The following is a 115,019-nucleotide window of genomic DNA, read 5'->3' as shown; positions in this document are numbered from 1 at the left end:
GCCCTGCCGGGCGCGCAGGTGATCGAGGGCCTGGCGAAAGAGGTCGGCTAGCCCATCGAAGAGTTAGATAACGATGGTGGTAAATGTCGTTTCACGTGAAACGTTATCGACCGGCTTCGACGGCTTCCCGGCGGGTGATCTCCTCGAATGCGGCGAGCAGCGTCGATGAGTCCTGGGCGCCCTGGATGACGAACTTCCCGTCGACGAGGAAGTAGGGGACGCTGGTGACGCCCAGCTCCCCCGCCTCGGTCAGGTCGGCCTCGACGGCGCCGGTGCCGGCCTCGGACTCCAGGTAGGCGAATGCCGCCGCGGCGTCCAGCCCGATCGAGCCGGCCACGCCGGCCAGGGCCGCACGGGATCCGACGTCGATGCCGTCGGCGAAGTGTGCCCGTTGCAGCGCGTCGAGCATGTCGGCCTGGCGCTCCTGCCCGGCGGCCCAGGCGATCAGCCGGTGCGCCGCGAACGTGTTGGCCGCGAGTGCCCGGTCGAAGTCCAGGACCAAGCCCTCACTGGCGCCGACGCCGGCCGCCTGGGCGAACATCTGCTCGGCCCGCTCGTCGCCGCCGAACTGCTCGGCCATCACCTGCTTGAGCGGTTTCGGCTGCGGCACCGGCGACGGGTCCAGCTGGAAGGCGCGATAGGTGACCGTCACGTCCTCGCCGAACGCGGCCAGCGCGCTCTCGAGTCGCCGCCGCCCGAGATAGCACCACGGGCAGACGACGTCGGACCAGACCTGGATATCCACACTTTTCCGTTCCGGTGCAGGAAAGCTCGGGGGTCAGCCGAGTTCGGGGTCAGGCGATCTGCTCGGCGATCTGGCGCTTGAGCCGGCCCAGGATCGCCGTCCCGCCCCGGATGCGCAGCGGGCTGATCGCCTGCGCCAGCCCCATCCGGGCGTAGAGGTCGTCCGGCACGGCCAGGATCTCGGTGGCCGACGACCCGGCCAGGCCCTCGGCCAGGATGCCGGCGAAGGCACGGGTGGTCGGCGCCTCCGGCGGGCAGTCGAACCACGTCTGCACGGTGGCGTCCGGCTGCACCTCGGCTTTGAGGAAGAACTGGGTCTGGCACTCCGGGACCTGCTCCATGCCGTCGTGCCCGGCCAGTGCGGCGGGCAGCGGCGGCACCGCGTCGGAGAATTCCAGCAGCATCTCCAGGACCACCTCACGGGGCGCGGAGGCGAAGTCCTCGACGATCTCGGCGAGCTTCGGCGGCATCTCAGTCACGAAGACCAACTTAGCCCGCCGCCCGGTCGGCCGGCCGCAGCCGGCCCACGGTCAGGCGGAGGTCGAGGCCGGCAGGAGGGCCACGTCACTCAGGCTGATCAGGCCGACCACCTTGCGGTCGGCGTCGCACACCAGGAGGCGGCGGACCGACCGGCTGCGCATGGCCTGGACCGCCTCCTCCACCCGGGCGCTCTGCTCGATCATGATGAGTTCGCGGGAGGCGATCGCGCCGAGTGTCGTGGTCGCCGGGGGCAGGCCCTCGGCGATCGCCCGGACCACGATGTCCCGGTCGGTGACGATGCCGGCCATGGTCGGGCCGTGCGTCACCACCACGTCGCCGATGCCCTGATCCCGCATGGCCTGCGCGGCCTCGTCGAGACAGGTGTCCTCCGGCAGGTAGACCACCCGCCGGGTCATCGCGTCAGCCACCAGTCTGGCCATGTTCGTGCCTCCACCCCGTTGAACGTCCGCTTACCCCAGTGTTCCCATGATTACCCCGGGTATGTCCACAAGGGGCAGCTCCTGCCGGTCGCCGGTGCGCCGGTCGCGCAGTTCGGCGTACCCCTCCATCAAGCGGCGGCCGACCACGACGGACCGCGGGATGCCGATCAACTCGGAGTCGGTGAATTTGACCCCGGCCGAGACGTTCGGCCGGTCGTCGACCAGGACCCGGACCCCGGCCCGGACCAGTGTCGCGCCCAGCGACAGCGCGGCCTCGATCTGACCGTCCCGGCCGGCCGCCACGATGTGCACGTCGGCCGGCGCGACCGCGTCCGGCCAGACCAGCCCGCGCTCGTCGTGGTGCTGCTCGGCGATCACCGCGACGGCCCGGGTCAGGCCGATGCCATAGCTGCCCATCGTCGGACGGACCGGTTTGCCGTCGGCGCCGAGCACGTCCACCCGGAACGCGTCCGTGTAGCGGCGGCCCAGCTGGAAGATGTGTCCGATTTCGATGCCCCGTCGAATGGTCAGCGTGCCACCGCCACAGGCCGGGCAGGTGTCGCCGGCCCGGACCTCGGCCGCCTCGATGGCGCCGTCCGGCACGAAGTCGCGCCCGGCCACCACGTCGGTCGCGTGCCGACCGGCCTGGTTGGCCCCGGTCAGCCAGGCGGTGCCGGGCGCCACCCGGGGATCGGCCAGGTAGCGGATCGGCAGGCCCTGCGGGCCGAGGTAGCCCTTGACCAGGTCGGGGCGGGCCGCGAAGTCGTCGAACAGGGTGGCCGTGGCCGGGGCGAGCGCGGCGTCCAGCCGCTTGAGGTCGACCTCGCGGTCGCCGGGCACGCCGATCGCGACGATCTCATCGGTACGACCGGGGTGGTGCACGACCACCACGACGTTCTTCAGCGTGTCCGATGCGGCCCAGTCGTCGCGGCCGCCGAGCCGGCGCTCGTTGGCCAGCTCGACAAGCGTGGTGATGGTCGGGGTGCCCGGGGTGTCGTGCACGGCCGCCGCGGGCGCGGTGACCGGCCGGGCGGGCGGCGCGGGGGTCACCACGGCCTCGGTGTTCGCGGCGTAGTCGCAGGCGGTGCAGCCGACGAAGGTGTCCTCGCCGACCTCGGCGGGCGCCAGGAACTCCTCGGAGGCCGACCCGCCCATCGCGCCGGAGACCGCCGCGACGATGGTGTGCTCCACCCCGAGGCGCCGGAAGATCTGCTGGTAGGCGGTGCGCATCCGGTCGTACGAAGAAGTCAGTCCCTCGTCGTCCAGGTCGAAGGAGTAGGCGTCCTTCATCAGGAACTCGCGGCCGCGGAGCAGGCCGCCCCGCGGCCGTGCCTCGTCGCGAAACTTGGTCTGCACCTGGAAGAGCAAGAGCGGCAGATCCCGGTACGAACTGGTCATGTCCTGAACGAGGAGGGTGAACATCTCCTCGTGGGTGGGCGCCAGCAGATAATCCGCACCACGCCGGTCCTGCAGGGTGAGGAGCAGATCGCCGTATTCGGTCCAGCGGCCACTCGTGTCATACGGCTCGCGCGGCAGCAGGGCGGGGAACGAGACCTCCTGGCCACCGGCGGCGGCCATCTCGTCCCGGACCACCTCGGTGACCCGGTCGAGCACGAGCTTGCCGAGCGGCAGCCAGGTGTAGCCGCCCGGGGCAGCGCGGCGGACGAAGCCGGCGCGCACCAGGAGCCGATGACTCGGCACCTCCGCGTCCGCCGGCTCCTCACGCAGGGTCTTGAGGAGCAGGGTGGACATCCGAAGCAACATGGACATCGAGCTTAGGTACGGTGTAGGAATAAATCACCTGCTTATCTAAGTGTCGCCAGCGTCACGTCCCGCTTTTAGCTGTCCGGTGGAAAACTGATCCGGCAACCAAAGCTGAACAGACGTTAGGGGGCTATCGATGGCCTGGCGCAGCTTCGTGGCAATGGGTGACAGTTTCACCGAGGGCATGTGCGACGAATATCCGGATGGTTCGTATCGAGGCTGGGCCGACCTGGTGGCCACCCGCCTCGCGATCGATTCCGGTCCCGACTTCGGGTATGCCAACCTGGCGATCCGCGGCCGGCTGCTGGACCAAGTGCTCGCCGAGCAACTCGAGCCGACCCTCGCGATGCGGCCTGATCTGGTCAGTTTCGCGGCCGGCGGCAACGACATCCTGCGGCCACGGGTGGATCCGCAGAGCCTGCTCGACAAGATCGACGTGGCGATCGGCCGGATCCGGGCGACCGGCGCCGACGTGATCATGTTCCGGTTCGCGGACATCGCGGTGCACGTCCCGGGCGGGCAACGGATGATCGGCGGACGGGCGGCGGCACTCAACGACGGGACGCGGGAGATCGCCGAACGGCACGGTGCGCACCTGATCGACCTCTTCGCCGACCACGCGTACCTGCACCGCAGCCTGTGGAGTGACGACCGGCTGCACCTCTCCGAGTCCGGGCACCGACGGGTCGCCGGGCACGTGCTGAACGCGCTCGGGGTCGGTGTCGAGGAGGAGTGGATGCTCGTACCGCCGACGCCGCAGCCGACACCGTGGCGGCTGGCCCTCAGCGCGGACCTGCGCTGGGCCCGCGAGCACCTCGCCCCGTGGGTGGGGCGGCACCTGCGCGGACGCTCGGCCGGTGACCTGGTCACGGCGAAGCGACCGGCACTGGCACCGATCAAGGACTAGAAACGGCTAGCGTGACAACCATGTCCGTTCCGAACGATCCGGCGCAGGCGCTTCAGGCGTATGCGCACCCCGACAAACTGGTCACCACCGAGTGGCTCGCCGCGAATCTGGACACCCCCGGCCTGGTGGTCGTCGAGTCGGACGAGGACGTGCTGCTCTACGACACCGGCCACATTCCCGGCGCGGTCAAGGTCGACTGGCATCTCGAGCTGAACGACCAGGTCACCCGGGACTATCTGGATCCGGCCGCGTTCGCCGCGCTGTGCGAGGCGAAGGGCATCGGCCGCGACGACACGATCGTGTTCTACGGCGACAACTTCAACTGGTGGGCGGCGTACGCACTCTGGGTCTTCAGTCTCTTCGGGCACCGCGACGTGCGGTTGCTCGACGGCGGCCGGCAGAAGTGGGTGGCCGAGGGACGCGCGGTGACCCGGGACAAGACCAGCCGCGCCCCGGTGGAATACCAGGTGCCGGTCCGCAACGACGCGGAGATCCGGGCGTTCCGCGACCAGGTGATGGGTCACATCGCCAGCGGGCGTCCGCTCGTCGACGTGCGCTCGCCGCAGGAGTACTCCGGCGAGCTGACGCACATGGCGGCGTACCCGCAGGAGGGCGCGCTGCGCGGCGGGCACATCCCGGGCGCGGTCAGCAAGCCGTGGAAGTCCGCGGCGAACGACGACGGCACCTTCAAGGCGCACGACGACCTGATCAAGATCTATCGGGACGAGCTGGGCCTCGAGACGGCCGACGACATCGTCGCGTACTGCCGGATCGGTGAGCGGTCCAGTCACACCTGGTTCGTGCTGCACCACCTGCTGGGCTACCCGCAGGTCCGCAACTACGACGGCTCCTGGACCGAGTGGGGCAACCTGGTCCGGGCACCGATCGCCACCGGAACGGAGCCCGGCGGGCTGCACTGACCGGCGGTTGTGGAAGAACGGCGCGGCCCATCGGGTCGCGCCGTTTTTTCGATGAACCGAATCCGGCACCGTCGGCGATAGTCCAGAAGTGCGAAGGAAACCACAGCCGCCGGTGGACCCGGTCGGTGAGCAGAGCAGCGACGCCGAGCTGCTGCGCGCCGTCGCGGCCGGGCAGACCGCCGCGCTGCGGCTGCTGCATCACCGGCACGCGCCGTGGCTCCGGGCCCGCCTGCGCCGGCGCTGCGCCGACCCCGACGTGGTCGACGCCGCGATCCAGGACACCTTCGTCGCGGTCTGGCGCGACGCCCGGCGATACACCGCGACCGGCTCGGACGCCGCGGCCTGGATCTGGACCATCGCGATCCGCCGCCTGGTCTCCACCCTGCGCGGCCCGGCCCACCGCTGGCTGAGCGGCCCCGCCGAGGAGCCACCGGCCGACGTCCTGGTCACCCCGTCCGCCGAGGAGCTGGTGCTGCTCGGCGTCGAGCACGGCGCCCTGGGCCCGGCGCTCAACCGCCTCTCCCCCGAGCTGCGCAGCCTGATCGAGGCGACCGCGCTCGACGGGCTGACCGTCCGCGAGGCGGCCGCGCTCCTCGGCATTCCGGAGGGCACCGCGAAGACCCGGCTGATGCGCGCCCGTGCGCGGTTGAGGGAGCTGCTGACATGACCGACTGGCATCTCGACCAGGACCTGCTCGATCGATACGACCGCGGTGACCTCGACACCGGCCGGGTGATGGCGGTGGAGGCGCACATGCTGGCCTGTCCGCACTGCCGCTCCCGGGTGCACGTCGACGTGGCCTGGACGACCGGCAACTGGGCGATCATCTACGACGCCGTCCACGCACCCCGGGTCGGCCCGGCGCAGCGGCTGCTGACCCGGCTCGGCCTGCCCGAGCACCGGGTCCGGCTGCTCACCGCCACCCCGGCGCTGCGCTGGTCATGGCTGCTCGCGACCGCGGCGGTCCTCGGCCTCGCCGTGCTCGCCGCCGTGTTCAGCCGGGACGGCACCGATCGGGCCGGTCTGCTCTTCCTGGTCGTCGCGCCGATCCTGCCGGTCGTCGCGGTCTCCGGGGCCTACGGTCCGCCCGCCGACCCGATGTACGAGATTACCGGGACCGCGCCGGCGGCCGGACCGGCCCTGGTGCTCTGGCGGGCCACCGCGGTCATCGGCGCCGCCGTGGCGACGGCCGGGTTCGCGGCGCTGCTGTTGCCCGCCGCCGGGTGGTATGCGGCGGCCTGGCTGCTGCCCGCCCTGCTGCTCTGCACCGGGACGCTGGCACTGGCCACCTCCGTCCCGCTGCCGCTCGCCGCCGGCACGCTCGGCGGGCTCTGGCTCGCCGGGGTGCTCGGCGTGACCGGGTTCCGGCACGAGCCCGCCGTGCCACTCGTCTTCGGCCCCGCCGCCCAGCTCAGCTATTCGCTGGCCGCGGCGCTGGCCGCCATCGTCCTGATCCGGCGTCGCCGCCGGTTCGACCCGGGAGAGAGCCGATGACCACCGTCAGCATCCGCGGACTTGGCAAGCGCTACGGAGCCACGACCGCCCTCGACGCCGTCGACCTGGAGATCGGCACCGGGGTGACCGGACTGCTGGGGCCGAACGGGGCCGGCAAGAGCACGCTGCTGCGCTGCCTGGCCACCGCGCTCGCGCCGGACACCGGCTCGCTGCGGGTGCACGGGTTCGACCCGGCGGTGCAGCACGAGCGGGTCGAGGTGCGCCGCCGGATCGGCTACCTCCCGCAGAACCCGGGGCTGTATCCGAACTTCACGGCGTATGACCTGCTGGACTACGTCGCGGTGCTGAAGGAGATCACCGACACCGGTGCGCGCCGGGCCGAGGTGCGGCGGGTGCTCGAGGAGGTCGAGCTGACCGACCGGGCGAAGACCAAGGTGCGCAAGCTCTCCGGCGGCATGCGGCAGCGGCTCGGCCTGGCACAGGCGCTGCTCGGCGAGCCCGAGCTGGTGATCCTGGACGAGCCGACGGTGGGGCTCGACCCCGAGCAGCGGATGCTGTTCCGGGCACTGGTTTCCCGGATCGGTGAGCACCGGACGGTGCTGCTCTCCACCCACCAGACCGAGGATGTCGGCGCGCTGTGCGAGCGGGTGGTGGTGATGCGGCGCGGCCGGGTGATCTTCGACGGCAGCCCGCGGGACCTGGCCGGAGTGGCCGAGGGACAGGTGTGGCTCTCTGCGGAGCCGCCGCGGGGAAATGCGGCGTATTGGCGAAATGCCGACGGCCTGTACCGGATTTTCGGCCGGCAGCCGGAGGGCGGCGAGGCAGTCCGGCCGTCCATCGAGGACGGATACCTGCTGCTCCTGGGCTCCGAGGCGACGACAGCCGGAGCGGCGACAGGCGCGGTGACGACGGCCGGCACGGCGACAGGCGCGGTGACGACGGCCGGCACGGCGACAAGCGCGGTGACGACGGCCGGCACGGCCGCACCCGATGCGGCCGGAGCGACGACGGCTCCCGGGGTGATCCGATGACCGTGACGATCGATGAGCCGCTTCTCCGGGCCGTGCCGTCCGGCCGGGTGTCGGTGGCCGCCCTGGCCCGGGTGGAGGCGCGGCACTTCCTGCGCAGCCCGTTCCTCTGGGGCGGTGTGGTGCTCGCCGTCGGCCTGGGTGTCGCCTGGTCCTGGACCAGCATGCCGCAGTGGGACGGCTTCATCGAGAACTCCGGGATGAGCGCCCTCGTCCTGGGCGCCGCGTTGCTGATCGCCGCGCACCTGGCGGCCGGCCGGGACCACCGGGCCGGCGCTGGCGAGAGCTTCCGGAGCCTGCCGGTCACCGCCGCGCGCCGCGGGCTGGGTCTGCTCGTCACGGTGCCGATCGCGGCCCTGACCGGCGCGATCGTCTACGCCCTGCAGCTGCTGATCCTGCTGCCGTCCTGGCCGGTGGGCCGCTTCGACCCGTGGGCCGTCCTGGTCGTGGTGATTCTGCCGCCGATCGGCGCCGCCGTGGGCGCCGTGGTGGGGCGGTCGTTTCCGGCCGTCGCGGCCGGGCCACTGGCGGTGGCCGGGATCGTGGTGGCCCTCTTCCTGTCGCTCGCCATCTCGACAAGTTCGGGGGGTTATCTCGGTCAGAGCTGGCCGGTGCCGGGGCGCCCGTGGTCGCTCGGCGGGGATCGCCCCACCGAGTGGCACCTGGTCTACCTGTGCGGGATCCTCGCCGCCGTCGTCGCGCTGATCTCCTGGCGGGCCCGGACGAAGTCGTCGGCGGTGCTCCTGACCGTCGCGCTGCTGATCACCGGTGTCGCGTTGCAGCGGAAGGTCGCCGAGGACGACGCCATCTACGCGGAGCGGGAGAGGAACATCTACGCGGCGGAGGAGCCGCAGTCGGCCGTGATCGCGGCGCTGGACTGCCGGACCTATGCGGATGTCCGATACTGCGCACTGCCCGGCTTCGGCCGTTGGACAGGTCTGTGGCGTGCGGCGGTCGAGCCCGTCGCGGCGCTGCTCCCGGCGGCCGCGGCGAGACCGGCGGTCCGCCAGCTCGACAATTCGGACAGCGGGGAGCCGATGGTGCCCGGCCGGCCGGAGATCGTCACCTCGACGTCCTGGGGCCGGATCGGACCTTGGGCCGCGAACTCGCGGACCGGGATGGCGCGGTCGTGGGCCTCCGCCGCGGTCGGGCTGGCCAAGCGCGAGGATGCCTTCATGTGGGGCAGCTGTGACGCCGCCGGCCAGCACCGCACCGTCGTCGGGCTCTGGCTGCTCGCGCTGACCCAGCCGGACGGGGCCGCACGCGTCGCCCGTGGTGAGCTGGGGCTCCCCCGGGTGCGACAGGGGCCCGCCGACCTGCAGGCCGTGGCGACCCTGCTGGCCAGGCCGTCCAGCGAGGTCACCGCATATCTGCAGGCGCACTGGGCGGCGGTGCTCGACCCGGCCGGGACCGCGCTGGCCGGTCTCGGTGTGACGACCACTCCGCCGCCGATCCCGGCCGCGCCGGTCACCGAGCCCGAGTCCGGCCCGCCCAGCGAGGACGCCGGAGTCTGCCGGTGACCCGGCTGCTGCTCCCCCACCTGGCCCGGGCCGTGCCATGGCCACCGTTCGTGGCGGCCGCTGTGCTCGCCGTCGTGGTGCAGTTCCCCGTGCTGCGGGAGGACCCGTCGCCGGCCGTGGTGCTGTTCGGGCTGCGGTTCGCGGCCGCGGTGCTGGGCGCGGCCGCCGGATTCGCCCTGCCGGACCTGATGGCCTCCACAGTGGTCACGCCGGTCCCGCGGTGGCGCCGGCAGTGGCTGCGGCTCGGGTTGTTGCTGTTTCCGGCGGTGCTGCTGTGGGCCGGTCTCCACGGTGCGGTCGGCCGGCTTGCCGGCCCCGAGGTGACCTGGTCACACGGGCTCGTGATCCTCCAAGCGGCGGTCTGCGGGCTGGTCTCGGTGACGTTCGCGGCCGTAGGGGCGCGCTACCGGAACACGTCGGGCTCCGCGCTGCTCGGCCCGGCGGCGCAGGGGATCGCGCTCGTGGTGTCGCTGTTCTTCACCGGGGACCACTCGCCGTGGCGGGTGCCGGCGCCCGGCGGCTGGACCGCGCCGCAGCAGGTCTGGCCGGTGGCGTTCGTGCTGCTGCTGGCCGTGCTCCTGACGGCCAACCGGGAGGTGGTGCGAACCGGACCACGGTGACCGCGGCGGCCGATCCAGCCGGATCAAACGGGGGTCGCCGCGGTCCCCCACCGAAGCACCGACCGGCCGCCGGCCGACCGACCTGCCGGCGGCGGCGGGCTGCCGGGCGAGCGATCTGCCGACGGCGGCGAGCTGCTGGGCGAGCGATCTGCCAGTGGCGGCGGGCTGCTGGGCGAGCGGTCTGCCGGCGGCGGCAGACCGCCGGGTGAAAGGCCTGCCGGGCCGGGATCGGCCGGCGGCGCGGGGCGCAACGTTGCGGAACCTCGATAAAGACCCGTTTTTGTCGGACGGACCCGGTACCGTGCGACGCCGTGAGCAACACCTTCCAGGTCGATCTACGGGGCATCGTCGACCTGCTCAGCCACCACCTCTACGCGAGCCCCCGCGTCTACGTCCGCGAGCTGCTGCAGAACGCCGTCGATGCGATCACCGCGGTCGGGGCCGGGCACGCCGGCCGGGTCGAGATCGTCACCGGTGCGACGCTGCGGATCACCGATAACGGCATCGGGCTGACCGAGGCGCAGGTGCACGAGTTGCTCGCCACCATCGGCCGCAGCTCGAAACGCGACGAGCTGGGGTTCGCCCGCCACGAGTTCCTCGGCCAGTTCGGTATCGGGCTGCTCTCCTGCTTCCTGGTCGCCGACGAGATCGTGGTGCACACCCGGCGCGAGGGGTCCGCCCCGGTGCTCTGGACCGGGTATTCCGACGGGCGTTACGACGTGCGACCCGGTGCCGAGCGGGAGCCGGGCACCACGGTCACCCTGACCCCGCGCCGCGGCGCCGAGCACTACCTGACCGGCGCGACAGTGACCGAGCTCGCCGAGCTCTACGGCTCGCTGCTGCCGGTCGAGGTGACCGTCGACGGCCGCCGGGTCACCACCGGCGCACTCCCCTGGGCCCTCGCACCCCAGGAGCGGAGTGAGTATTCGCAGGCCACACTCGGCTTCCGCCCGTTCGACGTGATCGAGCTGAACGTGCCCGGCTCCGGCCTGACCGGCGCCGCGTTCGTGCTGCCCACCCCGGTCAACCCGGCCAGCCGGGGCGGCCACCGGGTCTACCTCAAGCGCATGCTGCTCTCCGAGAACGTGGAGGGTCTGCTCCCGGACTGGGCGTTCTTCGCCCGCTGTGTCGTGGACAGCACCGAGCTGCGCCCGACCGCGAGCCGCGAGGCGCTCTACGACGACGGCATGCTGGCCGAGACCCGCGACGCGATCGCCGACCAGCTGCGCGGCTGGCTGGTCCGGCTCGCCACGACCGACCCGCACCGGCTCGCCCAGTTCCTGCAGATCCATCACCTGGGTGTGAAGGCGCTGGCCCTGCACGACGACGAGATGCTGCGCCTGGTCGAGCAGTGGTACCCGATGCAGACCAACATGGGCGAGCTGACCCTCGCCGACTTCCGGGCCCGGTTCGGCGTGCTCCGGTACGCCGCCACCGCCGACGAGTTCCGCCAGCTCGCCGCGGTCGCCGCCGCCCAGGACATCGGCCTGATCAACGGCGGGTACGTCTACGACGCCGACCTGATCGAGCGCCTGGCCGCCAGCGACCCGGAGATCCGCGTCGAGCGCCTCGACCCGACCGATCTGACCACCCGGTTCACCGCCGTCGACGCGGCGACCGAGCTGCGCCTGCGCCCGTTCCTGTCGACCGCCCAGCGCCGCCTGGACCGGCTCGGCTGCGAGGTGGTGGTCCGCGTCTTCGACCCGGTCACCCTCCCCGCGCTCTATCTGGTGAGCCGCGCCGCGGCGTTCCACGACGAGTTCACCACCAGCCGTGACCAGGCCGACGATCTGTGGGGCGGGGTGCTCGACGCGCTCGCGCAGACCGTGCCGAACGACCGGCCGCAGCTGGTCCTGAACCACCGCAACCCGTTGATCCGCCGGGTGGCCGCGATCGGCGACCCCGAGCTCGCCGCCCTCGCCGTCGAGTCGCTCTACGGCCAGGCCCTGCTGCTCGGCCACCATCCGATCCGGCCGGCCGACGCGGCCCTGCTGACCACATCGTTCCTGGGCCTGCTGGACCGGGCCGTTCCCGAGGAGGAGACCCGGTGAAGACGTCCGACGAGCTGTGGGCGGTGCTGAGCGAGGCCGAGGACCTTCCGTACGGCGCGGCGCAGATCGCGCTGGCCGAGCAGGTGCTGCGGCAGGTCGACGGTGCCGGTGACCCGGCACTGGCGTTCTACACCCGGTTGTTCGCGACGAACGCGTACATCTACGGCGGCGAGTCGGTGAAGGCGTTCGCCACCTTCTCCTGGTGTGTCAGCGACTTCGACCGGAACCCGCAGGACTACCACCGGAACTGGTCACACAACCTGTTGTGGCTGTTCAAGACGATGGTCAACGCGCTCACCGAGTTTCCCGAGGTGCCGCTGGCCCGGACGTATTCGGTGCTCGAGGACATGGAGCGGCGGTACCGCGAGAGCGGCCATGGCCTGCAGCCCGTCTACAAGCACCGCTACATCGTCGCCAACCACATCGGCGACACGGCCGCCGCTGACGAGTGGTACGAGAAGTGGAAGGCCGCGCCCCGCAACTCGCTCTCCGACTGCGCCGGCTGTGACCCGAACACCCAGGTGGAGTACCTGAACCAGCGCGGCCGGCACGCCGACGCGGTGGAGCTGGCCGCCCCGGTGCTGACCGGGCATCTGTCCTGTGTCGAGCAACCGCACGGCATCCTCGGCGAGCTGATGGTGTCGTACCTGAAAGCCGGCCGCCTGGACGACGCGGCGGACGCGCACCGCCGCTCCTACCTGGGCCAGCGCGGAAACCTGGCCGACCTGTGGGCGATCGGCGAGCACATCCGGTTCTGCGCCCGCACCGGCAACGAGGCCCGTGGCCTGGAGATCCTGCAGCGGCACATCGACTGGCTGGACCGAGCGCCGTCGCCGGCCGCCGGGATGAACTTCGCGGCGGCCGCCGTCACGCTGCTGCGCCGGGTGACCGTTATCGGTCACGGGGACACCCTGATCCGCCGCAGCGGGCGACCCGACGTCACCGCGGAGGCGCTGGCCGGCGAGCTGACCACGTTCGCGACCGAGCTGGCCGCCCGGTTCGACACCCGCAACGGCACCACCCACCAGAGCGAGATGATCACCGCGGCGATGGCCGAGCAGCCGTACGGCGTCGACGTGCCGCTGTCCCCCTCGGCCCGCCGCTCCCCCGCCGTCGTGGCGAAGCAGCCGCAGCCCGCCGAGCCGCCGGTGGAGATCCCCGCCGAGGGCACCGAGCCGGAGCTGCTCGACCTGGCCGAGAAGCACCTGGAGCAGGACGACCAGGTCGCGTTCGGGCTGGTGCTCGACGCGTACCGGGCCCGTTTCCCGGAGCCCGCCGACCCGCGGCTGGCCGGCCGGTTCTGGACGTTCCGCGGCATCCAGCTTCCCGGCGACGAGCACGCGGACACCATCGCGGCCTGGGAGAAGGCGGCCGCGGCGTTCGAGCAGACCGGCGAGCCCGGCAAGGTCAGCGGCCTGCGGGCCCGGATCGCGATGGAGCGCAGCCGGGCCGGGCTCGGTGACCCCGACGAGGTGCTGGCCGTGATCCGCGCCGACGTCGCGCACCAGGACGCGCACGGCACGGACCGGGACCGGGCGACCGCCTGGCTGCGGATGTCCACGATGTACTTCGCGCTGGATCTGCTTACCGAGGCGAACGACGCCGGCGACCGGGCCGACCAGCACGCCGTCGCGCACGGTGAGCCCCGCCGGCTGGCACACCACGCCCTGCTCCGGGCGCGTAACCGGGGCGCGGCGCAGCGCACCGACGAGGCCCGCGCGGCAGCCCGGGAGGCCTGGGACTTCTACCGGGAGCACGGCCCGGCCCGGTCCAGCGCCGAGGCGGCGACGTTCTACGGCCAGCTCGCCGAGGACCCGGCCGAGGTGGTGACCGCGATGACCGAGTCGCTGACGACCGGGGTGCCCGGCGCCGAGCTGGTCGGTCACATGCTGCGCGGGCGGGCGCTGATGGCCCTCGCCCGGCCCGGTGACGCGATCGACGACCTGGTCGAGGCGGTCGCGGTCTGCGCCGAGCAGGAGCTGGACCAGCCCGGCACGTTCGCCCGGCAGGATCTGGCGCAGGCGTACCGGCTGGCCGAGCGGCTGCCGGAGGCGGCCGAGGTGGCCGAGGAGGCGCTGCTCGGGTTCGAGCGGCTGGGCCTCGTCGAGCCGGCCAACGACACCCGGTTCCTGCTGGCCGGGATCTACCGTGATCTTGACGACACCGGCCGTGCCCTGGAGCTGTACCGGGAGTTGATCGAGCTGCTGGCCGACAATCCGGCCGGGCGGGGCCAGATCGCTGAGGAGGCCGGTGACCTGCTCTACAAACTGGACCGGGACGCCGAGGCGGCGGGAACCTTCCGGGCCGCGGCCGCGTCGCTGCGCGAGGCCGGCGATCCGGCCGGCGAGCTGCGGGTGCTGCGCCGCCGGCTGATGGCGCTGAACTACGCCGACCAGGTCGCCGAGGCGGAGGAACTGATCGACCTGGTAGCCCGCCGGTACGCGGAACTCCCGGTGGAGCTCGCGGACGAGCCCGCCGTGCAGTGGGGTCGGTCGATCTTCGCGTTCGAGGTGGGCAGCATGTTCCTGCGGCGCGGCCGGCACGCCGACGCCACCACGCATCTGGCCGGCGCCCCCGAGCGGCTGCGCCTGATCGGTGCGGACGACGACGCCGATCGGGTGACCACCCTGCAGGCGCGGGCCCTGCTCGCCGGCGGGGACGCGGCCGGCGCGGTGGCCCTGTTGTCGCCGGTCCGGGCCCGGAATCCGGAGGATGCGGACGCCGGGGAGTTGTACGACGAGGCCCGGGCAGAAGTCGATCGGCTGAACGACCGTTAAGCGAACCCTTGACAGCGGGTTAGAGTTGCGTCGTGACGACGGTAGATCAGCGGAACCGGACGACCCCGCCGGCGCCTCGGCGGCGGTCGCGCCGCGATGAAATCCTCGAGATCGCGGTCGGACTCTTCGCGTCCCGCGGCTATCACGGGGTCTCCATGGACGACATCGGCTCGGCGGCCGGCGTCACCGGCCCGGCGTTGTATCACCACTTCGCCGGCAAGGAGGCGATGCTGGTCGCCGCGCTGATCCCGGTCAGCGACAGCCTGCTGGAGGGCGGCCGGGAACGCGTCGCCCGCCACCCGGCCGAGGCCGAGGCGGCGCTCACCGACCTCATCGACTTCCACGTCGAGTTCGCGCTGGCCAACCCGGCCGTGATCGCCCTGCACCTGCACGAGCTGGACCGGTTGCCGGAGGAGCCACGCCGGCAGATCCGCCGGTTGCAGCGGCTCTATGTGGAGGAGTGGGTGGGTGTGCTCACCCTGCTGCGCCCGGAGCTGGAGGCGGCCGAGGCGCGGGTGCTGGCGCACGCCGCGTTCGGCCTGATGAACTCGACGCCGTTCCTGGGCGGCGAGGTGGAGCGCCGACGGCGGGCCGACCTGCTGCGCGACGCCACCCTGCACGCCCTGACCGGCCGCTGAAAGCCCGCCGAAACGCAGCAAGAACTGCAGGTAGAACAGAGGATAGGAACGACACCGGCCTGCGGGAGGCCCACCGGTCACCCTGCCGGCCACGGAACACCGACCAGCCCCACAGGGCCGGTCGGCAAACCGCCATCCAGGGAGCCTCATGATCGAGTCGCTGCTCGTTGCCAACCGGGGCGAGATCGCCCGCCGGATCATCCGCACGGCAAAACGCCTGAACATCCGCACCATCGCGGTGCACTCCGACGTCGACGCCGACCTGCCGTTCGTCACCGAGGCCGACGAAGCCGTCTGCATCGGCCCGGCCAACCCGGCGCAGAGCTATCGCAACGTGGAGGCCGTGCTGGCTGCCGCCAAGGCGACCGGTGCGCAGGCGATCCATCCCGGCTACGGCTTCCTGAGTGAGAACGCGGCTTTCGCCCGTACCGTCGCATCAAGCGGCCTGGTGTGGGTCGGACCCGGCGCTGACGCGATCACCGCGATGGGCGACAAGATCAATGCTCGCAATCTGATGGCGGCGGCCGGCGTGCCGGTCGCGCCCGGCACGGCCGAGCCGGTGGCCGACGTCGACGCCGCGGTCGCGGCGGTCGGGGAGATCGGTTACCCGGTGATGGTGAAGGCGGCGGCCGGCGGTGGCGGGATGGGCATGGGCGTCGCCGCCGACGAGGCCGCCCTGCGTACCGAGTTCGGCAAGGTGCAGGCGTTCGCCGAGCGGATGTTCGGCGACGGATCGGTGCTGCTGGAGCGGTATTTCCCCCGGGTGCGGCACGTCGAGGTGCAGATCCTCGGCCTGGCCGACGGCCGGGTGATCGCACTGTCCGAACGGGAGTGCTCGGTGCAGCGCCGCAACCAGAAGCTGGTCGAGGAGGCACCGTCCCCGGCGGTCGGCCCGGAGTTGCGCGAGCGGATCCTGAGCGCCGCGGTCAAGGCGGGCGAGGCGGTCGGCTACCGCAACGCGGGCACCGTCGAGTGCCTGCTCGACCCGGCCACCGGCGAGTTCTTCTTCCTGGAGATGAACACCCGGCTGCAGGTCGAGCACCCGATCACCGAGCTGATCCACGGCATCGACCTGGTCGAGCTGCAGCTGCGGATCGCCAGCGGCGAGGACGTCGTCGTCAGTAACGACAAATCGGGCCACGCGATCGAGCTGCGGATCAACGCCGAGGACCCGAAGCGATTCCTTCCCGGCCCCGGCAAGGTCGCGACGTGGGTGGAGCCGACCGGCGAGGGCGTCCGGGTGGACTCCGGCTACGCCGAGGGCACCACTGTCACCCCGCACTACGACTCGCTGATGGCCAAGCTGATCATTTTCGGTACGGACCGCGAGGATGCGCTGGCCAAGGCCCGTGCCGCGGTGGCCGGTTTCGAGATCGTCGGACCGAAGAACAACCTGCCGTTCTTCGCCGAGCTGCTGGAGAACGACGAGTTCCTCTCCGGCGACTACGACACCGCGATCGTCTCCCGGATGCGTAAGGGTGTGAGGTGAGCCGTGACGTTCATCAGCATTCGTGAGGTCGCGCCGCGCGACGGCCTGCAGAACGAGGACCCGATCCCGGCCGACGGCAAGGTCGAGCTGATCGACGCGCTGAGCGGCACCGGTGTGCGGCGGATCGAGGCGGTCTCGTTCGTACACCCCAAGGCGATCCCGCAGATGGCCGACGCGGACGAGGTCTGGTCGCGGATCACCCGGAACCCGGACGTGCGGTACTCCGCGCTGATCCCGAACACCCGGGGCGCGCAGCGGGCCCTGGCCGCCGGACTGCGCGAGATCGAGGTGGTGGTCTCGGCCAGCGACACCCACAACCGGCGCAACCTCAACCGGACCACCGACGAGTCGCTCGACGACATCGCCGGGCTGATCCCGCTGGTGCACGCGGCCGGCGCGACGCTCGAGGTGATCGTCGCGACGAGCTTCGGCTGTCCGTTCGAGGGGGACATCTCACCGACGCGGGTGGCGGAGATCGTGGCCCGGGTCCGCGCCGACGGCGCGGACCGCATCGCGTTCGGCGACACCACCGGGATGGCGACACCGCGCCGGGTCCGCGACCTGCTCTCCGAGGTACGACCGGACCTGCTGCACTTCCACGACACCCGGGGTACCGGACTGGCCAACATCGTGACCGCGCTGGAGCTCGGGATCGTCGAGTTCGACGCCAGTGCCGGCGGGCTGGGCGGGTGTCCGTACGCGCCCGGAGCGTCCGGCAACGTGGCCACCGAAGAGGTGGTGCACATGCTGCACGACATGGGCTACGACACCGGAATAGATCTGGATCGGTTGATAGCGACCGCCGAACTGGCCGAACGTCTGGTCGGCCGTCGCCTTACGTCCGGGGTTCTCCGGGCCGGACCGCGTACCCGTCTCGTGTGATTCTCCGGCCCGTTTCCCGCGATCATATTTCTGATTTGGTCGCGTGACTTTCCGCGAGCTCACGTCGTTACCAATACCGAGTGGCCGATATCGCCTGTTCCTCACTAAGAGGAACTGATCCGTACTAAATGGATCTGATAGCGCCACAAGGCCGACGACGAGGGGTGGATCCGATGCCGGGCTGGAGGGTCGAGCGCAAGCCGCGCACGGCGTCCCGCTTCGTGCCGGACGCCCCCGCCAGCTCCCCGCTCATGCCGCCCCACAGCCAGGGGGCGGAGCGGCGGACGGAGCGCCGCGCCGGACGCACCGGATCCCGGTGGGCCCTGCGTGCACTCGTCATCAGTGGCCTGGCCGGGGCGGCCTGGCTGCTCACCGGCGCCGCCGCATACGCCGCGGGACCCGACAGTGAGCCGGACTCCGGCTTCCAGTTCGGGACCATGTCGGACGATGCGGAGCCGGCGACCGGAAACGAATACGTGGTGAGCGAACTCCTGAAGGCGGCCGTCCAGCCGCTGGAGTCCGTACCTGAGACCCAACGCGTTCTCACCTTCCCGACCGGCTCGGACGGAGTGCCGCCCGAGACGGTGGACGAGGACGAGCCTGCGATCGACGTGGAGCTCTTCGACGAGGTCCGGCGACCGGCGACCGCGCCGCTGCGTACCAGTGGCGGAGATGCGGACGACCAGGAACGGGCCGAGCCGGAGAGCGACACGCCTGATGCCGTGCCGGTGACGGTTGTGCCGGCCGGCGTACCGAAGGCCCTCGTGGCCGACGCCGTGACCGAACGGATCGCTGCTGAGCTGCCGGAACACCCGGCTGCGAGCGGTACCGGCGGTGCGGCTGCACGCAGCAGCATCCGGGTCTCGCGTGCCCCGGCCGGTCATTCACCGGTCCGGCGCGCCAAGGCCCACTCCCGGTCACACGCCCATCGGCATGCCCCGGCCGCCCGGCCGGTTGCGTCGGTGGCGATCCGGGAGACCGTGCCCGACGGCGACGGACCCGCGCCTGCGCGGATGAACCTCGGGGCAGTCAGCGGTGTCCCGGCCGGTGGGCCGGGAGCATCCACGGAGAGCGGCTCGTCAGCCGTTCTTCCGGGCGGGATCGTGAACGGCCCGGTGGCCTGCCACCGCTGTCCGGTCGCACCCGATGTTGACGCCCGGCGGCATGACGCCGAGGCGCCGACCGTCTCACCTGACTAGCGCCACCTGACCGGTGATGGCCTCGGCGGTGCGTCTCACGCAGCCGTCTCGACCGGGCCCGACGATTCCCGAACCGTTTGCGTACAAGCGGCGAATCGTGTGGGGCCTGAGGAGCGACCATCACGGCACCGCGCCGTCACGCCTCCAGAAGAGGCCGGAGAAATCGAGCCAGGGCACCGCTGCGCCCAAAATCGATGTTCTGGAACCAGCTAATTGAATACGCGGAAAACCCTTGCTGACCATTTTTGAAAGGCATCACTTTTCTCATGAAGAAGACGTGGGTTCGTAAGACGTTGAGCGTCGGGATCATGGCTGCCGGTGCCCTGCTGCTCGCCCCGGCCGCCGCACAGGCCGGTCTCGGCTCGTCCGGCGCCGGCCAGGACGGGATCACCCAGATCACGTCCACCAACCTCGGCGCGCTGAACGGCACGCAGTTCGCGATGCCGGTCAACGCCCCGATGAACATGAACGGCAACGCCCTCGCGCTGGGCGGCATCTCGAAGGCCTCCGGCACCGGCGTCAACCGGGTCGCCGAGGGCTCGTACCGCAAGGGCGGCAGCGGGATCAACCAGGCTTCCGGCGGCAACGTCGGCTTCCTGAACGGCACCCAGATCGCCGTGCCGGTCACCGTGCCGGTGAACATGAACGGCAACGCGGACAGCCTGTTCGGGATCAGCTCGGCCCAGGGTGGCGGGGTCAACCGGATCGAGGGTGGCCAGGTCGCCCAGGGTGGCCACGGCGGCGGGATCAGCCAGTCGTCCGGCGGCAACGTCGGCTTCCTGAACGGCACCCAGATCGCCGTGCCGATCACCATCCCGATCAACCAGTGCGGCAACTCGACCTCGATCTTCGGGATCTCCTCGGCGCAGGCCACCTGTGGCAACTTCATCGGTGCCACCGGCCGGATGGCGCAGGTCAGCGGCGGCCAGAGCGGCCACAGTGGCCAGGCCGGCCAGTGCGGCCAGTGCAACGGCGGCAGCCAGGGCGGCTGGGGTCACGGCAACAACGGCGGCAACCACTGGGGCCACGGCAACGACCGCGGTTCGTGGGGCCACGGCGCCGGCCGGGACCCGTGGGGCCACGGCTGGGACAGCGGCATCAACCAGAGCAGCTTCGGCAGCATCGGCTTCCTGAACGGCACGCAGTTCGCGGCGCCGATCATCGCCCCGATCAACGTCTGCGGCAACTCGTTCGGTGGTCTGTTCGGCGCGTCCAGCGCGTCGGCGGTCTGCGTGAACCGCATCGGTGACGACGGTGGCCACTGGGTCAAGCCGGCCAAGGGTCACGGCCACGGCCACGTCAAGGGCGACAAGAACTGCACCTGCAAGGACAAGGGCGACAAGGGCGGCGTCCGCGGCGACAACGGCTACAAGGGTGAGAAGCCGGCCGCAGTCAACGACGACAAGGGCTACAGCAACAAGACCCCGGTCGACGTGAACGACGACGACAACGGCTACGGCGACGACGTTGACGACACCGACACCGGCGACGTCAAGGGCGACAAGGGCTACGGCGACGTCAAGGGCGACAAGGGTGACAAGGGCTACGGCGACGTCAAGGACGACAAGTACGGCGACAAGACCGGTGGCCGCAAGACCGTCGAGTCGGCGTCGGTCAGCAACCTGACCGGCAGCCTGGGCGGGCTCGACCTGCTCGACAGCCTGCGCTGACACTGATCCTTCGGCGCGGTGACGCGTGAACGGGAGCCCCAGCATCGGCGGGGCTCCCGTTCATCGTTGCCGCCGGTCCACGTTCTGGGATAGCCTAACGATCGTTAACCCTGACGGTCGTCAAGGGTCTCGAGCGGGGAGTGCATCCATGGACAGTGACGCGCTGGCGCAGGTCCGCAAGCGTGTGCTGGCCGGTGGCGCGGAGCGGTACCACGCCGCTAACGCGGCGAAAGGCAAGCTCTTCGCCCGTGAACGGATCGCGCTCCTGGCCGACGAGGGTTCGTTCGTCGAGGACGGGATCTACGCCAACAGTCTGGCCGACGGACTGCCCGCCGATGGTGTGATCACCGGAGTCGCCCGGATCGACGGCCGCGACGTGTGCGTGATGGCGAACGACTCCACGGTCAAGGCCGGCTCCTGGGGTGCCCGCACGGTGGAGAAGATCGTCCGGATCATCGAGCGGGCGTACCAGCTCAGCATCCCGATGGTCTACCTGGTCGACTCGGCCGGCGCGCGGATCACCGACCAGGTCGACCTCTTCCCCGGCCGTCGCGGCGCCGGCAAGATCTTCCACACCCAGGTCCGTGCCTCCGGCGCCATTCCGCAGATCTGTGCGCTGTTCGGGCCGTCCGCCGCGGGTGGCGCCTACATCCCGGCCTTCTGCGACGTGGTCGCCATGGTCGAGGGCAACGCCAGCATGTACCTGGGATCCGACCGCATGGTCGAGATGGTCACCGGGGAGAAGACCACGCTCGAGGCGATGGGCGGTGCCCGGGTGCACTGCGCCGAGTCGGGCGTCGGGCACTTCCTGTGCAAGACCGAGCGCGAGGCGCTCGACGTGGTGCGCACCTACCTGTCGTACGTTCCGTCCAACTGGACGCAGCAGCCGCCCGCGGCGGCGGTCGCCGGTCCGTTCGGTGCCGATCTCGCGGCACTGGTCCCGGCCAGCGAGCGCCAGGCGTTCGACATGCGGAAGTACGTCAAGGGCCTGGTCGACGAGAACTCGTTCTTCGAGATCCAGGCGCTCTGGGCGCGCGAGCTGACCGTCGGCTTCGCCCGGCTGGACGGCCAGGTGATCGGCGTCCTCGGCAACAACTCGATGTTCAAGGGCGGCGTGCTCTTCGTCGACTCGGCCGACAAGGCGAGCCGGTTCGTGCAGCTCTGCGACGCCTTCAACATCCCGCTGCTGTTCCTCACCGACGTGCCCGGTTTCATGGTCGGTTCCGCGGTGGAGAAGCAGGGCATCATCCGGCACGGCGCCAAAATGATCACCGCGATCTCCGAGGCCACGGTGCCGAAGATCTGCGTGGTGGTGCGTAAGGCGTACGGCGCCGGGCTCTACGCGATGGCCGGTCCGGGATTCGAGCCGGACGCCACCATCGCCCTGCCCACCGCGAAGATCGCGGTAATGGGCGCCGAGGCCGCGGTCAACGCGGTGTACGCCAACAAGATCGCGGCGATCGAGGACCCGGACGCCCGGGCCGCCTTCGTCGCCGAGCGCCGCGCCGAGTATGAGCGCGACATCGACATCATGCGCCTGGCCAGCGAACTCGTCGTGGACGCCGTGGTGGAACCGGGCGATCTGCGGGCCGAGCTGATCCGGCGCTTCTCCGCCGCGCGTGGCAAGGACCGCTCGTTCTCCCGTCGCCGCCACGGCGTCACTCCGGTCTAGGGACAGGTGTCCGGTAATGGTGGATTTCCGGCTCGGCGACGAGCTGACAGACCTTCGGGACAGCGTTCGGCAGTTCGCTCGCGAGCAGGTGGCGCCGGTGATCGCCGAACATTATGAAAACAAGACTTTTCCGTACGATGTGATCCGTCAGATGGGCGCCATGGGCCTGTTCGGCCTGCCCTTCCCGGAGGAGTACGGCGGCATGGGCGGCGACTACTTCGCGCTCTGTCTCGTCCTGGAAGAGCTGGCCAGAGTGGACAGTTCGGTCGCCATCACACTGGAGGCGGCGGTCTCCCTCGGCGCCATGCCGATCTTCCGGTACGGCACCGAGGCCCAGCGCAAGCAGTGGCTCCCGCAGCTGCTCAGCGGTGAGGCGCTTGCCGCTTTCGGTCTCACCGAGCCCGGCTGTGGCTCGGACGCGGCCGGCACCACCACCCGCGCGGTGCTCGACGAGTCGACCGGCGAGTGGGTGATCAACGGGACCAAGGCGTTCATCACCAACTCCGGCACCGACATCACGGTGCTGGTCACGGTCACCGCGGTCACCGGGATCAAGCCGGACGGCAGCAAGGAGCTCTCCACGATCATCGTGCCGTCCGGTACTCCCGGCTTCACGGTGGCGCCGGGCTACTCCAAGGTCGGCTGGTGCGCGTCGGACACCCACGAGCTCTCGTTCGACGACGTCCGGGTCCCGGCCGAGAACCTGCTCGGTGAGCGGGGCCGTGGGTTCGCCCAGTTCCTGCGGATCCTCGACGAGGGCCGGATCGCGATCGCCGCGCTCTCCGTCGGCCTGGCGCAGGGCTGTGTCGACGAGTCGGTGTCGTACGCGAAGCAGCGCACCGCGTTCGGCCACCCGATCGGCGACAACCAGGCCGTCCAGTTCCTGATCGCGGACATGGACCTGCGCGCGCACGTGGCCCGCCTCGGCTACTACGACGCGGCCGCCCGGATGCTGGCCGGCGACGACTTCAAGCGGTACGCCGCGATCGCCAAGCTGAACGCCAGCAACGCCGCCATGGAGAACAGCCGGTACGCCACCCAGGTGCACGGCGGGTACGGCTTCATGAACGAGTCGGCAGTCGGCCGCTTCTACCGCGACGCCAAGATCCTCGAGGTCGGCGAGGGTACGTCCGAGGTGCAGCGGATGCTGATCGCTCGCGGTCTCGGGCTGTAGATCGACGGTTGATACTCGGAGTCCACTTGTCGACAAAACGGGCTTCCGGGTTCACTCGGATCGATCAGTGTGCCTAGTTTCGCAGCATGGCGTCCGATCAGCGTCCCCGGCACGGGTTCGGCGCCGTGCTGCGCGATCACCGGCGACGGGCCGGCCTGACCCAGGAGGAGTTGGCCGCGCGCGCCGCGATCGGCGTCCGCACGGTCCGTGACCTGGAGCACGGCCGTGCCTCCCGGCCGCAGCGGACGACCGCCGAGCTGCTGGCTCAGGCGTTGGGTCTGTCCGGTTCTGAACAGGCCGCTTTCCTGGCCGCCGCCCGGGGCCGCCCGGCCGACGAGGTGCCGGTGGACTCCGCGCTGACCGGCGTGTCCGTGCATTCCGCGCCGACCCCGTTCCTGCGGACACCGCCCACCGACGAGCTGATCGGCCGGGACGCTGATCTTGCCGGGATCCTCGCCCGGCTTTCTGCCGACGGTGGGTCGAGCACCACCACCGCCGGCGGGTCGCGCGGGGTGACCCTGGTCGGTGTTGCCGGGGTGGGCAAGAGCAGTCTCGCGATGGCCGCCGCGCACCGGCTGGCCGGCGGGTATCCGGGCGGGGTGGCCGCGGTTGTGGTGCCCGACGACGCCACGGCCGGCGAGCTGCTGGACGGAGTGGCGATCGGCTTCGGCGCGACCGCTCCCGAGCTGCTGGCCGGTCATCTCGGCGATCGGCCCGCGCTGCTGCTCGTGGACGGGGTGGACCGGGCGCCGGAGGTCGTCGCCGAGGTGCTCGCGACGTTGCTGGAGCAGATACCCCGGCTGCGCTTCCTGGCCACCGCCCGCCGAGCAGGTGAGCACGGCGAACTGATTCAGCTGGTCGCTCCGCTGGCCGCCCCGCCGCCGATGCCGCAGGCGGAAACGGTCGACGAGCTGATCCCGTACCCCGCAGTGGGTCTCTTCCTGGAGCGGCTGGGCCGGGTGCGCCGCACCCGCCTGGCACCGCATGAGATCGCGCCGCTCGCGGCGCTGGTCCGTCGGCTCGGCGGCCTTCCGCTGGCGATCGAGCTGGCCGCGGCCCGCGGCCGGGTGCTGTCCGTGTCGGAGATCCTTACCTACTACGCCGAGCCGGTGACGCCGCTGCGTGCCGTGGTGGCCGAGAGCTACCGGCTGCTGTCGCCCGTCGAGCAGCGGGCGCTGCGCGTGTGGTCGGTGTTCCGGCACCGCTGGTCGCGAGGGCTGGGCGAGGCACTGCTGGACACATCGGACGACGATCGCGTCGACGTGGTGCACATGCTGGACCGGCTGATCGCGTTGGGCCTGCTCACCGTGAGTGGCGACGACGTGGTCCGGTTCCGGCTGCCCGCCGCAGTCCGCGATTTTGCCACCGGAGAGGCCGCCGCTGCGGGAGAGTTGGAGGATGCCCGGAAGCGGTATGACCGCCTGCTCCTCGACATCGCCGATCACCTGGCCGACCACGTCGTCCCGGACCTGGCGCCGTAGCCGGGAGGTCGGGCGCGGCGTGCGCAACCGGCGTCTTTCGTGCCCCCCACGCGACGCCCGTCGCAGCTACACCGCGCCCGTACGCGACGCGAACGAAGACTCCCCCGAAAGCCCCGTTCGTCGCCTCGATCGCGCCGCGTCCCCCTGGGCCGCCACAGTAGTCCGGCGTCGCCCGCCGACCACGGAATTCGTCCGTTCTGCCGGTGGTTCTGCCGGTCGCCACGACGCTGATCGCGATGGCCCTGATCAGGCCTGTGTGACCGTTTCTGCACTTCCCGCGGTGGCGCACGGGTTGACCGCGTCCCGGATCGTCCGGAGGGAGTCGAGCAGGTCGTCGAGCCGGCCCTCCGGGAGCAGGCCGACATACCAGCGCTGGACCAGCTCCAGATGACCCGGCAGGACCTGGGCGAGCCGGTCCTGGCCGGCCTCGGTGATCACCGCGTAGGAGCTGCGCCGATCGCTCGGGCAGGCCTCCCGGCGGACCAGGCCGTCGCGTTCCATCCGGTCGACGACCCGGGTGACGCCGCTGGTGGAGAGGGTGGTCTGCCCGGCGAGATCGGTCATGCGCAGACGGTCGCCGGGCGAACGGGCGAGACGCGTCAGCACCTCGAACTCGACGGAGGAGAGCCGGTGTTGTTCGAACTGTGTGGCGAGGCGGTTCATCAGACCCGTGTGGGCCTCGGCAAGCAGGCCGACCGCGGTGAGGCGAGGGTCGTCCAGATCGGTGTTCACCCTGTCGACTCTAACAGGCACTTGACACAGGGAATATTGCTCAGCATATAGTTGCTCCGTCAGACAAGCATCCCGCACCGCACGCTTCGAGAAAAGGACAAGTCATGACCGTCAGTACTCGTGAGTTCGAAGGTCTGCAGATCCCGGCCGCCGGCACCTACGAGCTGGACGCGGCGCACAAGCGGGTCGGCTTCGTCGTGAAGCACCTCATGGTCAGCAAGGTCCGCGGGCAGTTCTCCGAGGCCACCGCGACCATCACCGTCGCGGAGAACCCGCTGGAGTCCTCGGTGACCGCGTCGATCACCACGGCCAGCGTGGCGACCGGCAACGTCGACCGTGACAACCACCTGCGCACCGGTGACTTCTTCGAGGCCGAGAAGTACCCGACCATCGAGTTCCGCAGCACCGGTGTGAAGTCGCACGCCGGCACCGAGTTCGTCCTCGACGGTGAGCTCACCATCAAGGGCGTGACCAAGCCGGTCGAGCTGGTCGTCGAGTTCGAGGGCGCCACCACCAGCCCGTATGGCCAGCACCTCTTCGGTTTCAGCGCGACCACCGAGATCGACCGCGAGGACTGGGGCCTGACCTACAACATGGCCCTGGAGACCGGCGGCGTGATGATCGGCAAGAAGGTCAAGATCGAGATCGAGGGCGAAGCCATCCTGCAGGCCTGATCTTCCGCGTAGTCCACAGTCGAGGCGTCACCGGTTACCGGTGGCGCCTCGACTCGTCTGGCGGTACTCGTCTCGGTCTGCGAAGGTGGACCGACAGTATCCGTCTGTTCACAATGTGGTGATCGACGTCCGTTCGTCCCTGACCGTCATGGGAGGGCACATGGGCAAAGATCTGGCGAAATCGGTCTTCGCGCCTGAGGATCGGATCCGCTATCGGCGCAAGGTGCATCGATGCCTGGACGTTCTGGACGGGCTGCTTGATGCCGACGTGTTCGACACCGGCACCGGTATGACCGGACTGGAGATCGAGATCAACCTGGTCGACGCGGACGGCGAGCCGGTGATGCGCAACGCCGAGTTGCTGGCCGACCTGGGCGATTCGCGGTTCCAGCCCGAGCTGGGGCGCTTCAACATCGAGTTCAACGCGCCGCCTCGAAAGATCGCTCCGGACGGTTTTGGCGCGTTCGAAAAAGACATTTCAGAAGCTTTGCGTACGGCCGGGGAGCGCGCCGGGAAGGCCGACAGCCGCCTCGCCCTGATCGGCATGCTGCCCACCCTGACACCCGAGCACCTGGTCCTGGCGAACCTGTCGGACAACGAGCGGTTCCGTGCCCTGAACGACGAGATCGTCGCGGCCCGGGGCGAGCACTTCCCGGTCGACATCCGCGGCGTGGAACGGTTGCGCAGCGCGAGCGGCACGATCGTGCCCGAGGCGGCCTGCACCAGCTGCCAGTTCCACCTGCAGGTGCCGCCGGAGGAGTTCGCCAGGTACTGGAACGCGTCACAGGCGGTGGCCGGCGCGCAGGTCGCCCTCGGTGCGAACTCGCCGTTCCTGCACGGGCGCCGGCTCTGGGCGGAGACCCGGATCGCGTTGTTCGAGCAGGCCACCGACACCCGCCCGGACGAGTTCAAGGCACAGGGCGTACGCCCGCGGGTGTGGTTCGGCGAGCGCTGGATCACCTCGGTCTTCGACCTGTTCGAGGAGAACGTCCGGTTCTTCCCGCCGCTGCTGCCGTTGCTCAGCGAGGAGGATCCGGTGGCCGTCCGTGCCGGCGGCGGCATACCGCGGCTGCACGAGCTGTGCCTGCACAACGGCACCGTCTACCGATGGAACCGCCCGGTGTACGACGTGATGGACGGGCGACCACACCTGCGGGTGGAGAACCGGGTGCTCCCATCCGGGCCGACCGTGGTGGATCTGCTGGCCAACGCGGCGTTCTACTTCGGAGTCATACGTCGGCTGGCCGAGAGTGAGCGGCCGATCTGGTCACGGCTCGAGTTCGCCACCGCGGCCGCGAACTTCCGATCCGGCGCCCGGGACGGACTGGACGCCACGATGTGCTGGCCGGGGCTGGGCGAGGTGGGTGTCACCGAGTTGGTCCAGGACACGCTGCTGCCGCTGGCCTACGAGGGCCTGGACCGGTTCGGGGTGCACCCGGCCGAGCGTGATCGGCTGCTCGGGATCATCGAGGGCCGCTGCCGGACCGGCCGGAACGGGGCGACCTGGCAGACCGCCGCGGTGCGGTCAGCCGAGGACCGGGGCCGGAACCGGGGCACCGCGCTGCGCGAGATGACCCTGCGCTATCTCGACCTGCAGCACCTCAACGAGCCGGTGCACACCTGGCCGAGCTAGCCGGGTGTCGCGTGACGCGCTCACCGCGGTCCGGCGTGCCACGCGCCCGGGCCAGGGCCTGTCTTACCGATCAAGCAGGCCCGGGTGGTGGCGGACGGCGTCAGGCGCTGCGGTCCGGCGTGCGCCACGCGATCGGGCCCGGGCCTGTTCTACCGATCAAACAGCAGGTCCGGGGTGGCGGACGCCGTCAGGCGCGCCGGCTGGGCCACGCCGCAGCCCGCTTGATCAGCAGGACAGCGCCTAGTCCTTGGGGTTGATCCGGGCGACCGTCGGGTTGGCCGGCGGCGGGGTGATCGTGGAACGGTTCGCGGCATCCTTGCGGATCGCGGCTCGCTTGGCGGCGGCGTTCTTGCTGGGCCGGGCCGCGGCGGCGAGCTCGGAGTCGCCGAAGCCCTCGTCAGCCGGCGGCGGGGTCGGCGTCGGTGCCGGTTTGTCCGCGGGTCGCGCGGCTGGTCGGGCTGCCGGCTTCGCCGTCGGTCGCTCGCCGGTCGGCTTCGCCGCGGCCGGCTTGTCGGCGCTCGCCTTTCCTGCGGCCGCCTTTTCCGCGGCCGATCCGGTCGCGGTCGATCCCGTGGCGGCCGATCCGGTCGCGGCCGATCCGGTGGCGGCCGATGCCGTCGCGGTTGATCCCGTGACGGCGGGTTCGTTCTTGCTGGCCCGGGGCTTGCGGCTCCGGCCCGAAGGCTCCGGCTCGGTGGTTTCGACCGTGGGTTCCGGTGTGGCCTCCACCGGCTGACGCCGGCCGAAGAGCCAGCGCCGCCGAGGTGCCGCCGCTTCCACCGGGCTCTCCCCCGCCGCCTCGGTCTCCGCCGAACTCTCGGCGGCCGTCGGCATGTTCCGCGACAACGCGGAGCTTTCCACGACCGGTGGTGTCTTCCGCGCGAGTGCGGAGCTGTCCACGGGCGTCGGCGTCTTCCGAGCCGGCGTGGAACTCTCCACGGGTGTCGGCGTCTTCCGCGCCAGCGCGGAAGTTTCCACGGGTGTCGGCGTCTTCCGGGCCGACGTCGAGCTTTCCACGACGGTTGGCGCCTTCCGCGTCGACACGGAACTTCCTACGGTGGCCGGCGACTTCGAACTTTCCGCGGCGAACAACGAGGAAGAAGGCGACGAGGGAGACGGTGCCGAGGGAGACGGCCCGGCCGGCGGAGTGTGCGGGACCGGCGCGGTGGCCGGGCGCGGCGAGACCCGCCCGGTCGGCCTGGCCACGCCAACCGCGGCGCCCTCGGCCGACGGCGCTCCGGAAGACGGTGCGGAACCCGCCGGTGCGGCACCGAGCGCGGGCACCGGCAGCGGACCATCCGGACCGTCCGGCGAGTTCCGGGCCAGGCGCTTGCGACGCGCCTGACCGATGGAGACGGTCAGTGCCGACCCGGCCAGGCCGGCGAGCACCGCGTACGGCGCGATCAGATAGGCCGACTGGAGCGGCCCGGCCGCCTCGGTCAGCAGCGGCGCCAAGGACAGGAACGAGATCGCGACGAGCAGCGGCCCGACGGCGCCGGACGTCGCGGCGCCCAGCCCGAGCTGACCACGACGGGCGGCCGGCCAGGCCATCGCCAGCCCGATCACGAACGCGGCGACGAGGGTGAGCGCGGCGCTGGGCCAGTAGATCCCGCCGTACCGGACCGGGCTCTGCGACTCGGCGAACTGCCAGCTGGTCAGGTACGTCGCGAAGTCACGCCCGCTGATCAGCTCGGCGACGACACCGGCGACGGCCAGCGCCCAGAGCCAGGCGGCGGTGCCGAGGAGGTTCGCCGCGACCGGGCCGGAGGAGACCGCCCAGAACGCCACCACCACCCCGGCGAACAGGCCGATCAGGGCGTACCCGACGGCCACCAGCTGCGGGGACAGGGTGTCGGTGCGGACGGCGGAGCGGGCCGGCAGCGCGACGAGCGCGACCGAGACCAGCGCGCCCAGCGCCGCCGAAGCGGACAGGGCGAACCGCCAGAGGGCACGCCAGCGCCCGGGGCGGTCGTCGCGCAGCCGACCGGCGAGCACCGCGCCCAGCACTGTCGCGCTCGCGGTGATCCAGGTGGCCCAGCCGAGGCTGTTCAACCAGGTGCTGTCCGATGCGGTCACGGTGACCGGCCACTCGATGACGCCGAGGCCGTAGCCGAGACCCAGTTGTGCGGCGCCCGCGCCGGCGGCGATTCCGGCCGCCGCGCCGGCCTGTGCTGTCCAGCCCTTCTCGGCCATGCGGGGCACTGTACTGGCCGTTGCCGATGTCCGCGAAATACCCGTCCGGGCCGGACCTCCAAGCCTCCTCGGGTGCGGATCTCCCCGGTCGGGCCCAAGATTCGATACGTTGACGCTGCGACGATCGTGGGTGCACGGAGCGGAGGGAACGGAGATGCCGGACGAGCGCCAGCCGGGCCGGGACGGCCAGGAGCCGCGGCCGGACGAGACCCGTCCGATGCCGGCCGTGGACGACACCGTCGCCGAGGTGCCGCAGGCGTCGCGGAATCAACCGTCCGGCGGGCCCCGATCGGGGGACACCAGCGCCGCGGAGACCCGTCCGATGGCGGCGGCCGGCGACTGGGATCCGGATCCGCGCGGTGCCGACGACAGTGCGTGGACCGGCCGCGCGGCGGTGCGCGCGCCACGACCGGAGCAGGCCGCGGCCACCGGTGGTGACTGGGCCACGATCGCGCCCGAGGAGGAACCGCCCGGCCGCTGGTGGATGCCGATCGTGTTCGGCATCGTGGGGCTGACACTCGTGGCTCTGCTCGCGTACGGAATCTATGTGATCGTGCAGAACTCCGGCGCGGAGGTGGATACACCGCAGCCGACTCCGGCGCAGACCACGACCACGCAGACCGCGGAGACCACCCCGCCGACCACCGCACCGACCACGGAACCGCCGGTCAGCACGGTGCCGACCACCGAACCGACCTCGACCGAGGCGGCCGTGCCGGCGTTGCGCGGGATGCCGCTGGCCGACGCGAAAGCCGCCCTGGACCGCACCGGCCTGGGCTATCGGGTGATCTATCGAGTCAGTGACGCGGAACCGGGCACCGTGATCGACAGCGATCCGGTCGAGGGCCAGCTGGTCCCGCCGGACACCCGGATCACCCTCGTCGTCGCGGCCGAGCAGACCGGCGAACCGGCCTCGACGACGACGGCGCCAGCCGGTGGCGCCTCCGCCGGGCCCGGCGAGGACTGAGAAAGCCCTCGTCGTCGGGTTGGCTCAGCGGTGGGTACGAACCGACCGAGCGGGTGCCACGTTCGGACGCGTGGCCGGCTGACGGGCGTTGCGGGCTCGTGGATCGGGAGCCTTCCCGACCGGCCGCAGGCCGCTGACCTGTACGAAGATGGAGCGTCGTTCGACGGCGTCACCGGCCGAGTTGAGCTCGTAGCCGTCGAGCCAGACCCAGCCTTCGTACGTCGGCCAGTCATGGACCCGGATGACCCGGAAGAGCATCGGTGATGCGAATTGGACACTCGCCGCCTTAGTCACGTGGATGACATCACCGGACCGAGGAAGAAGCACGTCATCTCCTGCCCTGAGACTCTTTGCCTGATGGACTAGCTGGATTGACTTGTGACACAGATGCACCAGTCTGCCCGGCTCATGCACCTTTGCAAGCCTTCGACAATGCCAATCATCGAAGGTGGTTGCAGAACGTCACCATCGCCGATCCCGCCACCCAGGTCTCGGGGGGAAGTCCAAGTGGGACTCCTGGTGGCTCGGCGCCCCATGTCGGACGTTTGTTTCGGGTGTTTCGTCGGACTTGGCCACATCACCTAAGAACGTTGCGTGATGCAAGCCGTACGGAAAGATTGCACCACCAGTGTCGTCGATGCAAGTTGCATGTCCTTCTTTGGTGATTCTTTGTGATCATGGCACGTCGCTCCGTGATCACGGAGGTTACGCAGGTGACGGCGATCTGGGCGGATATCACCGCATGATCCACAATCCTCAGATCATTTCGGACATTAACCATAAAACGCTGACAATCACTGGCTAAAAGCCGCTGAGCTGCCGGGATCCAACCTGTCCGATCGAACTAACCCGAACGGAAGACCCCCGCGACTCGTCGCACACAGGGTCGTTACTGGATTCAGAACGGTCTCATCGATCCGTCGGCGGTGCATGGTGAAATCCGCCGGGATCGGTACCCCCGAGGTGAGGAGCGATCGTGGAATTCCAGGTCAAAGGTCTCCGAGTCGATCTGAGCGACGCGAAGTGGTTCAAGAGCGCCCGCAGCGGCGCGGACAGCGACAACTGTGTCGAGGTGGCGTTCGTCGGTGACGCCATCGCGGTGCGTGACTCCAAGAACACGTCCGGGCCGGCGCTGATCTTCACTCAGGCCGAATGGGATGCCTTCGTCGGTGGTGCCAAGGACGGCGAGTTCGACCTCTGAACCGCGGTTCGATCTTTTGTCGTGCTTTCCGGGCCGACGCGTTGACCTGCACCGACGTGTCGGCCAGGGCTATTTGCCCGTTTTTACCGTCGCCAGGTGCGACGCGCCTCGTTGAATGTTCCAAGCGCGGACCGGACTGCGCTGATCGGGCCGGGGCGGATCTTCAACGAGGCAAGGCATAAAGATGACGATTGGTTCGGAGAACCTCAGTAGCGGTTCGTCGACGGCGCAGGACCGGTTCAGCGGGGGCGTGAGCGCATACCGGCAGGGTCGGCGTGAGGCACTGAACGGGGACTACACCGACGGCGAGCTGCTGTCGCGGGCGAGCTCGGGTCTGCCGACCCGGTCGCCCGGACGGTCGCACAGCATCGAGGCCCGCTCGCACAGCATCGAGTCGCGGTCACACAGCATCGAGCCGCGGTCACACAGCCTCGAGTCGCGGTCGCACAGTCTCGAAGCCCGCTCGCACAGTCTCGAGTCGCGGTTGCACGACATCGACCCGACCAGCTCTCTGGACCGGGCGACCAAGCTGCCCTCCCTGGACCTGCAGGGTCTGACCGAGCCGGTCTTCTCCGCCTCGGCCTGGAGCGACGACGCGCCGGCGAACCTCTCGATGGCGGACCACCCGCTGCTGCGCGGCCTGCTCCTGGAGCTGCCGGATCGTGGCACCCTCCCGCAGTCCGACTGGCTGGACCGCTGGTTCGAGGCCGCCCGCTCCATCCTGGAGCTTCTCTACGTTCAAGAAGCCAAGAGGCAGATCTGAGCCCATGCACGCGGGGCACGGTCCAAGCGTCACCGCACGCCGGCGCGGACGCGCTGGCGTGCGCGGTCCAGGGGGGCCATCACCAGCGGGGCCAGCCGGCTGTGGCGCAGGGCGGCGCGGATGCCGATCGCGATGACCGCGACGGCCAGCAGGATCAGTGCCACGGCGACGAGGCCGGCGAAGCCGGTGGTGCTGGGCACGCCGCGGCCGGGCAGGTCGACCACCCCGGCGGCGATCGGCAGGGCGACGATCGCGGCCAGGCCGGTGATCTGCAGCGGGGCGGCGATCAGTGGATGCGCCGCGGCGGCCCGCAGGGCGGGTGGCACCGGAGCGAGTGGGGCGGTCGCGAAAGCGCCCGCCCCGCGGCGCACCCAGCCCAGCTTGCGCACGCCCAGGGTCAGCACGATCAGTGCCGGCACGACGGGGAGCAGCGCGGCCAGGGGCGCCGACGAGGTGCCCGGGGTGAGAGCGGTGGCCACCGGTACCGCGATGAACACCGCCGCCCCGGTGGCGACCAGGACGGCGAGCAGGCGAGCCCGCCGCCGCATCAGAAGCGCGGTGCCGGCCGTCGGGAGCCCGTCGGCCAGCAGCCCGGCGGTCAGCCAGACGGCGGCGAGAGTGCCGATCAGAATCACGTCCACAGCGGTGTTCACATCGACAGCGTTCACCCTGCGCGCACGTCAGGAAACCGGGATTTGCCCCCAGCGCCCACCCGTAGGGGTAGCCCGGTGACGCTGTGTCCTGGCGAGCATCCGCAGAGTGCCAGGTGGTGCGGCCTAAGTGGACAAACCGGCGCTCCCCAGTGTGACCTACGACCCACTGTCGGTTGCCGGATGGCACTTCCGTCCCAATAGATCATCCGTGCCCGAAAGCGCGGATGATCTGAAACTCAGACCGCGAAGCTGTGCACCGTCTCGCCGGTCGGTACGGCCGGGGTCGCTTTCCAGAGGCCGGACTTCTGCGCGGCCAGCCGGGTCAGGTACGCCGGGTTCAGCAGGATGTACCGCTTCCACAGGCGCTTCGGCTCCAGGCCGAGTCGCCACAGCCATTCCAGCGCGTACTTCTGCATCCACGCGGGCGGGTTCTTCAGCAGGCCGGCGTGGTAGTCGAAGGCCGCGCCGACGGCGAGCAGCGGCATGTCCAGATGCGGACGCATCGCGTAGGTGAAGACCTCCTGCCGCGGGCAGCCCAGGCCGACGAGCACGATCCGGGCGCCGGACGACTTGATCCGCTCCGCGATCTCCAGCTCCTCGCCAGGCAGCGCGCTGCGGAACTTGGACGCCTCCACCCCTGCGATCTTCAGGGCCGGGAACATCTCGAGCAGGGCCGGCACCAGCCGGTCCAGGGTCGGCTGGGTCGAGCCGTACAGGTAGATCGGCAGCCCCTCGGCCGCGGCCTGCTCGACCACCTTGAGGGTCAGGGTCGGGCCGTAGACCCGGTCGGTCAGCCCGGCGCCGTGCAGCAGGTTGAGCGCCCAGCGCACCGGCTGCCCGTCCGGGGTCACCAGGTCGAAGGAGTTCAGCCGGGCCTCGTGCGCCCGATCCTGGACTCCGGTCATCACGCCGTGCACGGCCAGGGCGGTGACCGCGTAGGGCCGGCCCTCCCGCGCGGCGGCCAGGATCTGTCCGGTGGCCGACGCATAGTCGGTCGCGTCCACCAGGACCCCCAGCACGTTGCGCTTCTTCTGGTGAACCTCAGCAGGCACAGCGGCCACGACCACACCCCACGCTCAGACGAAACTTCCACTCACAGGCGGGCGAGCTTACCGCCGCACCCCATAAACCCAACCGCGCAGGACCACCCCGGGGCATCCCCGAAACGCGCCGACCTGAAAGACGAGAGACCCGTGACCCGTGACCGAGCTTTACCTTCGTACAAACAAAGGAAGGTGGCGAAGCCCGAAGGGCGAGCCCGAGCAACCCAAGGCCAACGGTGACCCTCGCCACCCGCCGCAATCACCGTGATGCGGGGCTTCCGGGGGCTCGGCCTCCGGAGCAGATATGACGAGGCGCCGTTGGTCCGCGCTTTCTGCGGACAAACGGCGCCTCGGTGACTCGTGGGGATGGGGGGAGTTGAACCCCCACGTCCTTTCGGACACACGGACCTGAACCGTGCGCGTCTGCCATTCCGCCACATCCCCATGTGACTTGGTCTCTAGGATCATATAACGGACCCCGGTGACCGCTGAAACCGGCCTTGCGGGCCTGCTTCAGGTTACTACGTGCAACAGACTACGCTGTCGCTCGTAGTTATCGAAGGCGCTACCAAGCAAGTTGATATCGCCCCGCGACGGAGGAAACATTAGCACGGCGTCGCGGAGCGCCATACGAGGGTCAGAAGTGCCGGCAGCTCTTGGGCAGCAGATGCGCAAGCAGCGGCCGGATACCATCATGTCCTCGGGACCCGAGGAGGAGCCGGTGAGCGTGCTGCAGCGCTTTGAGAAGCGATTGGAAGGCCTTGTCGAGGGGGCCTTCGCGAAGGTGTTCAAGGGTGTCGTGCACCCAGTGGAGATCCTGAATGCCATGCAGCGGGAGGCCGAGGCACACAAGGCCATTCTCGCCGGTGGCCGCACCCTCGTGCCCAACCGCTACGTGATCGACCTGTCGCCCTACGACCACGGGCGTCTGGCGCCGTATGCGGCTGCCCTGGCGCAGGAGCTGGCGCAGTCGCAGGCCGAGTTCATCGGCGAGCAGGCGTGGACGGTCTACGGCGACGTGATCGTCGAGATCGAGCGCGGCGACGGACTGGACACCGGCATGTTCCGGGTCACCGCGGAGGTCTACACCGGCGGCGAAGTCGCACCGGTGCAGCAGCCGGCGTACGACGCCGGCCCGCAGTACTCGCCCTATGACCAGCAGCACGGTGGCGGCTACCCGCCGCACGGCGGCGGCGGTCACGGTGCTCCGCGCAGCGTGGGCCTGGTCTCCGGAGACGGGCGGACCTACCCGTTGCAGATGGGCTCGACCGTGATCGGTCGTGGCGACCAGGCGAACCTGCGCCTGCCGGATGTCGGCATCTCGCGCCGGCACGCCCGGCTGGACTATGACGGCAACCAGGTGGTGCTGACCGACCTCGGCTCGACGAACGGGACGATGGTGAACGGCCAGCGCGTCTCGGCCGTGGCGCTGAACCCGGGCGACATGATCCAGCTCGGTACGACCACGCTCACCTTCCGAGTGGACGGCTAGCGGCCTTGCCCGAATTTGTCCTCACCGTTGCCCGGTTCGGGTTCCTGATCCTCCTGTGGATCTTCGTGTTCACGGTGGTCGGGGTGATCCGGCGGGACCTCTTCGCGGGTTCCCGGTCTAAGAGCATCGTCGCCAGCCCTCGGGGGGTGGGTGGCATGGTGCTTCCGGGTCGGCCGGCAAAGGCGAAACGCGGTAAGGCGGCACGGCAACTGGTGGTGACCGCCGGCAACTTGGCCGGCACGCGGATCACCCTCGGTGAGGCTCCGATCACGATCGGGCGCGCCGAGGATTCCACGTTGGTCATCACCGATGACTTCGCGTCGGCCCGGCATGCCCGGCTGGTGCCTCGGGACGGCCAGTGGTTCGTAGAGGACCTCGGCTCGACCAACGGCACTTACCTTGATCGCGGTAAGGTCTCCGGACCCACCCCCGTCCCCCTTGGCGTCCCGATCCGTATCGGACGCACTTCTCTCGAGTTGCGGCCATGACCCTGACCCTGCGCTATGCCGCTCAGAGCGACCGCGGTCTGATCCGAGACCTGAACCAGGACTCCGTCTACGCCGGGCCGCGGCTTCTTGCTGTCGCGGACGGGATGGGCGGCATGGCCGCCGGTGACGTCGCTTCCAACATCGTTATCGCCGCCATGGCGCCACTCGACGACGACGTCCCGGGTGACGCCCTGGTCGACGCGCTGCGGCATGCCGTCGGCACCGCCAACCAGCAGCTGCGTGACACGGTCGACGCCAACCCTCAGATGGAGGGGATGGGCACCACGCTGACCGCGGTGCTCTTCACCGGCAGCAAGTTCGGCATGGTGCACATCGGTGACTCGCGTGCCTACCTGCTCCGCAAGGGCGAGTTCGCGCAGATCACCAAGGACGACACCTACGTCCAGATGCTCGTCGACGAGGGCCGGGTCAGCCCGGAGGAGGCGAGCAGCCACCCGCAGCGGTCGCTGCTCACCCGGGCGCTCGACGGCCGGGACATCGACCCGGAGTACTCGGTCCGCCAGGTGCTCAAGGGCGATCGGTACATGATCTGCAGCGACGGCTTGTCCGGCGTGGTCAGCGCCGAGACGATCGGCCAGACCATGCAGGAGATCGCCGACCCGAAGGCCTGCGTCGAGCGGCTGATCCAGCTCGCGCTGCGGGGCGGCGGCCCGGACAACATCACCGTGGTGATCGCCGACCTGACCGACGCGGACATCGTCGAGCAGGCGCCGATCGTCGGCGGCGCGGCCTCGCTCGACCGGGGCAACACCACCGTGGCGGACAGTTCCACCCCGGCGTCCCGGGCGGCCGCGCTCAAGCAGCCACCGCCGCGCCCGGCCCAGCCGGAGAGCGACGGGTACGACCGCGAGCCCGAGCCGGCCGGTCACCCGGTCCGCACGACGCTGCTGGTCCTGCTGCTGCTCGGCGTGCTGGGCGGCGGACTCTGGGCCGGCTGGCAGTACACCCAAGACCAGTATTACGTCGGCGCGACCGATAGTGGTCAGCTTGCCATTTTCCAGGGTGTGCCGGGTCAGATCGCCGGGCTCGACCTCTCCACGGTGAGCGAGACCAGCACGGTCCGCCTGGACGACCTGACCTCGGTCGCTCAGGAGCGGGTCAAGCAGGGCATCCACGCCGAGAGCCAGCATGACGCGCGCAGCGTGCTCACCGAGCTGACCAGCGAGGACGGCTCCAACCTCAAGCCGGTCTGCTCCGTCTCCAGCGCCGCACCGTCGGCTTCGGCGTCGGCTCGCCCGGCGGCGAGTACCGCGACTTCGGCGCCGGTCACCGCGACTTCGGTTCCGCCCACTGTGACTTCGGCTCCGGCCATCGCGCCGAGCGTTCAACCGTCCGAGGGTGCGTCCTCGGCCGCCGACACGGTCGGTTGCCGGACCGCCGACTGAACACGGCCTACAACGTCTGGGGAATTTCTTGACCGCGCCCGCCGTACCGGCTCCTTCGCCCGCTTCCACGGGTGAGCTGTCGCGTATCCCGGGATTGAGGACTCGCCGCAACGCCGAGCTCGGGCTCCTGGCTTTCGCCATGGTGCTCGTCGCGGCGTTCGGCGCGACCGTGGAAGCGAACAAGTACGACGAGCTCCAGCCGAACTTCTGGGTGCCGGCCGCGCTGCTCAGCATCCTCTTCCTCGGTCTGCACATCGTGGTTCGGTACGTGGCTCCGTACGCGGATCCCGTCCTGCTGCCCACGGTGGCCCTGATCAACGGCATCGGTGTGGCGTTCCTGCGCCGCATCGACATCGCCAACGCGCTCAACGAGAAACAGGGCCCGCCCGGGATCTTCTCCGGGATCGGCGGCCGCCAGCTCGCCTGGACGCTGATCTCGTTGATCCTGGCCTCGGTGCTGCTCCTGCTGATCCGCGACCACAAGAACATCTCGAAGTACGCGTACACGCTCGGCCTGACCGGCATCGTGCTGATGATGATCCCGGCGGTGCTGCCCGCCAGCCTCTCCGAGGTGAACGGCGCGAAGCTGTGGATCAAGCTGCCCGGTGTCTCGATCCAGCCGGGTGAGTTCGCCAAGCTGATGCTCGTCACGTTCTTCGCCTATTACCTGGTGCGCAAACGGGAAGTGCTCTCGCTGGCCAGCAAGCGCTTCCTCGGCATCGACTTCCCACGCGGCCGCGACCTCGGCCCGGTCGTCACGGTGTGGCTGTTCAGCCTGCTGGTCCTGGTCTTCGAGAAGGACCTGGGTACCGCGCTGCTGTACTTCGGCCTGTTCATCGTGACGCTCTACGTCGCCACCGAGCGTTCCAGCTGGCTGATCATCGGTTTGCTGCTGTTCTTCGGCGGCGTCTACATCGCGTACCTGCTCGGCGCGTCGGTCGGCGGCCCGTTCGCCAACTTCTACGACCGTGCCGACGTCTGGCTGAACCCGTTCGACCCGGAGCAGTACAACCGGCTCGGCGGCAGTTACCAGCTGGTGCAGGGCCTGCTCGGGCTGGGCACCGGTGGCCTGTTCGGCGCCGGGCCGGGTGCCGGCTCGCCGCTGTCGGTGCCCGAGGTGCAGAACGACTTCATCTTCGCCGGCCTCGGTGAGGAGATCGGCCTCTTCGGTCTCTCCGCCCTGCTGGTCTGCTACATGCTCATCGCCATGCGCGGCCTGCGCACGGCGCTCGGTGTGCGCGACTCGTTCGGCAAGCTGGTCGCCGGCGGGCTCTCGTTCACGCTGGGCTTGCAGGTCTTCGTCATCCTCGGTGGCATCACCGGTCTCATCCCGCTGACCGGTCAGACCACGCCGTTCCTCTCCGCCGGTGGCTCCTCGCTGATGGCGAACTGGCTGCTCATCGCGATGCTGCTGCGCATCTCGAACGCGGCGAGGGGTCCGGCGACGGGCGCCGGTGGACCGGATCGCTCCGGTCCGAAGAAAGCTCCCACCCAGTTGCACGGCGCCATGACGGAGGTGATCAAGCCGTGAATGCCCCCCTTCGCAAGTCCGGCGTCGTTCTCTTCGTCCTCTTCGGGATGATCTTTGCGAACCTGAACTGGGTGCAGGCCTACAAGGCCAACGAGTACCGCACCAACGTGTGGAACCCGCGGGTCACGGTCGACGAGTACAAGCGCCCCCGCGGCGTGATCGAGGCCGACAGCGGCACCGCGCTGGCCGAGAGCCGGGCGACCGACGACACCCTCAAGTACCTCCGGGTCTACCCGAAGAAGGAGATCTACGCTCCGGTCCTCGGATACAAGCCGGTCAGCAACCTCGCCACCGGTATGGAGGCGAGCGAGAACGACTTCCTCTCCGGTGAGAGCGACAAGCTCTTCGCGAACCGGATCAGCGACATGTTCACCGGGGAGAACACCGGTGGCGGCAACGTGATGCTGTCGTTGAAGAGCAAGGCTCAAGAGGTCGCCTGGAAGCAGATGACCAACAACGAGCGGGGCGCGACCAAGGGCGCGGCGGTCGCGATCGACCCGAAGACCGGCGCGATCCAGGCGCTCGTCTCGATGCCGAGTTACGACCCGAACCAGCTGGTCACGCACGACAAGGCGGCGGCCGCCAAGGCGTACAAGGAACTGAACGCCGACAAGAACCAGCCGCTGCTGAACCGGGCGCTGGCGCAGACCCTGCCGCCCGGCTCGGTGTTCAAGGTGATCGTCTCGGCCGCGGCCCTGCAGAACGGGTACGGCGTCGACACCGAGATCCCGGCCGGCAGCGTCTACCGCGAGGGCGGCGCGACCATCCGCAACGCCGAGGACGAGGTGTGCCCGGACGGCCAGGTCACGCTGAAGGAAGCGCTGACCGAGAGCTGCAACACCGGGTACGCCAAGCTCGGCGTGAAGCTCGGCGCAGAGAAGGTCAAGAAGACCGCGCAGGACTTCGGCTTCGAGCAGGAAGACCTCAAGGTCGGCGACCTGGAGAGCGGCGACGGCCTGGCGGTCGCGGCCAGCCACACCGGTGACATCGCGAACCCGGACGGCAGCACCGACAAGGCCGCCCTGGCCCAGTCGTCGCTCGGTCAGCGCGACGTGCGGATCACGCCGATGCAGGGCGCGCTGATGGCCGCCACGGTGGCCAATGGCGGCGACCAGATGCGGCCCTACCTGGTGCAGAAGCTGCTCGGCCCGGACCGTCGGACGATCTACAGCGCCTCGCCGCAGAAGCTGCGCAGCCCGGTCGACAGTGGTGTCGCCGCGAAGCTCAAGGACATGATGGTCAGTGTCGTCGAGAACGGCACCGGCAAGAACGCGAAGATCGACGGGTATACCGTCGGGGGCAAGACCGGCACCGCGCAGAACGCCGAGGGCGCCGATCCGCACGGATGGTTCGTCGGCTTCGCGTTCAACGACAAGGGTGAGCCGGTCTCCGCGGTCTGCGTCATGCTGGAGAACGTTTCCGGCGGCCACGCGAGTGCCGAGGCCGCACGCATCGCCGGGCTGATCATGAAGGCCGCGGCCGGCGGGGGAGGGAACTGACATGATCCGCCCGGGGGTCACGCTCGGTGGGCGCTACCGCTTGGAAGAGCGGATCGCCGGCGGTGGCATGGGTGACGTCTGGCGAGGCACGGACAACGTGCTGGGCCGGACCGTCGCCGTCAAGATTCTTCTTCCCGCGCTGCTGGACGAGCCCGGCTTCGCCGAGCGGTTCCGCGGCGAGGCGCGCACCATGGCGACCATCAACCACCCCGGCGTGGTCGACGTCTACGACTACGGCAGCGACCAGCAGCTCGCGTTCCTGGTGATGGAGTACGTCGAGGGCGACGCGCTGTCCCGCACGCTGAGCCGGGTCGGCCGGCTCACCCCGGCCCGGACCATGGCGCTCGTCGCCCAGGCCGCCGACGCCCTGCAGGCCGCGCACGCGAACGGCATCGTGCACCGCGACGTGAAGCCCGGCAACCTGCTGGTCCGGCCGAACGGCACGCTCGTGCTGACCGACTTCGGCATCGCCCGGTCCGCCATGGTCGGGCAGCTGACCGTGGCCGGCGCGGTGCTCGGCACCGCGTCGTACATCTCGCCGGAGCAGGCCGCCGGCGACGTGGCCACCCCGGCCTCCGATGTGTACGCCCTCGGCGTGGTGGCCTACCAGTGCCTCTCCGGGCACCGGCCGTTCGACGGGGCCACCCCGATCGAGATCGCCATGAAGCACGTCCGGGAGACGCCTCGCCCGCTGCCGGGTGACATCCCGCCCGCGGTCCGCGCCATCGTGGAGCGCGCGCTGGCCAAGGACCCGGCGGCCCGCTGGCCCAGCGCCGCGGCGATGGCGGCCGTGGCCCGGCAGGCCGCGTCCTCGCTGACCACCACGGTGCAGCCGCCGGTGAGCCAGCCGATCCGGGCCACTCCGGTCAGCCCGGCCCCGCAGGCTCGCGCCTCGGTGCCGCGGCCGACCTCGGGCTCGGGTCACCGGGGCGCCGCGTCGGTGCCGTCCGCTCCGCCGGCCCCGCCGGTGGCGCCGCCGATGCCGCCGCACTACCGGCCGCAGTCCGGGCCGCCGAACAACAACGGGTACCCGCAGCAGCCGCAACCGATGCCGATGCCGATGGGCAAGCCGCAGGGCACGTTCGGCCGTCAGGTGTTGATCGTGCTCGCGGTGGTGCTCGCGCTCTTGGTCCTGCTCTGCGCCGGTGTCATCTCGTTCCTGTATCAACATGGCAATGGCCAAGAGGGCGCCGAACGCGCGCTGGGTGATCGCAGCAGCTCGGCGGCTATTCTCCGGATGGGCACGGCCGCCGACCCGGTTTCGGTGGCGTCGTACCGTCTACTGAAGGTCGATCCCCAGCTCGGCCTGATCCGACCTAACGAAGGACGACAGACGCTATGACGGCGCAGGCCCGACTGCTCGGTGGCAGGTACCAGGTCGGCGAGCTGCTCGGATATGGCGGCATGGCAGAGGTGCACCGAGGACGTGACCTCCGCCTCGGCCGCGATGTCGCGATCAAGATGTTGCGTACCGACCTGGCCCGGGACGCGACCTTCCAGGAGCGCTTCCGCCGCGAGGCGCAGAACTCGGCCGCGCTGAACCACCCGGCCATCGTGGCCGTCTACGACACCGGCGAGGAGATCTCGCCGGCCGGTGAGAAGCAGCCGTTCATCGTGATGGAGTTCGTCAACGGGCAGACCCTCAAGGAGGAGCTGGCCCAGGAGCAGCGACTGCAGCCGCGACGGGCGCTGGAGATCATCGCCGACATCTGCGCTGCGCTGGAGTTCAGCCACCGGCACGGGATCATCCACCGGGACATCAAGCCCGGCAACGTGATGATCACGCAGAGCGGCCAGGTCAAGGTCATGGACTTCGGTATCGCCCGGGCCCTGGCCAGCGGTGCGACCACGATGACGCAGACCAGCGCGGTGATCGGCACGGCTCAATATCTTTCCCCGGAGCAGGCGCGCGGCGAGGCCGTCGACGCCCGGTCCGATGTGTACGCGGCCGGTTGTGTCCTGTTCGAACTGCTTGTCGGGCACCCGCCGTTCGTCGGCGACAGCCCGGTGAGCGTGGCATATCAGCACGTCCGGGAGGAGCCCAAGGCGCCGAGCTCGATCGTCCGGGAGATCTCACCGGACCTCGACGCGATCGTGCTGAAGGCGCTGGCGAAGAACCCGCTGAACCGGTACCAGAGCTCGCAGGAGATGCGCGCCGACGCGTTGCGCGCGGCCTCCGGGCGTCCGGTCCTGGCGACCCCGGTGATGAACGACGCCGAGACCGTCGCGATGACCAGCGGCCCGCGCCAGTGGCAGCCGCAGGCGGCGGCCACCACGATGCAGCGGCCGATCCAGAACACCATGGGCGGCGGTGGCCGGCCGCCGGACAACAAGCAGTCCTGGGTGTGGGCCGCGCTGGCCGGCCTGGGTGTGCTGGTGGTGATCGTGCTCGGCGTCGCGCTGGCGCTGGACAAGAACAAGGACAAGAGCAACGACACCCCGGTGGCGCCCCAGCAGGTGGCGATGCCGAACATCACCGGTCTCACCGAGTCCGACGCGAAGGACGTGCTGACCAAGGCCGGTCTGACCAACTCGTCGGCGAACAAGCCGGTGCAGGACGAGGACTGCAACAGCGAGGTGAAGCTGCAGACCCCGGAGAAGGGCACGCAGATCCCGGTCACCACGCAGGTCACGTACACGATCTGCAACGCACCGGACAAGGTCACCGTCCCGACCGGCCTGGTCGGCGGCACCAGGGCGGCCGCCGAGGCGGCCCTGACCAGAGCCGGTCTGAAGTTCACTGTCGACACCAAGGACAGCGCTGAGCCGAAGAACCAGGTGCTCGATGTCGAGAGCGAGGGCGACACGGTCGACCCGGACACGACGATCACCATCACGGTCTCCAACAATCAGCTCGTCCTGGTGCCGAACCTGATCGGCCAGACCGAGGACGGCGCGAAGGCGCTGCTGGAGAACGTCGGCCTGAACCCCAACGCGCAGATCGTGCCGAACGATGGCACGAAGCCGGCCGGCACGGTGGTCAGCCAGAGCAAGAAGGCCAAGAGCAAGGTCGACGCCGGCAGCACGATCAGCTTCGGCGTGGTCGACGCGGCCCCGTCGGTCGACCCGAGCGAGTCCCCCTCGCCGGACCCGACCGACACCGGCACCGGCGACGGGCTCTGACCCTCTGATTCACGAAAGAGCCGGCCGCCCGTCGTGGGCGGCCGGCTCTTTTTCGCAGGCGGATGCGGCAGGCGGATGCAGCAGATTGATCAGGCGGTGGCGAACGCCGAGCGGCGGCGGGTCTCCACCTCGGCGGCCAGCGCGGGTGCCTTCTCCAGCGCGGACGGCAGGCCGCAGGTGGCCAACCAGTTCGCCAGCATGGTGTGGCCGCCCTCGGTGAGCACCGACTCCGGGTGGAACTGCACACCCTCGATCGGCAGCGTGCGGTGCCGCATCGCCATCACCACGCCGGAGTCGGTCCGGCCGGTCACCTCGATCTCGTCCGGCAGCGTCTCGGCCAGCACGGTGAGCGAGTGGTACCGGGTCGCGGTGAACGGGTCCGGCAGCCCGGCCAGCACCCCCGTGCCGTTGTGGTGGACCAGCGAGGTCTTGCCGTGCAGCAGCTCCGGCGCTCTGGTCACCGTGGCGCCGAAGGCCGCGCCGATCGCCTGGTGACCCAGGCACACCCCGAAGAGCGGGACCTTTCCGGCGTACGTCTTGATCACGTCGAGCATGATTCCGGCGCGGGTCGGCTCACCCGGGCCGGGCGAGAGCAGGATGCCCGCCGCGCCCATGGCGCCCACCTCGGCGACGCTGATCTCGTCGTTGCGTCGCACCTCGCACTCCGCGCCGAGCTGGCCGAGGTACTGCACCAGGTTGAAAACGAACGAGTCGTAGTTGTCGATCACGAGGATGCGCACGTCAGTCGTCCCCTGCTAGGCCGCCGGAGTCCGGCTGGTTGGAGGTCGTGCTGTACGGGATCGCGTCGGGCGCGGACGCGTCGGGCCCTGCCGACGGCACCGTACCGGGCGAGACCTCGGAGTTCGGGTTCACCGAGTTCGGGTCGATCTGCCCGGTGTCGCCGACCTGCACGTCGTCGAAGGGCAGCAGCGGTGTCGCCCACGGGAAGATCACGTACCAGAGCAGTGACCCGACCGCGGCGAGCATCACGATCGACATGGTCAGCCGGCTCCAGAGGCCACCCGGGAGCTTGCGCCAGATCCAGGCGTACATCCGCTTATGCCTTCGTCTTCATCTCGGCCGGCATGCCGGCGTTCGGCTGGGTCTGGTCCCGCGGCACCGTCTTGACCAGCTCCGCGTGCACGATCAGCCGCTGGTAGTTGTTGAACTTCGGGTTGCAGGTGGTCAGCGTGAGCAGCGCCTTGGTCGGGGTGGCACCCGGCTCGTTCGGCACCGGCGCGACCACCTCGACCTGGTTCGGCACCACGACCTGCTGGTTGTAGACGTGGTAGACGTACCAGTTGTCGCGGGTCTCGACGCCGATCACGTCGCCGTCGGTCAGCTCGTCGATCCGCCAGAAGATCTTCTTGATCCGGTGGCCGGCCACCGAGAAGTTGCCGATCTGGCCGGGTTTGGCGGTCTCCGGGTAGTGGCCGGGGGCGTACTTGATGTCCTGCGGGCGGACACCGTCGACGACCACCCACTCCTTGTCGAGCTTCGGGATGTAGAGGCGGCCGACCAGGTTTTCCCCGGGCGCGGCCGGGCCCTTCGCCGTGGTCGAGCTCGGCGCGACGGTCGGATCGGCCCACGCCTGATCCAGCTCCGAGGCCAGATTGTCCTGTTCGGCCTGCACTGCGGCGGAATTGCCGAAAACTTCGTAGCCGGCGAACAACAGCACGATCAGACCGAAAGTGATCATCAGCTCGCCGGCGCCGCGGATGCCGGTCCGCAGCCGGGACGCCGGGGTCGGCCGGGTCAGCTCGGAGTAGACGCTCTTGTAGCCCTCGTCGGTCTGCTCCGGGCGGAGCTTGACCACCTTCTCACCGCGCTTGGGCGGCTCGGCGGGGTCCACCGGCTCGTCCGTCGCGTCGGCGGGTGCGGCCGGGATGCCGCTGACCGAGGCCGCGCCGAGGGTCGCTTCCGGCCCGGCGGCGTCGCGCGCCGCCTGCGCCGCCGCGCCCGGGGGCAGGGCGGTCAGCTTGCCGGGTAGCGGGGCACCCGGGGTCAGGGTCGGGAGCATGCCGGTGGGCGCGTCGACGGTCCGGATGATCTGGGTCCGGGACGGGTCCGGGTTGAGCACCGGCGCTTCGGCCGGCGGCTCGTTGGTGGCCCAGCGGGTGTTCGCCGACCCCATCGGCACGCCGCCCGCAGCGGCCATCGGGCGCGTGATGCTCCCGGAGGGCTCCCAGGGGGCACGGAAGGCCGGTTCGGGCGTCTGCGTGGCGCTCCGGGGCGTTTCCGGGGTGGTCAGGCTGCCGGCCTGCACCGTGCCGGCGTTCCAGGCGGCGTTCACCGGCAGCGCGAACGGAGCGGGAGCCGGAGCGGGAGCCGGAGTCGGAGTGGGAGTCGGCGCGGGGGCCGGCGCCGCGGCGGGGCTCAGCGGGCGGGTGGGCTCGGCGTTCCAGCTCGGAGCCATGGCCGGTGCGGCAGCCGGTGGCTCGACGGGCCGGGCGGCAGGTGCCCCGCTGATCGGGATCTGCTGGGTGTCGGCGGCTGCCGGGGGCGCCGGTGGCCGCACCGGGACGGGGGCCGGGGCTTCCGGTCGTACCGAAGAAATGGGGTTGGCGGTCTGGCCCTCAGCGGCCAGGCCGGCGAAGAAATCGAAACCCTCGGCGGCGGCCGGCGTGCTGGACGGCATCGCCCGGCGCCGGGCCGCGGCCGCTGCCGCGCTCACCGCGTCGAGATCGGGCGCTGCCGGCGCGTCGGCCTGAGCGGTCTGCGCGGCCTGGATGCGGCGCTGCGCGGACTCGTCGGGCGCGATGATCGCGGTATCCGCCGCGGGAGAGGCCTCGGCGCTGCGCGGTGGCCGCGTCGAACCGGCCGGAAGCGGGCTCACATTCGTGCCCAGGCCCACCGGCGGGGTCAGCGGCCCACCGGGCACGCCGTCCGGCGACGCGTCGCTCACCCGGGGGATGTACGCGGTGTTGGCCTCGGCATCCGGGGCGCGGTGCCGCCCCCGGCCGGCCGGGCTCCCCTGGAACTCCGCGGGCGTGCTCGTCACTGGGCAGCCTGCGCGGATCGGAGGTCGGTCGACCCGTCGTACGCCCGCACTGTCACGTCCTTTTCCATCTTCTCCGCGTAACCGAGCCCGAAGTCGGCGACGGCCTCGCGGAACCTTGTAACTCCTTCTGCGGACTCCAACGCACGATGCATCGCTGTGGGTTCGCCGATTGCTGTGATCTTGAATGGCGGGGAGAAGACCTGGCCGTGAAGGAGCAGCGTATTGCCGACACAGCGTACCGCGCTCGTGGAGATCACGCGGACATCCATGATCGTCATAGCTTCGGCCCCGCCGGCCCACATCGCGTTCACCACGGCCTGGACATCTCCCTGGTGAACGACCAGATCGTCGTTGTCCGGCGCGTTGTCGCCGAAGTCGGATCCGCGCCGCGGCGAGTCGTTCAGGCTGACCGTCAGGCCCGGGCCGCGCAGTGCGGTGAACCCGGCCGGCTGACGGACGGCGTCGGCTATCTCACGTGCCGCTTTCACCGGAGGCTCCACCTCGGCCAGTCGGGCGGTCTCCTGGTCGACCTCGCCACGCAAGGCGGCCTCACGTTTTTCGCTGGTGGCGAGGCGTTCCTTTTTGTCCGATATCAGTTGCGCCAGTTGGGGCCGCCGGTCGTCGCGCAGTGACGTACCGTCGGCGGTTGTCGCGGACGTGGTGAAGAGCAGGCCCGCCGCCAGCGCGATGAGCGGAACCCCGACGGACCACATCGTCCGGCGCCCGCCGCGATGCGGCGCAAGGCTGCCCGCGGCGCGCCGCAGAGCCAGTCGCCAGGAGGCGCCGCGACCGTTTTCAACCACGTCTCGTCCCCTTCAAAAAGCCGCCCGGCCGCCCTCGGGAGCCGACGCCGGGTTTTTTCTCGACCCGGTGGGTGCCTGTCTGTGCGCCGACTTGATTACGCTAGCTGGCGAACAGTATTCGCCACGGGCAGCATTCGGAGTCCCCGGAGCCGCTCACCGGTGGTTGTTCACCACTTGTTGCCCTCAGGAGAGTTCCGTGCCCAAATCGCAGGTCCGTAAGAAGAAGCTCTACACCGCGCCGTCGGACATCCGCCCAGCGGTGGCCGAAGCGTCCAAGAAGCCGAGTCCGACCTGGTTGCCGGCAACCGCGGTAATCCTGATCGTGGTCGGTATCGCCTGGCTGGTGATCTACTACCTGTCTTCCCAGGCATACCCGGTAGCGAGTTGGCGGTATTGGAACCTCGCGGTCGGTTTCGGTTGCATGGTGGCCTCGCTGGGCATCCTGTCCCGCTGGCGCTGAGGCGGCACGTCGCCGCTTACTGCCTAGACGGAACTTCGTCTAAACCAAGCGCACCCCCGCTCTGCGTGGGGTGCGCTTTCGGCTGAGGGGCCGCAAGTCCTTGACCTGCGGCCCGCACCGGCCTATTACTCATGGGTAACATAGGCTGGCGCCCAGCCGACCGAGGAGGCACAACGCACATGGGCTACGCGCAGATCATCGCCACCGTCTTAGCGGGGGCGGTCACGGTGGTGGCCGTTGTCCTGGCGGTACGAGCCGTTCTCACGATCACCTCGGTGATCCGCCAGGGACAACCCGACCCGGCCCGGTTCACCGAGCCGAAGACCCGGACCAAGACCCTGCTCAAGGAGTCGGTCGGGCACACCCGGATGCTCAAGTGGAGCGCCATCGGTGCGGCCCACTGGTTCGTGATGTTCTCCTTCATCATCCTGTCGTCGCTGGTCCTCGAGGCGTATTTCGAGGTGGTGACGCCGAAGGGTGAGTTGCCGATCATCGGCCACTGGGCGATCTTCGGCCTGGTCACCGAGTGGTTCGGGATCCTCGGCACGGTCGGCATCGTCTACCTGATCTTCGTGCGCCAGCGGCAGAAGCCGGGCGCGGTGAAGCGCAGCCGGTTCCTCGGCTCGACCATGTGGCAGGCGTACTTCGTCGAGTCGATCATCGTGGGCGTGCTGGTCTGCGGATTCCTGATCCGCGGCCTCAAGGTCGCCAACGACCACTTCCCCTACCCGGTCTGGGCCGCACCGCTCAGCCACGCCATCGGCGCCGGGCTGCCGGCCTGGGAGGACGGCCCCACCTGGGTCGCCCTGGTCAAGCTGCTCATCTCGATGGGCTGGCTGATCACCATCTCGCTGAACCCGACGATGGGCGTGGCCTGGCACCGCTTCCTGGCGTTCTTCAACATCTACTTCAAGCGCAGCCCGGAGAAGCCGGCCGGTTCCGGCCTCGGCGCGCTGAAGCCGATGATGAGCAACGGCAAGCCGCTCGACTTCGAGGAGGCCGACCCGGAGAAGGACCTCTTCGGCGTCGCCCAGGTCGAGCAGTTCACCTGGAAGGGCCTGCTCGACTTCTCCACCTGCACCGAGTGCGGCCGCTGCCAGTCGCAGTGCCCGGCGTGGAACACCGCCAAGCCGCTCTCCCCGAAGCTCATGATCCTGTCGCTGCGCGACCACGCGTACGCCAAGGCGCCGTACCTGCTGGGCGGCGGCGGCAAGGACCTGACCGGCGAGGAGAAGGCCACCGAGGCCCAGCTCGCGCACATGGACGTGCTGGCGCTCGCCGAGGGCAACCGCCCGCTGATCGGCACCGCCGAGGACATGGGCGTCATCGACCCGGACGTGCTCTGGTCGTGCACCACCTGCGGCGCCTGCGTCGAGCAGTGCCCGGTCGACATCGAGCACATCGACCACATCGTCGACATGCGGCGCTACCAGGTGCTCATCGAGTCGAGCTTCCCCTCCGAGGCCGGCGTGATGCTGCGCAACCTGGAGAACAAGGGCAACCCGTGGGGCGCTCCGCAGAACACCCGCGAGGACTGGACCAAGGGCCTGGACTTCGAGGTGCCCAAGGTCGGCGAGGTCGAGGACTTCGACTACCTGTTCTGGGTCGGCTGCGCCGGCGCGTTCGAGGACCGGGCCAAGAAGACCACCCGCGCGGTGGCCACGCTGCTGCACGAGGCCGGCGTCAAGTACGCGATCCTCGGCGAGGGCGAGACCTGCACCGGTGACCCGGCGCGGCGGATCGGCAACGAGTTCATCTTCCAGATGCTGGCCCAGCAGAACGTCGAGACCCTGACCGAGGCGTTCGGCGAGAAGAAGTCCAAGAAGATCGTCGCCACCTGCCCGCACTGCTTCAACACCCTGGGCAACGAGTACGAGCAGCTCGGCCTCGAGGTCGAGGTGGTGCACCACACCCAGCTGCTGGCGCACCTGGTCGCCACCGGCAAGCTCACCCCGGTCCAGCCGGTCGACGGCGGCGTCACCTACCACGACCCCTGCTACCTGGGCCGGCACAACCGGGTCTTCGACGCGCCGCGCGAGCTGCTGGGCTCGTCGATCGTGGGCGAGATCCAGGAGATGCCGCGCAACCAGGAACGGTCCTTCTGCTGCGGCGCCGGTGGCGCCCGGATGTGGATGGAGGAGCGGATCGGCAAGCGGATCAACGTGGAGCGCACCGAGGAGGCCCTGGCCACCGGCGCGAAGACGATCGCCGTGGGCTGCCCGTTCTGCTACACGATGATCGGCGACGGGGTGACCGGTAAGGGTCAGCAGGACGAGGTCGAGGTGGTCGACGTCGCCACCGTGCTGCTGCGCTCGCTCAAGCAGGAAGCCTGATCTCTTCGTGAGGAACGGCCGGCCTTCCTAGGCCGGCCGTTTTTCTGTCCGGACCCTGTCGCTCTTCTGTCCGGACCCGGTCGCGGCTTTTCTATCCGGACCCGGTCGCGGCTGCGGTGGTCGCGGCGATCGCGCCGGCCATCACCGCGGTCTGCACGTCCTGGATCGCCCGCTTGACCGCGGCCGAGGCCCAGTCGCCCTCGCTGATCTCTTTCAGTCGCGCGGTGACCCGCCGCCGGTCCAGGTCCGCGAACACCTTGCGGTTCATGTCGGTCGCGGAGACCAACGAGCACAGAGCAGCGGTACGGGCGTCGACCGCCCCGGTCGTGGTCACCGCCGTCCGCATCCGCTGCCGGGCGTCGGTCTCGGCGGTCGGCTCGGCCCCGTGCGCGGCGGGATATGTCGTCTTCGGGAAGATCCAGAGAACAGTGCCGTGCTCGACCCGCAAAATTTCCCGCAAAACCAGGTGATCCAGGACACGTTGCCGTGTGCCTTTTGCGAACTTTCCGACCCAATAACCGGGCTTGCGGGCGCGCGAATCGTCCCGGATCCGGGCCAGCGCGTCGTCCACGAGTGGGTCGCCGGTCGGGCTCGGGTCGATCACCACGACGGCCTTGCCGACCACGTCGATCCGGCCGCTCAGCGTCAGTTCCAGCAACAACGCGCCGCCGAGCCCGTAGTCCAGACGGGTGCCGTCGTGAATCTTCCGGCCCTCGTCGTCGTACGCCAGGAGCAGGAGCTCTCCGAGGAGGTTCATGGTTCGACGTTAGTTCGGGCTGTCATCCACAGGGTTAGTGCCGAATGGTTCCGGTCCGGCAGAATGAGGTCCGAGGTGAAGCGATCATGGACGGCCTGCTCCTGACCGCGGTGCTCCCGCTGGTGGCTTTCGCGCTGCTGACGGTGGGCAACGCGTTTTTTGTGGCTGCCGAGTTCGGGCTGGTGACCGTCGATCGCGCGGAGATCGACAAGCGCGCCGCCGCGGGTGACCGCCGGGCCGGCACGGTCCGCAGAGCGCTGCACGCACTCTCCTTCCAGCTCTCCGGCGCCCAATTCGGCATCACCGTGACCGCGCTGCTCACCGGCCGGCTGGCCGAGCCGGCGCTGTCCCGGATCACCACGCCGCTGGTGGAGCCGCTGGCCGGTTCGGCCACCGAGACCGTGACGAGCGTGCTGGCGCTGGTGCTGGCGACCCTGGTCTCGATGCTCTTCGGCGAGCTGGTGCCGAAGAACGCGGCGCTGGCCCGGCCGATGGGCATCGCGCTGGTCACCGCGGGCCCGTTGCGCGGGTTCTCGACGCTCTTCAAGTGGATGATCGCCGCGCTGAACGGGACGGCCAACTGGCTGGTCCGCCGGATCGGCATCGAGCCGCAGGAGGAGCTGGCCAGCGCCCGCTCGCCCGAGGAGCTGGGCCTGCTGGCCGCGATCAGCGCCCGGGCCGGCGCGCTGCCGTCGGAGACCGCGACGCTGATGCGCCGCACCATCCGGTTCGGCGAGAAGCGCGCGGCCAAGGCGATGACCCCGCGGGTCGACGTGGTCGGGCTGAAGACCACGGCCAGCGTCGCCGACCTGATCACGGTGGCCCGGGAGACCGGGCACACCCGCTTCCCGGTCTACGAGAACACCCTCGACGTGGTGACCGGCGTGGCCGGGGTCAACGACGCGCTGGGCGTGCCGCCGGAGCGCCGGGCCACCACTAAGGTCTCCGCGCTGGCCCGCGAGGCGGTGCTGGTGCCGGAGAGCCTGAGCCTGGACAAGGTGCTGGCCGCGCTCCGGGCCGCCGACGCCGACCTGGCGATCGTGGTGGACGAGTACGGCGGCACCGACGGCGTGGTCACCGTCGAGGACCTGATCGAGGAACTGGTCGGTGAGATCGCCGACGAGTACGACACCGAGCTCGACGAGACCGGCACGGCCGAGCTGACCGCGCCGGGCGGCGAGAAGACGTTCCTGGTCGACGGCCTCCTGCGGGAGGACGAAGTGCTCGAGCAGACCGGTTTCGCGCTGCCCGAGGGGCCGTACGAGACGCTTGCCGGTTTCCTGCTCGCCCGGCTCGGCCACATTCCGGTGGTCGGCGAGTCCCTGGAGGAAGACGGGTGGGACTTCACCGTGATGGAGGTCGACCGGCACCGGATCGAACAGGTCCGCGTCGTCGCGCCGCCGGAGGACCCGTCCGATGACTAACCTGATCATCACCGTGGTGTTGCTGCTCGGCAACGGGCTCTTCGTCGGCGGTGAGTTCGCGCTGATCGCCTCCCGGCGGACGGCGCTCGAGCCGCTGGCGGCCACGTCCCAGGCGGCCCGCTGGGCGCTCTCCGCGATGAACCAGATCCCGCTCATGATCGCCGGTGCCCAGCTCGGCATCACGATCTGCTCGCTGGCGCTCGGCGCGATCGCCGAGCCGGCCCTGGCGCACCTGCTGGAGGACCCGTTCCACGCGATCGGGATGCCGGAGAACGCGGTGCACCCGGTCGCGTTCGTACTGGCCCTGACCGTGGTGGTCTTCCTGCACACGGTGGTCGGCGAGATGGTGCCGAAGAACATCACGCTGGCCGGCCCGGAACGCTCCGCGCTCATCCTGGGCCCGTTCATGCTGGCCTTCTGCACCGCCACCAAGCCGCTGCTGATCGCGATGCGCTGGGCGTCCCGGATGGTCCTGAAGCTGTGGAAGATCGAGGCGACCGACTCGGTCAAGACCGTCTTCACCGCCGAGGAGCTGGCCGGCATGGTCACCCAGGCGCGCAGCGAGGGCCTGCTCGGCTCGGAGCAGTACGCCCGGATCCACGCCGCGCTCGGGCTGAACAGCCGGACCGCGGCCGACACCCTGCTGCCCTGGTCGCGGGTGACCACGGTGGCCGCGGACGTGTCACCGGCGACGCTGGAGACGGTGGCCACCCGCAGCGGCCGCTCGCGTTTCCCGGTGGTGCAGCGGGACACCCGGCGGGTGCTGGGCTTCGTCCACGTCAAGGACGTCCTGGGTTATGCCGGTGCCCAGCGCCGGCTGCCGATGCCGGCCGAGGTGATCCGGCCCCTCGCCGTGGTGTCGCCGGATCGCAGCCTGGCCGACCTGCTGCTCACCATGCGCCGGGACCGGCTGCACATCGTGCTGGTCAGCGACGGCCGCCGACCGCTCGGAGTGATCACGCTGGATGACGTGCTGCACGCCGTGATCGGCGAACCGGCCGGCGCGGCGCACCCGGTGGCGGCCCGTCCGCGCTGAAGCGGCATCGATTCGTGAGTGATCGCGGCGGGACCTTTCAGGTTCGGCATTTCGGGCGAACGCGTACGGGTGGTCTTTTCGGTGTCCGGAGTTTCGGCACGAGGGCGAACTGGCAATGCGGACAATAACCCCATGTTTCCCTCCCGGCGGTGTGCCGTTCCGGTCGGTGCCCTGTCAGCGACCCTGGTTCTGGGCAGCCTGTTCCTTGTGACCCCCCGGTCCGTCAGCACACCCACCGACGTCCGGCCCGCCTACCACCTCGTCCCACCGCCCTCGGCAGGCGTGCTCCCCAACACCACACGGTTCCCGGCACCTGCCGATCTGAGCCGGGTCCAGACGGCCAGCGCCCCGGTGACCCTGCGCTACGACTTCGACGGCGGGGTCGGCAAGCCGATCGAGGACGCCGGCGGGGGCCACGAGCTGCGGCCGCTCGGGCAGAACGGCGGGGCGCTCCGGCTCGTGCCGCAGGGCGCCGGGCTGGCCGTGGCGTATCCGGACCGGTGCACCCTGACCCGGGAGCGGGACTGCCCGCGGGCGATCCTCGAAGGCCGGCGCGACGACAGCCTCAACCCGGGCCGCCGGACGCTGCGCTACGGCGCGTCGGTCCGGATGACCCAGGGCGACCTCGCGGACGGCGCGAACGTGGTGCAGAAGGGCTACTCGGTCGGCGGAGTCAGTCAGTTCAAGCTGCAGGTCGATCACCGGCAGGGGCATCCGAGCTGCGTGATCGCCGGTCAGCGGGCGGTCATCTACCGTGCCGAACCGCGGATCGACGTGGCCGACGGCACCTGGCACGACCTGGAGTGCAACCGCACCGAGAACCGGCTGACGATGCTGGTGGACGGAGTGCCGCGGGCGTCCGTGACGGTGCCGCCGGCGCTGTCGGTCGCGAACGCCGAACCGCTGCGAGTCGGCGGCAAGGGCCCGGCGCGCGGCAACGACCAGTTCGCCGGTGAGATCGACAACGTGTTCCTGGACATCGGCGCATAGGTAGTCGGATTACATATGTAGTTGAGTTACGTATAGAGTCCGGGCATGACGAATCCCATGCGGGAGCCGACGTACTTCATCCTGGCCGCGCTGCAGGACGAGCCGCTGCACGGCTACGCGATCATCAAGCGGGCCGGCGAGCTGTCGCACGGCCGGGTCAAGCCGGCCACCGGGACCCTCTACACCGCCCTCGAACGCCTCGCCGGCGAGGGTTTTGTGCGGGTGGTCAAGGAGGAGACGGTGAACGGCCGGGTCCGCCGCTACTACGCGCTCACCGACGACGGGCTGGCCGCCCTGCGCTTCGAGGCGGTCCGGCTGGCCGAGGCCGCCAGTGTCGTCACGGCCTGGTCCCTGCGCGTCGCGGGCGGTCCGGCCTCCACCCCGCGCGTCGCGGGTGGTCCGGCCTCGGCCCCGCGCGTCGCGGGTGGCTCGGCTTTCACCCCGCGCGTCGCGGGCGGTCCGGCGTGACCGCCCCGCTGGAGTTGACCTACGGCCGGCTGCTGCGCCTTTACCCGGCCGACTTCCGCCGGGAGCGTGGCACCGAGGTGCTGGACACGCTGCTCGAGATGGCCGACGACAGCGGCCGCTCCCGGCCGGCGCCCCGCGAGGTGCTCGCGCTGGTGGTCAGCGCGCTGCGGATGCGCGCGGGCCGCCCACCGGGTGCCACGACCCGGCAGAGCTGGCTGACCGCGATCCGGGTCGGCGCGTTGCTGCTGATCGTCCACGGTGTCGCCGGAGTTCTCGTCGACCGCGCGTTCAACGGGCAGTACTGGATCCTCTGGCAGCCGTGGCTGGTCACCCAGGCCGGCCCGATCCTGGGCCTGATCGCGCTGGTGCTCGTCTTGCGCAGGTGGCACCTGGCCGCTGCCGTCGTGTTGCTTCCGGCCGCCTTCGCCGGCGTTTGGGATTTCTTCGGGGCGGCAGTCCTGCTGGGGTTCCTGGTCGGTCGCCGACCGCTGCCCGCCAAAGGCCTTCTTCGGTACGCACCGATCGCCCCGTTACTGCTCGCCCTCGGTGACCAGCTCCTGGGCTCGGCGTTCCCGGAGGTCTCCGGCATCCTCCGGTTCGGCCTGCTGATGGCCCTGGCCGCCGCCGGTCTGATCTGGCTGGTGGTGGACGAGCGGGTCGCGCTGGCACTCGGCCTGCTGTACCTGAACAGCCTGGTGGTCGAGCTGGGCTACGCCATGTCCTGGGGCGTGCAGAGCTACAGCGCGCTGGCCCTGGGACTCTGCATCACGGCTCTGCCCCCAGCCCTGCTCCTGGGCCTGGGCACCGAAACCGCCCGCCGCCAGTCAAGGCTCTGACCCTTCACGGATAGCCCGGCGGCACGGCCATGACCGCGCCGCCGGTCTGCTACCCATCAGTCCCGCGAGACCTCCGAGGGAGGCCTACATGATCGCTGACCGCGGGCAGTTCCCCAAGCGAACGCCCACTTGGTAGCGCGACAGCCGCAGTGGACCTCTCCTACCCCCGTGCCATGAATGCGCGGTCTGCACGGCGTGCGGTGCTTTTAGGAGCGGCCGGGTTGGTGGTGGTGATCGGTGGCGCAGCCTTCGACTGGCTAGGGAACCAGGAACAGCGGCAGGAGAGCACCTGTCGGCTGCTCTAGGGCACCGGGACCGACCGATTCTGCCTACCAAGGGGTTCAGGTCTGGCGATCAGTGTTGCTGAGTTGCGCTCCCGCCCGGGCCTGTAGCCCGACCCGAGGACGCGGCGAAGCGAAGCTTCGGAGGTGAGCGAACCGGAACGGACCCCGCCGCCGGGACCACCGTAACGCGGGGTCTGGGGGCTCGGCCCCCAGGGGAAATGCGAGAAGGCCCCGGTCCGCGCTATCCGCGGACACAGGGCCCCTGCCTTGGAGCGGGTGACGGGAATCGAACCCGCGCTGTCAGCTTGGGAAGCTGATGTTCTGCCATTGAACTACACCCGCAAGCGGCCTCACTGTACCTGATTATCCGGGTCGGTGACGGGGGCACCCCGCAATGTGGTCACCCGGGGGCGGCCCGGATCGCCCGGCGGCTTCGGGCGGGTGATCCGGGCCGGTGGGCTTGCGGAGGACGGTGGTCAGCCGGCCATGGCCAGGCGGCGGGAGGGTGTGCGGGTGGCTCGCCAGGACTGGGCGATGGTGATCGGGAGTGGGGCGGCGGCCAGGGGCAGGGCGCCGGCCGGGCCGTGCTGGCGGAGCGTGGCGGACTCGATGTGCAGCTCGAAGAGGCGCCAGTCGACGTCGGGGGAGGCGCGCAGGGCACCGGCGATGGCGGTGATGGTCTGCGGGTCGCGGACCGGGAGGGCCTGGCCGGTCAGGTAGGCCTCGTCGTCGCACTCCTCCGGCGGGTACGAGTGCAGCGCGTAGCGCGGGTCGCGTTCCAGGTCGCGGCGTTTCGGGGAGTTGACCAGGAAGCAATACAGCCCGGCGTCGGTGAAGACCGGGGAGACGGGGTGCACTCGTGGGCCGCCGTCGGGGCGGAGGGTGGCGAGGTAGCCCATGCCGGGGCCGTACTGCTGCAGGAGCGCACGGATGCCGGCGGCGAGCGACGGCTCGGCGGCGGCGAATTCGGACCAGGAAGCCATGCGGGCAGTCTATCGAACATACGTTCGAGGCGGCCAGTGAACACGCCGATCGGGTGACGTCGGCCCGGTCCGGGAGCCGTTATCAGGCGAAGTATGGTGTTCCGATGCTGCTCTCCGACCGTGACCTGGTTTCCGCGATCAAAAGTGGGGATCTCTCGCTGGAGCCGTTCGAGCCGTCGCTCATGCAGCCGTCCAGCATCGATGTCCGGTTGGACCGGTTCTTCCGGGTCTTCAACAACCACCTCTACACCCACATCGACCCGGCGGAGCAGCAGGACGAGCTCACCGCGGAGGTCGAGGTCGAGGACGGGCAGCCGTTCGTGCTGCACCCGGGTGAGTTCGTGCTGGCGTCCACGCTCGAGGTGATCGGCCTCGGTGACCAGCTCGCGGCGCGGCTGGAGGGCAAGAGCAGCCTGGGCCGGCTCGGCCTGATGACCCACTCCACGGCCGGCTTCATCGACCCGGGCTTCTCCGGTCACGTCACGTTGGAGCTCTCCAACGTGGCCAACCTGCCGATCAAGCTCTGGCCGGGGATGAAGATCGGGCAGCTGTGCATCTTCCGGCTGTCCAGCCCGGCCGAGCACCCGTACGGTTCGGCCGTCTACGGCTCGCGCTACCAGGGTCAGCGCGGCCCGACGGCGAGCCGCTCGGCGCTGAACTTCCGGACCTGGCCGACCCGCTAGCGCCGGGTGCCGAGGTTGAGCAGCACCATCGGCACCACCACGGCGACCAGCGTCCCGGCGATCAGCAGCCAGGGCTGGAACTCACCGGTGAGGAACTGGACCAGCGCGGTGATCGCCAGCAACACCCAGCCGGCGACACGCGCGGCCATCATCGCCGTACGAAAGTGGTGTCCTGCCGCGGGAACTGCGGTGGCCTGAGGCTGCATGTCTGAAAAATAGCTTTTGCCCGGGGCGAATCGACACCATCCAGACGGTCAATACGCGCTGACCCGCAGGTCATCCCCGGGAGATCTACGATGACGCGGTGTATCTGATGATTTCCACGTACCAGAAGCCGCTCGCCGAGGTCGACCAGGCGCGCGACCAGCACCTCACCTTCCTGGCCGGGCTGGAGGAGCGCGGGCTCGCGGTAACCGCGGGCCGGCAGGACCCGCCGAACGGCGGCATCATCCTGCTGGACGTGGACACCGAGGCCGAGGCCCAGGAGCTGATCTCCCAGGACCCGTACGTGCTGCAGGGCCTGGCCACCTACGCCGCCGTCGGCTGGCAGATCACCCGCGGCGCCCTGGCCGGCTACCAGCGCAAGTACTGAGCGCGCGGAGCTCTACCGTGGACCCACCGGGTCGATCTCGGAGCCCGCGAGCAGGCTGCGGATGGTCAGCTCGGCGGTGACCGCGGGCGGGCACTCGTCGAGGATCACCGCGGTGCCCACGTACCGATCGCCGACCAGCGCGCGCAGGCCCCGGGCCTGCGCGCCGGTCGAGGCCCAGTCGTCGACGACCAGCACCCGGTCGTCGTCGGCGAGCAGCCGGCTGCGCACCCCGAGGTGCTGGACCTCGCCGCGATGGTCGGCCGGCACCTCGGCCCAGATCATCGGTTCGGCGATGGCCCGGCGTGCCCCGGCCCGGAACGCCTCCACGAAACCCACCCCGAGGGCCCGCGCCACCAGCGGACCGAGCAGGAATCCGGTCACCTCGGGTGAGACCACGACGGTGGGCCGGTCGGCCCGGAACTTGTCGGCCAGCGCCGGGCCGAGGCCGTCCAGAATCACCGGATCTCGCCACCAACCGGACCGGTCACTGACCAGATAATCGGCGGGCGGGCCGGGGTCGGTCCAGCGGAACGCGCCGCGCAGCCGGTCACGGAGATCGTCGGTCATCGGGACATCGTGTCACCGTCGCGCCGCCCCTCGTGGACCGACCGAATGACCCCAGGACTGACAGGTGGTCAGAACCTGATCGGACAACGGGTCAACTTGATGCCCGACACCGTGTCTATCGGGCATGCTGTCCGCGGAACCATGCCTACCTTCGCGCCGGGCCGCCGCCCGATGAGCCCAGGGAACCGCGCCGGTCTCGGCGCGGCTTTTGTGCTGCTCGCCATCGTGTCCGCCGTGGAGTCCGGCGACAGCACCTCGGCCGGCTATGTGGGACTGCTCGCGATCGGCCCGATAGTGGCCGCGCTGTTCGCCGTCTGGCAGTTCGTGCTGGGTGTCGGGGTGGTCGCCACCCTGATCGGCGCGATCTTCGTGGGCCAGGCCGGCGGGTCCGGCCCGGCCGGGATGGTGCACCTGCTCGGCATCATGCTGGCGACCGGCATCGCGGTGGCCGGCGCGACGATGCGGCAGCGCCAGTCGGAGCGGATCGCCGAGCTGCTGCAGCTGGCCTCGGTGGCCCAGCAGGCGGTGCTCCGGCCGATCGGGCCGCAGGTGGGCGCGCTGGCGGTGGCCGGCCGGTACATCTCGGCGACGGCCGCCGCGGACATCGGCGGTGACCTGTACGAGGCGCTGAACACGCCGTACGGGGTCCGCATCATCATCGGTGACGTGCGGGGCAAGGGCCTGGACGCGGTCCGGCTGGCCAGCATCGTGCTGGGGTCGTACCGGCACGTCGCGTTCGAGCGCGCCGACCTCAAGTCGATCGTGGCGGACCTGGACCGGGCGGTGGCCCGCAGCGTGGGCGACGAGGACTTCGTCACGGCCGCGCTGGTCGAGGAGCGCGGCGGGACGCTGACCATCGTCAACTGTGGACATCCGGCGCCGCTGCTGCTGCGCCGTGGCCTGGTCATCCCGCTGGAGCCGCCGGCACCGGCGCCCCCGCTCGGGTTCATGCCCGAGGTGAAGGCGCGGGTCGAGCGGCTGGAGCCGGGCGACCGGCTGCTGCTCTTCACCGACGGTCTCGGCGAGGCGCGCCGGGACGGCGAGTTCTTCCCGACCGCCGACCGCGCGTGGCGTCTGCTGGGCCACGGCACGGTCGGGGACGGGCTGGCGTCCCTGGAGACCGCCCTGGTGGACTGGGTGCACGGCCGGCTGGAGGACGACATCGCCCTCGTGCTGCTGGAGTACGCCGGCCCCGATGCCGGCGCGTCCATTCCGGTACCCAGCTGGGAAGTCGGAGCGGCGGGCAGCTGAATGCCCGGCCGACGACCCGAAGACCCCTGAAAAGCAGCTAGGCCCAGCTCCAGGAGGAGCCAGGCTCAGCTAAGCGGCGGAGTTCTCGTCCGGCTCCGCAGGTGCCGGGGAGATCGGAGCCGGAAGTGGTGGTACCGGCTCAGGCTGGCGATGCCGGCCGACGTAGTTGCGCGGCTGGTTGGCCTGGCGCGGCTCGGGAATCAGACTCTTCAACGTGGCGAACATGGCGGACGCCCCCCTCAGTGCTCGCGGCGAAACGTTCTTCGCTGTCTATTCGGAGCAACGAGCCTCATCGGTGTGCGATACGTGGTTCCGGGTTCGAAGTACGCAAATGGCCGAACGGCTGTACTGGTGACCACCTGATCGGCGACGTTTGACCCACGATCCGACGGACCGGGTCCCCTGGGCAGGTGAGTTGGGCCATAAACCTTACCCGGGTTGTCGCTACCTACCGATGAGTAATACAGTGCTAGTTACTGACGGGTAACTCGCGTTCGGAGAGCGGGCCAAACACCATGACTCACTACCAGAGCAACCTTCGTGACCTCGAGTTCAATCTGTTCGAGGTTTTCGGGGCGGACAAGGCGTTCGGTCAGGCGCCGTTCGACGAGATCGACGCGGAGACTGCTCGCGACGTGCTCGCCGAGGTGAACCGGCTGGCCCGCGAGGACCTCGCGGCGAGCTACACCGACGCTGACCGCAACCCGCCGGTTTTCGACCCGGCGACGCACACGGCGCCACTGCCGGAGTCGTTCAAGAAGTCGTACGCGACGTTCATGGCCTCCGAGTTCTGGCGGCTGGAGCTGCCGACCGCGCTGGGCGGCACCTACGCCCCGCGGACCCTGATCTGGGCGATCGCCGAGCAGATTCTCGGTGCCAACGCCCCGATCTGGATGTACGCGTCCGGCCCCTCCTTCGCCCACGTGGCGTACACCGAGGGCACCCCGGAGCAGCAGGAGTGGGCCAAGCTCTTCGTCGAGAAGCAGTGGGGCTCGACGATGGTGCTGACCGAGCCGGACGCCGGTTCGGACGTCGGCGCCGGCCGGACCAAGGCGATCCAGCAGCCGGACGGCTCGTGGCACATCGAGGGTGTCAAGCGCTTCATCACCTCGGGTGAGCACGACCTGACCGACAACATCATCCACTACGTCCTCGCCCGCCCGGTGGGCGTCGAGGGTGTCGGCGGCCCGGGCACCAAGGGTCTGTCGCTGTTCATCGTGCCGAAGTACCACTTCGACGCGCAGACCGGCGAGCTCGGCGAGCGCAACGGCGTCTACGCGACGAACGTCGAGCACAAGATGGGCCTCAAGGTCTCGAACACCTGCGAGGTGACCTTCGGCGAGCACGGCACCCCCGCCAAGGGCTGGCTGCTGGGCGACAAGCACGAGGGCATCCGGCAGATGTTCATGATCATCGAGGCTGCCCGGATGATGGTGGGCACCAAGGCGATCGCGACCCTGTCGACCGGCTACCTGAACGCGCTGGAGTACGCGAAGAACCGCGTACAGGGCGCCGACCTGGTGAGCAACGGTGACAAGGCCGCCCCGCGGGTGACCATCACCCACCACCCGGACGTACGCCGTTCGCTGATGCTGCAGAAGTCGTACGCCGAGGCGCTGCGCGCTCTGGTGATCTACACGGCGTCGTGGCAGGACAAGATCGCGATCGCGCAGGCGGCCGGCGACGAGAAGACCGCGAAGATCGCCAGCAAGGTGAACGACTTCCTGCTCCCGCTGGTCAAGGGCGTCGGCTCGGAGCGGGCGTACGAGCTGCTCGGCCACGAGTCGCTGCAGACCTACGGCGGTTCCGGCTTCCTGCAGGACTACCCGCTGGAGCAGTACGTCCGGGACGCGAAGATCGACACCCTGTACGAGGGCACCACCGCGATCCAGAGCCTCGACCTGATCTTCCGCAAGATCGTCAAGGACAACGGCCGGGCGCTCGGCACGATCGCCACCGAGATCCAGGGCTTCATCGACAGCGAGACCGGCAACGGTCAGCTGAAGGACGAGCGCCTGGCGCTGGGCAAGGCGCTCGGCGAGCTGCAGCAGATCCTCGGCGTGACGATGGGCTGGCTGGCCGCGGTGCAGGGCGGCGAGGCCCGCGAGCTGTACAAGATCGGTCTGACCTCCCGCCGGATCCTGCTCGCCCTGGGCGACGTGGTCCTGGCCTGGCTGCTGCTGCGTCAGGCCGACGTGGCGCTGACCGCGCTGAACGGTGAGCTCACCCAGGCCGACAAGAACTTCTACACCGGCAAGGTGGCGGCGGCCCGCTTCTTCACCCGGGAGATCCTGCCCCGGATCGGCTCCGACCGCCGGATCATCGAGAACACCAACCTGGACCTGATGGACCTGTCCGAGGACGTGTTCTGACCTGAAGCTTTTCCCACTCTCCTGAAAAGCAGCAAAGGTCGGCGGACAAAGGCGTCCGCCGGCCTTTGCTGTCTGTCAGCCGCGAGCGGTGTGCCGGCGGGACAGGCGCATCGTTCCCGGCTCGGTCCGGGTCCAGGGCTGCTCGGTGGTGTGCACGGCGAGGCCGGACGTCTTCAGCTCGACCGTCACCCCGTCCCACTGGTCGTCCGGGATCAGCAAGGCGGACACTTCGGACACTGTCGGGTTGTGCCCGACCACCAGGATCGTGCGGACGGTGTCCGGCACGGCCCGGAGCAGGTCGAACACCTCGGTCCGGCCGCCGTGGTAGAGCGTGTCCTCGTAGTGCACCTCGGGTGCGCCCCGGGACGGATCGCCCTGTGCCAGCGCCACCGACGCGGCCTGCCAGGTCTGCCGGGTGCGCTTGGCCGCCGAGCAGATCACCAGGTCGGGGTGCACCCGCTCGTCCACCAGCCAGGCCCCCGCAGCGTCAGCGTCTGATGTGCCACGTTCGGTGAGGCTCCGGTCGAAATCCGGTATTTCGCCGGGAGTCTCCGCTTTGGCGTGGCGTAGCAGGATGAGCGTCCGCAAGGTCATTGGAATAGCTTGCCTGATTGGAACTTCACCCGTACGGGTATGCCTCGATCGACGCATTGGACACTGAACGAGGAGGCCCCGATGGGCATCGGCGCAAGCATTTTCCTGCTAGCTCTGGGGGCGATCCTGGCGTTCGCCGTCAACGCGGACATCAGTGGGCTGGACATCAGCGTGATCGGCTGGATCCTGATGGCAGCCGGGCTGGCCGGGCTGGTCATCACGCTCTGGTTCTGGAACACCCGCCGCCGCACCGTGGTGACCCGGTCCACCGGTGCGCCGGTCGCCGGCACCGCCTACGCGAGCGAGTACCAGGAGGTGCGTCAGGACGACGTGCCGCCGCCCCCGCCGCCGGCGTACCGCTGATCTTGATTTTCAGATAGCGAAACGGCCCGGAGGAAATCCTCCGGGCCGTTTCCATGAGCGGTCGCCGTCAGGCGAAAGGGTTCAGGCGTAGAGGGCGAAGTAGATCGCGACGTGGTGGCAGATCGCCGCGACCAGGGTGCAGGCGTGGAAGAACTCGTGGTGACCGAAAACGGTCGGCCAGGGGTTCGGTCGCCGCAGCGCGTAGAACACCGCGCCGACCGTGTAGATCAGGCCGCCGGCCAGCATCAGCACCAGGCAGGTCACGCCACCGACGTGCAGCACGTCCGGGATGATCGCGACCGCGACCCAGCCGAGCGCCACGTAGAGCGGCGCGCCCGCCCAGCGCGGCAGGTGCGGCCAGATCACTTTCAGCGCCACCCCGCCCAGGGCGCCGCCCCAGACCAGGCTCAGCATGATCGTGGCGGGCTTGGTGTCCAGCAGTGACACGCAGAACGGGGTGTACGTGCCGGCGATGAAGATGAAGATCATCGAGTGGTCCATCCGGCGCATGATCTGATACCCGCGTTCGCTCCAGACCCGCCGGTGGTAGAGCGCGCTGATGCCGAAGAGGCCGCACACCGTGAGGCTGTAGATCAGGCAACTGACGAACGGGGCGATGCCCGGCCGGCTCAGTGCGATCGAGCAGAGCACGACGCCGCAGACCGCGGCGACGAAGAACGCGTATTGATGCAACCGGCCGCGTAGTCGCGGCTTGCCGAGGTCGGTCGGCTTCATCCGGAACGGGGCTGAGGCAGTCACGGGATCTAGGTTACGGCAGCGTAGGTTACTAGCGGGTAGTGACGCCGCATACGGTTCGCCATGACAGATGATTTCCCCATGACGTCGACACCAACCGCGGTTGATCTCAACGCCGACCTCGGGGAGGGATTCGGCGCCTGGCGACTGGGCGACGATGAAGCCCTGCTAGGCATCGTGACCTCGGCAAACGTGGCTTGTGGCTTCCACGCCGGCGACCCTGCCACGATGCATCGGGTGTGCCGGGCGGCCGCCGAGCGGGGTGTCGCGATCGGCGCACAGGTCGGTTACCGGGACCTGGCCGGTTTCGGTCGCCGCCGGATCGACTACGAATTCGGTGAGCTACGCGACGACGTGCTCTACCAGATCGGGGCGCTGGAGGCGTTCTGCCGGGCGACCGGCGACCGGGTCCGGTACGTGAAGCCGCACGGCGCGCTCTACAACACCGCCGCGGTCGACCAGGGGCAGGCCGACGCCGTGGTGGCCGCGGTGCTCGCCTACGACCCGGCGCTGCCGGTGCTCTGCCAGCCCGGGTCGGTGCTGTTCCGGCAGGCCGAGCAGGCCGGGTTGACCGCGATCGGCGAGGGCTTCGCCGATCGCGGATACCTGCCGGACGGGCGGCTGGTGCCCCGGTCCCGGCCGGACGCGCTGGTGCACGACCCGGACGCGGTGGTGACCCGGGCGACCCGGATGGCCGCCGACGGCGAGGTGGTCGCCGCCGACGGCACGGTCATCGCCTGCCAGGTCCGGTCGATCTGCCTGCACGGAGACACGGTGGGCGCGGTCGAGCTGGCCCGCGCGGTGCGGTCCGGGCTCGAGGCCGCTTCCCTTGTGGTACGACCGTTCAGCCGTCAAGACCCCGCAGGATGAGCGGCAACCGGTCCGGCCCGGTCGGGTCGATCACCACCGGCACGCCCCAGTCCTGCCTGGTCAGGTGGCACGCGCCGTACTCCGCGTCGACGTCGCACGTCGCGGCCTGAGCGACCACCTGCAGCACGCCCTTGCTGACGGCCGGGTTCAGCACCAGCGTGCGGGACAGCTCGGTGCTGGTGCCCTCGCCGTCGAGCAGCAGCTCGGCCGGTGAGGCCGAGACGGTCAGCCGCAGCGGCGAGCCGAACTGGCTGTCCAGCTTCTGACCGGGCGCCGGCGTGAAGATCACGTCGAGGGTGACCTGGCCCGGCGCCAGGTGCGACGGCGGGCGCTCGGTCTTGTGCCGCTCGCCGGCCACGGTCTGCACCACGCCGGGCGCGAGCCGGGTCAGCCGGTGCGCTGCCGACTCCACGACCAGCACCTCGCCCGCGGCGGTCACCAGGACGTCGCTGGGCTCGGCGAGGCCGGAGTCCACCGTGGAGACCTGGCCGGCGGCCGGGTCGAAGCGCCGGACCGCGCCGTTGTAGGTGTCGGCGATCAGCACCGAACCGTCGCTCAGGGCGGCGACACCGAGCGGGTGCTGGAGCAGCGCGGTGTCCGCCGGGCCGTCCACGTGACCGAAATCGAACAGTCCCTGGCCGACCGCGGTGTGCAGGGCGCCGCCCTCGACATACCGCAGCGCGGACGTCTCGCTGTCGGCGATCCAGAGGCGCGAGCCGTCCGCGCTGACCGAGAGGCCGGACGGCTGGGCCATCCAGACGTCCGGGAGCGGGCCGTCGCGGAGCGCCTCCACCGTGGTGCCGGCGTAAACGCCGACGGTGCGCTTGATCGGGTCGAACCACCACAGCTGGTGGATACCGGCCATCGCGACGATGACCTTGTCGTCGTACCAGGCCAGGTCCCACGGGGAGGAGAGGTCGGCGGCGAGCGCGTCGTGCGCGTGGTCGTCCACAGCGGAGCGCCAGGGCTTGCCCGAGCCGGCCACCAGGGTGATCACGCCGGTCGTCGTGTTGATCGCGCGGAGCTGGTGGTTGACGGTGTCGGCGACGACCACGTCGTACCCGGCCACCTCGGCGACCTTCGGCGGGAGCAGGACCAGGCCCTGCGGCTCGCTGAACGGCTGGTTGCGCTCCTGGCCGCCGAACCGGCGGAGCAGGGTCTCGGCGTCCGGGGACAGCTCGACGACCGAGTGCCGGGCCGAGTCGGAGACCAGCAGATTGCCGCTCGGCAGCTCGATCGCCTTGCCGGGGAAGCGGAGCAGGCCGTCCGGTGCGGGCGGCGGGACGTACGGGCCGTTGCCGCGGTGCAGGGTGCCGTCCGCCTCGTGCTTGGCGACCAGCTCGTCGATCAGCCGGGACAGTCCCTCGGCGTGACCCTCACCGGCCATCGAGGCGACCAGGTAACCGGTCGGGTCGACCACGGCCAGGGTGGGCCAGGCCTTGGCGGCGTACTGCTGCCAGAGGTGCATGTCGCCGTCGTCGACGACCGGGTGGTGCACGCCGTACCGCTCGACCGCGGCGGCCAGCGCCTTCGGGTCGCGCTCGTGCTCGAACTTCGGGGAGTGCACGCCGATCACGACGAGCGCGTCACCGTACTTCTCCTCCAGCGGGCGCAACTCGTCCAGGACGTGCAGGCAGTTGATGCAGCAGAACGTCCAGAAGTCCAGAACCAGGATTTTGCCGCGGAGGTCGGCCAGGGTGAGAGCCTTCCCACCGGTGTTGAGCCAGCCGCGTCCCTTGAGTTCGGGCGCACGCACGCGAGAAGTCATCCGACCATCGTGCCTCAGCGCCCGGATCGGGCCGCAACGACGTCGGGACGCCGTGTCGAGGGTCTCTCGGCACGGCGTCCCGACGATCGGCTAGCTGGGCTTGGTGAGGCAGAAGACCTTCTTGTCGGCCACGATGTACGGCTGCGCCTTGTCGGTGCACTGGTCCTTGGCGTCGACGATCTGCGCGACCTTGTAGGCGCCCGACTCGGTGCAGGCCACCTCGGTGACCTTGTCGCCGTTCTTCACGCAGTCGCCCTGGCTGACGTCGAAGTTGTCGCCGCCCGAGGAGATCAGCCAGGTCAGGCCGAACACGATGGCCAGCAGCAGGGCCGCGCCGAGCACCACGAACAGGGTGACCGGTCCGGTCTTGACCGCGGTCTTCGACGCCGGAGCGGGCTCCTCCGCCTTGAACTGGCTCTCACCCGGGCCGGGCCAGCTCGTGGTGTCCTCCGGGCCGGGCGGGGTGACCGTGGCCCGGGCCGCCGGGTTGGCCCCGAACGGGTCCGAGGAACCGAACTGGTCGGTGCCGCCGAACGGGTCGGAACCCGGAGCCGGCGCACCGGGCATCGGCGGCAGGGCCGGCGCCGGCACGTACGGCGAGTTGCCCCGGCCGGAGACGTCGGTGGTGTGCTCGCTGAAGTGGTCGGAACCGGGCGCGGCCGGAGCCGCGCTGGTGAAGTCACCCCAGGCCGGCGCGCCCTGCGGCGTGCCATAGGTCGGCGCCTCCGCCGGCGTGCCGTAGGTCGGTCCGTCCTGCGGGGTGCCGTAGGTCGGAGCCTCCTGCGGAGTGCCGTAGGTCGGCGAGCCCTGCGGCGTGCCGTACTGCGTCGGTGCGCCCGAGGTGGCGGCCGGCGTCCCGAACGGGTTCGACGCGGGCGGCTGGCCGAACGGGCTCGGCGTGGGCCGTTCTCCGAACGGGTTCGAGGTGGCCGGCGGGCCGGAGAACGGGCTCGGTGTGCCGGACGCCGGGAACGTGCTGGCCGAGCCCGGGAACGAGGACGACGGCGGCGGGAACGTCACGTCCTCGGCCGGCGAGCCGTGCAGCCCACCCGGAGCACCGGACTGCGGGAACGGGGGCGCCGAGAACGGCGAGTTGCCGTCCTGCGGTGCCACCCGGGCGCTGCCGGCGGCCGGGCTGGTCGGCGCGGTGGGCGTGGCCGGCTCCGGCGGTGAGACGCGGGCGCTGGCCGAGGCACGGGCACTGGCCCGAGCCGGCGACTGCGGCGCGGCTCCCTGGGCCTCGCCCTGCGACGGCGAGTATCCGCCGGAGTTCTCCTCGCCGCGCTGCGACGGCGGGAACGGGTGGAAACCGCCCGAGCTCTCCTCGCCGCGCTGCGGCGGCGGGAACGAGCCGTAGCCCTCCGAGCGGGAGGTGGGCGGCGGGAACCCACGGTCGTCGGCCGCCTGGCCGCGATCGTCGGTCTCCTGGCCCTGGTTCTGCTGGCTCTGCTGGCCCTGACTCTGGCCGAACGGGTTGCCGTAGGCGCCGCTGGACTCCGGCGACTCGAACGGCGAGGTCTCCGGCATCCGGGCGCCCGGGAAGGGCGACCCGCCGTACGGCGAAGCCTCCGGGGCTTCCGGGGTTTCCTCAGGCTCGTCGGCGGCGGGCGCCGGACGCCCGTAGACCCGGGCCTGCGGCGCGGCGCTGGGCGGCGGGACCTCGGCCCCGTCGGCCGGCGGGTTGACCCGGCCGGGCACCGAGACGCTGGCGGTCACCGGGCGGGCCGAACCGGAAGCGGGCCGGGCCGCGGCAGCATCCCGCGGCTGCGGCACCGAGCCGGCGGCGGCCGGGGAGACCGAGGCCGAACCGGGCACCGACGCGGAACCGGCGGGCGGGACCGAGACGGACCCGACCGGCACCGAGGCGGACCCGGAGGTGGGCGCCGCAGCGGAACCGACCGGCGGGAACGCCGAAGCGGAACCAGCAGGCGGGAACGATGCCGACCCGGCCGGCGGGAACGACGGTGACCCGGACTGCTGCGGAGCCGAATTCGCACCCGGGGTGGAGGCGAGCGGAGAGATCGAACCACCGGAGTTCAGCCCGGCACCGGGCACCCGCTGCGGGAACCCGGACGGGTTGACCTGCGGCTGCTCGGAACCCGAGTCGGCCGAGGTCGGCGACGTGCCGTAGGGCGAGTCGGCCGAGGTCGGCGACGTGCCGTAGGGCGAGTCGCTCGAGGTCGGCGACGTGCCGTAGGGCGAGTCGCTCGAGGCCTGAGCCGTGCCGTAGGGCGAGTCGCCGAACGGCGACGGGCCGGAGGCGGCATACCCCGGTGAGCTGCGGACCGGGAGGTCGAGGTTGGGGGTCTCCCCGTCGGCGCTCGGCCCGGCCGGCGCGCGCAGCGGGAACCCGCCGCTGTCGCCCTGGCGGGTCGGGAACGTGGTGGAGCCGGGCTGCTGCGGCGGTGTCGCCGTGCCGGACGCTTCCGCGGCCGGGCGGGCGGCGTTGCTGAGCCAGCTGTTGTCAGCCGGCCCGGTCAGGCCGGGCCGGGCCGCCGAGGCGTCCGGAACGTCGGTGAGGGTGGCGCCGGGCACGCGGCCCTTCTGGTCGCCGAAGGCGGAGAAGGTCGACTGGTCGGCCGCGGCGGCCGAGGCGCCCGGAGTCCGCGTGGGCAGCCCGTTGCTCGTGGTCGGCGACGGGAAACCGGGCGTCTCACCGGACGGCGGCGGGAACGCGTCAGCACTGCCCGACGGGGGCGGGAACGCCGAGGCGCTGCCCGGCTGCGGGGGGAAGGCCGGTGCGTTGCCGGAGGCCGGCGGCGGGTAGTCCGAAGCCGGGCCGGACGGCGGCGGGAAGTTCAGCGAGCCACCCGACGGCGGCGGGAACGGCGAGGCGCTGCCCGGCTGCGGGGGGAAGGCCGGTGCGTTGCCGGAGGCCGGCGGCGGGTAGTCCGAGGCCGCGCCGGACGGCGGGGAGAACCCGTTGCCCGAGGGCGGCGGGAAACCCGGTGAGCTGCTGGACGGCGGCGGGAACGCGGGAGCCTCCGGAGAAGAAGCAGACGGCGGCGCGAACGGGTTGGCACCCGGCACCGACGCGGAAGCCCGTCCGGGCGGCGTGAAACCGGCCGGCCCGAACGGCGAATCGGCCGGCGCGGGAGCAGGTGTGCCCGGCGGCGCCCAGGCCGACGGCGACGCGTCGGGCTGCTGGCCGTAGGGCGACTGCTGCTGCCCGTACGGCGAGCCCTGGTCGAAAGACGGTGACGACGGCGGTGAAGCGGACCCGTAGGTGGACCCGGCCGCGCTGGGCGACACCGATCCGTACGGCGAGGCCGCCTCGGGGGACACCGAACCGTACGGTGACGCCTCGTCCGGCTGCGGCACACGAGCCGAGCCGTACGGCGTACCGGCCTGGCTGGACCCGGAACCGAAGGTGGAGACCGCGGGCACGACGAACGGCGAACCGCCGCCCGGTGCCGTCTGCGGCGGGGGACCGTACGACGTAGGGACTCCCTCGGCGGGAGGCGGAGCCGAAGCACGGCCCGAAACTCGCTGCCCGTCGGAATCCGGCCCGCCCGACGTGGCCTCGGCCGGCTGACCGGCGTGCTGCCCCTCGGACGTCATACGCGCCTCCTCATCGATGCGGCCGTGCCAGCTTCGCACGGACGCGACCCCGTCGCGACCTTCCGCCCAGGGTCATGCCAGCTTCCAGGCCAGGCCTGCTGGGCGCGCCGGCATGTCGCCGTCGGGAGCCCTGGTCACCCATCCGAACGGCCGCACCGGACGGGGAACCAGTGCTCAACCGTACCGGGCGTTCGCCGTAGAGAAAATCCCGGTGTACGCCACTGAGGTAACGCCACGCGGGGTGTCGGCACGGTCGCCGATACGAAACAGCCCGCCCGGGTGACGCGGGCGGGCTGGTTGTCGCGCGTGCGGCCTAGAACGGCTGACGGCGCTGGGCGAAGATCGCGATCTCGTTGCGCATGGCCGGGGTCATCGCGTTCTGCATGGCGCGGTCGATGTCCCGGTTCTGACGACTGACCTGGCGACGCTGACGGAACCGCTCGATCATGCTCATGACACGTGCTCGTTTCTCCGGCGGTGAGCCGGTGTCTACGACGTGCCGCCCCCGGCCCGCTTGTGGCGGACACCGTAGGCGCACGTCTCAGGTGTGCCTCAAGTGTCCGCCGCGGCGGTGAATCTTGCCAACTAATTAGGGGGTAATCCGGGTCACCTGTTTAACAATCGAAGGTCAGGTGAACTTCAGGCCGAAAGTCCTTAGGTCCACGCCAGGATTGCCGCCTCCGGGTCGGTGAGGAACACACCGATGTCCCGGAGGAACTTCGAGCCCAGCTCGCCATCGATGATCCGGTGGTCGAAGGAGAGCCCCAGGGTGGTGACCTGACGCACCTTGATCTTGCCCTTGTGCACCCACGGGGTCGGCCGGATCGCGCCGAACGCCAGGATCGCCGACTCGCCGGGCGGCAGGATCGGGGTGCCGGTGTCGATGCCGAACACGCCCACGTTGGTGATCGAGAGTGTGCCGTGCGACATGTCGGCCGGTGTGGTTTTGCCCGATTTCGCCGTCCGGACCAGCCCGTTCAGTGATTCGGCGAGCTCCCGCAGGGTGAGACGGCCGGCGTCCTTGACGTTCGGGACGATCAGGCCGCGCTCGGTCGCCGCGGCGATGCCGAGGTTCACGTACTCCTTGACCACGATCTCGTTCGTCGCCGCCGACCAGGACGAGTTGACCATCGGGTGCCGCTTGACCGCGAGCAGCACCGCCTTCGCCACCATCAGCAGCGGGGAGACCCGCAGCTCGGCGAAGTCCGGCCGGGCCTTCAGCTTGTCCAGCGCCTTCATCGTCCGGGTGACGTCGACGGTGAGGAACTCGGTGACGTGCGGAGCGGTGAACGCCGAGGCCACCATGTTCTCCGCGGTGAGCTTGCGCACGCCCTTGACCGGGATGCGCTGCTCGCGGGAGGCGTCGAAGACCGCGACGGAGGTGGCGGGCGCGGTCGCCGGCGCGACTGCCGGTTGCGCTGCGCCTTCGGCGGCCTTTTGTACGTCCTCCCGAGTCACCGAACCGACCGGCCCGGTCCCCTGGATCGTGGCCAGATCGACACCCAGGTCCCGGGCCAGTTTCCGGACCGGCGGCTTGGCCAGCACCGGCCCGCTCCGGACCGGTGCCGCCGGGGGGACGGCCGGTGCGGGAGCAACCTGAACGGGAGCAGCCGGGACGGGCGCAGCGGGGACCGGAGCAGCCGCCACCGGGGCGGCTGACGCCGTACCGATGCGGGGTCGCCTTTTTCCGCTGGCCTCCCGCGGTCCGTAACCGACGAGAACCGCAGTGCGCCCGCCGGGAGCCGGCCCACCGATCAGTCCCGCCTCGATGACCTCCTCGGCCGGTTCGTTCGAGGACGCCTCGGGCGGCGACACGGCCAGCGGCCCGGCACCGGGATCGGTGTCGATCGCGATGATCGGATTGCCCACCTCGACCGTGACACCGGCCTCGTGGAAGATCCGGGTGACCACGCCGGCCCACTTCGCCGGGATCTCGACGGCCGCCTTCGCCGTCTCCACCTCGACGATCGGCTGGTTCAGCTCGATCGTGTCGCCGACCTTGACCAGCCAGGCGAGGATCTCGCCCTCGGTCAGGCCCTCGCCCAGGTCGGGCAGGTTGAATTCCTTGATCCGCGTGGACATCCGGGTCACCAGCCGAACGAACGGTCGACGGCGTCCAGGACCCGGTCCAGGTCGGGAAGGTACTCCTCCTCCGAGCGGGCCGCCGGGTACGGGATGTCGTAACCGGTCACCCGCAGCACCGGAGCCTCGAGGGAGTAGAAGCACTCCTCGCTGATCCGGGCGGCCAGTTCGGAGCCCATGCCCAGGTTGCCCGGCGCCTCGTGGATCACGACCGCGCGGCCGGTCCGCCGGACCGACTCGAAGATCACCGGATAGTCCACCGGCGAGAGCGTGCGCAGGTCGATGACCTCGAGCTGCCGGCCGTCCTCGGCGGCGACCGCCGCGGCGTCCATCGCGACCCGGACCATCGGGCCGTACGCCAGCAGCGTCGCATCCGACCCGGCCCGGGCCACCCGCGCGTTGTGCAGCGGGTACGCGTCGGCGAGCGGTGCGTCCAGCTCGACGTCGCCCTTCTCCCAGTAGCGCCGCTTCGGCTCGAAGAACACGATCGGATCGTCCGAGGCGATCGCCTGCTGGATCATCGTGTACGCGTCCGCCGGGTTGGAGCAGCTCACCACCTTGAGACCGGGGGTGTGCGAGAAGTACGCCTCGGGCGACTCGGAGTGGTGCTCGACCGCGCCGATGCCACCGCCGTACGGAATCCGGATCACCATCGGCACCCGGACCTTGCCCTTGGACCGGTAGAACATCTTCGCCACCTGGGCGACGATCTGGTTGTACGCCGGGAAGACGAACCCGTCGAACTGGATCTCGCAGACCGGCCGGTACCCGCGGATGGCCAGGCCGACCGCGGTGCCGACGATGCCGGCCTCGGCCAGCGGGGTGTCGATGACCCGGTCCTCGCCGAAGTCCTTCTGCAGGCCGTCGGTGATCCGGAAGACGCCGCCGAGCTTGCCGACGTCCTCACCCATGATCACGACCTTCGGGTCGTTCTCCAGCGAACGGCGCAGGCCGTGGTTGAGAGCCTTGCCCAGAGTGATCTTGTCGGCCATCAGTGCCCACTCCCCTCGAACGTCGCGTGGTACGCGGAGAACGCGGTGCGCTGCTCGTCGAGCTCCGGCGAGCCGTTCGGATAGACGTGGTCGAACATCGTGACCGGTTGTGGATCAGGCATCGCCAGCACCCGTTCGCGCAGGTCCAGAGCCAGCTTGCCGGCGGTCGCGTCGACCTCCTCGAAGAAGTCGGCGTCGCCCATCTGCTGCTTGGCCAGGAACGCCTTGACCCGGGCGATCGGGTCCTTCGCCCGCCACGACTCGACCTCGCTGGCGATCCGGTACCGGGTCGGGTCGTCCGAGCTGGTGTGCGCGCCCATCCGGTAGGTGTACGCCTCGATCAGCGTGGGGCCCTGGCCGTTGCGGGCGTTGTCCAGCGCGGCGCGGGTGACCGCGTAGCTGGCCAGCACGTCGTTGCCGTCGATCCGGATGCCCGGGAAGCCGTAGCCGCCGGCCCGCTTGTAGAGCGGGATGCGGGTCTGCCGCTCCAAGGGCTCGGAGATCGCATATTGGTTGTTCTGGCAGAAGAAGACCATCGGGGCGTTGAACACCCCGGCCCAGACGAACGACTCGTTGACCTCGCCCTGGCTGGTCGCGCCGTCGCCGAAGTAGGCGATGACGGCCTCGCCGTCCGGGGTGCCGGTCTTGCCGTCCATGGTGACGCCCATGGCATAACCGGTCGCGTGCAGCGTCTGCGAGCCGATCACGATGGTGTAGCTGTTGAACTTGTGCTCGTTCGCGTCCCACCCGCCCTGGTCGACGCCGCGGAACAGGCCGAACGGCATGATCGGGTCGATACCGCGGCAGTACAGCACGCCGTGCTCGCGGTAGGTGGGGAAAGCCATGTCCTGCTTGCGCAGCGCCCGGCCGGAGCCGACCTGCGCCGCTTCCTGGCCCAGCAGGCTGGCCCAGAGCCCCAGCTCACCCTGACGTTGCAGGGCAGTGGCCTCGGCGTCGAGCCGGCGTACGGTCACCAGGTCCCGGTACAGCCCCTTGTACTCGTCGACGGTGAAATCGACTGAATACGTGGTTCCGTCCGCGGTGGTGACACTGCCGAGGTGCTCGCCGTCGGGCGTGAGCAGTTGGACGAAGCCGCCGGCCGGGGCGTCTGCGGGGTGTTGATCCCCCGCGCCGCCTGAAGCAGGCGCCGCCGGTCGTGTTGCACCGGCTTTGCGTTCGCCTTTCGCCATCCGTGTCTCCCTGTATCTCTCTGCGCCCGCGTCGGGTGTCGCCCGGCCGCGAGGCGGAACCACTGGGTACCGCGCATGGACCGGGTGAGGCTGCCGCGCGGCGTACCGGCTTGAACCGTGTCCCTGCCGGGACGGCCCGCCGTTGCCCCGCTTGTCGGCGGAAGGCGACGGCGGCGGTGCCGTCGGTCCCCATCCTGACAGAGGGAGTGAGGAGGGTTACAGAGTGCGTGGATCACGAATAAAGATTTTCTGCCCACGCATCGTTAACAGTATTTGTCCGATTTAGTAACTTTTGTACCGTCACTACGGTACGAATGGCCACACCTTGCCGCTGCCGAATGCCCGATGCGTCGTTCATCCCTCTGACCGAGACGGATCTAGGTTGATCTTTGGTTGGAGAGGGACACTCGCGTGCCGCACCTACCCGATGACGACGGCTTCGAGCCGCCCCTGAAGGTGCTCCGGAAGCGGATCGACGGTGTCTACCGCGAGGACCACGGCTTCTCCGGCCCGACCCGCAGATACCTCCTGATGGTGATGATGCTGGTCGGCCTGGCCTCGGTGCCTACCCTCGCGGTGATCACCGCTGGGACCAGCGAGATCGCCCACAATGGCCGGAAAGACGCGATGGACGCGCCGTTCCTGCCGCCCGCTGCCTCTGGTCCGGTGCGACCGGCAACCCCACCGAAAAACCCTTTTGGGTACGACGATCCGAGCGTCGCCCCGTCCGATTCCGACACCGAGCCCGCCAAGCCGCCCGGCGTGTCGACCCCGCGCCCGCCGAGCACCGGGGCGCCCAGGATGCCCGAGGTGCCCGGTTTGCCGCGGGTGCCGGACGATCCGCCGCGTCCCGCGCCGACGCGTTCCGATGTGGATCCGCGCGGCGGGTCCACCGACGGCGGGGTGTCGCGGCCGGCCCCGGCAAAGGTGTTCCCCACCGTGCCCGGGCTGCCCGAGGTGCCCGACGAGGACTGGAACGACTCGCTGGCCCGGCGCGCGCCCCGGGTGTCCGGCGCCTTCCTGGCCTCGCCGGGACGGCCGGACCCGGACAGTGACCATTCCTCATCGGACAAACCGGATTCTTCAGATAACGCGGATTTGTCCAACGACTGTGCCGACAACGACTCCACCAGAACCGACCGGTCGACCGGCGGTCCGACTCCAGCCGGAGGTCAGCAGTGACCGAACGCCAGCCCCACGTCAACGCCGCACGGCTCCTCGAGTACGGCCATCCGGAGGGACGCAACGTCCGCCGGTCGATGGTCCAGCCCCGCTCCGAGGAGAGCCGGCTCACCAACCGCCCGTACCGCGGTCACCACCGCGCCGAGCACACCCTCGACGACGAGAACCTCTCGGCGTTGCAGCGCAGCTCACGGATGGGCCGGCACCACGCCGACCCGGCCTCCGACGATCACCACATGAACCACCGCTGAGGCCGGCTCACTCGTCGCCGAGGCGGTCCCCGTTGGCCTCGAGCCACGCGTCGATCGCCGCGGCGTCGTTCGGGTCGACACCCTCGGAGATCAGCTGGGCCACCGCGGCGGTGGCCGGGCTGCGCCGCTCGCCGGTGGTGTAGAGCCGGGCGAACTCCGGCACCAGCTTCTCCACCTCGGCCTCGGTCTCGGCGATCGCGGCCGAGGGCAGCCCGCGCCGCCAGGTCGCATACCCCGACCAGGCGCGCACCACCCGCGGCAGCATGGCCGCGTCGTCGATGTCCAGCACGGCGCGGCGGTGCACCCAGTCCAGCAGGAACAGGCCGGCCACCGCCGGGCTCCAGCGCAGCGGGTCGCCGCCGGGCAGGGTGGCCGCGTGGTCCAGCAGCAGACCGACGCAGAACTGCAGGGACGGCTGGTCGGCGTCCGGCCCGCTCAGCCCGGCGCGGCTGGCCTCGGGCGAGGCCAGGAAGTCGCGGATCAGCTCGGGGAGGTTCGGTCCGGTCGGCTCGGCGAGCGGCGGCGTGGTCGCCGCGGGCAGCAGTGCCAGCCGGGCCGCGGCCAGGGCCCGGTCGGTGGCCAGCGAGCCGTCCGCGGGCAGGTCGCCGAGGTCATCGGTGATCTCCAGGTGCCGGTCCACCTCGTCGCGGGCCCGGCCGGGGTCCTCGTCGCGGAACCAGGTCAGGTCGTCGTGCTCGCACACCGTCCGGACCTGGGCGAGGATCCGCTCGGCCGAGGCGGCGACGAAGATGTCCTTGAGGATGCCGATGTTGTGGTCGACCAGGGCCACCACGGCGTGTTCCGGTCCACCGGCGACGCTGTCCTCGTACGCGTAAGTGACCAGGTAGGACGTCTGGTCGCCGTACACGTCGCCGTACGAGTAACAGCCGGTCGGCCGGACCCGCCCCAACTGGGCGGCCCAGGACGGGCCTCGCGTGCCGTGCCCGACCTCGGCGGCCCCGGTGGCGTCCGGCACCAGCGTCGCGAAAACCTCGCGGATGGTCTCGGCGGCCGGGTCCGGTCGCCGGCCGGTCGCGGTCAGGAACTCGGTGACGAATTCACGCACCGCGGTCGCCCGATCACCGGGCGCCACGGAATACACGCTGCCCAGCAACGCGGTTCCGAGCATCTCGGCATCCAGCGCGCAGTCCAGCCTGGTCACGTCGCGGGCCGCGTGCAGCACCGCCTCGTACACGCTCTGGGGTGCCGACATGCCGCGAGCCTACCGCCCGCGGCATGTTCGGCGAATTATTCCGGACGCACCACACCGAGCGCTTCGCGCGCCTGGGCGTACGCGTTGAGCACCTCACGCACCGGCGCCACCACGTATTCACGGCCGACGTCGGTGACCGCGGCCCGCAGCCGCTGCTCGGCCCGGCGCCGGGCACGTTGCCCACCCACCTCGACCATCGGTTTCAGCAGCAGCCAGACCAGCAACCCGGCCAGCAGCCCGCCGAGCAGCAGCACGGTCGGCAGCGGGACCACGCCCAGCTCCGGATTGTCGAGTTTCGGCAGACCGAGGGCACGCAGCCCGTAGCCCACCACCAGCCAGAGCAGGCCGGTCACCGCGGTGGCGAGCAGCACCCACTGCAGGATCCCGGTCACCCGCCACCAGAGCGGCCGGCGATCCGCGGCCAGGTCGGTGGTGGCGATCGCCCGGTCCAGCGCGTCCGGCAGGTCCGCGGTGCGGGACCGGGCAGCGGCGTTCAGGGCCGGCGCCCAGACCTCGGGCAGCGGCGCCGCGGCCCGGTCGGCGACCGCGCGGACCGAGAGGCCCACCGCCGACTTCTGCGCGGCGTCGGCCTCCGGCAGCGAGGTACGCGGCACCACGTCGGTGGACACCCCGTCGGTCTTGACCTCCCCGGCCAGGTGCAGCTTGCGCAACGGGTCGGGCCGCAGCCGGCGCAGGCCCCGGACCAGCGGCCAGCCGGTCGCCGCGGCAGCCCGGTGGCGATAGGCGGCGGCGGTCGCGTCGGCCACCGCGGGCACCCCGGCGGACGCCGAGAGGGTCTCGGTGAGCTGGCGTACGGTCGCCCGGTCCACCTCGTCCTCGGCGGCCGGCGGGCCCATCATCTCGGCCAGGTCCTCGGCGACCGCGTCCAGGTCGGCACCGAGCCGGCGCAGCGCGGCCTGCCGATCGGCGACCGTGGACTCCAGCGCCCCGCGCAGATCGGTCAGCATGCCGGGCTGTTTCGCCGAGGTGGCCAGCACCGGCGCCCCGTCCAGCCCGTCGTCGCTGAGCAGCCGCCGCAGGTCGGTGAGAACCGCCTCGGTGTCGGTGGGGCTGAGCCGGTCGGCCTGGTTCAGCACCACGATGGTCACGCCGACGTGCGAGGCGAACTGGGAGAGGTAGGCCCGGTGCAGGATCCGGTCGCCGTACTTCTGCGGGTCGACCACCCAGACGATCTGGTCGACCAGGCCGAGCAGCCGGTCCACCTCGAGCTGGTGAGCGTGTTCCACCGAGTCGAAGTCGGGCAGGTCGAGCAGGACCAGCCCGCGCAGCGAGGCCTCGTCGTCGCCGTCCAGCGCGCTCTCCCGGACGAAGCGCTGCCGGGGCAGCACACCGACCCAGTCGAGCAGCCGGCTGGCCGGTTCCAGCGGGCCCCAGACCACGGCGTGCGCGGTGCCGGTGGTCGGCCGGCGGACACCGACCGGGGACAGCTTGAACCGGGCCAGCGCGTTGAACAGGCTGGACTTGCCGCTTCCGGTGCTGCCGGCGAGCGCCACCACGGTGTGCTCCAGCGACAGGGTGAGCCGTCCGCTGGCCCGTTCCACCACGGTGTGCGCCGCGACCAGCTCGCCGTCCGGCAGGTACGGGTCGACCAGCCGGAGATACCGGGCCAGTGCTTCCAGTCGCCGGGTCAGTCCCTCGGCGTCCACCCGATCGACGGCCTGGCCGTCCCGGGATTGCTTCTCCACCAGACTCATGACCCCGATCCGGTCAACGCGATGTCCTTCCGAGCGCTCTCCACCGCGGCGGCGGCTTGGCGCAACAGTGTGCCCGGCTCCGCCTCGCGGCGGACAGCCGAGGTTCGTGCGGTGTAGCGGGCGGCCTCGGCGTCGAGCAGCTCGTCGACCCGGCCGACCAGCTCGGTGCGGGCCCGCTCGGCCAGCGTACGGATGGCCTGGTCACCGAAGACCGCCTCGAGCACCTTCTGCGCGGCGACGGTGGTGCCGGCGCCGACCGCGACCTCCAGCCCGGTCGGGATGAACGCGGTCGAGGTGAAGACGGCGATCATCACAGCCAGGCCGGCGCCGTTCACCGCGTACGCCGCGCCGCGGGCCACCGAGCGCTTGTCGCCGGCCTCCCGGCGGACCAGGTCGAGCACCCAGCGCTGCCAGTCGCGGACCAGCCGGTCGGCGACCTGCGGAAGGTCGGCCGAGGCGGTCTTCAGGTCGGTGACCAGCAGCGCCTCGCCGGACGGGTGGGCCTGCCAGGACGCGTACGCCTGCTCGGCGGCGTCGGTCGCCACCCCGCGCAGCAGCGTGACCAGCTGGGACTCCAGCGCGACCTGCAGGCTGCGGCTCGGGCCGGGACGGCCGGTGACGGCGGCGATGAACTTGTCGCGCAGTTGCCCGACCCGGGACTCCAGGCTGCGGACGAACTCGCCGGTGCCGACGAACTCCTGCCAGCGGGCCAGCACCTCACCGCGGAGCAGCCGGCCGTCCTGCAAACCGTCGCGGACCGTGCGTTTAGCGGTCCGGTAGGCCGCGTCGACCCGCTCGTCCAGCGCCTGCGCCGTCCGGGTCTGGTCCTCGGCCGCCTCGGCCAGGCCCTCCACCGCCGGGGCGAGCGCGGCCAGCGCGCCGTCCAGGGTCTGCCGGGCCACCGCGTCGCGCGCGGCCGGGTCTGCCGAGAGCTGGGCGAACCACTGCCGCATCCCCTCGATCACCGGGCCGGGCAGCATGCCGCGCTCGTCCAGCTCGGTCTCCGGCAGCACGAACAGCGGGGCGTTGCCCAGGTTGTGCTCGGTGAGCATCTCGCCCAGGTGCGCGGAGATGTCGGCGGCGGCGTCCAGCGGCACCCGGTCCAGCACCAGGGCGATCACCGTGCCCCGCAGCTTGGCCGTCTTGAGCAGCTCCCAGGGCACCGCGTCGGCATACCGGGCCGCCGTGGTGACGAACAGCCACAGGTCGGCGGCGGCGAGCAGCTGTGCGGCCAGTTTGCGGTTGTGGTCGACCACCGAGTCGACGTCCGGCGCGTCCAGCAGGGCCAGGCCGGGGCCGATCGCCCGGGCACCGACGACCTGCAGGGAGTTCGGATCGTCACTGCTCTTGACCGTACGAATAAGGGCCGGCAACAGGTGCGGCTGCTCGAACCAGGCAAGGTTTTCCGGGTGGGCGACGAGCACCGGCGAACGGGTGGTCGGGCGCAGCACCCCGGAGTTGGTCACCCGCTCCTGGACCAGGCTGTTGACCAGTGTCGACTTGCCCGCGCCGGTGCTGCCGCCGACCACCACGAGCAGTGGGGCGTCCAGCCGGTTCAGCTTGGGCAGCAGATAGTCGTCGAGTTGGGCGAGCAGGGCGGAGCCGACCCGCTGCGCCTCGTCGGCGGACGGGAGTACCAGTGGGTACGAGACCGTGCCGAGGGTCGTCCGCAGACGGGTCAGCGCCGCCGCGAGTCTGCCCACGGCGGCCGGTGGTTCGACCGGTGCGATGCCGCTCTCCTTGTTCGCCGGACTTGCCGGTTGAGTCGCCGTACGATCAGAAAGGTCTGTTCGCGCCTCTCCGGCGCCTGCCGCAGGCGTGGTGACCTGGTGTTTCTCACTCGATGCGGCGGGGACGGCGGATAGGGCCGACGGACCGACCGCGTCTCCGGGCGTCGTCACGGATAAAGCGTGCACGATCTATCCAGAGCGAGCAACGGGTACCGGTATGCCGTGACCGGACAGGTATGTAGGTGATTTCGCATGGTGCGGGCGTGCGACGCTCGACTTGCGTCCCTTCGACTCAACTTCGATTTGCCGTTTGGCAGACGCGTGGCATCATTGAGTCGGTTCCACTCAACCCTGTACGGACTCACGCTCGTACGACACAGCCGGTAATGAAGCGAGGAACACCATGGCACGTGCGGTCGGCATCGACCTCGGCACCACGAACTCCTGCGTCAGCGTTCTGGAAGGAGGCGAGCCCACCGTCATCGCCAACGCGGAGGGCTCCCGGACGACGCCGTCGATCGTGGCCTTCGCCCGTAACGGTGAGGTGCTCGTCGGCGAGGTCGCCAAGCGCCAGGCGGTGACGAACCCGGACCGGACGATTCGCTCGGTCAAGCGGGAGGTCGGCACCAACTGGTCGATCGACATCGACGGTAAGAAGTACACCCCGCAGGAGATCTCCGCGCGGGTGCTGATGAAGCTGAAGCGTGACTCCGAGGCGTACCTGGGCGAGACGATCACCGACGCGGTGATCACCGTCCCGGCGTACTTCAACGACGCCCAGCGTCAGGCGACCAAGGAGGCCGGCGAGATCGCCGGCCTGAACGTGCTGCGGATCGTGAACGAGCCGACCGCCGCCGCCCTGGCGTACGGGCTGGACAAGGGCACCAAGGAGCAGACCGTCCTGGTCTTCGACCTGGGTGGCGGCACCTTCGACGTCTCGCTGCTGGAGCTGGGCGACGGCGTCATCGAGGTGAAGTCCACCTCCGGCGACAACCACCTGGGCGGCGACGACTGGGACCAGCGGATCATCGATCACCTGGTGAAGACGTTCCGCGGCGAGCACGGCATCGACCTGTCCCAGGACAAGATGGCCCTGCAGCGTCTGCGCGAGGCCGCCGAGAAGGCCAAGATCGAGCTGTCCGCGGCGACCACCACCAGCATCAACCTGCCGTACATCACGGCCGGGGCGAACGGCCCGCTGCACCTGGACACCTCGCTGTCCCGGGCCGAGTTCCAGCGCATGACGCAGGACCTGCTCGACCGCTGCAAGGGCCCGTTCGAGTCCGCGATCAAGGACGCCGACGTCAAGCTCTCCGCCATCGACCACGTGATCCTGGTCGGCGGCTCGACCCGGATGCCGGCGGTGACCGAGCTGGTCAACGGCCTGATCGGCCGCGAGCCGAACAAGGGCGTCAACCCGGACGAGGTCGTCGCGGTCGGCGCCGCTCTGCAGGCCGGCGTGCTCAAGGGCGAGGTCAAGGACGTCCTGCTGCTCGATGTCACCCCGCTGTCGCTGGGCATCGAGACCAAGGGCGGCATCATGCACAAGCTGGTGGAGCGCAACACCACCATCCCGGCGCACCGCTCCGAGGTCTACACCACCGCGGACGACAACCAGCCCTCCGTGCTGATCCAGGTTTACCAGGGTGAGCGCGAGATGGCGGCGTACAACAAGAAGCTCGGCACCTTCGAGCTCAGCGGCATCGCGCCGGCCCCGCGTGGCGTTCCGCAGATCGAGGTCTCCTTCGACATCGACGCGAACGGCATCGTGCACGTGTCCGCCAAGGACCTGGGCACGGGCAAGGAGCAGAAGATGACGATCACCGGCGGCTCCGCGCTGCCGAAGGAAGACATCGAGCGCATGATGCGCGACGCTCAGGACCACGCGGACGACGACAAGAAGCGTCGCGACGACGCCGAGGCCCGCAACCTGGCCGAGCAGCTGCAGTGGCAGACCGAGAAGTTCCTGGCGGAGAGCGGCGATAAGCTCCCCGAGGACAGCAAGAACAAGATCGGCGAGGCGCTCGGCGAGCTGCGTGGCGCGCTCGGTGGCACCGACATCGAGAAGATCAAGGCGGCGCACGAGCGGCTGTCCCAGGTCTCCCAGGAGGCCGGTTCGCTGCTCTACTCGCAGGGTGAGGCCCCGCAGGCCGGTCCCGAGGCCGGCGCCGGCGCGCCCGGCGGCGCGACCGGTACGGGCCCGGCGGCCGGCGGCGGCGACGACGTCGTGGACGCCGAGATCGTGGAGGACGACAAGAAGTGAGTGCCACGGACGACGACAACGACGGTCAGACGACCGAGCGGGAAGTCATCCAGGGCGAGATCGACACGACCGAAGAGACTTCCCCGAAGAAGCCGGGCAAGGCGGGTGGCGCACATCGCGCCCCCGACGAGGAGGACGAGACCCCGGTGGCCGAGGACGCCAAGCCCGGTCTGGGCTCCGAGGTGGCGGCACTGCGCAACGAGCTCGACGAGCGCACCCACGACCTGCAACGGGTGACGGCGGAGTACGCCAACTACCGCAAGCGGGTCGACCGCGACCGGAGCGTGGCGTCGGAGCAGACCACCGGTGCCGTGCTGACCGCGCTGCTGCCGGTGCTCGACGACATCGACCGGGCCCGTGAGCACGGTGACCTGGTCGGGCCGTTCGCCTCGGTGGCGGAGCAGCTCACCGCGTCGACCGGCAAGCTCGGCCTGGTGGCGTTCGGCGAGAAGGGCGACCCGTTCGACCCGAATCGTCACGAGGCGGTCGCGCACCAGACGTCCGCGGACGTCACGGAGCCGACCTGCGTCGACGTGATGCGCCGTGGATACACGCTGGGCGAGCGGCTGCTGCGCCCGGCGATGGTCGCTGTCGCCGACCCGGAGTGAGCCTGAAGTCCTGCCCCGCCCGCCGGTTCACCGGCGGGCGGGGCGCTACCCGTCAGTCGAGGAGGGAGGCCGGATGAGCTCGAAGGACTGGCTGGAGAAGGACTTCTACGCCGTTCTCGGCGTGACCAAGTCCGCCCCTGCCGACGAGATCAAGAAGGCGTACCGGAAGCTCGCCCGCGACCTGCATCCCGACCGCAACCCGGACAACAAGGAAGCGGAAGAGAAGTTCAAGGCCGCGTCCGAGGCGTACGACGTGCTCTCGGACGACAAGAAGCGCAAAGAGTACGACGACATGCGCTCCCTGTTCAGTGCCGGGAACTTCCGTCGTGGCGCCGGCCGGCCCGGTGCCGGCGGGGGCCAGTTCGACCCGAACGACCTGTTCAACGGGTTCACCGGTGGGGCCACCGCGGGTGGCGGCGGCGCCGACCGGCGGTTCGGCGGCACCGGGTTCTCCGACATCTTCAGCTCGATCTTCTCCGGTGGTGGCGCCACCGGCGGTCCGGCCGGGCGGCGTGGCCCGCAGCGGGGCCGGGACGTGGAGACCGAGGTGACGCTGGACTTCGCGCAGGCGGTGCGGGGCACCACGCTGCCGTTGAGCCTGCGTACCCCCGGGGCGTGCGACACCTGCCACGGCAACGGCGCCAAGCCCGGGACCACCCCGCGCCTGTGCCCGAAGTGCCAGGGCAGCGGCCTGATCTCCAGCAACCAGGGCTCGTTCAGCTTCTCCGAGCCGTGCCGTGACTGTCAGGGCTCGGGCAGCATCGTCGACGAGAAGTGCCCGGAGTGCCGGGGCACCGGCGGGGTCACCAAGACCCGCACGATCAACGTCCGTTTCCCGGCCGGTGTGGCCGACGGGCAGCGGATCCGGCTCAGCGGCCGCGGCGAACCGGGCGACCGCGGCGGCCCGGCCGGCGACCTGTACGTGCAGGTCAAGGTGCGTCCGGATGAGCTGTTCGGGCGCAGCGGCGACGATCTCACGCTGACCGTGCCGATCACTCTGGCCGAGGCCGTCCTCGGCGCCGACCTGCGCGTGCCCACCCTGGACAATCCGGTCACCCTGCGGGTTCCGGCGGGCACGCCGAGCGGCCGCAAGCTGCGGGCCCGGGGCAAGGGTGTGGCTCGCAAGGAAGGTCAGGCGGGCGATCTGATCGTCACCGTCGAGGTGCAGATCCCGTCCGGCGTGACCGGCGAGGCGCGCGAGGCGCTGGAGCAGTTCGCCAAGCTGACCCCGTCCGCGGGGCGGGAGCGGCTCGAAGCGCGCTTGCGTAAGACCGGATAGGACGTTTCCGGAGGTGGCACATGTATGAAGAGATCAGCATCTCGGTGGAACAGGCCTCCGACGCGAAGGTCCTGATCATTTCGGTGGCCGCCCGGCTGGCCGGCATGCACCCGCAGACACTGCGTCAGTACGACCGGCTCGGCCTGGTGCAACCCGGCCGGGCCGGCGGCGGTGGCCGCCGGTACAGCGAACGGGACGTGGCGCTGCTCCGCGAGGTGCAGCGGCTGAGCCAGGAGGACGGCGTCAACCTGGCCGGCATAAAACGCATCATCGGCCTCGAACAGATGGTCGGTGACCTGCAACAACGGGTCGCCGACCTGGAGCACCAGCTGGAGGACGCGTATGCGCGGATCGCCCAGCTGCAAGCGATCAGTCCGTACTCCGGGCGGGACCTGGTGCGTCAGGAGACCCACTCCACGGCGCTCGTCGTGTGGCGCCCACGCCGCTCTCCGGACAAGTGAACGGCGGCCCCTCAGATGAAGGGGCCGCCGTTACTGCTTGAAGTGACCGACTGATTACCGTCGGTTGAAGAGGCCGAGCCGACGCGGGTTACGCACCAGGCCGCCCTCCATCCAGTCATGGTGGTCGAACAACTCCGGCCGGGTCATCAGGACCCGGCAGTTGTGCGCCCAGATCTGCATCGGCTCGTCGCCGACCTCCTCGGCGCGTTCCACGAACTTCTTGAGCCGCCGCTTGCGCTGGCTGCTCGCGTTCTGCCGGACACCGTCCGCCGCGTAGATGTACATGCAGTGCTGCGCAAACCGGCGGGCCGGGCACTGCCGGTCCATCGCCAGTTCGAACAATGTCGGCCCGAGCACGTCGCCGGAGATCAGAAGATCCCAGTCCCGTGGCATCGCGCTCAGGGGTACCGCTTCGGGGTGGTAGGCCCACGATTCGATCTCGCCCGGCCGGGGATCGACCGGGTTGCCGAACCCGATGAATGTCGCCTCTCGCACGCTCAACGCTGGCCGCCTTATTCACCCGTTCGCCCGCGACCGAGATCACACCGTCAGTCGCAAGTGTCGAACGTCCCAACACAGAGAGTTGTCGCGGCGCAACGTTAGCGCGATCACCCGATGAACGGAAGTGTCAAGAGTTCACATTCAGATACTCGGCAGTAACTTTCAGCTCGCTCGATAGTTATTCAGCTCACACCGCGCGTCAATCGATGCTGGGCAGTGGTTTCGCGGTCGCACGCTGGGCGGCCATCCGACGGCGGATCACATTCTTGAACCAGGCGTAGTCCGGGAGCCGCGCGAGCATCGGACCGGTCACCACGGTGATCAACACGTACGCGGTGGCGAGCGGAGCGAGTTTCGGCTCGACCCCGGACGCGACCGCGAGCCCGGCGATGACGACCGAGAACTCACCGCGCGGGGTGAGCGCGAGCCCGGCGCGGAGCCGGCCGGGCAGCGCGATCCCGGCCCGCCGCGCGGCGAAGTACCCGGTGGCCACCTTGGTCAGCATGGTCAGCACGGCCAGGCCCAGTGCCGGCAGCAGTACCGGTGGCATGTCGGCCGGATCGGTGGAGAGCCCGAAGAACACGAAGAACACCGCCGCGAACAGGTCCCGCAGCGGCGACAGCATCTCGGTGGCGTGGTGCGCGACCGGACCGGAGAGCGCGATGCCGACCAGGAACGCGCCGACCGCCTCGGAGACCTTGAGCTCGGCGGCCACCCCGGCCACGAACAGGGTCAGGCCGAACACGCTGAGCAGCAGCGCCTCCGGATCCTTCACCGACATGAACCGGCTGATCGTGCCGCCGTACCGGATCGCCACCACCAGCACCGCGACCACCGTGACCACCGCGACGCCGAGCGTGCTGAGCCCGCCCAGCAGGCCGGCGCCGGCCAGCACCGCCGTCGCGATCGGCAGGTAGAACGCCATCGCCAGGTCCTCGATGACCAGCACCGAGAGGATCACCGGCGTCTCCCGGTTGCCCACCCGGCCCAGGTCGCCGAGCACCTTGGCGATCACCCCGGAGGACGAGACCCAGGTGATCCCGGCCAGCACCAGGGCCGCCTTCACGTCCCAGCCGAGCAGCAGGGCGAACGCGGCGCCGGGCAGCGCGTTCAGCAGCATGTCGACGAGGCCGGCCGGCGCGGCCGCGCGCAGGTTGCCGACCAGCTCGTCGGCGGAGTACTCCAGGCCCAGCATGACCAGGAGCAGGATCACGCCGATCTGTGCGCCGATCCCGATGAAGTCCTCGCTGGCCGAGAGCGGGATCAGCCCGCCGTGGCCGAAGGCGAGCCCGGCCAGCAGGTAGAGCGGGATCGGCGAGAGCCCGAACCGGCGGCCGACCCGGCCCAGCATGCCGAGGCCGAACAGAAGTGCGCCGATCTCGATGAGCAAGACCGTCGTCGAATGCACGTGAGAACCCTCAGTCGGTGTTGCCGGCCAGGATGGCGGTGACGCCGTCCAGGCCGTCGCGGGTGCCGACGGCGACGACCACGTCGTTCGCCTCGAACGTGAAGGAGGGTCCGGGGGAGGGGATCACTTCGCGGTCGCGCAGCACCGCCACGATCGACGCGCTGGTGCGGGTGCGGGCCCGGGTGTCGCCGAGCTGGCGGCCGACGAACGGTGAACCGGCCGGCAGCGCGATCTGCTCGGTGAGCAGTCCGGCGGCCTGCTGACGCAGCCCGGCCAGCTGGCCCAGCATCAGCGACGCGCCGAGGACGTCGGCCAGGGCCTCCGCCTCGTCGTCGGTCAGCGGGATCGAGGCCAGGCAGGAATCCGGGTCGTCGACGTCGTAGAGCACCAGGTCGCGGCGACCGTTGCGGTGCGAGACCACCCCGACCGTACGACCGGAGGAGGTGACCAGGTCGTGTCGAACGCCGATACCCGGCAGCGGAGTCTGTTCCACCCGTACGCGCACGATCTCCACGTTAGCCCGTACCGGGTGACTTTCGTCGCAGCAGCTCAAGCCTGCTCGGCGGGTACCTCCGGGAGCGGGCTGGCGACCGTGCGGTGCGGCGGTCTGGCCACCAGCAGCAGGATCAGCCCGAGCACGGCGAGGACCAGGCTCAGCACGTAGGCGAGGCGGTAGTCGTACTGCTGGGCCAGGCCGAAGAGCGGGGCGGCCAGGATCTGCCCGATCGGGAACGTGTTGGTGAACATGGTGGTCGCCCGGCCCGGGTGCAGCGGTATCATGTCCTGCACGTACGAGATGCCCAGCCCGGAGTTCGCCGCGATGAACATGGCGTTGAGCACCTGGGCGCCGGCCAGCATCCACACCGACTGGGCGGTCGCGGCCAGCGCCTGATAGCCGACCGCGCAGACCGCGCCGAGCAGGATCAGCCGTCGTACCGGTATCCGGGTGCTCAGCGCGCCGAAGCCGAGCATCAGCGGGATCTCCAGCGCCGCGCACAGGCCGAGGACCAGGCCGGCGTCGCCGACCGTGCCGTGCAGCTCGGTGCTGACGTAGAGCGACATCACCTGCACGCCGAGCACCATCGTCGTGGTGAGCAGGGTGAACCCGGCGATGATCACGTACATCGAACGGGGTGGCTTGAAGTCGCCCTGGGTGCCTTTCGGTGGCGGGGCGGGCGCCTCGATCGCGGGCAGCCAGCGCGTGGTGATCAGGGCGGCGACCAGGTAGAGCACCGCGGCGGTGCCGTAGACGTACCGGAAATCGGCGACGTCCAACAGCATGGCGGCCAGCGGCGGACCGCCCACCCAGGCGATCGAGAAGACCGTGCGCAGCGTGCTGATGCCCATCGCGGCCCGGGCCGGGCTCTCGCTCTGCAGCACCTGCCGGGCGTACGCGAAGGACTGCGGATACAGCGACCCGGCGATCGCGGTGGCCGTGACGGTGAGCGCGAGCAGCAGCCAGTAGTCGCGGACCACCGAGGTCAGACCGGCACCCGCGCAGCCGGCCAGGGCGGCCGCGATGAGCAGGGTGCGCCGGATCGGACGGCGGTCCGAGAACCGGCCGATCACGTGTGACATGGTCACGCCGGAGAGTGCCGCGGCGATCAGGAACACGGTGACCTGAAGCGGGCTGGCGTGCACCTCGGTGCTGAGGAACATGCCCAGGAACGGGCCGACCACCGCGGTCGCGACCCCGGAGGCGAGAAAGATGAAGCCGAGCGGGAGCAGCCGCCGCGACAGGAGGCGCGTCACGATCCGTACGTTACGGCTGATGCTGGGAGAGCGCTCTCGACGGTGGTGTCCATCACCCGGTACTTTCCCGAGCGAGTTAAAGTTGAGTGAATTACGCTCAAGTCTGTTGGGTTACACCCGGTGGGAAGCCGATCAGGGGAGCTCATGAACGCCGAACGTTTGACCACGAAAAGCCGCGACGTGATCACCGGCGCGGTGGCCAACGCCGCTCGCAGCGGCCACGCCACGGTGGAACCGTGGCACATGCTTTTGTCGTTGCTCGACACCGCCGGGTCCACCGCACCCGCGCTGTTGCGCGCCGTCGGCGCCAACCCGGCGGACGTCCGCCGGGCCGCGGCCCGGGCCGTCGAGCAACTGCCCAGCGCCCGGGGGTCCAGCACCGCCGAGCCCAGTCTGTCCCGCGAGTTCGTCAACGCGATCGGCGAGGCCGAGCTGATCGCCAAGCCGCTCGGCGACGAGTACATCTCGACCGAGCACCTGCTGGCCGGCCTGGCCCGCTCCGGCGGTGCGGTGAGCCGTGCGCTCAAGGACGCCGGCGCCGCCGAGGAGATCCTGGTCAACGCGTTCCCGCAGGTGCGGGGCGGTGACCGCAAGGTGACGAACGCCGATCCCGAGCAGACCTACAAGGCGCTGGAGAAATACAGCGTCGACCTGACCGCCCTGGCCCGGGAAGGCAAGATCGACCCGGTCATCGGCCGGGACACCGAGATCCGCCGGGTGGTGCAGGTGCTCTCCCGGCGCACCAAGAACAACCCGGTGCTGATCGGCGAGCCGGGTGTCGGCAAGACCGCGATCGTCGAGGGCCTGGCCCAGCGGATCGTGGCCGGCGACGTGCCGGAGTCGCTGCGCGACAAGAAGCTGGTCTCGCTCGACCTCGGCGCGATGGTCGCCGGCGCGCAGTACCGCGGCCAGTTCGAGGAGCGGCTCAAGAGCGTGCTGGAGGAGATCCGCAGCTCGAACGGCCAGGTGGTGACGTTCCTCGACGAGCTGCACACGGTGGTCGGCGCGGGCAAGGGCGAGGGCTCGATGGACGCCGGCAACATGCTCAAGCCGATGCTGGCCCGCGGCGAGCTGCGGATGGTCGGCGCGACCACGCTGGACGAGTACCGCGAGCACATCGAGAAGGACCCGGCCCTGGAGCGGCGCTTCCAGCCGGTTGTGGTCGGCGAGCCGACGGTCGAGGACACCATCGGCATCCTGCGCGGGCTCAAGGGGCGGTATGAGGCCCATCACCGGGTGCAGATCACCGACGCCGCGCTGGTCGCCGCGGCCAGCCTCTCCGACCGCTACATCAGCGAGCGGTTCCTGCCGGACAAGGCGATCGACCTGATCGACGAGGCGGCCTCCCGGCTCCGCATGGAGATCGACTCCCGGCCGGTCGAGCTGGACCAGCTGCAGCGGCAGGTCGACCGGATGCGGGTGGAGAAGCTCGCGCTCGACAAGGAGACCGACCCGGCGTCGGTGGCCCGGCTGGACCGGCTGGAGCGCGACCTGGCCGACCGCGAGGAGGAGCTGACCGCGCTGAACGCCCGGTGGGAACGCGAGCGCGGCGGGCTGAACCGGGTCGGTGAGTTGAAGAAGCAGCTCGACGAGGCGAAGGCCGCCCAGGAGCGGGCCCAGCGCGACGGCGACCTGCTGCAGGCCTCCCGCCTGCTCTACGAGGTGATCCCGGGCCTGGAGAAGGAGATCGAGGTCGCCTCCGAGTCGGAGGAGGAGAACGCCGAGCCGCCGATGGTCAAGGAGGAGGTCGGCGCGGACGACATCGCCGAGGTGATCTCCTCGTGGACCGGCATCCCGGCCGGTCGGATGATGGAGGGCGAGACCGCCAAGCTGCTCCGGATGGAGGAGTCGCTGCAGGCCAAGGTGATCGGCCAGCGGGAGGCGGTGGCCGCGGTGGCCGGTGCGGTCCGCCGGTCCCGGGCCGGTATCGCCGACCCGGATCGCCCCACCGGCAGCTTCCTGTTCCTCGGCCCGACCGGCGTCGGCAAGACCGAGCTGGCCAAGGCGCTGGCCGGCTTCCTCTTCGACGACGAGCGGGCGATGGTCCGGATCGACATGAGCGAGTACGGCGAGAAGCACTCGGTGGCCCGCCTGGTCGGTGCCCCGCCCGGCTACGTCGGGTACGAGGAGGGCGGCCAGCTGACCGAGTCGGTGCGCCGCCGGCCGTACAGCGTGGTGCTGCTGGACGAGGTGGAGAAGGCCCACCCGGACGTCTTCGACGTGCTGCTGCAGGTGCTCGACGACGGGCGGCTCACCGACGGCCAAGGTCGTACCGTCGATTTCCGGAACGCGATCCTGGTCCTGACCTCGAACCTGGGGTCGTCGAATTCCGATTTCACGATGAGTGACGAGGAGCGGCACGACGAGGTGCTGGCCTCGGTCCGGGCGCACTTCAAGCCGGAGTTCCTGAACCGGCTCGACGACATCGTGGTGTTCCACGCGCTCACCCGGAACGACCTGACCGCGATCGTGGACATCCAGCTCGCGCGGCTGCGCGCCCGGCTCGCCGATCGGCGGCTCACCCTCGCGGTGAACCCCGACGCGGTGGATTGGCTCGGCGAGCACGGGTATGACCCGATCTACGGCGCCCGGCCGCTGCGCCGGCTGATCCAGGCCACGATCGGTGACCTGCTGGCGAAGTCGCTGCTGGCCGGGGAGATCCAGGACGGCGACACCGTGGTGGTCGAGCTGAGCTCGGCGAAGGACGGTCTGGCGGTCCGCCGCGGCCTCTGAGCCCGGAAATGCGGAACGGCCTCGAGGAGTTCATCCTCGAGGCCGTTCGCCTGCCTGGGTGTTACGAGTCCGACTGCCGGTGCCGATAGGCCTGGGTCATCAGAATGTCCGTGATGGCGTGCTCGCCGTCCGCGGACCAGATTCTGATCCCGTCGCGGTGCAGTTGATACCGGACGTCGGTGAAACGGGTGCGGGTGTCGTCATGGTGAACGACGGTCAGAGTGTCGGCGTGGGGCATGGGACTCACCGGTCCTTGTCAGGTCTGGGGCGGCCGCGGTGTGGTCACGCGGCCTGCGCAATCGGAAGAGTGCCCGGAAACGGTCTGCCTCGGCCCCGGCGATCAATGAGCGGGGCGGGCGACTCGTGCGGGCAGTGGGCGTCACCGGAGGTCTCTGGTGCCTACCGGACGCCACGGCTGGAAGTCTAGGTGTTGGCGTCCAACGATGTCGCCCCTCGAACGAGCGACCCTGTGCGGGCCGTCTGAACCATCGTTGCCCGATGTTGCCACAGCGTTGCGCAGCGTGCGTGCCGGTCGCGGGACATGCCCTCCGACCGATACCGTGAATGGATCTAGAGGAGGACCCCGTGACCGTTCCCACATATTCAGCGCCGTACCCCACGGCGCCGCCGCCTCACCGGCCGATCACCGTGACGATCGCATCCGTGCTGCTCTTCGTGGTCGCCGCGGTCCAGGTCGTGTTCGCGATGATCGCTTTCTCGGTGTTCGACAAGGCCGCGCCGATCTACGACGACGCCTACGCCGGCACCGACTTCGAGAGCTTCGGCAGCGCGCTGGCGACACTCTCGGTAGTGATGATCATTCTGTACGGGATCATCGCGGTCGGCATGGTGATCCTCGGCGTCTTCAACCTGCGCGGCAAGCAGCCGGCCCGGGTGATCACCTGGATCTTCTCCGGTGTCCTGATGTGCTGCTCGGTGGTCCTGCCGTACATGGCGGTCATCCTGATCACCCGGTTCGCCGAGGCGGTCGACGACGGCTCCGGTTCGCAGCGGCTGCCCACCCAGCGCGAGCTGGACGCGCGCCTCAACGACGTGGTGCCGGGCTGGTTCTCGTCGGTCGCGGTGCTGTTCACGCTGTTCGCGCTGGCGTCGCTGATCGTGGTGATCATCCTGCTGTCGGTGCCGGCGTCGAACCGGTTCTTCCGCAAGCAGGTGGCCGGGTGGAACCCGTACCAGACCGGGTACCCGCAGCAGCCGGCGTACGGCCAGCCGTACCCGGGGCCCTACGGGCAGCAGCCGGGTGCTCAGGACCCGGGATACGGGCAGCCGGGGCAGCCGGCGCCGGGTCTGCCGCCGTATCCGGGGCAGCAGCCGTCCGGGCCGCCGTCCTACGGGGCGCCGGCCGGGTACGACCCGTACGCGCAGCCGGGGCAGCCCTATCCGGGCCAGCCGCAGCCGGGGCAGCAGTTCCCCGGGCAGCAGTTCCCCGGGCAGCAGTTCCCTGGGCAGCAGTACCCCGGGCAGGCGTATCCCGGGTCGGCCTATCCGGGGCAGCCGGGGTATCCGCCGCCGTCCGACCCGGGCGCCGCTTACGGTTCGCCGCCGTCCGACCCGCTGGCCGCTCCGCACGGGCCGCCGTCCGAGCACGGGCCGGCCAGCGACCCGTGGGCGTCACCCGCGCCGCCGGCCGCGCCGCAGTCCTCACCGCCGGCCGACCAGCCGCCCGCGTCGCCGCCGCCCTCTTCACCCACCGATGAGCAGCGGCCGCCGCACAACCCGATCTGATCCGTACGTCCCGGACCGGCCCGCCCCTCCTCGGCGGGCCGGTTCGCTTTATCCACAGGCCGCCCGGGTACGCCCACGTCACGACCCGGGTACGCGATAGCGTTCGTGCCAGCCGACCACCGCGGGAGCCATCGATGTCGTACGCCGCCCTGCCGCCCGTCACCGCGCCCGTGCCGCCGCCCGGCGGCGCACCGCGCCCACCCGCGGTGTCGTCCGCGTCCGCCCTGCTCTGGCTGATGGGCGCGGCCGGCCTGGTCTACGCCGTCGCCGCGGTCGCCATCGCGCCCGGCACGGTCAACCGCTTCCGGGACGCGGCCACCGGTGACACCGCGGAGAACTACGTGTCGGTGATCTGGCTGGTCGCCGCGCTCGCCGCGGTGCTGGCGATCCTGTCGTTCGCGCTCTTCGTGGTGCTCGGCCTGGGGCTGCGCCGGGGCAGCCGGGTCGCCCGGATCGTCGCTCTGGTGGTCTGCGTGCTGGGTGGGATCGGCGGGCTGGCCTCGTTCGTCTCGGTGCTCGTGCAGCGCTCCGGCGACCCGGTGCCGGGTTCGCTCGGCGAGGCGCTCGGCTCGGCGTACCCGGACGGGTGGATCGGCCTGAACGCCGTGGTCTCCGGTCTGCAGGTGCTCGCCTATCTCGCGGTCGGCGCGATGCTGCTGGCCGCGCCGCGGCCGTTCTTCGGCCACGCCCCGGCTTCGGCCGCGCCGTTCGGTACCTCTTTCGGTGGGCCTTCGGGTGCTCCGTCGGGTGCGCCTTTTGGCGCGCAGCCGGCGTCATCCGGCGCTCCTGGCTCCTTCGGGGCCCCGGCCGCGCCCTACGGGTACCAGCCGCAGGCGCCCTATGGAGTGACTCCGGGAATGTCCTATCCGCCGGCCGGGCCGTCCGGATACGCGCCGACCGGCCCGCAGGGGTTCGTCCCGCCGGTTTCCCACACCGGCTGGCAGCCGCCGGTGTCGCACACCGGGTACCCGCCGGCCGGTGCCCAGCCAGTCGGGTTGCCGACTGGCGCATCCCCTGGCAGCGCGTTCGGGAGTGTCCCGGAAGGGCCCTCGGGCGCCGCCGGGCGATCGTCAGGCGATGTGACGCAGGGTTCCGGAAACCCGCCGGCCGTTCCGCCGACTACGCACGGTGGGCAGGGGCCGCACGGTGCCGTGCCGCTACCGGGTGATCCGGCCGCGAACCCGCCCGCGCCTGGCTTCGATGACGAATACTGGCGTCGACCGTCCGAGTGACCTTGCCGAAGAACTCCTAGATCCGGTTCCGTATCGACGACTGTGGGTCACTCGAACGGGTACAGACGGTTTCCCAAGGCGTCACCCGATCGGCTGTCCGGATAGCAGTAGATCGGCCATCCGGTGGGTGTTTTTCCCCAGTCGGACAAACGTGAATACCGTGGTTCACAGCACTCTCACAGCGCGGCTACCAGGTCATCTTGAGGCATGGATGGGTACCGTGACGGTGTTACCTGCTTTGAGCTGCATCTATGGTCGCCGGAAAGGTTGAGGGCCGATGAGCCATCGGTAAACCTTCTTTACAGAGTCATGTAGAGCACTGGGTCAATAGTTCCGTTCGTCCCGGCGGGGCGAAAGATTCCGGTTTCCTTCAAGCCAGTACGCTCGATGTCATGGATGCACGGCACGACCTGGGTAAATTCATCACTGAATTGACCGTCGCGCAGCGTGGTGTCGTGCTTTCATCGGGTCGTGAGGCGCGTAGCAACCCGTTGATCGCGCAGCGTGGCGTGATGATGTAGACGCGTTCCGTGTTGAGTCATCGTTCTGGATCGGTGAACGAAACAATCGATGAATTGACAATGTGGGTTGGCTCACTCCCGAGAAGGGGATCGAGACCTCGACACGGATGGGTAGCGACCAGATGGCGGCTGAGGCGTTGCAGGAGGCAGAGACCGAAGTCGGTGTCGGCGGAAAGGTTGATCGGATGGGTGGTGCGGTACGGGGCTCCGGCCCGCGCCGGCGGTCGACCGACACGGCGATCGATCTCGGCCTTACGGCCTGAAAGTTAACCGGTTCGTCCCTGCTCACATGCAGGAGAATCGATGCAGTTGGTGGAAGGATGGAGATCGTGGGAACTGCGTTGGCGGAAATGACTATGCCTCAGATCTCGCCGCTTGCCGGTGAGCCGATTGAACGCGCTGACGCCGAGCGCCTGGCGGGAGTGCTTAAGGCGCTCGCCGACCCGGCTCGGCTGCGGCTGCTGAGCCTTATCCAGTCCGCAACGGACGGTGAGGCGTGTGTCTGCGACCTCACCGCGCCGCTGGGTCTCTCACAGCCGACTGTGAGTCACCACCTGCGGATCCTGACCGAGGCTGGCCTGCTGGAGCGGGAGAAGCGCGGTGTGTGGGCGTACTACCGCCTCGTGCCGGCTGCTATCGCGACGATCGCCGACCTGTTGACCCCGCCTCGTAAGCGGGCGACCAAGAAGGCTCGCTGATCGGTGGTTATGCCTGGCGTCACTGAAACATGGGGGCGTGACGCCAGGCCGAGGACCTCTTCCCCTGGCCACCCCTGGCATTCGAGGAGGAACGGGTGAACTACGTCCCGGGTGATCTGCGTGATCAGCTCGCACACGTGGGTTACGACGTGGTCCAGGCCGGTCTTGTCTGTGGTTCGGGCGGAAATCTCTCCGCCCGGATTCCCGATGAGGAAGCCATCTGGATCACCGCGAGTGGTGCGTGGCTCGACCGGCTCAGCCGGGCCAGCTTCGCGCCGGTTCGTGTCACGGACGGTGAAGCCGCGGTGATCGGTGCTCTGCCGCCGCCGCGGATCGAACCGTCCAGCGAGCTGGCGTTGCACCTCGCGCTCTACCGTGCACGGCCGGACGTGAACGCCGTGGTGCACCTGCACCCGCAGACGGCCCTGCTGCTCGACGCGCTCGGCGAACACATCCGGATCGTCACCACGGACCACGCGTATTACCTGCGCCGCGTGTCCACCGTGCCGTTCCGGCTGCCGGGCACGACCGAACTCGCCGCGATGACCGCGGCGATGGCCGCCGACGGCACCGACTGCCTGGTGCTCAGCCAGCATGGCTGTGTGGTGATGGGTGACACGGTGGAGTTGGCACACAAGCGCGCCCGCAACCTCGAGGAAGCGGCCGCGATGACTTACCAAGCACTGGCCGCAGGCCGGTTGGAGCACCTCCGGGACTGCCCGGAAGAGTTTCTGAACCGGCTCGCGGGTTCCGCTGCCGTCTCGGTCTAGACGGAAACGCACTGACGCGGCCAGCCGGCCGTCCCCTAGGGCCGGCTGGAATGCGTCTTCCCGATCCGCCCGTAGCTGCCATCCGCAGCTGCGGGCTTTTGTCGTCTCCGGGCCCTGCCGGGCGCCTGTCGTCTCCGGGCCCTGCCGGGCGCCGCAGGACCTCGGCTGGCTCTCAGGGGTGCCTCCGGCAGCCGGAGGCACCCCTGAGAGCCAGCCGATACCGCGAGGTCATCGGGGATGCACAACGGCCGGCCCCGGGATCCGGGACCGGCCGTGTGGTGGACGTGATCAGGCGCGGTGTGAACGCGGGCGGCGGTTCGGGTCCTCGTCGTCCTCGACGTGGTGGGTCACGGCCTCGGCGAGACCGGCGATGCTCGCCGCGGCGACCACGCCGACCGCGGCCGACGCCTGCGGGCCCTGGTGCGTGCCGTTCCGCTTGGCCTTCCGCTCGCGCAGCATCTCGATGAGGATCGGCAGCGCCGAGATCAGCACGATCAGCACGACCACCGGCAGGATGTAGTGGTCGATCTTGTCGCCGATCGCGTCGTAGATCTTCCTGGCCAGCAGGTAACCGATCAGCAGCACGCCGTCGACCCAGAGGACGGCGCCGACGACGTTCCACAGCAGGAACTGGCGGGCCGACATGCCGAGAGTGCCGGCCACCGGGTTCAGGAACGTCCGCACGATCGGGATGAACCGGGCCAGCACCACGGCCTTGGCCGGGCCGAACTTCTGGAAGTAGTACTCGGCCTTCTCCACGTACTCGCGCTTGAACAGCTTCGAGTCGGGGCGTTCGAACATCTTGCGGCCGTACTTCGCACCGAGCCAGTGGCCGAGCTGGGCGCCGACGATCGCGCAGATCGGCCCGCCGATCAGCAGGGCCGGCAACGAGATCTGGGTGCCGGGGCCGAAGATGGCGTCGGCCACCGGCGAGGCCGCGATACCCGCCAGGAACAGCAGCGAGTCACCGGGGAAGAAGAAGCCGACCAGCAGGCCGGTCTCCGCGAAGAGGATGGCCCACACGCCGTACGTCCCGAAGGTGTTGATCAGGTCCGTCGGGTCCATCGGGTTGAAGGCGAGCTGCTCGGTGAGCGCACGGATGTCCACGATGAGCCAGGGTACCGGCCCGACGGTAGCCCCAACCTGTACGACTGCTGTGGATACCTTGTGCTTGCCGGGGGGAAACCTCCCCGTCACGCGGCGTGTGCCCGGATGCCGATCGGGTGATCGATCGGCATCCGGGACGAACCGTCACAGGCGCGGGTCCACCGGTTCCGATTCGGCCGCCAGGATCGCGAAGACCAGCTCGTGCACCTGCCAGGACGGCGCGCCCTCGGCCAGCCGGTCCAGCGCCGCCAGGCCCAGCCCGTGCTCACGCAGCGCCAGGTTCCGCTTGCGGCCCAGGTTGCGCTGCCGCAGCCGGTCGAGCTGCTCCGGCCGGGTGTACTCGGGGCCGTAGATGATCCGCAGGTACTCCCGGCCACGGCACTTCACCCCGGGCTGCACCAGCCGGTTCTTGGCGCTCACGGTGGCGAGACCGGCGTACGGCTTCACCACCATGCCCTCGCCGCCGGCACCGGTCAGCGCCAGCCACCAGTCGGTGGCCTCCGCCTCGGCGGCCGGGTCGGCCAGGTCGAGCACGAACCGGCGGGTCGGGGTGAACAGCTCCGGGTCCGCGGCGACCAGACGATCGGCGATCGCCAGGTGCCAGCCGTGGTCCTTGGCCGCGTACGACACACCGGCGCCGGCCAACACCGCGAACGGCGCGAGGGTGACCCCGGTCAGGCCGTCGGTCGGCTTCACGTACGCCCGGTACGCCGCCGAGTAGCCGTCGATCTCCGCGGAGCGCAGCTCGATCCGGTCACGCAGCGCGCTGACGTCCAGGTCCCGGGCGGCCACCTGGTCCAGCACCGCCAGGGCCGCCGGCAGCGCTGCCCGGCCGGCCGCGCCCACCCCGGCGTACTGGTCGCGGATCAGGCCGCCGGCCTTCGCCGACCAGGGCAGCAGCTCGGTGTCGAGCAGCAGCCAGTCGGTCTCCAGCTCGGCCAGGATCGGCTCGACCGCGACGCGGACCCGGGCCAGCAGCGGCTCGAGCAGCTCCGGTGCGAAGAACGGCCGCCCGGTCCGGGTCCAGATCGAGTCACCCACGCCGGACGCCGAGATCCGGACCACGGCCCGGGAACCCATGTGCTTCTCCTCGCAGACCACCTGGTCGACGCCGGCCGAGCGCAGGTCGGCGAAGGCCGTTGCCGGGTACTCCAGGTATCCGTCGACGGTCGAGCTGGAGCACGGCGCCATCGTCGGCGGCAGCCAGATCAGGGTCTCCGGGTCGATCGAGTACCGGCCCATCACCTCCAGCGCGGCCGCGGCGTTCTCGGCCGGGACGGTGGTCCGGCCGTATCCGTACTCCAGGTGTTTGCGTCCGGTGACGTCGGCGATGTCCAGACCGCGGTCCGGTTCGGTCTCGACCGTGGTCAGCGGGCGGATCGGGGCGTAGTACTCCTTGGCCGCCGGCACGCCGACCAGCTCGCGTTCCGGCCAGCGCAGCGCGGTCAGCGCGCCACCGAAGACGCAGCCGGTGTCCAGGCAGATGGTGTTGTTGATCCACTCCGGACGGGTGGTCGGCACGTGGCCGTAGACGACGGCGGCGGAACCGCGGTACTCCTGCGCCCACGGGTAACGGACCGGCAGGCCGTACTCGTCGGTCTCGCCGGTGGTCTCGCCGTAGAGCGCGAAGCTGCGCACCCGGCCCGAGGCCCGCCCGTGGTACGCCTCCTTGAGCCCGGCGTGCGCCACCACCAGCTTGCCGTCGTCGAGCACGTAGTGGCTGACCAGGCCGTCGATGAAGGCCTTCGCCCGGTGGACGAACTCCTCCGGCTCGGCGGCCAGCTGTTCGAGGGTCTCCGGCAGGCCGTGGGTGAGCTGGACGGTGCGCCCGGCCAGCTTGCGGGCCAGCTTCTGCTCGTGGTTGCCCGGCACGCAGATCGCGTGGCCGGCGCCGACCATGCCCATCACCAGGCGCAGCACACCCGGCGAGTCCGGGCCGCGGTCGACCAGGTCGCCGACGAAGACCGCGGTGCGGCCCTCCGGGTGGGTGGCGTCGACCGGCCGGCCCGCCTCGTCCCGGACCAGCTCCCAGCCCAGCGTGCCGAGCAGCGTCTCCAGCTCGGCGCGGCAGCCGTGCACGTCACCCACGATGTCGAACGGGCCGTGCTCGTCGCGCCGGTCGTTGAACAGCTTCTCGTAGCGGATCTCGGCGCCGGCGATCTCCTCCTCGCCGCGCAGCACGTGCACCTTGCGGAAACCCTCGCGGGCGAACTGGCCCAGCGAACGCCGCAGGTCACGCTGCATCCGGGTGAGGACCCGCCGGTCGAAGGAGCGGTCCGGCCGGGCCTGGGTGCGGTCCCAGGCCACCGACTCGGGCACGTCCAGCACGATCACCACGGGCAGCACGTCGTGCTCCCGGGCCACCGCGATCAGCCCGGCGCGGGCGTGCGACTGCAGATTGGTGGCGTCCACCACGGTCAGCCGGCCGGCCGCCAGCCGCTTGCCGGCCACGTAGTGCAGCACGTCGAAGGCGGCCGCCGAGGCGGACTGGTCGTTCTCGTCGTCGGCGACCAGGCCCCGGAAGAAGTCCGAGGAGAGCACCTGGGTCGGCGCGAAGTGGGTGCGGGCGAACGTCGACTTGCCGGATCCGGAGATGCCGACGAGCACGACCAGGCTGAGCTCAGGAATGTCGATCATGCGGTCACCTCCGTCGTGGTTTCGGTCTTGCGGAAGAGGGCGAGCTGGGTGGGTGCGCCGGTGGTCTCGTCCAGGTCGCCGACACCGCGGATGGTCACCGTGTAGCCGTAACGCTCGGCGACACCCTCGGCCCAGCCGGCGAACTCGGCCCGGGTCCACTCGAAGCGATGGTCCGAGTGCCGCATGCCGGTCAGGCCCTCGTAGTGCACGTTGTACTCGACGTTCGGGGTGGTCACCACGACCGCGCCGGGCTGGGCCCGGCCGAACACGCTGGCCTCCAGGGCCGGCAGCCGGGGCAGGTCGACGTGTTCGATCACCTCCATCAGGACCGCGGCGTCGTACCCGCTGAGCCGGGCGTCGCGGTAGGTCAGCGCGGTCTGGATCAGCGTGATCCGGTTGCGCTGCCGCTCGGACATCTGGTCCAGCCGGAGCCGGCGGGCGGCCTGGTCGAGCGCCCGCGAGGAGACGTCGGCCCCGACGATCTCGGTGAACCGGGTGTCCTTGATCAGCGCGGTGAGCAGCGCGCCGGGCCCGCAGCCGAGGTCGAGCACCCGGGTCGCGCCGACCTCGGCCAGGGCGGCCAGCACCGCGTCCCGGCGCTGCCCGGCGAGCGGCGCCTTGCGGGCCACCGGCAGCTCGGCCTCCTCCTCGCTGACCGGCTGGTCGGCGTCGAGCAGCGTCAGCGCGGTGGTCGCGTACGACTTGCGGTGCGCCAGGTAGCGACGGGCGATCAGCACCTTCTCCGGGTGGCCGGCGAGCCAGCCGGCGCCGGAGCGGAGCAGCTTCTCGATCTCGTCCGGGGCGACCCAGTAGTGCTTGCCGTCGTCGAGCACCGGGAGCAGCACGTAGAGGTGGTTCAGCGCGTCGGCGAGCCGGAGCGTGCCGGCCAGGGCCAGGTCGACGTACCGGCTGTCGCCGCCGCCGACCTCCTCCTCCAGCGGGATGGGTGTGGCGGTCACCGCCCAGCCGAGCGGGGTGAACAGCCGGGTGACCAGCTCGGCGCTGCCGCGCAGCACCGGCACCCGGATCTCCAGCGGGATGGCCTCGGCGGCCAGCTCGGGGCGGTCCTTCGAGGCACCCCGCAGGGCGGTCCGGAAGACCTTGGCGAGGGCGCTGGCGAGCAGGCTGGAGGCGGCGTAGGGGCGGTCGTTGACGTACTGGCTCAGCTCGAAGGAGTCGGCGCGGGCGCGTAGTCGCTGGGGATCGACGTCCAGCAACAGAGCGGCGGTGCACCGGTCGTCGGTGGCCTCCGGGTACATCACGTACGCCGTACCGGTGGGCATGTCGAACGAGTGCACCTTGCCGGGGTGTTTGACCAACAGGTAGCCGAGGTCGGTCGCGGGCCGGTGGGTGGTCGTCACGGTGAGCAGCACGGGGTCGATGGTGTCAGTGCCAGGCCGCCCGGGCGATTGATTTGCCGCTGAGCGCAATGATTCCGGGGGCCGGTCCCGTCGTAGGAGCGGAGGTGCCCGTGACCTACGAGGAATTCGCCGACAGCCGGCTCAACGCGCTGCTGCGTTATGCCGTCATGCTGACCGGCGATACCGACACCGCGCAGGACCTGGTGCAGGAGACCATGCTCCGGGTCCAGCTGCATTGGCGGCGGGTGACGCACAGCGACTCGCCGGACGGCTACGTACGCAAGATCCTCACCAACCAGTTCATCGAGTCGCGCCGCACCTCCTGGTGGCGGCGCGTGCTGTTGCGGCCCGACCCGGACCCGGTGGTCGCGGCGCCCGCCGATCACGCCGCCGAGAGCGCCGAGCGGGACCGGGTGTGGTCGCTGCTCGCGATTCTGCCCCGCCGCCAGCGTGCGGCCCTGGTCCTGCGGTTCTACGAGGACCTTCCCGACCAGGAGATCGCCGACATTCTCGGCTGCGCGGTCGGGACGGTTCGTTCGTCCATCTCGAGAGGGCTCGACGCGCTGCGCGCCGAGCTGGCGGAGGTCCGATGAGCACGGTCGAAGAAGAGTTGCGGGCCGCTTTTCAGCGGCACGAGGAGACGACGCCGGATGCCGGACCGCTGCGGCACCGGATCGATGCCGGATGGGTACGCGTGAAGCGCCGCCGCGCCCGCCGCCGGGTGATCGGAGCCGCTGCCGCGGTGCTGCTCGCCGGGCTCGCCGTTCCGGTCGTGTCCTCCACCTGGGGGCACGGGGGACAACCGGAAGCGGTGACCTTGGACGCGGCGGTGCCGGGTGCCGGCGCGAACCTGCCCGCCGAGCCGGTCGACGTTCTGCTGATCGGAGCCGACGCCGGAGCCGACACCGGTGCCCCGCGCGCCGACACGGTGATGCTCCTGCACGTGCCGGCCGACCGCGGCGCGGTGTGGATGGTCAGCCTGCCGCGCGACGGCCTGGTGAGCACGTCCGGTGCCCGGCCCGAGAAGCTCAGCTGGGTCCTGTCCACCGGCGGCCCGCGACGGGTGGCGAAGGCGGTGACGACGCTGACCGGGGTCACGCCGGACGCCACGGTGGTGGTTGACCTCGCCGGCCTGCGCGGGGTGACCGAGGCGGTCGGTGGCGTGCGGATGTGCCTGGACGAGCCGGTCACGGCGCAGTTCGGCCGGAAGGGCCTGGCGAAGGGCTGCCAGCAGATCGGCGGCGCCGAGGTGGAGTCGCTGCTGCGGGCCCGGCTCGGCATGGCGGCCGGTTCGCTGGAGCGGGACCGGAACGGCCAGCGGTTCCTGCGCGCGCTGACGGCCAAGGTGACGGCCGGCGGGGTGGTGGACCTTCCGGCGGCGCAGCGGCTGCTGACCGCGGCGGCCGGCGGCATCACCGTCGACGGGGACCTGGCCACGCTGATGCGGGTGGTCGGTGACCTCGGCTCACCGCAGCTGATCGGGATCAGCGAGCCGGTCCTGAACACACCCCACCCCGAAAAGATCTATCCGACCGTTGGCGAGAGTCTCTTCCCGGCGATCCGCGACGACGGGCTGACGGCTTGGGCGGCCGCCAACCCGGGCTACGTCACGCGCTGAGGTGTGACATCGGGTGTGATGTTGGTCCCGTCGCCCCAGCCCGGAGGGGACGAAACGGCACCCCGGGAACGGCCGCTCGGCCGTTGCGCCCGGCGTCGGCACGGAAGCCCTGCACAGAGCGCGAGCGAGCTAACCGTGCCGATCTGTCACACAAGTGCTGGTATGGCCCGGGAGTATTTCTCCGTTACGTGGCCTACGCCGGGTTCCAGTGTCGAATTTCGGGGTGATTTCCGCTACGCACCGCGACTGCGGAATACTTCTGTGCTGGAGGACAGCGCGGTCCTGCCCTCTGCATCCCGTGATGAATGAGCAAGGAGCGCACCGATGCCTATCGCTTCCCCCGAGGTCTACGCCGAAATGATCGATCGCGCCAAGGCCGGCGCGTTCGCCTACCCGGCGATCAACGTGACGTCCTCGCAGACCCTCAACGCGGCCCTGCAGGGCTTCGCGGAGGCCGGCAGCGACGGCATCGTCCAGATCTCCACCGGTGGTGCCGAGTACGCGTCCGGCCCGACCATCAAGAACATGATCACGGGTGCCGTCGCGCTGGCCGAGTACGCCACCGAGGTCGCCAAGAACTACCCGATCAACATCGCGCTGCACACCGACCACTGCCCGAAGGACAAGCTGGACAAGTACGTCCGTCCGCTGATCGCCATCTCGCAGGAGCGCGTGAACAAGGGCCTCGCCCCGCTGTTCCAGTCGCACATGTGGGACGGCTCGGCCGTGCCGCTGGACGAGAACCTGCAGATCGCCGAGGAGCTGCTCGCCGCGTCCGCCGCCGCGAAGATCATCCTCGAGATCGAGGTCGGCGTGGTCGGTGGCGAGGAGGACGGCGTCTCCGCCGCCATCGACGACAAGCTGTACTCGACCGTCGAGGACGGCCTGGCCACCGCCGCCGCGCTCGGCCTGGGCGAGAAGGGCCGTTACCTGACCGCCCTGACCTTCGGCAACGTGCACGGCGTCTACAAGCCGGGCAACGTCAAGCTGCGCCCGGAGATCCTCAAGGAGATCCAGGACGCGATCAGCGCGAAGTACGGCAAGGACAAGCCGCTCGACCTGGTCTTCCACGGTGGCTCGGGCTCGCTGCTCTCCGAGATCCACGGCGCCTTGGACTTCGGCGTGGTGAAGATGAACATCGACACCGACACCCAGTACGCGTTCACCCGCCCGGTCGTCGACCACGTCCTGAAGAACTACGACGGCGTGCTGAAGATCGACGGCGAGGTCGGCAACAAGAAGGCGTACGACCCGCGCGCCTGGGGCAAGCTGGCCGAGAACGGTCTGGCCAAGCGCGTCCTCGAGGCGTGCGAGCACCTCCGCTCGACCGGAACCACTCTCTCGAAGTAATCAATTTGGCGGTGGCCGGTTCCCGAACGCGGGGACCGGCCGTTGTCGTCTTGTGGGGTTACACAGCGACATGGGTACGATCGAGATGTCTTGATCAAGGGACGGTGATCGTGCTCGCTATCGAGGGTTGGAAACCCGAGTGGCATCACGATGCCGAGGCGCTCGCCGCGACCCATCGGCACATGTTTGTGCGGCTCATCGGCCGGAGATTACGATCAAGCTGGCTGCTCTGGGATGTCGCCGAGCGGGGCTGGTTCGCCGACGGCCCGGTCATCCTCGACTTCGGACTTAGTAGCGTCGAAATCACTCACCGTAAGTTCGACGAGTGCGCGATCACCTGGGACCAGATCGACCTGGCGGTCCCGATCGAGATGTACCAACACATCGATTGGCGGGCCGATCCGCACGCCGCGTTGCGCAACGCCCGCGGCCGTCAGCTCCGCGCCGTCAACATCATCGAGCGGACCACCTCGGCCGACTGGCGGCCCCGGGTGCTGCACGCGATCGAGTTCCTCTTCGACGGGGCCCGGCTCGCCGTCTACAACGCGATGGACGAGAACGGGCTCACCGACGTGGCGGAAGCGGATCTGCCGGCGGTGCACTGGCGCCGAGTGCACATCGCTTGAACAGGGCGGTCAGATGCCGCCGGCGCCGTTGTCCCCGGCGCTGCCACCGCGGTAGAGGTCGGTGGTGGCGTTGTCACCGGTCTCGGCCGAGGTTCGATAGCCGGTCATACCGCTGTTGCGCCGGCGCCGGAACCCGACCGCGACTGCCAGAACGGCCACCAGGCCGGCGAAGGTCAGAAAATAGGGCATCATGGTTCCTCCTGATCTGACTGGTGCGGTCGCCGTCGATGAGGACGACCGCACCATTGTCACCCCGCCGGGCGCCGGGAGCGCCTGGCCGAGCGGTCAGAGCCCGCCGCCGACACCGCCGGCGTCACCGCTGTAGCGCGGCGAGTTCTCGTAGTCGGACCGCTCGGCGCCGCGGTCGGTGCGGCGGGCCGGGCCGTGGCCGGCGACGGAGCCGCTGTTGCCGCGGCGCCAGACCGCGATCGCGATGGCGATGCCGAACAGCAGAGCGAGAGCTACCAGGGCGAATGTCAGCATGTTCGCAGTGTGCGCCATGCCCGCCACCAAGATCAATCTCCGCCGCCGCCACCGTCCCCGCCACCGCTGTCCCCGCCGCCGTCCGAGTAACTGTCACCGGAGTGGTGCCCGGAGGAGTCGTGGGAGTGGCCGTGGTGATGGTGCGAGCCGCCGTTGTCGACGTAGTACGTCGGCTCGGTGCCGGCATCCTGCGGCCGACCGCGGTGGGCGTATCCCCGGGACCGGCGCGACCGGGCTCCCTTGACCAGCCCCACGATCGCGAAGCCGGCGATGACGACGATCAGCAGCAACTCCATGAGCGCAGTGTGCGGCATGGCGCCAACCCGTGTTCTACCTGGTCAGTGCCGCCATCGCCTCGTCCAGCGAGTCGGTGACCACGATCAGCCCGGACTGGTCGCCGTGCGGTGACCGGGCCAGCAGCGTCCCCAGCAGGTCCACCACCGGCAGGTTGGTCCAGTGCTCGACCCCGAGGAAGACGAACGCCCCGGACGGCCCGTCGGTGCGGTAGAACGTCTTCGTCGCGGCCTGGAAGACCTCCTGCACCGTGCCGGCCCAGCCGGGCGCGAAGACGATCCCGCCCCGGGCCAGCCGCAGGATCGAGTCCTCCCGGACGGCGTTGGAGAAGTACTTGCCGATCTGCCCGGCGAACAGGTTGGCCGGCTCGTGGCCGTAGAGCCAGGTGGGCAGCGCGAGGCCGCCGTGCCGGAGCCGGTCGGCCAGGTCGACCGCGGGCAGCGGATAGGCCGCCCGGACGGCCAGGGCCGCCGCGGTGAACGGGTTGTGGTCCAGGAAGTCCGGGGCGGGCTCCAGCATGTCGACCGCCGCGGTCAGTTCGCGTTCGGTGCGGGAGGCGAAATACGCACCCAGGTTGGCCGCCTCCATCACACCCGGCCCGCCACCGGTGACGATCAGCCGGCCTTCGCGGGCCAGTCGCCGGGCCAGCGTCGCGGCCATCCGGAACGCCGCCGAACCACGCGGCTCGGCGTGCCCACCCATGATCCCGATCGCGCCCGCGGTGCCGTGCACCGACGCCCAGGCGGCCAGCGTCTTGCCCAGCGCGTTGTCGATCCCGGCGTCGTGCAGCCGCTGCGCGACCGCCTCACGGACGTCCGGAACCGCGCCGCCGCGGGCCAGGAAGTGCTGGTAGACGACGGTGTCGTACATGCCGGCGAAGCCCGACTCGGCGAAACCGGCGGACAGGTCCTCCGGGGTGTAGAGCAGCGCCGGGTGGGTCGGGTAGGGCAACGACCGGAACGGCGGCACCAGGTGCGCACCCCGCCGGATCAGATCGATCTCCACCTCCGGGGAGGCGAGCTGACAACCGACAAAAAGCGTTTCTCGTACGTCTACCTGCGACAGGTCCGGCGCGTGCCGGTCGAGTCGTAGTCCGAGAACGGTCAGTCCGGCCAGGCTGTCACGGACGAGGTGGCTGTCGAGTTCGGCACGGGACTCGATCTCGAATGCGGTGGCGTCGAACGGCAGGTCGCCGCCGAGCACCGGTTGCAGGGGATCCGGCATGCGTCAATGGTGCGCCTGCCGTGCGAGCCCTCAGCGGACACCCCGGCCGTTGACGACGGTCCTAGAGTTTGTGCATGCGTGCTGCGTCGGGATCGATGTTCGGGCTGGCCTACGGAGATGCGCTCGGTAAGCCCACCGAGTTCATGGACTACCCGTCGATCGTGCACCGTTACGGGCCCGGCGGCCCCCGCCAGCTCGAGGGTGAACCGGCCCTGGTCACCGACGACACCCAGATGGCGCTCGCGGTCGGCGAGGCGCTGCTCGAGGTGCGCGACCCGACCCCGCGGCTGCTCGAGCCGGTGCTGCGCCGCCGGTTCCTGTCCTGGGCGGCCAGCCCGGAGAACGACCGCGCGCCCGGGATGACCTGCCTGCGGGCCATCGGTGCGCTCGCCGACGGGCGGCCGTGGATCGAGGCGACCCAGACCGGTTCCAAGGGCTGCGGGGCGAACATGCGGGTCACCCCGGTAGGCCTGGTCCCGGGGCTGAGCGACGATCAGCGGGCCGGCGTGGCGCAGTTGCAGGCCGCGCTGACCCACGGGCACCCGACCGGGGTGGCGGCCAGCGAGCTCACCGCGTACGCCGTCTTTTGGCTTCGTGGCGGCCTCGCGCCGGCCGACCTCCTCGCCGCCCTCCGGGATCGCTGCGACGAGCAGCGGAAGAACTACCGCGGCGAGTGGCTGGGCGAGCTGTGGCGGCGGCCGATGGTCGACTCGCCGGAGGAGTTCATCGCGCGCGGCTGGGACGAGTGTGCGGCCGCGCTGGACCGGGTCGCCACCGGGCTCGCGGCCGGCGCCTTCGACGGCGACCCGTGCCTGGTCACCGGGGCCGGATGGATCGCCGAGGAGGCGCTCGCGACCGCGCTCTACTGCTACCTGATCTCCCCGGACGAGCCGGTCGCGGTCCTCAGCCGGGGTGCTGCCTCGTCCGGTGACTCGGATTCGATCGCGTGCCTGGCGGGCGCGTTCGCCGGCGCCGCGCTCGGTCTCGGCGCGTGGCCGGCCGCCTGGCAGACCCAGATCGAGTACGCGGATCGCCTGTTCCGCCTCGGTGCCGCCTGGGATTGACGGCACTCCGGCGTGGGAAACGCCGAGCGGCCGGAATGATCCACTCGGGGGCGCGTTGAATGGGGTCATGCAAAACCTCCTTCCCGAGCCTCCGTCGACCCGACTGCCGGCCGACGCCGAAGCCGACCAGGCACTGGCCGCCGCCGCGGCGACCGGTACCGACGAGGCGTTCAAGGCGGTCGCCGCCAGATACCCCGCCTACAGCGCCGCGTGGGCGCCGCTGGCCACGAACGCGCTGGCCGCCGGCGAGACCGTGACCGCTTATGCCTATGCCCGCACCGGGTACCACCGCGGCCTGGACGCGTTGCGCCGCAACGGCTGGAAGGGCCACGGGCCGGTGCCGTGGGCGCACCAGCCGAACCAGGGCTTCCTGCGCTGCCTGCACGTGCTGTCGCTGGCGGCCGCGTCGATCGGCGAGGCGGACGAGGCGGCCCGCTGCGCCCAGTTCCTCCGCGACAGCGACCCCGCCGCCGCCGACGCCCTGTCCTGACCCGCAAGCGTGGGGACTTCAGGCGCGCTCCGCACCCAAAGTCCCCACGCAGCGGCAGCCCCCCGCAAGCGTGTGAAGTTTGGGTGCGGTCCGCGCCGAAAGTCCCCACGCAGCGGCAGCACCCCGTGAGCGTGTGAAGTTTGGGTGCGCTGTGCGCCGAAAGTCCCCACGCAGCGGTGGCACCCCGTGAGCGTGGGGACTTTTGGTGCGCTCCGCGCCGTAACTTCACACGCTGGTCAGAGGCCCTCCGCCACCGCGGCGGCGATCTTGAGCCAGGCTTCCCGGGTGCCGCTGGACAGCGCGCCGTAGCGGAGCGGCTCGCCGGAGTCGATCAAGCGCTCGTACGGCGCCATCTGCACCGCCCGGGTCCGGGCCGCGAAGTGCGCCTGGATCGACGGCAGGTCGATGTCCTTGCGGGTCGGCGGCATGGTCACCACGGTCACGGCCTGGCGGACCAGTCGCTGCCGGCCGCTGGTCTCCAGGTGGTCGAGCATCCGGGCGGCGGTCTCCGCCGAGTCGTTGCGGGCCGACATGGTGATCACCAGCTGGTCGGTGGCGTCGATCGCGGCCTGCCAGTTCTCCGCGCGGACGTTGTTGCCGGTGTCTACGAAGATCAGCTTGTAGAAGCGGCTGACCACGTCCCGGATCTCGGCGAACGCGCCCGCGGTCAACATCTCGCCGGCGGTCGCGGATTCGTCCGAGGCGAGCACGTCGAACATCCCCTCGCCCTGCGACCGGACGTATTTCGAGAGGTCACCGACCCGCCCCCGAACGCCCTGCAGCAGCGGCAGGTCGCTGAGCATGTCGCGGACCGTACGGCTGTGGAAGTCCTGCTGGGCACGCATCCCGAGGGTGCCCTGGGTCTCGTTGTTGTCCCAGGCCAGGACGTATCCGCCGCGCTTCTGGCCGAACGTCATGGCGAGCAGCAGTACGGCGACGGTCTTGCCGGCGCCACCCTTCGGGTTGACCACGGTCACCTGGCGCAGCCCGCCGAAGTTGCGCCGGACCGTGTCGACGTCCTGCCGGTAGTCCATCTCACGCCGTCCGGGTGCGAGCCGGACCAGGCCGAGGGTGCCCTTGCCGACCAGCGCGCGGGGACCCATGGTGGCCGAGGGCGCCGGCGGCGGAGCCAACCGGCGCCGGGCGAACTCGTCAGCGGTGGGTGTGTCGCCGCCGCCCGCGAGCGCTTCCTGGATCGGATCACCCTCCGGCCGCCGACGAGGAGCCGGCTGCTGGGAAGCGGGCTGCGCGGGAGCCGGCTGCTGGGGAGCCGGAGCCTCGGGCCGCTGGTGCGGGAGCGGTGCGGTCTCCGGCCGGCCGGGTTGATGGACCGCGCCGTCCGGGGGCAGGAAAGCCGGCGGCGCGCCACCCGGCCTGTCCCGCGCGACCGGCCGATAGACCGCCTCGTTGGGATGCACCGCCACACTGGGCCGCGCCGCCGGAGTGATCTCCGGCACGGCCGGCTCCGGATCGGCCGGTGGTCGCGGCTGCGGTGGCCGCCGCAACGGCTGGGCCCACGCGGACTCCACATCCTTGGGAGGAGCCGGCTCCGGCTCCTCCCAGAACGGCTCCACGTCCCGTACCGGTCCGCTGCCCGGTTCGCGGCCGTTGTGCTCGTTCTCCACGGCTCAGGCCTCCCCGTCCGAACTGTCCCGTCACCGAGCGTTCGTCCAGGGTGGCACAGAGCATCAGTCCGCGTACACCGCCCAGGCGCCGGCCTCGGTCCACCAGGAACGTTTCCGGCTGGTCGCACCGGCGACACCGTCGTCGAGGAACTGCAGCTCTCCCTCGCGGGGCAGCACCGACACCGCGCGGCCGCGCGCTCGGCGCACCTCTACGCGTACCCGAGTGCCTTTGAAACGCTGTTTGACGACGACCGGGACCGCGACAGCGACCTCGACCCGCCCGTCGGTCGGATCCGGATCGGCCAGCAACCGCAGGCCGTCGAACTCGGCGTACCCGCCGCCGTTGCCGATCGCGCAGGCCAGGATGAGTTCCTCGCCCTCGGACAGGACGTTGTCGTCCACCTCGACCCGGCCCCGCCACGGCACCGCGGCACCGTTGTCGTCGGCGCCGCCGAGCAGGGCGCCGTCCAGGGTCACCGAACCACTGTCGTTGCGGAGCAGGTCGAGGCGGCGGCTGTGCCCGACCAGGACCGCTTTCGCCACCTCGGCCGGGGTGCGCGGCAGGCCCAGCTGTGCCGCCAGATCCACGGAGTTCTCCGGGTCGAGCGGCAGGATCGCCAGCGGCGGAAGATCCGGCACGGTCCGCGTCGGGTCCAGGTCCGCCGGCCGCTTGCTGGGCGGCGGCGCCCACCGGCGGACCATCCGGCGTACGACGGCGCGCAGCTGCCCGTCGGTGGCCGTGGCGATCACCAGTCGCAGGTCGTCCCGGAAGGCCGGCCAGGTCAGGCCATCCGCGCGGGCCGGTCCGTCGAACCGGGCCAGCACCGCGTCGATCTCCTGATCAGAACCGGCCTGCACGGTCTCGACCTCGGCGCCGCCTTCGCGGAGCGCGTCCGCACAGGCCAGCACCGGGGTCCGCGGGGTGGCGCAGACGGCGTTGCAGCCGCCGCACCCGGACCCGCACGAGTCGCCCGACTTCTCGGCCAGGCTGAGCACCAGGACGTCCATCAGGCGTCGCCGAGCACCGAGTGCCGCTCGATGACCGCTTCGCGGCCCGGGCCGACACCGACGATGGAGATCCGCGCGCCGATCCGGGCCTCGACGAACTCGACGAAGTCCTGCGCCTCGCGGGGCAGATCGGCGAACTTGCGGCAGCCGGAGATGTCCTGCTTCCAGCCGGGCAGCGTCTCGAAGATCGGCGTGGCGTGGTGGAAATCGGTCTGGTTGATCGGCATCTCGTCGTGCCGGACGCCGTTCACCTCGTAGGCCACGCAGACCGGGATCTCGTCCACGCCGTCGTAGTTGTCCAGCTTGGTCAGTGCGAAGTCGGTGACCCCGTTGATCCGCTGCGCGTACCGGCCGATCACCAGGTCGAGCCAGCCGATCCGGCGCGGGCGGCCGGTGGTGGTGCCGTACTCGTGGCCGACCTCGCGCAGGTAGTCGCCCCACTTGTCGTGCAGCTCGGTGGGGAACGGCCCCTCGCCGACCCGGCTGGTGAACGCCTTGAGCACCGCGACGACCCGATCGATCCGGGTCGGCGGGATGCCGGAGCCGGTGCAGGCGCCGCCGGAGGTCGCGTTCGAGCTGGTCACGAACGGGTACGTGCCGTGGTCCACGTCGAGCAGGGTGGCCTGGCCGGCCTCGCAGAGCACGACCTTGCCGTTGTCGATGGCCTGGGAGAGCTCTAGGGCGGTGTCCGCGACGTACGGCCGGAGCCGGTCGACGTAGGACAGCAGCTCCTGGACGACCTCCTCGGCCTTGACCGCGCTGCGGTTGTAGATCTTCGACAGCACCTGGTTCTTGAACAGCAGTGCGGCGGTGACCTTCTGCCGCAGGATCGACTCGTCGAAGAGGTCCTGCACCCGGATGCCGACCCGGTTCATCTTGTCGGCGTAGGTCGGGCCGATGCCCCGGCCGGTGGTGCCGATCCGCCGTGCGCCCAGGTAGCGCTCGGAGACCTTGTCCAGCGAGCGGTTGTACGACGCGATGACGTGCGCGTTCGAGCTGACCCGCAGGCGCGACGTGTCGATGCCGCGCGCCTCCAAGCCGTCGATCTCCTGGAACAGCACGTTCAGGTCGACGACCACGCCGTTGCCGATCACCGGTACGACGTTCGGGGAGAGGATGCCGCTCGGAAGAAGGTGCAGTGCGTACTTCTCGCCGTCGATGACGACGGTGTGGCCCGCGTTGTTGCCACCGTTGAACTTGACCACGTAGTCAAGCCGGTCGCCCAGCAGGTCTGTGGCTTTGCCCTTGCCCTCGTCGCCCCACTGGGCGCCGACCAAAACGATCACCGGCACGTGAACGATGCCTTTCCCGAAACAGCTCAGTCCCAAGGTCGTACCTGGAGGAGCCCGGGTACTGCCGAAGTTTACGCGACGGTCGCGCAGGTAGGATGGGCCGTCGTGCGCGTACTTCTGATCGGCTCTGGTGGGCGCGAGCACGCGCTTGCCGTCGGGCTTGCCGCCGACCCGTCCGTCGACTTCCTCGCCTGCGCGCCCGGGAACCCGGGCATTGCCCAGGTCGCCGAGCTGCACGAGGTGAAGGCCGTCGATCCCGCAGCGGTTGCCGCGCTGGCCGTCGAGCTGAACGCCGACCTGGTGGTGATCGGGCCGGAGGCGCCGTTGGTGGCCGGGGTCGCCGACGCGGTCCGGGCCAAGGGCATCGCCTGCTTCGGTCCGAGCGCCGCCGCCGCGAAACTCGAGGGCTCCAAGGCGTTCGCCAACGAGGTGATGGCCGCCGCCGGGGTGCCCACCGCCCGCTCGTTCGCCTGCTCCTCCGTTGCGGAAGCCGCCGCGGCGATGAAGGAGCTCGGCGCGCCCTACGTGGTGAAGAACGACGGCCTGGCCGCAGGCAAGGGCGTGGTCGTCACGGACGACCTCGACGAGGCCCTGATCCACGCCGAGGCGTGCGGCACCGTGGTGATCGAGGAGTTCCTGCCCGGTCCCGAGGTCTCGCTCTTCGTGATCACCGACGGCACGGCGGTCGCGCCGCTGATGGCGGCGCAGGACTTCAAGCGCCTGGAGGACGGCGACGAGGGCCCGAACACCGGCGGGATGGGTGCCTACGCCCCGCTCGACTGGGCGCCGGCCGACCTGACCGAGCGGGTGCTGCGGGAGACCGTCGAGCCGACGCTGGCCGAGATGCGCAAGCGCGGCACACCGTTCGCGGGTCTGCTCTACGTGGGTCTCGCGCTCACCCCGGACGGCCCCAAGGTGATCGAGTTCAACGCACGCTTCGGCGACCCGGAGACCCAGGTGGTGCTGGCGCTGCTGGACACTCCGCTGGCCGGGGTGCTGAAGGCCGCGGCCACCGGCACGCTCGCCGAGCAGCCGCCACTGAGCTGGAAAGACGGTTCCGCGATCACGGTGGTGATCGCCAGCCACAACTACCCGGGCGTCCCGCGCACCGGCGACGTGATCACCGGCGCCGAGGTCCCCGGTGTGATCCACGCCGGCACCGCCCGCGATGCCGAAGGTCGTCTGATCTCGGCCGGCGGCCGCGTCCTCAGCGTCACCGCGACCGGAACTGATCTGCAGGCCGCCCGCTCGGCCGCCTACGCGCTCGTCGACCGGGTCACGCTGGACGGCGCCCAGTTCCGCACCGACATCGCTCTCCGCGCCCTCAACCAGCAGATCAAAATCTAGCTTTCGTACGAATACGGAGCGCCCGTCCGCAGACCCTGTTGGTTAATTTGTGGGTGTGCCGTTTCCGTTGGTGTATCGATAGATTGTGGGGTTATGTCGATGCAG

Annotated in this window: 105 protein-coding genes and 2 tRNA genes (1 of these 107 running past the window's edge); 62 read left to right on the top strand and 45 right to left on the bottom strand. The window is 70.4% G+C overall.

Annotation, left to right across the window (positions count from 1 at the left end; all coding sequences use genetic code 11):
• Positions 1–51: the final stretch of a YbaK/EbsC family protein gene (locus ADL15_RS38045; protein ID WP_067701970.1), read on the top strand. Its footprint begins 501 nt before the window's first position; only the last 51 of its 552 coding nucleotides appear in the window; the start codon falls outside the window, past its left edge; its stop codon occupies positions 49–51.
• A 52-nt stretch (positions 52–103) separates the two neighbouring features.
• On the opposite strand, the gene ADL15_RS38040 is transcribed toward ADL15_RS38045, so the two are convergent.
• The 4 genes from ADL15_RS38040 to ADL15_RS38025 are packed head-to-tail and all read right to left on the bottom strand — an operon-like array spanning position 104 to position 3,428.
• Positions 104–745: a DsbA family oxidoreductase gene (locus ADL15_RS38040; RefSeq protein WP_067701967.1), complete on the bottom strand. Its 642-nt coding sequence runs from the start codon at positions 743–745 to the stop codon at positions 104–106.
• Positions 746–794: 49 nt separating this feature from the next.
• On the bottom strand, positions 795–1,223 hold the full coding sequence (locus tag ADL15_RS38035) for a SufE family protein (protein ID WP_067702178.1): 429 nt from the start codon (positions 1,221–1,223) through the stop codon (positions 795–797).
• A 51-nt stretch (positions 1,224–1,274) separates the two neighbouring features.
• Positions 1,275–1,664 (bottom strand): CBS domain-containing protein, encoded by a 390-nt coding sequence (locus tag ADL15_RS38030; protein ID WP_067701964.1) that lies wholly within the window; start codon positions 1,662–1,664, stop codon positions 1,275–1,277.
• Between the two features lie 30 nt (positions 1,665–1,694).
• Positions 1,695–3,428 (bottom strand): proline--tRNA ligase, encoded by a 1,734-nt coding sequence (locus tag ADL15_RS38025; RefSeq protein ID WP_067701961.1) that lies wholly within the window; start codon positions 3,426–3,428, stop codon positions 1,695–1,697.
• A gap of 136 nt (positions 3,429–3,564) precedes the next feature.
• Between ADL15_RS38025 and ADL15_RS38020 the strand changes: the two genes are divergently transcribed.
• From ADL15_RS38020 to ADL15_RS37940, 17 genes are all read left to right on the top strand, one after another.
• The gene (locus ADL15_RS38020) at positions 3,565–4,335 is read left to right on the top strand and encodes an SGNH/GDSL hydrolase family protein (protein ID WP_067701958.1); all 771 of its coding nucleotides are present in this window, start codon (positions 3,565–3,567) and stop codon (positions 4,333–4,335) included.
• 20 nt (positions 4,336–4,355) lie between these two features.
• The gene (locus ADL15_RS38015) at positions 4,356–5,255 is read left to right on the top strand and encodes a sulfurtransferase (protein ID WP_067701955.1); all 900 of its coding nucleotides are present in this window, start codon (positions 4,356–4,358) and stop codon (positions 5,253–5,255) included.
• An 88-nt stretch (positions 5,256–5,343) separates the two neighbouring features.
• Complete coding sequence (locus tag ADL15_RS38010; protein WP_067701952.1) at positions 5,344–5,922, top strand: RNA polymerase sigma factor; 579 nt, start codon at positions 5,344–5,346, stop codon at positions 5,920–5,922.
• Positions 5,919–6,749, top strand: coding sequence for a zf-HC2 domain-containing protein (locus ADL15_RS38005; protein WP_067701949.1), 831 nt, complete (start codon positions 5,919–5,921; stop codon positions 6,747–6,749). The genes ADL15_RS38010 and ADL15_RS38005 overlap by 4 nt, the downstream gene beginning before the upstream one ends.
• Positions 6,746–7,741: an ATP-binding cassette domain-containing protein gene (locus ADL15_RS38000; protein ID WP_083972269.1), complete on the top strand. Its 996-nt coding sequence runs from the start codon at positions 6,746–6,748 to the stop codon at positions 7,739–7,741. The genes ADL15_RS38005 and ADL15_RS38000 overlap by 4 nt, the downstream gene beginning before the upstream one ends.
• Positions 7,738–9,258, top strand: a complete 1,521-nt coding sequence (locus ADL15_RS53510) for a hypothetical protein (RefSeq protein ID WP_067701946.1) — start codon at positions 7,738–7,740, stop codon at positions 9,256–9,258. The genes ADL15_RS38000 and ADL15_RS53510 overlap by 4 nt, the downstream gene beginning before the upstream one ends.
• Positions 9,255–9,878 (top strand): hypothetical protein, encoded by a 624-nt coding sequence (locus ADL15_RS37990; protein ID WP_067701943.1) that lies wholly within the window; start codon positions 9,255–9,257, stop codon positions 9,876–9,878. Before ADL15_RS53510 ends, ADL15_RS37990 begins: the two co-directional genes overlap by 4 nt.
• Positions 9,879–10,189: 311 nt before the next feature.
• A complete protein-coding gene (locus tag ADL15_RS37985; RefSeq protein WP_067701942.1) occupies positions 10,190–11,929 on the top strand; it encodes an HSP90 family protein in 1,740 nt (579 codons plus the stop codon).
• The gene (locus tag ADL15_RS37980; protein WP_067701939.1) at positions 11,926–14,706 is read left to right on the top strand and encodes a hypothetical protein; all 2,781 of its coding nucleotides are present in this window, start codon (positions 11,926–11,928) and stop codon (positions 14,704–14,706) included. Before ADL15_RS37985 ends, ADL15_RS37980 begins: the two co-directional genes overlap by 4 nt.
• 32 nt (positions 14,707–14,738) lie before the next feature.
• A complete protein-coding gene (locus tag ADL15_RS37975; protein ID WP_067701936.1) occupies positions 14,739–15,344 on the top strand; it encodes a TetR/AcrR family transcriptional regulator in 606 nt (201 codons plus the stop codon).
• A gap of 148 nt (positions 15,345–15,492) precedes the next feature.
• Complete coding sequence (locus ADL15_RS37970) at positions 15,493–16,833, top strand: acetyl-CoA carboxylase biotin carboxylase subunit (RefSeq protein WP_067701933.1); 1,341 nt, start codon at positions 15,493–15,495, stop codon at positions 16,831–16,833.
• Positions 16,834–16,836: 3 nt separating this feature from the next.
• Positions 16,837–17,715 carry a hydroxymethylglutaryl-CoA lyase gene (locus ADL15_RS37965; protein ID WP_067701930.1) on the top strand — a complete coding sequence of 293 codons (879 nt, stop codon included), beginning with the start codon at positions 16,837–16,839 and terminating at the stop codon, positions 17,713–17,715.
• 173 nt (positions 17,716–17,888) lie between these two features.
• Positions 17,889–18,914, top strand: coding sequence for a hypothetical protein (locus ADL15_RS37960; RefSeq protein ID WP_157441848.1), 1,026 nt, complete (start codon positions 17,889–17,891; stop codon positions 18,912–18,914).
• Positions 18,915–19,180: 266 nt separating this feature from the next.
• The gene (locus ADL15_RS37955; protein WP_157441847.1) at positions 19,181–20,584 is read left to right on the top strand and encodes a chaplin family protein; all 1,404 of its coding nucleotides are present in this window, start codon (positions 19,181–19,183) and stop codon (positions 20,582–20,584) included.
• Positions 20,585–20,732: 148 nt separating this feature from the next.
• Complete coding sequence (locus tag ADL15_RS37950; protein WP_067701921.1) at positions 20,733–22,256, top strand: acyl-CoA carboxylase subunit beta; 1,524 nt, start codon at positions 20,733–20,735, stop codon at positions 22,254–22,256.
• Positions 22,257–22,275: 19 nt separating this feature from the next.
• A complete protein-coding gene (locus tag ADL15_RS37945) occupies positions 22,276–23,430 on the top strand; it encodes an acyl-CoA dehydrogenase family protein (protein ID WP_198171191.1) in 1,155 nt (384 codons plus the stop codon).
• 86 nt (positions 23,431–23,516) lie between these two features.
• The gene (locus ADL15_RS37940; RefSeq protein ID WP_067701915.1) at positions 23,517–24,911 is read left to right on the top strand and encodes an ATP-binding protein; all 1,395 of its coding nucleotides are present in this window, start codon (positions 23,517–23,519) and stop codon (positions 24,909–24,911) included.
• Between the two features lie 246 nt (positions 24,912–25,157).
• Here ADL15_RS37940 and ADL15_RS37935 read toward each other — a convergent pair whose 3' ends face one another.
• On the bottom strand, positions 25,158–25,643 hold the full coding sequence (locus ADL15_RS37935; RefSeq protein ID WP_067701912.1) for a MarR family winged helix-turn-helix transcriptional regulator: 486 nt from the start codon (positions 25,641–25,643) through the stop codon (positions 25,158–25,160).
• Positions 25,644–25,747: 104 nt separating this feature from the next.
• On the opposite strand from ADL15_RS37935, the gene ADL15_RS37930 reads away from it, so the two are divergent.
• Positions 25,748–26,317, top strand: a complete 570-nt coding sequence (locus ADL15_RS37930; protein ID WP_067701910.1) for a YceI family protein — start codon at positions 25,748–25,750, stop codon at positions 26,315–26,317.
• A 160-nt stretch (positions 26,318–26,477) separates the two neighbouring features.
• Positions 26,478–27,950, top strand: a complete 1,473-nt coding sequence (locus tag ADL15_RS37925) for a glutamate-cysteine ligase family protein (protein ID WP_067702176.1) — start codon at positions 26,478–26,480, stop codon at positions 27,948–27,950.
• A gap of 240 nt (positions 27,951–28,190) precedes the next feature.
• On the opposite strand, the gene ADL15_RS54680 is transcribed toward ADL15_RS37925, so the two are convergent.
• Positions 28,191–30,143, bottom strand: coding sequence for a hypothetical protein (locus tag ADL15_RS54680; RefSeq protein WP_067701907.1), 1,953 nt, complete (start codon positions 30,141–30,143; stop codon positions 28,191–28,193).
• 154 nt (positions 30,144–30,297) lie between these two features.
• On the opposite strand from ADL15_RS54680, the gene ADL15_RS37915 reads away from it, so the two are divergent.
• Positions 30,298–31,110, top strand: coding sequence for a Stk1 family PASTA domain-containing Ser/Thr kinase (locus ADL15_RS37915; RefSeq protein ID WP_067701904.1), 813 nt, complete (start codon positions 30,298–30,300; stop codon positions 31,108–31,110).
• Between the two features lie 24 nt (positions 31,111–31,134).
• On the opposite strand, the gene ADL15_RS37910 is transcribed toward ADL15_RS37915, so the two are convergent.
• Entirely contained in the window at positions 31,135–31,437 is a 303-nt protein-coding gene (locus ADL15_RS37910) for a hypothetical protein (protein ID WP_067701901.1), read from the bottom strand.
• A gap of 649 nt (positions 31,438–32,086) precedes the next feature.
• Here ADL15_RS37910 and ADL15_RS37905 point away from each other — a divergent pair.
• Both ADL15_RS37905 and ADL15_RS57415 read left to right on the top strand, forming a co-directional pair.
• Complete coding sequence (locus tag ADL15_RS37905; protein WP_067701898.1) at positions 32,087–32,311, top strand: DUF397 domain-containing protein; 225 nt, start codon at positions 32,087–32,089, stop codon at positions 32,309–32,311.
• A gap of 310 nt (positions 32,312–32,621) precedes the next feature.
• The gene (locus tag ADL15_RS57415) at positions 32,622–33,074 is read left to right on the top strand and encodes a hypothetical protein (RefSeq protein ID WP_449369311.1); all 453 of its coding nucleotides are present in this window, start codon (positions 32,622–32,624) and stop codon (positions 33,072–33,074) included.
• A 29-nt stretch (positions 33,075–33,103) separates the two neighbouring features.
• Here ADL15_RS57415 and ADL15_RS37895 read toward each other — a convergent pair whose 3' ends face one another.
• The 3 genes from ADL15_RS37895 to ADL15_RS37885 all read right to left on the bottom strand — a co-directional run bounded on the left by ADL15_RS37895 (position 33,104) and on the right by ADL15_RS37885 (position 35,214).
• Positions 33,104–33,742 (bottom strand): hypothetical protein, encoded by a 639-nt coding sequence (locus ADL15_RS37895; RefSeq protein WP_067701892.1) that lies wholly within the window; start codon positions 33,740–33,742, stop codon positions 33,104–33,106.
• 221 nt (positions 33,743–33,963) lie between these two features.
• Positions 33,964–34,779 carry a WecB/TagA/CpsF family glycosyltransferase gene (locus ADL15_RS37890; RefSeq protein ID WP_067702173.1) on the bottom strand — a complete coding sequence of 272 codons (816 nt, stop codon included), beginning with the start codon at positions 34,777–34,779 and terminating at the stop codon, positions 33,964–33,966.
• A gap of 352 nt (positions 34,780–35,131) precedes the next feature.
• Positions 35,132–35,214 (bottom strand) — tRNA-Leu (locus ADL15_RS37885).
• 250 nt (positions 35,215–35,464) lie between these two features.
• Here ADL15_RS37885 and ADL15_RS37880 point away from each other — a divergent pair.
• Genes ADL15_RS37880 through pknB form a run of 7 tightly spaced genes read left to right on the top strand, consistent with a single transcriptional unit; the run spans position 35,465 to position 44,309 of the window.
• Positions 35,465–36,262 carry an FhaA domain-containing protein gene (locus tag ADL15_RS37880; RefSeq protein WP_067702170.1) on the top strand — a complete coding sequence of 266 codons (798 nt, stop codon included), beginning with the start codon at positions 35,465–35,467 and terminating at the stop codon, positions 36,260–36,262.
• Between the two features lie 5 nt (positions 36,263–36,267).
• Positions 36,268–36,750 (top strand): FHA domain-containing protein FhaB/FipA, encoded by a 483-nt coding sequence (locus ADL15_RS37875; RefSeq protein ID WP_067701889.1) that lies wholly within the window; start codon positions 36,268–36,270, stop codon positions 36,748–36,750.
• Entirely contained in the window at positions 36,747–38,156 is a 1,410-nt protein-coding gene (locus ADL15_RS37870) for a PP2C family protein-serine/threonine phosphatase (protein WP_067701886.1), read from the top strand. The genes ADL15_RS37875 and ADL15_RS37870 overlap by 4 nt, the downstream gene beginning before the upstream one ends.
• A 28-nt stretch (positions 38,157–38,184) precedes the next feature.
• Entirely contained in the window at positions 38,185–39,687 is a 1,503-nt protein-coding gene (locus ADL15_RS37865) for an FtsW/RodA/SpoVE family cell cycle protein (protein ID WP_067701883.1), read from the top strand.
• Positions 39,684–41,186: a peptidoglycan D,D-transpeptidase FtsI family protein gene (locus ADL15_RS37860; protein ID WP_067701880.1), complete on the top strand. Its 1,503-nt coding sequence runs from the start codon at positions 39,684–39,686 to the stop codon at positions 41,184–41,186. The genes ADL15_RS37865 and ADL15_RS37860 overlap by 4 nt, the downstream gene beginning before the upstream one ends.
• Before the next feature lies 1 nt (position 41,187).
• Entirely contained in the window at positions 41,188–42,528 is a 1,341-nt protein-coding gene (locus tag ADL15_RS37855; protein ID WP_067701877.1) for a serine/threonine-protein kinase, read from the top strand.
• Entirely contained in the window at positions 42,525–44,309 is a 1,785-nt protein-coding gene (gene pknB / locus ADL15_RS37850) for a Stk1 family PASTA domain-containing Ser/Thr kinase (protein ID WP_067701874.1), read from the top strand. Before ADL15_RS37855 ends, pknB begins: the two co-directional genes overlap by 4 nt.
• A gap of 89 nt (positions 44,310–44,398) precedes the next feature.
• Here pknB and ADL15_RS37845 read toward each other — a convergent pair whose 3' ends face one another.
• The 4 genes from ADL15_RS37845 to ADL15_RS37830 are packed head-to-tail and all read right to left on the bottom strand — an operon-like array spanning position 44,399 to position 48,113.
• A complete protein-coding gene (locus tag ADL15_RS37845) occupies positions 44,399–45,049 on the bottom strand; it encodes an aminodeoxychorismate/anthranilate synthase component II (RefSeq protein ID WP_067701871.1) in 651 nt (216 codons plus the stop codon).
• A 1-nt stretch (position 45,050) separates the two neighbouring features.
• Entirely contained in the window at positions 45,051–45,362 is a 312-nt protein-coding gene (locus ADL15_RS37840) for a hypothetical protein (protein ID WP_067701868.1), read from the bottom strand.
• A 4-nt stretch (positions 45,363–45,366) separates the two neighbouring features.
• Complete coding sequence (locus tag ADL15_RS55990) at positions 45,367–47,310, bottom strand: class E sortase (RefSeq protein ID WP_232344792.1); 1,944 nt, start codon at positions 47,308–47,310, stop codon at positions 45,367–45,369.
• Positions 47,307–48,113: a DUF881 domain-containing protein gene (locus ADL15_RS37830; protein ID WP_067701865.1), complete on the bottom strand. Its 807-nt coding sequence runs from the start codon at positions 48,111–48,113 to the stop codon at positions 47,307–47,309. The genes ADL15_RS55990 and ADL15_RS37830 overlap by 4 nt, the downstream gene beginning before the upstream one ends.
• Before the next feature lie 196 nt (positions 48,114–48,309).
• Here ADL15_RS37830 and ADL15_RS37825 point away from each other — a divergent pair, with 196 nt between their 5' ends.
• A complete protein-coding gene (locus ADL15_RS37825) occupies positions 48,310–48,573 on the top strand; it encodes a cell division protein CrgA (protein ID WP_067701862.1) in 264 nt (87 codons plus the stop codon).
• A gap of 179 nt (positions 48,574–48,752) precedes the next feature.
• Positions 48,753–50,906, top strand: a complete 2,154-nt coding sequence (locus ADL15_RS37820) for a (Fe-S)-binding protein (RefSeq protein WP_067701859.1) — start codon at positions 48,753–48,755, stop codon at positions 50,904–50,906.
• Between the two features lie 91 nt (positions 50,907–50,997).
• On the opposite strand, the gene ADL15_RS37815 is transcribed toward ADL15_RS37820, so the two are convergent.
• Positions 50,998–51,663 carry a GOLPH3/VPS74 family protein gene (locus ADL15_RS37815; protein WP_067701856.1) on the bottom strand — a complete coding sequence of 222 codons (666 nt, stop codon included), beginning with the start codon at positions 51,661–51,663 and terminating at the stop codon, positions 50,998–51,000.
• Between the two features lie 86 nt (positions 51,664–51,749).
• Here ADL15_RS37815 and ADL15_RS37810 point away from each other — a divergent pair, with 86 nt between their 5' ends.
• The 5 genes from ADL15_RS37810 to ADL15_RS37790 all read left to right on the top strand — a co-directional run bounded on the left by ADL15_RS37810 (position 51,750) and on the right by ADL15_RS37790 (position 56,417).
• A complete protein-coding gene (locus tag ADL15_RS37810; protein WP_067701853.1) occupies positions 51,750–53,087 on the top strand; it encodes a hemolysin family protein in 1,338 nt (445 codons plus the stop codon).
• A complete protein-coding gene (locus ADL15_RS37805) occupies positions 53,080–54,123 on the top strand; it encodes a hemolysin family protein (RefSeq protein ID WP_067701850.1) in 1,044 nt (347 codons plus the stop codon). Before ADL15_RS37810 ends, ADL15_RS37805 begins: the two co-directional genes overlap by 8 nt.
• A gap of 207 nt (positions 54,124–54,330) precedes the next feature.
• Positions 54,331–55,113: a LamG domain-containing protein gene (locus tag ADL15_RS37800; protein ID WP_232344791.1), complete on the top strand. Its 783-nt coding sequence runs from the start codon at positions 54,331–54,333 to the stop codon at positions 55,111–55,113.
• Positions 55,114–55,158: 45 nt separating this feature from the next.
• Positions 55,159–55,581: a PadR family transcriptional regulator gene (locus ADL15_RS37795; protein WP_067701844.1), complete on the top strand. Its 423-nt coding sequence runs from the start codon at positions 55,159–55,161 to the stop codon at positions 55,579–55,581.
• Entirely contained in the window at positions 55,578–56,417 is an 840-nt protein-coding gene (locus ADL15_RS37790; protein ID WP_067701841.1) for a hypothetical protein, read from the top strand. Before ADL15_RS37795 ends, ADL15_RS37790 begins: the two co-directional genes overlap by 4 nt.
• 552 nt (positions 56,418–56,969) lie before the next feature.
• Here ADL15_RS37790 and ADL15_RS37785 read toward each other — a convergent pair.
• Both ADL15_RS37785 and ADL15_RS37780 read right to left on the bottom strand, forming a co-directional pair.
• Positions 56,970–57,043: transfer RNA gene (locus ADL15_RS37785), tRNA-Gly, on the bottom strand.
• Positions 57,044–57,177: 134 nt separating this feature from the next.
• Positions 57,178–57,684 carry a pyridoxamine 5'-phosphate oxidase family protein gene (locus tag ADL15_RS37780; RefSeq protein WP_067701838.1) on the bottom strand — a complete coding sequence of 169 codons (507 nt, stop codon included), beginning with the start codon at positions 57,682–57,684 and terminating at the stop codon, positions 57,178–57,180.
• Positions 57,685–57,788: 104 nt separating this feature from the next.
• Between ADL15_RS37780 and dcd the strand changes: the two genes are divergently transcribed.
• Positions 57,789–58,367: a dCTP deaminase gene (gene dcd, locus ADL15_RS37775; RefSeq protein ID WP_067702165.1), complete on the top strand. Its 579-nt coding sequence runs from the start codon at positions 57,789–57,791 to the stop codon at positions 58,365–58,367.
• On the opposite strand, the gene ADL15_RS53505 is transcribed toward dcd, so the two are convergent.
• Positions 58,364–58,519: a hypothetical protein gene (locus ADL15_RS53505; protein ID WP_157441846.1), complete on the bottom strand. Its 156-nt coding sequence runs from the start codon at positions 58,517–58,519 to the stop codon at positions 58,364–58,366. The genes dcd and ADL15_RS53505 overlap by 4 nt on opposite strands.
• A 161-nt stretch (positions 58,520–58,680) precedes the next feature.
• On the opposite strand from ADL15_RS53505, the gene ADL15_RS37770 reads away from it, so the two are divergent.
• The gene (locus ADL15_RS37770) at positions 58,681–58,959 is read left to right on the top strand and encodes a YciI family protein (protein WP_067702162.1); all 279 of its coding nucleotides are present in this window, start codon (positions 58,681–58,683) and stop codon (positions 58,957–58,959) included.
• Positions 58,960–58,971: 12 nt separating this feature from the next.
• Here the strand turns inward: ADL15_RS37770 and ADL15_RS37765 are convergent, their stop codons facing one another.
• Positions 58,972–59,526 carry a phosphoribosyltransferase gene (locus ADL15_RS37765; RefSeq protein ID WP_067701835.1) on the bottom strand — a complete coding sequence of 185 codons (555 nt, stop codon included), beginning with the start codon at positions 59,524–59,526 and terminating at the stop codon, positions 58,972–58,974.
• A 141-nt stretch (positions 59,527–59,667) separates the two neighbouring features.
• Between ADL15_RS37765 and ADL15_RS37760 the strand changes: the two genes are divergently transcribed.
• Together ADL15_RS37760 and ADL15_RS37755 are read left to right on the top strand one after the other, a co-directional pair.
• Entirely contained in the window at positions 59,668–60,777 is a 1,110-nt protein-coding gene (locus ADL15_RS37760) for a PP2C family protein-serine/threonine phosphatase (RefSeq protein ID WP_198171187.1), read from the top strand.
• Positions 60,778–61,292: 515 nt separating this feature from the next.
• A complete protein-coding gene (locus ADL15_RS37755) occupies positions 61,293–63,149 on the top strand; it encodes an acyl-CoA dehydrogenase (protein WP_067701830.1) in 1,857 nt (618 codons plus the stop codon).
• Positions 63,150–63,224: 75 nt separating this feature from the next.
• On the opposite strand, the gene ADL15_RS37750 is transcribed toward ADL15_RS37755, so the two are convergent.
• Positions 63,225–63,743: a SixA phosphatase family protein gene (locus tag ADL15_RS37750; RefSeq protein WP_067701827.1), complete on the bottom strand. Its 519-nt coding sequence runs from the start codon at positions 63,741–63,743 to the stop codon at positions 63,225–63,227.
• A gap of 81 nt (positions 63,744–63,824) precedes the next feature.
• Here ADL15_RS37750 and ADL15_RS37745 point away from each other — a divergent pair, with 81 nt between their 5' ends.
• Complete coding sequence (locus ADL15_RS37745) at positions 63,825–64,106, top strand: DUF6458 family protein (protein WP_067701824.1); 282 nt, start codon at positions 63,825–63,827, stop codon at positions 64,104–64,106.
• 81 nt (positions 64,107–64,187) lie between these two features.
• Here the strand turns inward: ADL15_RS37745 and trhA are convergent, their stop codons facing one another.
• Positions 64,188–64,865 carry a PAQR family membrane homeostasis protein TrhA gene (trhA, locus tag ADL15_RS37740; protein ID WP_067701820.1) on the bottom strand — a complete coding sequence of 226 codons (678 nt, stop codon included), beginning with the start codon at positions 64,863–64,865 and terminating at the stop codon, positions 64,188–64,190.
• Positions 64,866–64,943: 78 nt separating this feature from the next.
• Between trhA and ADL15_RS37735 the strand changes: the two genes are divergently transcribed.
• Positions 64,944–65,732 (top strand): LamB/YcsF family protein, encoded by a 789-nt coding sequence (locus tag ADL15_RS37735; protein WP_067701816.1) that lies wholly within the window; start codon positions 64,944–64,946, stop codon positions 65,730–65,732.
• Here ADL15_RS37735 and ADL15_RS37730 read toward each other — a convergent pair.
• The 6 genes from ADL15_RS37730 to pdhA form a co-directional block, all read right to left on the bottom strand.
• The gene (locus ADL15_RS37730; protein ID WP_067701813.1) at positions 65,707–67,500 is read right to left on the bottom strand and encodes an NHL domain-containing thioredoxin family protein; all 1,794 of its coding nucleotides are present in this window, start codon (positions 67,498–67,500) and stop codon (positions 65,707–65,709) included. The two genes, ADL15_RS37735 and ADL15_RS37730, sit on opposite strands and share 26 nt — an antisense overlap.
• 90 nt (positions 67,501–67,590) lie before the next feature.
• Positions 67,591–70,887 (bottom strand): hypothetical protein, encoded by a 3,297-nt coding sequence (locus ADL15_RS56665; RefSeq protein WP_157441845.1) that lies wholly within the window; start codon positions 70,885–70,887, stop codon positions 67,591–67,593.
• A 487-nt stretch (positions 70,888–71,374) separates the two neighbouring features.
• Positions 71,375–71,515, bottom strand: coding sequence for a hypothetical protein (locus tag ADL15_RS54675; RefSeq protein WP_198171186.1), 141 nt, complete (start codon positions 71,513–71,515; stop codon positions 71,375–71,377).
• Between the two features lie 200 nt (positions 71,516–71,715).
• Positions 71,716–73,143: a dihydrolipoamide acetyltransferase family protein gene (locus ADL15_RS37715; RefSeq protein WP_067702159.1), complete on the bottom strand. Its 1,428-nt coding sequence runs from the start codon at positions 73,141–73,143 to the stop codon at positions 71,716–71,718.
• 5 nt (positions 73,144–73,148) lie between these two features.
• On the bottom strand, positions 73,149–74,135 hold the full coding sequence (locus ADL15_RS37710; protein ID WP_067701805.1) for an alpha-ketoacid dehydrogenase subunit beta: 987 nt from the start codon (positions 74,133–74,135) through the stop codon (positions 73,149–73,151).
• Positions 74,135–75,325, bottom strand: a complete 1,191-nt coding sequence (gene pdhA / locus ADL15_RS37705) for a pyruvate dehydrogenase (acetyl-transferring) E1 component subunit alpha (RefSeq protein WP_067701802.1) — start codon at positions 75,323–75,325, stop codon at positions 74,135–74,137. Before pdhA ends, ADL15_RS37710 begins: the two co-directional genes overlap by 1 nt.
• A gap of 411 nt (positions 75,326–75,736) precedes the next feature.
• Between pdhA and ADL15_RS37700 the strand changes: the two genes are divergently transcribed.
• Together ADL15_RS37700 and ADL15_RS37695 are read left to right on the top strand one after the other, a co-directional pair.
• Entirely contained in the window at positions 75,737–76,507 is a 771-nt protein-coding gene (locus tag ADL15_RS37700) for a hypothetical protein (protein WP_067701799.1), read from the top strand.
• Entirely contained in the window at positions 76,504–76,758 is a 255-nt protein-coding gene (locus ADL15_RS37695; RefSeq protein WP_067701797.1) for a hypothetical protein, read from the top strand. The genes ADL15_RS37700 and ADL15_RS37695 overlap by 4 nt, the downstream gene beginning before the upstream one ends.
• 7 nt (positions 76,759–76,765) lie before the next feature.
• On the opposite strand, the gene ADL15_RS37690 is transcribed toward ADL15_RS37695, so the two are convergent.
• Genes ADL15_RS37690 through ADL15_RS37680 form a run of 3 tightly spaced genes read right to left on the bottom strand, consistent with a single transcriptional unit; the run spans position 76,766 to position 81,389 of the window.
• Positions 76,766–77,971 carry a hypothetical protein gene (locus ADL15_RS37690; RefSeq protein ID WP_067701794.1) on the bottom strand — a complete coding sequence of 402 codons (1,206 nt, stop codon included), beginning with the start codon at positions 77,969–77,971 and terminating at the stop codon, positions 76,766–76,768.
• 35 nt (positions 77,972–78,006) lie between these two features.
• Positions 78,007–79,686, bottom strand: a complete 1,680-nt coding sequence (locus ADL15_RS37685) for a GTPase family protein (RefSeq protein WP_083972265.1) — start codon at positions 79,684–79,686, stop codon at positions 78,007–78,009.
• A complete protein-coding gene (locus ADL15_RS37680) occupies positions 79,683–81,389 on the bottom strand; it encodes a GTPase domain-containing protein (protein ID WP_067701785.1) in 1,707 nt (568 codons plus the stop codon). The genes ADL15_RS37685 and ADL15_RS37680 overlap by 4 nt, the downstream gene beginning before the upstream one ends.
• A 430-nt stretch (positions 81,390–81,819) precedes the next feature.
• Here ADL15_RS37680 and dnaK point away from each other — a divergent pair, with 430 nt between their 5' ends.
• The 4 genes from dnaK to ADL15_RS37660 all read left to right on the top strand — a co-directional run bounded on the left by dnaK (position 81,820) and on the right by ADL15_RS37660 (position 86,027).
• Positions 81,820–83,679 (top strand): molecular chaperone DnaK, encoded by a 1,860-nt coding sequence (gene dnaK, locus ADL15_RS37675; RefSeq protein ID WP_067701783.1) that lies wholly within the window; start codon positions 81,820–81,822, stop codon positions 83,677–83,679.
• Positions 83,676–84,287 carry a nucleotide exchange factor GrpE gene (grpE, locus tag ADL15_RS37670; RefSeq protein WP_067701780.1) on the top strand — a complete coding sequence of 204 codons (612 nt, stop codon included), beginning with the start codon at positions 83,676–83,678 and terminating at the stop codon, positions 84,285–84,287. Before dnaK ends, grpE begins: the two co-directional genes overlap by 4 nt.
• A 73-nt stretch (positions 84,288–84,360) precedes the next feature.
• The gene (gene dnaJ, locus ADL15_RS37665) at positions 84,361–85,566 is read left to right on the top strand and encodes a molecular chaperone DnaJ (RefSeq protein WP_067701777.1); all 1,206 of its coding nucleotides are present in this window, start codon (positions 84,361–84,363) and stop codon (positions 85,564–85,566) included.
• A gap of 20 nt (positions 85,567–85,586) precedes the next feature.
• Complete coding sequence (locus ADL15_RS37660; RefSeq protein ID WP_067701774.1) at positions 85,587–86,027, top strand: heat shock protein transcriptional repressor HspR; 441 nt, start codon at positions 85,587–85,589, stop codon at positions 86,025–86,027.
• Positions 86,028–86,081: 54 nt separating this feature from the next.
• Here the strand turns inward: ADL15_RS37660 and ADL15_RS37655 are convergent, their stop codons facing one another.
• The 4 genes from ADL15_RS37655 to ADL15_RS37640 all read right to left on the bottom strand — a co-directional run bounded on the left by ADL15_RS37655 (position 86,082) and on the right by ADL15_RS37640 (position 89,688).
• A complete protein-coding gene (locus ADL15_RS37655; protein ID WP_067701771.1) occupies positions 86,082–86,528 on the bottom strand; it encodes a hypothetical protein in 447 nt (148 codons plus the stop codon).
• A 199-nt stretch (positions 86,529–86,727) separates the two neighbouring features.
• Positions 86,728–87,936 carry a cation:proton antiporter gene (locus ADL15_RS37650; RefSeq protein WP_067701768.1) on the bottom strand — a complete coding sequence of 403 codons (1,209 nt, stop codon included), beginning with the start codon at positions 87,934–87,936 and terminating at the stop codon, positions 86,728–86,730.
• A gap of 10 nt (positions 87,937–87,946) precedes the next feature.
• Complete coding sequence (locus ADL15_RS37645) at positions 87,947–88,441, bottom strand: cation:proton antiporter regulatory subunit (RefSeq protein ID WP_067702153.1); 495 nt, start codon at positions 88,439–88,441, stop codon at positions 87,947–87,949.
• Positions 88,442–88,485: 44 nt separating this feature from the next.
• Positions 88,486–89,688, bottom strand: a complete 1,203-nt coding sequence (locus ADL15_RS37640) for a sugar efflux transporter (RefSeq protein ID WP_067701762.1) — start codon at positions 89,686–89,688, stop codon at positions 88,486–88,488.
• 144 nt (positions 89,689–89,832) lie between these two features.
• On the opposite strand from ADL15_RS37640, the gene clpB reads away from it, so the two are divergent.
• Positions 89,833–92,421: an ATP-dependent chaperone ClpB gene (gene clpB / locus ADL15_RS37635; RefSeq protein ID WP_067701759.1), complete on the top strand. Its 2,589-nt coding sequence runs from the start codon at positions 89,833–89,835 to the stop codon at positions 92,419–92,421.
• A gap of 61 nt (positions 92,422–92,482) precedes the next feature.
• On the opposite strand, the gene ADL15_RS53500 is transcribed toward clpB, so the two are convergent.
• Positions 92,483–92,659, bottom strand: a complete 177-nt coding sequence (locus tag ADL15_RS53500) for a hypothetical protein (protein WP_198171185.1) — start codon at positions 92,657–92,659, stop codon at positions 92,483–92,485.
• 410 nt (positions 92,660–93,069) lie between these two features.
• On the opposite strand from ADL15_RS53500, the gene ADL15_RS37630 reads away from it, so the two are divergent.
• The 5 genes from ADL15_RS37630 to ADL15_RS37610 all read left to right on the top strand — a co-directional run bounded on the left by ADL15_RS37630 (position 93,070) and on the right by ADL15_RS37610 (position 97,388).
• Complete coding sequence (locus tag ADL15_RS37630) at positions 93,070–94,167, top strand: hypothetical protein (RefSeq protein WP_067701757.1); 1,098 nt, start codon at positions 93,070–93,072, stop codon at positions 94,165–94,167.
• A gap of 134 nt (positions 94,168–94,301) precedes the next feature.
• Positions 94,302–95,399: a hypothetical protein gene (locus tag ADL15_RS37625; RefSeq protein WP_067701755.1), complete on the top strand. Its 1,098-nt coding sequence runs from the start codon at positions 94,302–94,304 to the stop codon at positions 95,397–95,399.
• Between the two features lie 392 nt (positions 95,400–95,791).
• Entirely contained in the window at positions 95,792–95,920 is a 129-nt protein-coding gene (locus ADL15_RS56660) for a hypothetical protein (protein ID WP_269748420.1), read from the top strand.
• Between the two features lie 320 nt (positions 95,921–96,240).
• A complete protein-coding gene (locus ADL15_RS37615) occupies positions 96,241–96,618 on the top strand; it encodes an ArsR/SmtB family transcription factor (protein ID WP_067701749.1) in 378 nt (125 codons plus the stop codon).
• Positions 96,619–96,713: 95 nt separating this feature from the next.
• Complete coding sequence (locus tag ADL15_RS37610) at positions 96,714–97,388, top strand: class II aldolase/adducin family protein (RefSeq protein ID WP_067701746.1); 675 nt, start codon at positions 96,714–96,716, stop codon at positions 97,386–97,388.
• A gap of 288 nt (positions 97,389–97,676) precedes the next feature.
• Here the strand turns inward: ADL15_RS37610 and ADL15_RS37605 are convergent, their stop codons facing one another.
• From ADL15_RS37605 to ADL15_RS37595, 3 genes are all read right to left on the bottom strand, one after another.
• The gene (locus ADL15_RS37605; protein WP_067701743.1) at positions 97,677–98,495 is read right to left on the bottom strand and encodes a DedA family protein; all 819 of its coding nucleotides are present in this window, start codon (positions 98,493–98,495) and stop codon (positions 97,677–97,679) included.
• A 144-nt stretch (positions 98,496–98,639) separates the two neighbouring features.
• A complete protein-coding gene (locus ADL15_RS37600; RefSeq protein ID WP_067701741.1) occupies positions 98,640–101,132 on the bottom strand; it encodes a polynucleotide kinase-phosphatase in 2,493 nt (830 codons plus the stop codon).
• Positions 101,129–102,505 carry a 3' terminal RNA ribose 2'-O-methyltransferase Hen1 gene (locus tag ADL15_RS37595; RefSeq protein ID WP_067701739.1) on the bottom strand — a complete coding sequence of 459 codons (1,377 nt, stop codon included), beginning with the start codon at positions 102,503–102,505 and terminating at the stop codon, positions 101,129–101,131. The genes ADL15_RS37600 and ADL15_RS37595 overlap by 4 nt, the downstream gene beginning before the upstream one ends.
• A 98-nt stretch (positions 102,506–102,603) precedes the next feature.
• Here ADL15_RS37595 and ADL15_RS37590 point away from each other — a divergent pair, with 98 nt between their 5' ends.
• The 4 genes from ADL15_RS37590 to ADL15_RS37575 all read left to right on the top strand — a co-directional run bounded on the left by ADL15_RS37590 (position 102,604) and on the right by ADL15_RS37575 (position 106,087).
• Positions 102,604–103,086 (top strand): SigE family RNA polymerase sigma factor, encoded by a 483-nt coding sequence (locus tag ADL15_RS37590; protein WP_067702150.1) that lies wholly within the window; start codon positions 102,604–102,606, stop codon positions 103,084–103,086.
• Positions 103,083–104,111, top strand: coding sequence for an LCP family protein (locus ADL15_RS37585; RefSeq protein ID WP_067701737.1), 1,029 nt, complete (start codon positions 103,083–103,085; stop codon positions 104,109–104,111). Before ADL15_RS37590 ends, ADL15_RS37585 begins: the two co-directional genes overlap by 4 nt.
• A gap of 324 nt (positions 104,112–104,435) precedes the next feature.
• Complete coding sequence (gene fbaA / locus ADL15_RS37580) at positions 104,436–105,461, top strand: class II fructose-bisphosphate aldolase (protein WP_067701735.1); 1,026 nt, start codon at positions 104,436–104,438, stop codon at positions 105,459–105,461.
• Positions 105,462–105,565: 104 nt separating this feature from the next.
• The gene (locus ADL15_RS37575; RefSeq protein WP_232344787.1) at positions 105,566–106,087 is read left to right on the top strand and encodes a hypothetical protein; all 522 of its coding nucleotides are present in this window, start codon (positions 105,566–105,568) and stop codon (positions 106,085–106,087) included.
• 9 nt (positions 106,088–106,096) lie between these two features.
• On the opposite strand, the gene ADL15_RS37570 is transcribed toward ADL15_RS37575, so the two are convergent.
• The 4 genes from ADL15_RS37570 to ADL15_RS37555 form a co-directional block, all read right to left on the bottom strand.
• Complete coding sequence (locus ADL15_RS37570; protein ID WP_067701733.1) at positions 106,097–106,279, bottom strand: hypothetical protein; 183 nt, start codon at positions 106,277–106,279, stop codon at positions 106,097–106,099.
• Between the two features lie 93 nt (positions 106,280–106,372).
• Entirely contained in the window at positions 106,373–106,570 is a 198-nt protein-coding gene (locus tag ADL15_RS37565) for a hypothetical protein (protein WP_157441843.1), read from the bottom strand.
• A gap of 32 nt (positions 106,571–106,602) precedes the next feature.
• Positions 106,603–106,866: a hypothetical protein gene (locus tag ADL15_RS37560; RefSeq protein ID WP_067701728.1), complete on the bottom strand. Its 264-nt coding sequence runs from the start codon at positions 106,864–106,866 to the stop codon at positions 106,603–106,605.
• A gap of 34 nt (positions 106,867–106,900) precedes the next feature.
• Positions 106,901–108,088, bottom strand: a complete 1,188-nt coding sequence (locus ADL15_RS37555; protein ID WP_067701725.1) for an LOG family protein — start codon at positions 108,086–108,088, stop codon at positions 106,901–106,903.
• A gap of 74 nt (positions 108,089–108,162) precedes the next feature.
• Here ADL15_RS37555 and ADL15_RS37550 point away from each other — a divergent pair, with 74 nt between their 5' ends.
• Positions 108,163–109,152 (top strand): ADP-ribosylglycohydrolase family protein, encoded by a 990-nt coding sequence (locus tag ADL15_RS37550; protein ID WP_067701717.1) that lies wholly within the window; start codon positions 108,163–108,165, stop codon positions 109,150–109,152.
• 67 nt (positions 109,153–109,219) lie between these two features.
• Positions 109,220–109,642 carry a DUF3151 domain-containing protein gene (locus ADL15_RS37545; RefSeq protein ID WP_067701715.1) on the top strand — a complete coding sequence of 141 codons (423 nt, stop codon included), beginning with the start codon at positions 109,220–109,222 and terminating at the stop codon, positions 109,640–109,642.
• Between the two features lie 236 nt (positions 109,643–109,878).
• On the opposite strand, the gene ADL15_RS37540 is transcribed toward ADL15_RS37545, so the two are convergent.
• From ADL15_RS37540 to ADL15_RS37530, 3 genes are all read right to left on the bottom strand, one after another.
• Positions 109,879–111,267: a ParA family protein gene (locus ADL15_RS37540; protein WP_083972264.1), complete on the bottom strand. Its 1,389-nt coding sequence runs from the start codon at positions 111,265–111,267 to the stop codon at positions 109,879–109,881.
• A 63-nt stretch (positions 111,268–111,330) separates the two neighbouring features.
• On the bottom strand, positions 111,331–112,278 hold the full coding sequence (locus ADL15_RS37535) for a diacylglycerol kinase family protein (protein WP_067702144.1): 948 nt from the start codon (positions 112,276–112,278) through the stop codon (positions 111,331–111,333).
• Entirely contained in the window at positions 112,275–113,567 is a 1,293-nt protein-coding gene (locus ADL15_RS37530; RefSeq protein ID WP_067701713.1) for an adenylosuccinate synthase, read from the bottom strand. Before ADL15_RS37530 ends, ADL15_RS37535 begins: the two co-directional genes overlap by 4 nt.
• 105 nt (positions 113,568–113,672) lie before the next feature.
• On the opposite strand from ADL15_RS37530, the gene purD reads away from it, so the two are divergent.
• Entirely contained in the window at positions 113,673–114,914 is a 1,242-nt protein-coding gene (gene purD / locus ADL15_RS37525; protein ID WP_067701711.1) for a phosphoribosylamine--glycine ligase, read from the top strand.
• Positions 114,915–115,019: the final 105 nt, after the last annotated feature.

This window comes from Actinoplanes awajinensis subsp. mycoplanecinus, assembly GCF_001509495.1.
GTDB classification, from domain to species: Bacteria; Actinomycetota; Actinomycetes; order Mycobacteriales; family Micromonosporaceae; genus Actinoplanes; species Actinoplanes palleronii.
This window is presented reverse-complemented; position numbering and strand designations above follow the sequence as displayed.

Excerpts from the sequence above, each read along its gene's own strand:
- ADL15_RS38030 (WP_067701964.1), bottom strand. The coding sequence starts at position 1,664 with ATGGCCAGACTGGTGGCTGACGCGATGACCCGGCGGGTGGTCTACCTG.
- ADL15_RS38025 (WP_067701961.1), bottom strand. The coding sequence starts at position 3,428 with ATGTTGCTTCGGATGTCCACCCTGCTCCTCAAGACCCTGCGTGAGGAG.
- ADL15_RS38020 (WP_067701958.1), top strand. The coding sequence starts at position 3,565 with ATGGCCTGGCGCAGCTTCGTGGCAATGGGTGACAGTTTCACCGAGGGC.
- ADL15_RS38015 (WP_067701955.1), top strand. The coding sequence starts at position 4,356 with ATGTCCGTTCCGAACGATCCGGCGCAGGCGCTTCAGGCGTATGCGCAC.
- ADL15_RS38005 (WP_067701949.1), top strand. The coding sequence starts at position 5,919 with ATGACCGACTGGCATCTCGACCAGGACCTGCTCGATCGATACGACCGC.
- ADL15_RS38000 (WP_083972269.1), top strand. The coding sequence starts at position 6,746 with ATGACCACCGTCAGCATCCGCGGACTTGGCAAGCGCTACGGAGCCACG.
- ADL15_RS53510 (WP_067701946.1), top strand. The coding sequence starts at position 7,738 with ATGACCGTGACGATCGATGAGCCGCTTCTCCGGGCCGTGCCGTCCGGC.
- ADL15_RS37970 (WP_067701933.1), top strand. The coding sequence starts at position 15,493 with ATGATCGAGTCGCTGCTCGTTGCCAACCGGGGCGAGATCGCCCGCCGG.
- ADL15_RS37960 (WP_157441848.1), top strand. The coding sequence starts at position 17,889 with ATGCCGGGCTGGAGGGTCGAGCGCAAGCCGCGCACGGCGTCCCGCTTC.
- ADL15_RS37955 (WP_157441847.1), top strand. The coding sequence starts at position 19,181 with ATGAAGAAGACGTGGGTTCGTAAGACGTTGAGCGTCGGGATCATGGCT.
- ADL15_RS37950 (WP_067701921.1), top strand. The coding sequence starts at position 20,733 with ATGGACAGTGACGCGCTGGCGCAGGTCCGCAAGCGTGTGCTGGCCGGT.
- ADL15_RS37940 (WP_067701915.1), top strand. The coding sequence starts at position 23,517 with ATGGCGTCCGATCAGCGTCCCCGGCACGGGTTCGGCGCCGTGCTGCGC.
- ADL15_RS37930 (WP_067701910.1), top strand. The coding sequence starts at position 25,748 with ATGACCGTCAGTACTCGTGAGTTCGAAGGTCTGCAGATCCCGGCCGCC.
- ADL15_RS37925 (WP_067702176.1), top strand. The coding sequence starts at position 26,478 with ATGGGCAAAGATCTGGCGAAATCGGTCTTCGCGCCTGAGGATCGGATC.
- ADL15_RS54680 (WP_067701907.1), bottom strand. The coding sequence starts at position 30,143 with ATGGCCGAGAAGGGCTGGACAGCACAGGCCGGCGCGGCGGCCGGAATC.
- ADL15_RS37915 (WP_067701904.1), top strand. The coding sequence starts at position 30,298 with ATGCCGGACGAGCGCCAGCCGGGCCGGGACGGCCAGGAGCCGCGGCCG.
- ADL15_RS37880 (WP_067702170.1), top strand. The coding sequence starts at position 35,465 with ATGTCCTCGGGACCCGAGGAGGAGCCGGTGAGCGTGCTGCAGCGCTTT.
- ADL15_RS37870 (WP_067701886.1), top strand. The coding sequence starts at position 36,747 with ATGACCCTGACCCTGCGCTATGCCGCTCAGAGCGACCGCGGTCTGATC.
- ADL15_RS37855 (WP_067701877.1), top strand. The coding sequence starts at position 41,188 with ATGATCCGCCCGGGGGTCACGCTCGGTGGGCGCTACCGCTTGGAAGAG.
- pknB (WP_067701874.1), top strand. The coding sequence starts at position 42,525 with ATGACGGCGCAGGCCCGACTGCTCGGTGGCAGGTACCAGGTCGGCGAG.
- ADL15_RS37840 (WP_067701868.1), bottom strand. The coding sequence starts at position 45,362 with ATGTACGCCTGGATCTGGCGCAAGCTCCCGGGTGGCCTCTGGAGCCGG.
- ADL15_RS37820 (WP_067701859.1), top strand. The coding sequence starts at position 48,753 with ATGGGCTACGCGCAGATCATCGCCACCGTCTTAGCGGGGGCGGTCACG.
- ADL15_RS37815 (WP_067701856.1), bottom strand. The coding sequence starts at position 51,663 with ATGAACCTCCTCGGAGAGCTCCTGCTCCTGGCGTACGACGACGAGGGC.
- ADL15_RS37810 (WP_067701853.1), top strand. The coding sequence starts at position 51,750 with ATGGACGGCCTGCTCCTGACCGCGGTGCTCCCGCTGGTGGCTTTCGCG.
- ADL15_RS37805 (WP_067701850.1), top strand. The coding sequence starts at position 53,080 with ATGACTAACCTGATCATCACCGTGGTGTTGCTGCTCGGCAACGGGCTC.
- ADL15_RS37795 (WP_067701844.1), top strand. The coding sequence starts at position 55,159 with ATGACGAATCCCATGCGGGAGCCGACGTACTTCATCCTGGCCGCGCTG.
- ADL15_RS37780 (WP_067701838.1), bottom strand. The coding sequence starts at position 57,684 with ATGGCTTCCTGGTCCGAATTCGCCGCCGCCGAGCCGTCGCTCGCCGCC.
- dcd (WP_067702165.1), top strand. The coding sequence starts at position 57,789 with ATGCTGCTCTCCGACCGTGACCTGGTTTCCGCGATCAAAAGTGGGGAT.
- ADL15_RS53505 (WP_157441846.1), bottom strand. The coding sequence starts at position 58,519 with ATGATGGCCGCGCGTGTCGCCGGCTGGGTGTTGCTGGCGATCACCGCG.
- ADL15_RS37770 (WP_067702162.1), top strand. The coding sequence starts at position 58,681 with ATGATTTCCACGTACCAGAAGCCGCTCGCCGAGGTCGACCAGGCGCGC.
- ADL15_RS37765 (WP_067701835.1), bottom strand. The coding sequence starts at position 59,526 with ATGACCGACGATCTCCGTGACCGGCTGCGCGGCGCGTTCCGCTGGACC.
- ADL15_RS37760 (WP_198171187.1), top strand. The coding sequence starts at position 59,668 with ATGCCTACCTTCGCGCCGGGCCGCCGCCCGATGAGCCCAGGGAACCGC.
- ADL15_RS37755 (WP_067701830.1), top strand. The coding sequence starts at position 61,293 with ATGACTCACTACCAGAGCAACCTTCGTGACCTCGAGTTCAATCTGTTC.
- ADL15_RS37750 (WP_067701827.1), bottom strand. The coding sequence starts at position 63,743 with ATGACCTTGCGGACGCTCATCCTGCTACGCCACGCCAAAGCGGAGACT.
- ADL15_RS37745 (WP_067701824.1), top strand. The coding sequence starts at position 63,825 with ATGGGCATCGGCGCAAGCATTTTCCTGCTAGCTCTGGGGGCGATCCTG.
- ADL15_RS37735 (WP_067701816.1), top strand. The coding sequence starts at position 64,944 with ATGACGTCGACACCAACCGCGGTTGATCTCAACGCCGACCTCGGGGAG.
- ADL15_RS37730 (WP_067701813.1), bottom strand. The coding sequence starts at position 67,500 with ATGACTTCTCGCGTGCGTGCGCCCGAACTCAAGGGACGCGGCTGGCTC.
- ADL15_RS54675 (WP_198171186.1), bottom strand. The coding sequence starts at position 71,515 with ATGAGCATGATCGAGCGGTTCCGTCAGCGTCGCCAGGTCAGTCGTCAG.
- ADL15_RS37715 (WP_067702159.1), bottom strand. The coding sequence starts at position 73,143 with ATGTCCACGCGGATCAAGGAATTCAACCTGCCCGACCTGGGCGAGGGC.
- ADL15_RS37710 (WP_067701805.1), bottom strand. The coding sequence starts at position 74,135 with ATGGCCGACAAGATCACTCTGGGCAAGGCTCTCAACCACGGCCTGCGC.
- pdhA (WP_067701802.1), bottom strand. The coding sequence starts at position 75,325 with ATGGCGAAAGGCGAACGCAAAGCCGGTGCAACACGACCGGCGGCGCCT.
- ADL15_RS37690 (WP_067701794.1), bottom strand. The coding sequence starts at position 77,971 with ATGTCGGCACCCCAGAGCGTGTACGAGGCGGTGCTGCACGCGGCCCGC.
- ADL15_RS37685 (WP_083972265.1), bottom strand. The coding sequence starts at position 79,686 with ATGAGTCTGGTGGAGAAGCAATCCCGGGACGGCCAGGCCGTCGATCGG.
- dnaK (WP_067701783.1), top strand. The coding sequence starts at position 81,820 with ATGGCACGTGCGGTCGGCATCGACCTCGGCACCACGAACTCCTGCGTC.
- dnaJ (WP_067701777.1), top strand. The coding sequence starts at position 84,361 with ATGAGCTCGAAGGACTGGCTGGAGAAGGACTTCTACGCCGTTCTCGGC.
- ADL15_RS37660 (WP_067701774.1), top strand. The coding sequence starts at position 85,587 with ATGTATGAAGAGATCAGCATCTCGGTGGAACAGGCCTCCGACGCGAAG.
- clpB (WP_067701759.1), top strand. The coding sequence starts at position 89,833 with ATGAACGCCGAACGTTTGACCACGAAAAGCCGCGACGTGATCACCGGC.
- ADL15_RS53500 (WP_198171185.1), bottom strand. The coding sequence starts at position 92,659 with ATGCCCCACGCCGACACTCTGACCGTCGTTCACCATGACGACACCCGC.
- ADL15_RS37625 (WP_067701755.1), top strand. The coding sequence starts at position 94,302 with ATGTCGTACGCCGCCCTGCCGCCCGTCACCGCGCCCGTGCCGCCGCCC.
- ADL15_RS56660 (WP_269748420.1), top strand. The coding sequence starts at position 95,792 with ATGGATGCACGGCACGACCTGGGTAAATTCATCACTGAATTGACCGTC.
- ADL15_RS37615 (WP_067701749.1), top strand. The coding sequence starts at position 96,241 with ATGGAGATCGTGGGAACTGCGTTGGCGGAAATGACTATGCCTCAGATC.
- ADL15_RS37600 (WP_067701741.1), bottom strand. The coding sequence starts at position 101,132 with ATGATCGACATTCCTGAGCTCAGCCTGGTCGTGCTCGTCGGCATCTCC.
- ADL15_RS37585 (WP_067701737.1), top strand. The coding sequence starts at position 103,083 with ATGAGCACGGTCGAAGAAGAGTTGCGGGCCGCTTTTCAGCGGCACGAG.
- fbaA (WP_067701735.1), top strand. The coding sequence starts at position 104,436 with ATGCCTATCGCTTCCCCCGAGGTCTACGCCGAAATGATCGATCGCGCC.
- ADL15_RS37570 (WP_067701733.1), bottom strand. The coding sequence starts at position 106,279 with ATGATGCCCTATTTTCTGACCTTCGCCGGCCTGGTGGCCGTTCTGGCA.
- ADL15_RS37565 (WP_157441843.1), bottom strand. The coding sequence starts at position 106,570 with ATGCTGACATTCGCCCTGGTAGCTCTCGCTCTGCTGTTCGGCATCGCC.
- ADL15_RS37560 (WP_067701728.1), bottom strand. The coding sequence starts at position 106,866 with ATGGAGTTGCTGCTGATCGTCGTCATCGCCGGCTTCGCGATCGTGGGG.
- ADL15_RS37555 (WP_067701725.1), bottom strand. The coding sequence starts at position 108,088 with ATGCCGGATCCCCTGCAACCGGTGCTCGGCGGCGACCTGCCGTTCGAC.
- ADL15_RS37550 (WP_067701717.1), top strand. The coding sequence starts at position 108,163 with ATGCGTGCTGCGTCGGGATCGATGTTCGGGCTGGCCTACGGAGATGCG.
- ADL15_RS37545 (WP_067701715.1), top strand. The coding sequence starts at position 109,220 with ATGCAAAACCTCCTTCCCGAGCCTCCGTCGACCCGACTGCCGGCCGAC.